The sequence below is a fragment of the Xanthomonas sontii genome, assembly GCF_040529055.1.
In the GTDB taxonomy this organism is placed as follows: Bacteria; Pseudomonadota; Gammaproteobacteria; order Xanthomonadales; family Xanthomonadaceae; genus Xanthomonas_A; species Xanthomonas_A sontii.
This window is the reverse complement of the sequence record NZ_CP132342.1, coordinates 955001-1070343: the sequence shown is the minus strand read 5'-3', so window position 1 is coordinate 1070343 and position 115343 is coordinate 955001. Positions and strand designations below refer to the sequence as shown.

96 protein-coding genes, 2 rRNA genes and 3 pseudogenes (2 of these 101 running past the window's edge) are annotated in these 115343 nt (G+C 69.6%); 36 read left to right on the top strand and 65 right to left on the bottom strand.

Annotation, left to right across the window (positions count from 1 at the left end; all coding sequences use genetic code 11):
* Positions 1–2567, top strand: the 3' portion of a protein-coding gene (locus RAB70_RS04580) for a TonB-dependent receptor (RefSeq protein ID WP_353949536.1). It extends 469 nt beyond the left edge of the window; only the last 2567 of its 3036 coding nucleotides appear in the window; its start codon lies off the left edge, out of view; the stop codon is at positions 2565–2567.
* 641 nt (positions 2568–3208) lie between these two features.
* Here the strand turns inward: RAB70_RS04580 and RAB70_RS04575 are convergent.
* Both RAB70_RS04575 and arfB read right to left on the bottom strand, forming a co-directional pair.
* Positions 3209–3763 carry a lysophospholipid acyltransferase family protein gene (locus RAB70_RS04575; protein ID WP_148829805.1) on the bottom strand — a complete coding sequence of 185 codons (555 nt, stop codon included), beginning with the start codon at positions 3761–3763 and terminating at the stop codon, positions 3209–3211.
* A gap of 51 nt (positions 3764–3814) precedes the next feature.
* The gene (arfB, locus tag RAB70_RS04570) at positions 3815–4246 is read right to left on the bottom strand and encodes an alternative ribosome rescue aminoacyl-tRNA hydrolase ArfB (RefSeq protein WP_017907723.1); all 432 of its coding nucleotides are present in this window, start codon (positions 4244–4246) and stop codon (positions 3815–3817) included.
* Between the two features lie 164 nt (positions 4247–4410).
* Between arfB and RAB70_RS04565 the strand changes: the two genes are divergently transcribed.
* Positions 4411–4935, top strand: coding sequence for a DUF2059 domain-containing protein (locus tag RAB70_RS04565; protein WP_148829803.1), 525 nt, complete (start codon positions 4411–4413; stop codon positions 4933–4935).
* A gap of 128 nt (positions 4936–5063) precedes the next feature.
* On the opposite strand, the gene RAB70_RS04560 is transcribed toward RAB70_RS04565, so the two are convergent.
* The 10 genes from RAB70_RS04560 to oleC all read right to left on the bottom strand — a co-directional run bounded on the left by RAB70_RS04560 (position 5064) and on the right by oleC (position 15072).
* Positions 5064–5393: a hypothetical protein gene (locus RAB70_RS04560; protein WP_148829802.1), complete on the bottom strand. Its 330-nt coding sequence runs from the start codon at positions 5391–5393 to the stop codon at positions 5064–5066.
* A gap of 109 nt (positions 5394–5502) precedes the next feature.
* The gene (locus tag RAB70_RS04555; RefSeq protein ID WP_148829801.1) at positions 5503–5814 is read right to left on the bottom strand and encodes a hypothetical protein; all 312 of its coding nucleotides are present in this window, start codon (positions 5812–5814) and stop codon (positions 5503–5505) included.
* Positions 5815–5992: 178 nt separating this feature from the next.
* On the bottom strand, positions 5993–6799 hold the full coding sequence (locus tag RAB70_RS04550) for a pseudouridine synthase (protein WP_408068857.1): 807 nt from the start codon (positions 6797–6799) through the stop codon (positions 5993–5995).
* 157 nt (positions 6800–6956) lie between these two features.
* Complete coding sequence (locus tag RAB70_RS04545) at positions 6957–7574, bottom strand: O-methyltransferase (protein ID WP_148829799.1); 618 nt, start codon at positions 7572–7574, stop codon at positions 6957–6959.
* Positions 7559–9217, bottom strand: coding sequence for a ubiquinone biosynthesis regulatory protein kinase UbiB (gene ubiB / locus RAB70_RS04540; RefSeq protein ID WP_017907727.1), 1659 nt, complete (start codon positions 9215–9217; stop codon positions 7559–7561). Before ubiB ends, RAB70_RS04545 begins: the two co-directional genes overlap by 16 nt.
* Positions 9214–9864, bottom strand: coding sequence for an SCP2 domain-containing protein (locus tag RAB70_RS04535; protein WP_148829798.1), 651 nt, complete (start codon positions 9862–9864; stop codon positions 9214–9216). Before RAB70_RS04535 ends, ubiB begins: the two co-directional genes overlap by 4 nt.
* A 79-nt stretch (positions 9865–9943) precedes the next feature.
* Positions 9944–11899 carry a S9 family peptidase gene (locus tag RAB70_RS04530; protein ID WP_170268147.1) on the bottom strand — a complete coding sequence of 652 codons (1956 nt, stop codon included), beginning with the start codon at positions 11897–11899 and terminating at the stop codon, positions 9944–9946.
* A 178-nt stretch (positions 11900–12077) separates the two neighbouring features.
* Entirely contained in the window at positions 12078–12236 is a 159-nt protein-coding gene (locus tag RAB70_RS04525) for a DUF1328 domain-containing protein (RefSeq protein WP_003468167.1), read from the bottom strand.
* Positions 12237–12299: 63 nt separating this feature from the next.
* The gene (gene oleD / locus RAB70_RS04520; RefSeq protein ID WP_148829797.1) at positions 12300–13310 is read right to left on the bottom strand and encodes a 2-alkyl-3-oxoalkanoate reductase; all 1011 of its coding nucleotides are present in this window, start codon (positions 13308–13310) and stop codon (positions 12300–12302) included.
* A gap of 100 nt (positions 13311–13410) precedes the next feature.
* A complete protein-coding gene (gene oleC / locus RAB70_RS04515; protein ID WP_043090305.1) occupies positions 13411–15072 on the bottom strand; it encodes an olefin beta-lactone synthetase in 1662 nt (553 codons plus the stop codon).
* Between the two features lie 145 nt (positions 15073–15217).
* Here oleC and RAB70_RS04510 point away from each other — a divergent pair, with 145 nt between their 5' ends.
* On the top strand, positions 15218–15592 hold the full coding sequence (locus RAB70_RS04510) for a YkgJ family cysteine cluster protein (RefSeq protein ID WP_017911452.1): 375 nt from the start codon (positions 15218–15220) through the stop codon (positions 15590–15592).
* Between the two features lie 177 nt (positions 15593–15769).
* Here RAB70_RS04510 and RAB70_RS04505 read toward each other — a convergent pair whose 3' ends face one another.
* The 6 genes from RAB70_RS04505 to RAB70_RS04480 form a co-directional block, all read right to left on the bottom strand.
* Entirely contained in the window at positions 15770–16249 is a 480-nt protein-coding gene (locus RAB70_RS04505) for a hypothetical protein (protein ID WP_017911453.1), read from the bottom strand.
* A gap of 220 nt (positions 16250–16469) precedes the next feature.
* On the bottom strand, positions 16470–17375 hold the full coding sequence (locus tag RAB70_RS04500; RefSeq protein WP_148829796.1) for an alpha/beta fold hydrolase: 906 nt from the start codon (positions 17373–17375) through the stop codon (positions 16470–16472).
* Between the two features lie 85 nt (positions 17376–17460).
* Positions 17461–18633: a Fic family protein gene (locus tag RAB70_RS04495; protein WP_192578980.1), complete on the bottom strand. Its 1173-nt coding sequence runs from the start codon at positions 18631–18633 to the stop codon at positions 17461–17463.
* Positions 18634–18751: 118 nt separating this feature from the next.
* Entirely contained in the window at positions 18752–19768 is a 1017-nt protein-coding gene (locus RAB70_RS04490) for a 3-oxoacyl-ACP synthase III (protein WP_017907736.1), read from the bottom strand.
* Between the two features lie 102 nt (positions 19769–19870).
* A complete protein-coding gene (locus tag RAB70_RS04485) occupies positions 19871–20188 on the bottom strand; it encodes a DUF4156 domain-containing protein (protein WP_017907737.1) in 318 nt (105 codons plus the stop codon).
* A 125-nt stretch (positions 20189–20313) separates the two neighbouring features.
* The gene (locus RAB70_RS04480; RefSeq protein WP_148829795.1) at positions 20314–23187 is read right to left on the bottom strand and encodes a pitrilysin family protein; all 2874 of its coding nucleotides are present in this window, start codon (positions 23185–23187) and stop codon (positions 20314–20316) included.
* A 414-nt stretch (positions 23188–23601) separates the two neighbouring features.
* Between RAB70_RS04480 and RAB70_RS04475 the strand changes: the two genes are divergently transcribed.
* Complete coding sequence (locus RAB70_RS04475) at positions 23602–24078, top strand: hypothetical protein (RefSeq protein WP_148829794.1); 477 nt, start codon at positions 23602–23604, stop codon at positions 24076–24078.
* A gap of 41 nt (positions 24079–24119) precedes the next feature.
* Positions 24120–24599, top strand: coding sequence for a tRNA (cytidine(34)-2'-O)-methyltransferase (locus RAB70_RS04470; protein ID WP_017907740.1), 480 nt, complete (start codon positions 24120–24122; stop codon positions 24597–24599).
* Positions 24600–24686: 87 nt separating this feature from the next.
* On the opposite strand, the gene RAB70_RS04465 is transcribed toward RAB70_RS04470, so the two are convergent.
* A complete protein-coding gene (locus RAB70_RS04465) occupies positions 24687–25376 on the bottom strand; it encodes a DUF1349 domain-containing protein (RefSeq protein WP_148829793.1) in 690 nt (229 codons plus the stop codon).
* 147 nt (positions 25377–25523) lie between these two features.
* On the opposite strand from RAB70_RS04465, the gene RAB70_RS04460 reads away from it, so the two are divergent.
* From RAB70_RS04460 to RAB70_RS04450, 3 genes and pseudogenes are all read left to right on the top strand, one after another.
* Complete coding sequence (locus RAB70_RS04460) at positions 25524–26066, top strand: TetR/AcrR family transcriptional regulator (protein ID WP_148829792.1); 543 nt, start codon at positions 25524–25526, stop codon at positions 26064–26066.
* A 244-nt stretch (positions 26067–26310) separates the two neighbouring features.
* Positions 26311–26883 carry an Ax21 family protein gene (locus tag RAB70_RS04455; RefSeq protein WP_017907743.1) on the top strand — a complete coding sequence of 191 codons (573 nt, stop codon included), beginning with the start codon at positions 26311–26313 and terminating at the stop codon, positions 26881–26883.
* Between the two features lie 260 nt (positions 26884–27143).
* Positions 27144–27377: pseudogene (locus RAB70_RS04450) on the top strand (Arm DNA-binding domain-containing protein); the annotation flags it as partial.
* Here the strand turns inward: RAB70_RS04450 and RAB70_RS04445 are convergent.
* The 9 genes and pseudogenes from RAB70_RS04445 to RAB70_RS04405 form a co-directional block, all read right to left on the bottom strand.
* A pseudogene (locus tag RAB70_RS04445) lies at positions 27372–27539 on the bottom strand (leucine zipper domain-containing protein); the annotation flags it as partial. The pseudogenes RAB70_RS04450 and RAB70_RS04445 overlap by 6 nt on opposite strands.
* Before the next feature lie 103 nt (positions 27540–27642).
* Complete coding sequence (locus RAB70_RS04440) at positions 27643–28314, bottom strand: hypothetical protein (protein WP_148829791.1); 672 nt, start codon at positions 28312–28314, stop codon at positions 27643–27645.
* The gene (locus tag RAB70_RS04435; protein ID WP_148829790.1) at positions 28298–31390 is read right to left on the bottom strand and encodes a class I SAM-dependent DNA methyltransferase; all 3093 of its coding nucleotides are present in this window, start codon (positions 31388–31390) and stop codon (positions 28298–28300) included. Before RAB70_RS04435 ends, RAB70_RS04440 begins: the two co-directional genes overlap by 17 nt.
* Positions 31383–31889, bottom strand: a complete 507-nt coding sequence (locus RAB70_RS04430; protein ID WP_148829789.1) for a MerR family transcriptional regulator — start codon at positions 31887–31889, stop codon at positions 31383–31385. Before RAB70_RS04430 ends, RAB70_RS04435 begins: the two co-directional genes overlap by 8 nt.
* Positions 31890–32455: 566 nt before the next feature.
* Positions 32456–33481 carry an NAD(P)H-dependent glycerol-3-phosphate dehydrogenase gene (locus RAB70_RS04425; RefSeq protein WP_148829788.1) on the bottom strand — a complete coding sequence of 342 codons (1026 nt, stop codon included), beginning with the start codon at positions 33479–33481 and terminating at the stop codon, positions 32456–32458.
* An 18-nt stretch (positions 33482–33499) separates the two neighbouring features.
* The gene (secB, locus tag RAB70_RS04420) at positions 33500–34018 is read right to left on the bottom strand and encodes a protein-export chaperone SecB (RefSeq protein WP_017907745.1); all 519 of its coding nucleotides are present in this window, start codon (positions 34016–34018) and stop codon (positions 33500–33502) included.
* Between the two features lie 88 nt (positions 34019–34106).
* A complete protein-coding gene (locus RAB70_RS04415; protein ID WP_017907746.1) occupies positions 34107–34541 on the bottom strand; it encodes a rhodanese-like domain-containing protein in 435 nt (144 codons plus the stop codon).
* A gap of 53 nt (positions 34542–34594) precedes the next feature.
* Positions 34595–35014 carry a hypothetical protein gene (locus RAB70_RS04410; protein WP_026144149.1) on the bottom strand — a complete coding sequence of 140 codons (420 nt, stop codon included), beginning with the start codon at positions 35012–35014 and terminating at the stop codon, positions 34595–34597.
* Between the two features lie 45 nt (positions 35015–35059).
* On the bottom strand, positions 35060–35530 hold the full coding sequence (locus RAB70_RS04405; protein WP_148830395.1) for a YiiD C-terminal domain-containing protein: 471 nt from the start codon (positions 35528–35530) through the stop codon (positions 35060–35062).
* Between the two features lie 42 nt (positions 35531–35572).
* Here RAB70_RS04405 and RAB70_RS04400 point away from each other — a divergent pair, with 42 nt between their 5' ends.
* The 3 genes from RAB70_RS04400 to RAB70_RS04390 all read left to right on the top strand — a co-directional run bounded on the left by RAB70_RS04400 (position 35573) and on the right by RAB70_RS04390 (position 38704).
* A complete protein-coding gene (locus RAB70_RS04400) occupies positions 35573–36346 on the top strand; it encodes a uroporphyrinogen-III synthase (RefSeq protein WP_408068856.1) in 774 nt (257 codons plus the stop codon).
* A gap of 112 nt (positions 36347–36458) precedes the next feature.
* Complete coding sequence (locus tag RAB70_RS04395) at positions 36459–37439, top strand: uroporphyrinogen-III C-methyltransferase (protein WP_017908650.1); 981 nt, start codon at positions 36459–36461, stop codon at positions 37437–37439.
* Entirely contained in the window at positions 37436–38704 is a 1269-nt protein-coding gene (locus tag RAB70_RS04390) for a heme biosynthesis HemY N-terminal domain-containing protein (protein ID WP_148830357.1), read from the top strand. The genes RAB70_RS04395 and RAB70_RS04390 overlap by 4 nt, the downstream gene beginning before the upstream one ends.
* A 229-nt stretch (positions 38705–38933) precedes the next feature.
* Here the strand turns inward: RAB70_RS04390 and RAB70_RS04385 are convergent, their stop codons facing one another.
* On the bottom strand, positions 38934–39503 hold the full coding sequence (locus tag RAB70_RS04385) for a hypothetical protein (protein ID WP_148830358.1): 570 nt from the start codon (positions 39501–39503) through the stop codon (positions 38934–38936).
* A gap of 159 nt (positions 39504–39662) precedes the next feature.
* Positions 39663–40943, bottom strand: a complete 1281-nt coding sequence (locus RAB70_RS04380; protein WP_148830359.1) for an acetyl-CoA C-acetyltransferase — start codon at positions 40941–40943, stop codon at positions 39663–39665.
* 105 nt (positions 40944–41048) lie between these two features.
* Here RAB70_RS04380 and RAB70_RS04375 point away from each other — a divergent pair, with 105 nt between their 5' ends.
* Both RAB70_RS04375 and RAB70_RS04370 read left to right on the top strand, forming a co-directional pair.
* Positions 41049–41936, top strand: coding sequence for a hypothetical protein (locus RAB70_RS04375; protein WP_148830360.1), 888 nt, complete (start codon positions 41049–41051; stop codon positions 41934–41936).
* Positions 41937–42147: 211 nt separating this feature from the next.
* Positions 42148–42713 (top strand): annotated as a pseudogene (locus RAB70_RS04370) (NADAR family protein).
* Between the two features lie 146 nt (positions 42714–42859).
* Here the strand turns inward: RAB70_RS04370 and RAB70_RS04365 are convergent.
* From RAB70_RS04365 to glnA, 7 genes are all read right to left on the bottom strand, one after another.
* The gene (locus tag RAB70_RS04365) at positions 42860–43486 is read right to left on the bottom strand and encodes a superoxide dismutase family protein (RefSeq protein WP_265531112.1); all 627 of its coding nucleotides are present in this window, start codon (positions 43484–43486) and stop codon (positions 42860–42862) included.
* Positions 43487–43565: 79 nt separating this feature from the next.
* Positions 43566–44141 (bottom strand): superoxide dismutase family protein, encoded by a 576-nt coding sequence (locus RAB70_RS04360; protein ID WP_265531109.1) that lies wholly within the window; start codon positions 44139–44141, stop codon positions 43566–43568.
* A 278-nt stretch (positions 44142–44419) separates the two neighbouring features.
* Positions 44420–45850, bottom strand: coding sequence for a nitrogen regulation protein NR(I) (gene ntrC / locus RAB70_RS04355; protein ID WP_017908905.1), 1431 nt, complete (start codon positions 45848–45850; stop codon positions 44420–44422).
* A gap of 10 nt (positions 45851–45860) precedes the next feature.
* Positions 45861–46898 carry a nitrogen regulation protein NR(II) gene (locus RAB70_RS04350; RefSeq protein WP_170268086.1) on the bottom strand — a complete coding sequence of 346 codons (1038 nt, stop codon included), beginning with the start codon at positions 46896–46898 and terminating at the stop codon, positions 45861–45863.
* A gap of 328 nt (positions 46899–47226) precedes the next feature.
* The gene (amt, locus tag RAB70_RS04345; protein ID WP_170268085.1) at positions 47227–48672 is read right to left on the bottom strand and encodes an ammonium transporter; all 1446 of its coding nucleotides are present in this window, start codon (positions 48670–48672) and stop codon (positions 47227–47229) included.
* 19 nt (positions 48673–48691) lie between these two features.
* Complete coding sequence (locus RAB70_RS04340; protein ID WP_148829405.1) at positions 48692–49030, bottom strand: P-II family nitrogen regulator; 339 nt, start codon at positions 49028–49030, stop codon at positions 48692–48694.
* A 325-nt stretch (positions 49031–49355) separates the two neighbouring features.
* Positions 49356–50765: a type I glutamate--ammonia ligase gene (gene glnA, locus RAB70_RS04335; protein WP_017908900.1), complete on the bottom strand. Its 1410-nt coding sequence runs from the start codon at positions 50763–50765 to the stop codon at positions 49356–49358.
* A gap of 223 nt (positions 50766–50988) precedes the next feature.
* Between glnA and RAB70_RS04330 the strand changes: the two genes are divergently transcribed.
* Entirely contained in the window at positions 50989–51780 is a 792-nt protein-coding gene (locus RAB70_RS04330) for an undecaprenyl-diphosphate phosphatase (protein ID WP_017908899.1), read from the top strand.
* Between the two features lie 506 nt (positions 51781–52286).
* On the opposite strand, the gene RAB70_RS04325 is transcribed toward RAB70_RS04330, so the two are convergent.
* From RAB70_RS04325 to RAB70_RS04285, 9 genes are all read right to left on the bottom strand, one after another.
* On the bottom strand, positions 52287–52898 hold the full coding sequence (locus RAB70_RS04325; protein WP_148829424.1) for a YbhB/YbcL family Raf kinase inhibitor-like protein: 612 nt from the start codon (positions 52896–52898) through the stop codon (positions 52287–52289).
* Positions 52899–52918: 20 nt separating this feature from the next.
* A complete protein-coding gene (locus tag RAB70_RS04320) occupies positions 52919–54994 on the bottom strand; it encodes a tetratricopeptide repeat protein (RefSeq protein WP_148829425.1) in 2076 nt (691 codons plus the stop codon).
* 358 nt (positions 54995–55352) lie between these two features.
* Positions 55353–56345: a YheT family hydrolase gene (locus RAB70_RS04315; protein WP_017915141.1), complete on the bottom strand. Its 993-nt coding sequence runs from the start codon at positions 56343–56345 to the stop codon at positions 55353–55355.
* Positions 56346–56412: 67 nt separating this feature from the next.
* The gene (locus RAB70_RS04310; protein ID WP_019801786.1) at positions 56413–57207 is read right to left on the bottom strand and encodes a 1-acyl-sn-glycerol-3-phosphate acyltransferase; all 795 of its coding nucleotides are present in this window, start codon (positions 57205–57207) and stop codon (positions 56413–56415) included.
* 113 nt (positions 57208–57320) lie between these two features.
* Positions 57321–57740, bottom strand: a complete 420-nt coding sequence (locus RAB70_RS04305) for a hotdog fold thioesterase (protein WP_148829426.1) — start codon at positions 57738–57740, stop codon at positions 57321–57323.
* A gap of 144 nt (positions 57741–57884) precedes the next feature.
* Positions 57885–59906: a phospholipase D family protein gene (locus RAB70_RS04300; RefSeq protein ID WP_148829577.1), complete on the bottom strand. Its 2022-nt coding sequence runs from the start codon at positions 59904–59906 to the stop codon at positions 57885–57887.
* On the bottom strand, positions 59906–60526 hold the full coding sequence (locus RAB70_RS04295) for a YceI family protein (protein ID WP_017908882.1): 621 nt from the start codon (positions 60524–60526) through the stop codon (positions 59906–59908). Before RAB70_RS04295 ends, RAB70_RS04300 begins: the two co-directional genes overlap by 1 nt.
* Positions 60517–60993: a histidine phosphatase family protein gene (locus tag RAB70_RS04290; protein WP_010340932.1), complete on the bottom strand. Its 477-nt coding sequence runs from the start codon at positions 60991–60993 to the stop codon at positions 60517–60519. The genes RAB70_RS04295 and RAB70_RS04290 overlap by 10 nt, the downstream gene beginning before the upstream one ends.
* A gap of 15 nt (positions 60994–61008) precedes the next feature.
* Entirely contained in the window at positions 61009–61641 is a 633-nt protein-coding gene (locus tag RAB70_RS04285; RefSeq protein ID WP_148829576.1) for a ParA family protein, read from the bottom strand.
* Between the two features lie 127 nt (positions 61642–61768).
* Between RAB70_RS04285 and RAB70_RS04280 the strand changes: the two genes are divergently transcribed.
* The gene (locus tag RAB70_RS04280; protein WP_043094055.1) at positions 61769–63262 is read left to right on the top strand and encodes an AAA family ATPase; all 1494 of its coding nucleotides are present in this window, start codon (positions 61769–61771) and stop codon (positions 63260–63262) included.
* 237 nt (positions 63263–63499) lie between these two features.
* On the opposite strand, the gene RAB70_RS04275 is transcribed toward RAB70_RS04280, so the two are convergent.
* A complete protein-coding gene (locus tag RAB70_RS04275; RefSeq protein WP_043094054.1) occupies positions 63500–64414 on the bottom strand; it encodes an AEC family transporter in 915 nt (304 codons plus the stop codon).
* 211 nt (positions 64415–64625) lie between these two features.
* On the bottom strand, positions 64626–65237 hold the full coding sequence (locus RAB70_RS04270; RefSeq protein WP_148829957.1) for a M48 family metallopeptidase: 612 nt from the start codon (positions 65235–65237) through the stop codon (positions 64626–64628).
* 190 nt (positions 65238–65427) lie between these two features.
* On the opposite strand from RAB70_RS04270, the gene RAB70_RS04265 reads away from it, so the two are divergent.
* Both RAB70_RS04265 and RAB70_RS04260 read left to right on the top strand, forming a co-directional pair.
* The gene (locus RAB70_RS04265; protein WP_148829942.1) at positions 65428–69150 is read left to right on the top strand and encodes an indolepyruvate ferredoxin oxidoreductase family protein; all 3723 of its coding nucleotides are present in this window, start codon (positions 65428–65430) and stop codon (positions 69148–69150) included.
* Between the two features lie 271 nt (positions 69151–69421).
* Entirely contained in the window at positions 69422–70048 is a 627-nt protein-coding gene (locus RAB70_RS04260) for a hypothetical protein (protein WP_225851721.1), read from the top strand.
* Positions 70049–70370: 322 nt separating this feature from the next.
* Here RAB70_RS04260 and RAB70_RS04255 read toward each other — a convergent pair whose 3' ends face one another.
* The 7 genes from RAB70_RS04255 to RAB70_RS04225 all read right to left on the bottom strand — a co-directional run bounded on the left by RAB70_RS04255 (position 70371) and on the right by RAB70_RS04225 (position 77318).
* Positions 70371–71153, bottom strand: a complete 783-nt coding sequence (locus RAB70_RS04255) for a hypothetical protein (protein ID WP_148829943.1) — start codon at positions 71151–71153, stop codon at positions 70371–70373.
* A gap of 377 nt (positions 71154–71530) precedes the next feature.
* A complete protein-coding gene (locus RAB70_RS04250; protein ID WP_148829944.1) occupies positions 71531–72133 on the bottom strand; it encodes a DUF938 domain-containing protein in 603 nt (200 codons plus the stop codon).
* 73 nt (positions 72134–72206) lie between these two features.
* Positions 72207–73031, bottom strand: coding sequence for an NYN domain-containing protein (locus RAB70_RS04245; protein WP_148829945.1), 825 nt, complete (start codon positions 73029–73031; stop codon positions 72207–72209).
* Between the two features lie 104 nt (positions 73032–73135).
* Positions 73136–73951 carry an EcsC family protein gene (locus tag RAB70_RS04240; RefSeq protein WP_192578990.1) on the bottom strand — a complete coding sequence of 272 codons (816 nt, stop codon included), beginning with the start codon at positions 73949–73951 and terminating at the stop codon, positions 73136–73138.
* A gap of 385 nt (positions 73952–74336) precedes the next feature.
* Positions 74337–74759: an NUDIX hydrolase gene (locus tag RAB70_RS04235; RefSeq protein ID WP_017910776.1), complete on the bottom strand. Its 423-nt coding sequence runs from the start codon at positions 74757–74759 to the stop codon at positions 74337–74339.
* A gap of 97 nt (positions 74760–74856) precedes the next feature.
* The gene (locus RAB70_RS04230; RefSeq protein WP_148829946.1) at positions 74857–76251 is read right to left on the bottom strand and encodes an MFS transporter; all 1395 of its coding nucleotides are present in this window, start codon (positions 76249–76251) and stop codon (positions 74857–74859) included.
* 158 nt (positions 76252–76409) lie between these two features.
* Complete coding sequence (locus RAB70_RS04225; RefSeq protein WP_148829947.1) at positions 76410–77318, bottom strand: DUF4424 family protein; 909 nt, start codon at positions 77316–77318, stop codon at positions 76410–76412.
* A 157-nt stretch (positions 77319–77475) separates the two neighbouring features.
* On the opposite strand from RAB70_RS04225, the gene RAB70_RS04220 reads away from it, so the two are divergent.
* The 3 genes from RAB70_RS04220 to RAB70_RS04210 all read left to right on the top strand — a co-directional run bounded on the left by RAB70_RS04220 (position 77476) and on the right by RAB70_RS04210 (position 80916).
* Positions 77476–79299 carry a family 43 glycosylhydrolase gene (locus RAB70_RS04220; protein ID WP_192578991.1) on the top strand — a complete coding sequence of 608 codons (1824 nt, stop codon included), beginning with the start codon at positions 77476–77478 and terminating at the stop codon, positions 79297–79299.
* A 97-nt stretch (positions 79300–79396) separates the two neighbouring features.
* Positions 79397–79954, top strand: a complete 558-nt coding sequence (locus RAB70_RS04215; RefSeq protein ID WP_148829948.1) for a lysozyme inhibitor LprI family protein — start codon at positions 79397–79399, stop codon at positions 79952–79954.
* Between the two features lie 53 nt (positions 79955–80007).
* Positions 80008–80916 carry a hypothetical protein gene (locus RAB70_RS04210; RefSeq protein WP_148829949.1) on the top strand — a complete coding sequence of 303 codons (909 nt, stop codon included), beginning with the start codon at positions 80008–80010 and terminating at the stop codon, positions 80914–80916.
* Positions 80917–80953: 37 nt separating this feature from the next.
* Here the strand turns inward: RAB70_RS04210 and RAB70_RS04205 are convergent, their stop codons facing one another.
* The 3 genes from RAB70_RS04205 to RAB70_RS04195 all read right to left on the bottom strand — a co-directional run bounded on the left by RAB70_RS04205 (position 80954) and on the right by RAB70_RS04195 (position 82788).
* Positions 80954–81478, bottom strand: coding sequence for a hypothetical protein (locus RAB70_RS04205; RefSeq protein WP_408068855.1), 525 nt, complete (start codon positions 81476–81478; stop codon positions 80954–80956).
* A gap of 55 nt (positions 81479–81533) precedes the next feature.
* Positions 81534–82196, bottom strand: coding sequence for a hemolysin III family protein (locus tag RAB70_RS04200; RefSeq protein ID WP_192578992.1), 663 nt, complete (start codon positions 82194–82196; stop codon positions 81534–81536).
* 118 nt (positions 82197–82314) lie between these two features.
* A complete protein-coding gene (locus tag RAB70_RS04195) occupies positions 82315–82788 on the bottom strand; it encodes a hypothetical protein (RefSeq protein WP_148829951.1) in 474 nt (157 codons plus the stop codon).
* A gap of 339 nt (positions 82789–83127) precedes the next feature.
* On the opposite strand from RAB70_RS04195, the gene RAB70_RS04190 reads away from it, so the two are divergent.
* Both RAB70_RS04190 and RAB70_RS04185 read left to right on the top strand, forming a co-directional pair.
* Positions 83128–85641: a DEAD/DEAH box helicase gene (locus tag RAB70_RS04190; RefSeq protein WP_148829952.1), complete on the top strand. Its 2514-nt coding sequence runs from the start codon at positions 83128–83130 to the stop codon at positions 85639–85641.
* On the top strand, positions 85638–86747 hold the full coding sequence (locus RAB70_RS04185) for a ribonuclease H-like domain-containing protein (protein ID WP_225851722.1): 1110 nt from the start codon (positions 85638–85640) through the stop codon (positions 86745–86747). Before RAB70_RS04190 ends, RAB70_RS04185 begins: the two co-directional genes overlap by 4 nt.
* 24 nt (positions 86748–86771) lie before the next feature.
* Here RAB70_RS04185 and RAB70_RS21320 read toward each other — a convergent pair whose 3' ends face one another.
* Both RAB70_RS21320 and RAB70_RS04175 read right to left on the bottom strand, forming a co-directional pair.
* The gene (locus tag RAB70_RS21320; protein ID WP_148829953.1) at positions 86772–88796 is read right to left on the bottom strand and encodes a M56 family metallopeptidase; all 2025 of its coding nucleotides are present in this window, start codon (positions 88794–88796) and stop codon (positions 86772–86774) included.
* 3 nt (positions 88797–88799) lie between these two features.
* Positions 88800–89186, bottom strand: coding sequence for a BlaI/MecI/CopY family transcriptional regulator (locus tag RAB70_RS04175; protein WP_017909741.1), 387 nt, complete (start codon positions 89184–89186; stop codon positions 88800–88802).
* Positions 89187–89904: 718 nt separating this feature from the next.
* Here RAB70_RS04175 and RAB70_RS04170 point away from each other — a divergent pair.
* From RAB70_RS04170 to ligD, 3 genes are all read left to right on the top strand, one after another.
* Complete coding sequence (locus tag RAB70_RS04170) at positions 89905–92196, top strand: TonB-dependent receptor (RefSeq protein WP_408068871.1); 2292 nt, start codon at positions 89905–89907, stop codon at positions 92194–92196.
* Between the two features lie 195 nt (positions 92197–92391).
* Positions 92392–92568: a DUF3606 domain-containing protein gene (locus tag RAB70_RS04165; RefSeq protein WP_148829955.1), complete on the top strand. Its 177-nt coding sequence runs from the start codon at positions 92392–92394 to the stop codon at positions 92566–92568.
* 19 nt (positions 92569–92587) lie between these two features.
* Positions 92588–95230, top strand: a complete 2643-nt coding sequence (gene ligD, locus RAB70_RS04160) for a DNA ligase D (RefSeq protein WP_148829956.1) — start codon at positions 92588–92590, stop codon at positions 95228–95230.
* A 366-nt stretch (positions 95231–95596) separates the two neighbouring features.
* Here the strand turns inward: ligD and RAB70_RS04155 are convergent, their stop codons facing one another.
* On the bottom strand, positions 95597–96625 hold the full coding sequence (locus RAB70_RS04155; RefSeq protein WP_148829818.1) for an SDR family oxidoreductase: 1029 nt from the start codon (positions 96623–96625) through the stop codon (positions 95597–95599).
* Between the two features lie 71 nt (positions 96626–96696).
* Positions 96697–96930 (bottom strand): hypothetical protein, encoded by a 234-nt coding sequence (locus RAB70_RS04150; RefSeq protein ID WP_148829819.1) that lies wholly within the window; start codon positions 96928–96930, stop codon positions 96697–96699.
* A 139-nt stretch (positions 96931–97069) separates the two neighbouring features.
* Between RAB70_RS04150 and RAB70_RS04145 the strand changes: the two genes are divergently transcribed.
* The gene (locus tag RAB70_RS04145) at positions 97070–97426 is read left to right on the top strand and encodes a hypothetical protein (protein WP_148829820.1); all 357 of its coding nucleotides are present in this window, start codon (positions 97070–97072) and stop codon (positions 97424–97426) included.
* A 45-nt stretch (positions 97427–97471) separates the two neighbouring features.
* On the opposite strand, the gene RAB70_RS04140 is transcribed toward RAB70_RS04145, so the two are convergent.
* Entirely contained in the window at positions 97472–98752 is a 1281-nt protein-coding gene (locus tag RAB70_RS04140) for a DNA topoisomerase IB (RefSeq protein WP_408068854.1), read from the bottom strand.
* A gap of 341 nt (positions 98753–99093) precedes the next feature.
* Here RAB70_RS04140 and RAB70_RS04135 point away from each other — a divergent pair, with 341 nt between their 5' ends.
* The 10 genes from RAB70_RS04135 to RAB70_RS04090 all read left to right on the top strand — a co-directional run bounded on the left by RAB70_RS04135 (position 99094) and on the right by RAB70_RS04090 (position 114289).
* Positions 99094–99489, top strand: a complete 396-nt coding sequence (locus RAB70_RS04135; RefSeq protein WP_148829055.1) for an I78 family peptidase inhibitor — start codon at positions 99094–99096, stop codon at positions 99487–99489.
* Between the two features lie 321 nt (positions 99490–99810).
* Complete coding sequence (gene gltB / locus RAB70_RS04130; RefSeq protein ID WP_148829056.1) at positions 99811–104268, top strand: glutamate synthase large subunit; 4458 nt, start codon at positions 99811–99813, stop codon at positions 104266–104268.
* A 207-nt stretch (positions 104269–104475) separates the two neighbouring features.
* Positions 104476–105966, top strand: a complete 1491-nt coding sequence (locus RAB70_RS04125) for an FAD-dependent oxidoreductase (RefSeq protein WP_148829057.1) — start codon at positions 104476–104478, stop codon at positions 105964–105966.
* On the top strand, positions 105921–106256 hold the full coding sequence (locus tag RAB70_RS04120) for a hypothetical protein (protein WP_148829058.1): 336 nt from the start codon (positions 105921–105923) through the stop codon (positions 106254–106256). The genes RAB70_RS04125 and RAB70_RS04120 overlap by 46 nt, the downstream gene beginning before the upstream one ends.
* 283 nt (positions 106257–106539) lie before the next feature.
* Complete coding sequence (locus RAB70_RS04115; protein WP_148829059.1) at positions 106540–107598, top strand: glycoside hydrolase family 5 protein; 1059 nt, start codon at positions 106540–106542, stop codon at positions 107596–107598.
* Between the two features lie 259 nt (positions 107599–107857).
* Positions 107858–108910 (top strand): glycoside hydrolase family 5 protein, encoded by a 1053-nt coding sequence (locus RAB70_RS04110; RefSeq protein WP_148829060.1) that lies wholly within the window; start codon positions 107858–107860, stop codon positions 108908–108910.
* 352 nt (positions 108911–109262) lie between these two features.
* A complete protein-coding gene (locus RAB70_RS04105; RefSeq protein ID WP_148829061.1) occupies positions 109263–110318 on the top strand; it encodes a glycoside hydrolase family 5 protein in 1056 nt (351 codons plus the stop codon).
* A 107-nt stretch (positions 110319–110425) separates the two neighbouring features.
* On the top strand, positions 110426–111301 hold the full coding sequence (locus tag RAB70_RS04100) for a methylglyoxal synthase (protein WP_148829062.1): 876 nt from the start codon (positions 110426–110428) through the stop codon (positions 111299–111301).
* Between the two features lie 151 nt (positions 111302–111452).
* Positions 111453–112808 (top strand): substrate-binding domain-containing protein, encoded by a 1356-nt coding sequence (locus RAB70_RS04095; protein WP_148829063.1) that lies wholly within the window; start codon positions 111453–111455, stop codon positions 112806–112808.
* A gap of 380 nt (positions 112809–113188) precedes the next feature.
* Positions 113189–114289, top strand: a complete 1101-nt coding sequence (locus RAB70_RS04090) for an alginate lyase family protein (RefSeq protein ID WP_225851645.1) — start codon at positions 113189–113191, stop codon at positions 114287–114289.
* 357 nt (positions 114290–114646) lie between these two features.
* Here the strand turns inward: RAB70_RS04090 and rrf are convergent.
* Positions 114647–114761, bottom strand: a 5S ribosomal RNA gene (gene rrf / locus RAB70_RS04085).
* Between the two features lie 156 nt (positions 114762–114917).
* Positions 114918–115343, bottom strand: a 23S ribosomal RNA gene (locus RAB70_RS04080); it runs 2454 nt beyond the window's last position.

The window sequence follows — 115343 nt, the reverse complement described above, 5'->3', positions numbered from 1 at the left end:
TCAAGGCCAACGGCTTCACCTCGGTGCCGGACGTGCTGCGCGCGATGACCCAGAACGGCGGCGAGACGCAGAGCCCGCAGTCGGCCAGCGGCGCGGACTTCTCGCCCGGCGCGCAGCAGGTGGACCTGCGCGGGCTCGGCCCCAACCACACCCTGGTGCTGGTCAACGGCCGCCGCATCGCCGACTTCCCGATGCCGTTCAAGGGCCGCAGCAACTTCACCGACATCTCCAACATCCCGCTGGGCATGATCGACCGCATCGAGATCCTGACCGGCAGCGCCTCGGCGATCTACGGCTCGGACGCGATCTCCGGCGTGGTCAACTTCATCCTCAAGAAGCACGCCGACGGCACCACGCTGGACTACCGTTTCGGCGACACCACCCGCGGCGGCGGCGAGAGCTTCAATCTCAGCCTCAGCAGCGGTTGGTCGCGCGGCAATTTCGACGCGGTGTTCGGCGCCGAACTGGTCTCGCAGACGCCGCTGTGGGCCTACCAGCGCAGCCGCCAGGACAGCACCCTGGACGGCCCCACCGCACGCTCGCAGGTGCCGCGCCGCACCTTCCTGCGCACCGACGGCAACGACGACTACCTGGACCCGGGCGCGGACACCTGCGCGGCGGTGTCCGGCCTCAACGGCGGCAGCACCGGCTACGCCACCCGCCCGGGCTACGGCGCGTTCTGCGGCAGCAGTGCCTCGATCGGCTACGGCACCATCACCAACAAGCGCCGCGGCCTCAACGGCTACGCCTCGCTGCGCTACGCCTTCGACAACGGCAGCGAGTGGTTCGCCGACGTGCAGGTGGGCTACCACGAGCTGTCGCTGTTCCGCGACGTGACCCAGTGGGGCTACATGGCCCCGGACGGCAACGAGCAGGGCTATTTATACAACCAGGCCACCGACCAGGTGGAAGCCTGGGGGCGCCAGTTCAGCCCGGAAGAAATGGGCGGCCTCAACGCCGGCACCATCCGCACCCGGCAGAAGACCTTCAGCGTCACCACCGGCTTCAAGGGCCACCTGGGCGCGGACTGGGACTACGAGACCAGCCTCAGCCACTCGCAGTACCAGGCCACCATCAGCTGGCCGCAGATCGTCGCCGCGCGCGCCAACGCGCTGTTCCTCGGCCCGCAGCTGGGCGTGGACGAAGACTCGGGGCTGCCGATCTTCAACGCCGACCCGCAGCGCCTGTACACGCCGCTGAGCCGCGCCGAGTACGACAGCATCGCCCAGCGCACGGTGTATCAGCCGCGCTCGCGCACCGACACCCTCGCCTTCACCGCCACCAACACCGCGCTGTTCTCGCTGCCCGGCGGCGATGCCGGCATGGCCGCGACCGCCGAATTCGGCAACCAGGCCTACAACCTGCGCCCGGATCCGCTGGCCACGCAGTACTACTACTACAGCTGGAAGGACTCCGACGGCCACGGCAGCCGCAACCGCTGGGCGCTGGCCAGCGAGCTGCGCCTGCCGGTGCTGTCGACGGTGTCGCTGAGCCTGGCCGGGCGCTACGACCAGTACCGCTTCGCCGGGCGCTCGCTGGGCAAGTTCACCTACAGCGGCGGGCTGGAGTGGCGGCCGGTGGACACGCTGCTGGTGCGCGCCTCCTACGGCACCGCGTTCCGCGCCCCGGACCTGCACTACGTGTACGCCGGCCCCGGCAACGACGAGACCACCGGCGTGGACTACTACCGCTGCGCCAGCGAGGAACCGGGCGTGGCGATCCAGGACTGCAGCTACAACGAAGAGGCGGTGATCCGCGGCCGCAGCGGCAACCGCGCGCTGAACCCGGAGAACAGCACCTCGTGGACCGCCGGCCTGGTGTGGTCGCCGATGGCCGACCTGGACCTGTCGGTGGACTACTTCAACATCGACATGCGCGACCAGGTACAGGACCTGCGCGTGGACCAGGTGCTGCGCGACGAGGCCGACTGCCGCCTCGGCGTGCTGCAGGCCACCTCCACTACCTGCCAGCAGGCGTTGGCGCGGGTCACCCGCAGTGCCGACGGTCGCCTGTACGGGGTCTACGTCAACCCGATCAACATCGCCCGCGAACGCACCAACGGCATCGACCTCAGCGCGCAGTACCGCCTCGACACCGGCATCGGCACCTTCCGCCTGAGCGGCAACTACACCTGGGTACGCCGCCACGACATCCAGGTGTACGCCGGCGAAGCGATGGTGGACGAATTCGCGGTCAACAGCGGCTACGACATCCCGCGCACCAAGGCCAGCGCCAGCGTGTCGTGGGAGCGCAACGCCTGGACCGCGACGCTGCACGGCGAACGCCTGGGCCGCCTGCCGACCTCCGATTCCTACGACCAGGTCTACGACCCGGAGAGCGGCGACAGCCCGTGGGTCGGCGCCACCTACCGCTATAACGCCTCGCTGCAGTATCGCTTCACCGACCACGCGCAGCTGTCGCTGACGGTGACCAATCTGTTCGACAAGATGCCGCCGCACGACCGCACCTATACGTCGTACCCGTACTACGACGTGTCCTGGTTCGACACCGTGGGCCGCAGCGTGTACCTGCAGTACACGCAGAAGTTCGGCGGCAGCGCGCTGTAGCGCAGGGATCAAGGCCTGCATGTGGGAGCGGGGTCAGCCACGACGAGCGAAAGGTCGGCTGACACCGTCCGTCGTCGGGACTGAAGTCCCTCCCACAGTGCAGCCCTCAAGCGATCCTGGCACCGCACTTGTGGGAGCGGCTTCAGCCGCGACGAGGGAAGCTCAAAGCCGCCCGGCACCTTCCTGCGTCGGACAGAGATCCTCCACACAGTGCAGTCTTCCAGCGATCCTGGCACCGCACTTGTGGGAACGGCTTCAGCCGCGACGAGTGAAGCCCAAAGCCACTTGGCACCTTTCTGCGTCGGACTGAGATCCGCCACACAGTGCAGTCTTCCGGCGATCCTGGGGCGGCACTTGTGGGAGCGGCTTCAGACGCGACGAGTGAAGCCCAAAGCCACTTGGCACCTTCCTGCGTCGGACTGAGATCCCCCACACAGTGCAGTCTTCCGGCGATCCTTGGGGCGGCACTTGTGGGAGCGGCTTCAGCCGCGACGAGTGAAGACCAAGCCACCTGGCACCTTGCTGCGTCGGGACTGAAGTCCCTCCCACAACAACATCCGACCCATGCGCTGCTCCTACGGCATCGGTTGGCGCCGTGGGGCAAAACGGCGGATGGCGCCGCCGTCAGCCGCCGCTGCCCGTCACAACGTATCGCGATGCTTGCCGCGCCACGGCCGGTACCATTCGCGGATCGCGGCGATGTCCGCCTGCATGTCCTCGCTGGTCCACACCACCTCGCCGAGGCCGACGGTGCGGCTGGGGTAGTCGAAGTACACCGGGAAAATCGGCACCTGCGCGCCGTGGGCGATCTTCCAGAAGCCGGTCTTCCACTTCTCCACGCGCTTGCGCGTGCCCTCGGGGGTGATCACGTACCACATGCGTTCGGCGCCGCGGATCAGCGCCACCGCCTGTTCGACCACGCCGCGCGGCGAGTTGCGGTCCAGCGGTATGCCGCCGAGCCTGCGCAGCAGCGGTCCCAGCGGCCACCAGAACAACTGGGTCTTGCCCAGCACGCGCACCTCGAAGCCGACCGCGAACTTGACCGCGAAGCCCAGGAACCCGTCCCAGTTGGACGAATGCGGGGCCACGATCATCACCAGCTTGGGCACGTTGGGGAACTCGCCCACGACCCGCCAGCCGGTCAGCCGCAAGGCGGTGCGGCCGAGCCAGCGCATGAAGCGGCTGGGCCTGACCATCGGCATGTTCGGGGGCGCTGCGGGCAGGCGGTAATCGCGTTCGGTCAAAAGTCACTCCCAGCGGCCGGGCGAGCGGCCGCGTTTGATCTGGCTGCGCTCGCGCTTGGCGTCCAGGCGTCGCAGCTTGGCGCCGTGCGAGGGTTTGGTGGCGATGCGCCGCTTCGGCACCGACAGCCCGGCGGCGATGAACTCGGCCAGGCGCTGGCGCGCATCGTCGCGGTTGCGGTCCTGGGTACGGAAGCGCTGCGCATCGATCACCAGCACCCCGTCGGCAGTGATGCGGCGGTCGCGCCGCGCCAACAAGCGCGCACGCAGTGGCTCCGGCAGCGACGGCGAACCGGCCAGGTCGAAGCGCAACTCGACCGCGGTGGCGACCTTGTTGACGTTCTGCCCGCCGGCGCCGCTGGCGCGCACGAAGCGCTCGACGATTTCGTCCTCCGGAATCGTCAGGCTGCTCGAGATGTGGATGGCCCCGTTACCCATGGCGCGGATTGTAGGGTATTCGCCGGACCGCCCGGTTTCCGCGTCGGCGCCGCCTGAACGAGCCAGGGAGCGGACGCCGGCCGGTCGCACGTCCTCACGCGCGGCGGCGGCGGCGCGGCGATTGCCGTATTCTGGCCGCCGGTCATCGTTCTGCAGGATGCTCCATGTCCCCGACTTCGCGCTTCTTCCAGTGGCCGCAGCGCCTGCTGCTGGCCTTGCTGCTGGCCCTGGCCGCCCTCCCCGCGCTGGCCGAACCGCCCAGCGAGGCCGACGTCAACCGCCTGCTGTCGGCCTCGCGCGCGCAGAACATGCTCGACACCATGCTGCCGCAGATCGAGGCGATGCAGCGCCAGCAGTTCGCCCAGCTCACCGCGCAGCACCCGCTCGACGCCGCGCAGCAGCAGAAGCTGCAGCAGATCCAGGAGCGTACCCAGGCCACCGTGCGCAAGGCGCTGTCGTGGCAGGAGATGCGTCCGCTCTACGTCAACCTGTACAAGCAGACCTTCTCCAAGCAGGACGTGCTGGCGATGGCCGAGTTCTACGAGAGCCCGGCCGGCCAGAGCCTGCTCGACAAGACCCCGCAACTGATGCAGAACCTGATGGGGGCGATCCAGCAGAAGATGACCCCGCTGTTCGCCGACCTGCAGAAGGACCTGGAACAGACGGTCAACGCGCCGCCAGCCAAGTAACGCGGCGCCGATCTTTCTCCCGCAGACCATTTCAGCCGCGGCGGGCCTCACCGGTAGTCCCCGCCGCGGCTGCGGCCTCTCCTGTGCCATCGCCAATCAAACGGTGCGAGACGATGTCGCGACTCGCGCTACCGGTAGATGAAGATCGACTGGAGTTTGCTGGCCCACCCCTTGCAGCCGGTATCGGTCGGCACTTCCAGCCGCACTTTCTTGCCGGTGGTGAGTGCCGTCATCGCCGCGGCGTATGCTTCCTTGCCGTTGGGCTGGGTGGTATCGATGACAAACGTGAAGGTGCCGCAAAAAGCATCCGAGTCCACGTCGATATACACCCAAGGAGCGCCGATGTACGGCCTGAGCGTAACCACATTGAGCAGATCGCTCGTAGGCTCCGCCTGTGCCAGCGAGGTGGCACCGAGCAGTAGCCATCCCGCCAGCCATGAAATTCTTGCACGCTGCATATATCCCCCTGCATTGGACGTTGCTATTTACTGGTCGACCTGCATTCGCCCCGCACTGGCGAAAGGCTAGTAAGTGAAAGCGCGTCTCGCAACCGGACAGCGTGACATTTCAGTTGTTGATCAGAATATACTCGGCCGTTTCGCGATCACCCCATGCAGAACAGTCCCCTGTTCCATGCACAATGACCGCCTTGCCTTGTGCGTCAGCACTCAGTAGCAACGCATACTGGGCTCTTCCCGAGTTGGTCGCCAAAGACAGCGACCACGGCGTGCTCGAGCACGCAGGCGCGTTCGTATGCGGGCCATCAAGAGAAAAAAATACGACATCGTGCGAATGCGCGATGACCTGTATCACCTTTCCCGAGCCGTCTCCTGCCGAAGCAGAAAATGGCAGTACGGAGAAAATCGAGACAGCGACCACTGAACGAATCCTAGTCCACATTCACGCCCCCTGAAAGACGAATTTCAGCCGATAAATCAACAAAAAAGGCCCGCACCCTGCGCACGCGGAAGCGGCGTGCATGCAGGCGATCAGCCTCCAGCGCGTTACCCCATAACAGAGTATCTTACTGGGGCGAAATCCTCAGCAGGGGCGGGTACTATCCCGCCACACCACCGCCCGCATCCACCTGCCAGGGCGCCGGATCCCAGCCGAACAAGCCGAACGCCCGCACGAACTCCGCATCCAGCGGCGCCGTCACCGCGATCCTGTGTCCGTCCGGATGCGGAAACGTCAGGCGTTCGGCGTGCAACAGCATGCGGTGCACGCCCTGCATGCGGAAGATGCGGTTGTGGCGGCCATCGCCATGGCTGGTGTCGCCGATCAGGTGATGCGAGAGGTGCTTGAGGTGGCGGCGGATCTGGCGGAAGCGCCCGGTCACCGGGCTGCAGCGCAGCAGCGCATAGCGCGAGGTGGCGAACTCGCCCGACGGCACCTGCAGTTCGCCGCAGGCCAGGCGCGCGAAGCGGGTCTGCGCCGGTTTCTTCAGCGGCTTGCCAGGGCCGCCGTCGAGGTCGTGGTCGACCTCGAAGCGGTCTTCGGCCGGCCAACCGCGGCAGATCGCCAGGTAATCCTTGTCGACGCCGCCCCCCATCAGCGCCTTGCCCAGCACGCTGGCGGTGTCGCGGTCGAAGGCGAGCAGCAGGCAGCCGCTGGTGGCACGGTCGAGCCGGTGCACCAGGAAGATCGGCCGACCCAGCTGTGCGCGCAGACGGTCGGCGAGGAAATCGTCCTCGCCGCGGGCGAGCTTGCTGTCGTGGACCATCAGCCTGGCAGGCTTGTCGACCACGGCCAGCAATGGGTCTTGATAGAGGATCTGCAGGGAATCGGCGTCGGTGTTCACTGCCGGATTATCCGCGCCGTGCCGCGGCGCGACAATGCGCATTGCAGGCAACGAGGCGCGCATGCAGGTGGCGCCGAGCGGCAGTGTCCGCTGCACTGCGCCATGACCTCGCTCACGACAACGGCACCCATGGCACCGATGACGACGTGGCTGCAGCTCGCGCCGACGGTTGCTTGACCCGACGACGCACGTCGCGGGCAGGCACGCCGCCGCGCTGCGCCTACGCGTCCTTGACCGCCAGCAGTTCGCCGTTGCCGACGGGCAGCGTGGTGCAGGTGAACGCGGCATCGGCCTGCAACAGCGCAGCGAAGGGCGCCATCTCCGTCGCGTGCGACAGCGCGTTGTCCACGACCAGCAGCCCACACGGCCGCAGCACCCGGCGCAGTTGCGGCCACCAGTGGCAATACAGCGTGCGCTCGGCGTCCAGGAACACCAGGTCGAACGTGGCCGACGCCGCATCGGCCAGCCAGGCACCGGCATCGGTGAGGATCAGATCGACACAGCCCTCCACGCCGGCACTGGCGAAGTTGCGCCGCGCCAGCGCGATCTTGTGCGTGGCATATTCCAGCGTGGTCACGCCGCCACCCAGTGCCGCCGCGGCCTCGGCCAGCCACAGGGTGGAATAGCCGTTGGACGTGCCGATCTCCAGCACCCGCCGCGCACCCATGGCGCGCACCAGCACCGCCAGCAGTTCGCCGGTCTCCGGGGTGATATTGAGCAGGCGCTGCGCGCGCTCGGGCTGGCCTGCATCGTGACGCGGACCTTCCTCACCGAGTTCGGCGCGCACCGCGTGCAGCCGCGCGCGATCCAGCGCCGCCACGCTCAGCGCCGCCACCACGCCGACAGCAAGGCCGCGATGCCGGCACCACCGCTGATCCAGGCCCACAGCGACACCCCGCCCAGCTGCGGCCCGCCCGCGTCGAGCGCGTACAGCAGCGTGGCCACGGTGAGCAGGCCGACGCCGGCGATCGCCGCCACCACCCGCCGCTGCATGCGCCGCACCAGCAGGTTGAGTTCGAACAGGTCGCGCGAGCGCATCGACAGTTCGTGCCGGCCCTCGACCTGCTGGCGCAGCCAGCCGTGGATCAGCCGCGGCATGTCCGGCGCGTGGGTCATGATCTCCGGCAGGCGCTTGCGCAGTTCGTGCAGCGCGCGCTGCGGGCTGTAGCGCTCGATGAGGATGCGTTCGAGCACCGGCCGCGCCACCGCCCAGATGTCCAGTTCCGGATCGAGCTGGCGGCCGACGCCTTCGATGTTGAGCAGGGTCTTCTGCAGCAGGATCAGTTGCGGCTGCAGGGTCAGCTGGTAGCGCTGGGCCACGCGGAACAGCTTGATCAGCACCTCGGCCAGCGAGATCTGCGACAGCGGCCGGGTGAAGTACGGCTCGCACACCGAGCGTGCCGCCGCCTCCAGCTCGTCGATGCGCACGTTGGCCGGCATCCAGCCGGCCTCCACGTGCAGCTCGGCCATGCGCCGGTAATCCTTGTTGAAGATGGCCATGAAGTTCTCGGCCAGGTAGTACTGATCTTCCTGCGAGAGCTGACCCATGATGCCGAAGTCCAGCGCGATGAAGCGCGGGTTGTCGCGGCGCGCCGGGTCGCTGTCGACCCAGATGTTGCCGGCGTGCGCATCGGCATGGAAGAAGTTGTCGCGGAACACCTGGGTGTAGAACACCCGCACGCCCTTGGCCGCCAGCGCGCGGCGGTCGATGCCGGCGGCGTCCAGCGAGGCGATGTCGTCGGAGGGGATGCCGCGCACCCGCTCCAGGGTCAGTGCGCGCTCGGCGGTGTGGGTCCAGATCACCTCGGGCACGTAGAGGTCGTCCGAGTGCAGCCAGAAACGGCGCAGCACGCTGGCGTTGGCGCCCTCGCGCTGCAGGTCCAGCTCCGCGGCAAGGGTGGTCTCGATCTCGGCCACCACCTCGCGCGGGCGGATCTTGTCGGCGCGCGGATGGGTGCGCTCGACCAGCGCGGCAGCCGATTTCAGCAAGGCGATGTCGGCGTCGATCTGCCGCTCGATGTCCGGGCGCAGCACCTTGACCACCACTTCGCGGCCGTCGTGCAGCGTCGCCGCGTGCACCTGCGCGATCGAGGCCGAGGCCAGCGGCTCGGTATCGAAGGTCGCGAACGCCACCGCGATCGGCCGGCCCAGCGCCTGCTCGACGATGCGCCGCGCCGCCTCGCCGTCGAACGGGCGCACCCGGTCCTGCAGCAGGGTCAGTTCCTCGGCCACGTCCGGCGGCATCAGGTCGCGGCGGGTGGAGAGGATCTGCCCGAACTTGACGAAGATCGGCCCCAGGTCCTGCAGCGCCAGGCGCAGGCGGGCGCCGCGCGACTGTGCGGCGATGTCGGGGCTGGCGCGCGGCACGAACGGCTTGGCCAGGCGCAGCCAGCGCTCGGCCGGGGTGCCGTCGAGCAGGTCGTCCAGGCGGTAGCGCAGGATCACCCGGCCGATGCGGCTGGCGCGGAACATCGCCTTCATGCGCCGCGCTCCGGCTGCAGCCGCGCCACGCGCGCGGCCAGGCGTTCGATGTCGTCGCGCAGCACGTCGACGTCGTCGTAGAAGGCCTCCAGCTCGGCGCGCGCGACCACGTCGCGCGACTCCTCGGTGACATATTCGGCCGCGCTCTGCGCCAGATCCTGCGCACTGCGCCGGGCCTGCTGCAGCGCCGAGCGCGCGGTGTTGGCCACCTGCACGCCAAGCACCTCACCGAACACCTGCACGAACGGCCGCTGCCAATCCGGATCGAAGCGCGTCGCCAACTGCTGCAGACGCCGCGCCAGTTCGGCATCGCCGGAGACCCGCACCCGCCCGACGGGGCCGCCGGGGCCGCCGGGGCGCCGCGCCTGCGCCAGGAACGGCAACTGCGCAAGCAGGCCGCCGAGGGTGCTGCGCACCGCCAGCTCCGGCTCCTGCGCCGGATCCACCGGACCGACCCGCAGCTGGGTGCCGTCGACGCGGATCTGCAGGGCCAGTGCCGGCGCCTCCAGGGTCAGCGCCACGCGCTGGCCGTCGAGGTCGCGCAGGGCCTCGCCGGTTTCCGGGTCCAGCGCCAGCGCGCGATTGAGCGCCGCTTCCAGCGCGCGGCCGGCCAGGGGCTTGAGAGCATCGAGGGGGGATCCAGACATCCCCGCATTCTAGCGGCAGACACGTCGCCAGGCCGTGCGCAGGGCGAGACAGATGTCCCGCCCGCTGCGCCGCGCGCCGCTACTGCGCCTGCGCGCCGCCCAGGTGCTTGCTCAGGAACGCCAGCAACTGCGTGTAATAGGCGCGCCGGTGCGGCTCGGTATAGAAGCCGTGGCCCTCGTTGGGGAAATACAACGACTCCACCGGCACCCCGGCCTTCTTCAACGCCTTTTCCATGCGCTCGGTGTGTTCGATCGGCGCACGCTCGTCCTTGCCGCCGGCCGCCAGGAACACCGGCACGCGGATGCGCGCAGCCAGATTGACCGGCGACCGCGCCGCCAGGCTGTCGCGTTCGCCCAGCCAGTCGCCGGCCCAGGCCTTGGTCCAGCGCGCGTACCTGGCCTGGTCGCGGTACATCGTTTCCAGGTCGTAGACGCCGACGTAGCCGGCCGCGCAACGGTACAGGTCCGGCTCCTTCGCCGCGCCCATCAGCGCGGCATAGGCGCCGTAGCTGGCGCCGTAGATGCAGATACGCGCGCCATCGGCGATGCCCTGGTCGATCGCCCAGCGGGTGGCATCGGTGAGATCGTCCTGCATGCGCCCGCCCCACTCCCGGGCACCGGCCTGGGTATAGGCGCGGCCGTAGTTGCCCGAGCCACGGTAGTTCACCCGCAACACCGCGTAGCCGGCTGCGGCCAGCACCTGCGCATCGTCGTCGAATTCCCAGCCATCGAAGAGGCCGAACGGCCCGCCATGTGGCAACAGCACCATCGGCAGCGGCTTGCCGGCCGGCGCCTGCAGCGGCAGGGTCAGATAACCGTACAGGGCCATCCCATCCCTGGCCTTGAAGGCGACCTCGCGGGTCGACGGCATCCGCTCCGGCACGAACCATTCGCGACGGCTGAACACCCGCTTGGCCGATTTGTCGACGGTGTCGAACAGAAAGTAATCGCCGTTGTTGCGATCGCTCCACACATAGAGCATCAGCAGGCGCCGATCGGCGGTGGCGGAGGTGATGTACACCGCATCGCCATTGAAGGCCTGCTCCAGCGCGCGGTACAGCCGCGCCGTCGGCGCGGTCTCGTCGAAGAAGCGGTTGTGCACACGGTCGCTCATGAACGACACGCCGATCGGGGTGCGGCCATCGAGGTCGCGCAACACCTGGTAGGGATCGACCTTCGCGTCACGCAGCAGCGGCGTGGACCGGTCGCTCTGCGGATCCCATGCCACCACCGCATCGGGTCCTTCGACCTGCTCCACCTGCAGGTAGGCGATCCTGTCGTTCGCGGAAAAGCCCAGCGGGAAGCTGCGATGCCCGCTGCTGGCTTCGTCGTTGATCAGCCGCCACGGACTGGCGTCATCGTTGCGGTAGAACAGCTTGTTGACCGTGCTGCCGGTCTCGGCACCCTGCGCGAAGCGCACGTGGCCGCCGTGGTCGGTGACGAAGTCCGCACGCGCCACCGGGGCGCGCGCCACCGGCGTGCGTCGGTGGTTGTAGATGTCGAGCCTGTCCACATGCACGGTGGGGTCCTTGGTCTGCTCCACCACCGACACCAGCACCGCGCGCGGGTCGTCCGGCAAGGTGTCGAGCATGAACACCGACGGATCCAGGCCGGCCTTGTAGGTGACGCCGTTGACGCTGTCGTTGAGCCCGTAGGGGCTGGCCAGCAAGCGCGCATTCTTGCCGTCGGCATCGATGGCATGCAGCTGGCCGATCGCCACGGGGCGGTCCAGTGCGCCCAGGCGCTCGGCCATCGACACCACGATGCGCTCGTCGCTGGCCCACCAGTAGTCGTGCACCACCGAATCGGCCTGGCCCATGATCTTGGCCGAGACCTGCTTGTCGCTGCGCCGGATCACCGCCAGCACGGTGCGGTCCTCGAGCGGTGCGATCACTGCATAGTAGGCGCCAGTCGGGGAGATCTTGACCCGGTCGAACTGGTCGCGCTGCAGATACGGCGCCAGGTCCACCGGCGGCACCTGCGCGCACGCGCTCCCCGCAAGCGCAAGGCCTGCCCACACGATCCACGCTCGCATTCGATCCGCCCCTGTCCCCTGAGCGGAGGATGGTGACAAGCGCCGAGCGGAACGTCCAGCCCTGCCCCATCGCGCTGCCTCCGGGCGGCAGGCGCCCTCGCGGCGCGGAGCCCAGAAACGACTTGCCCGCGACGCAGGGCGCCGCGGGCAAGTATCGACGTTGGATTGTCGCGGCGGACTACACCTTGCCGCGGCGGAACATCGAGATCACCGCCAGGATCAGGAACACGACGAACAGGATCCAGGCGATGTTGGTCGCCGCGCCGGCGATGCCGCTGAAACCGAGCACGGCGGCGATGATGGCGATCACGAAGAAGATGATGGCGTAATGCAGCATGGCAATGTCCAGAAGGTTGTCGTGCCGAATCGGCGCGGCATCATCTTCGGAAACGCGTGGTCGTCAGCGGGTGACGGACGTGTCGTGGCGCCATGACGACGCCAGCCGCTGCAGTCCCTGCTCGATGCTTACCTGCGGCACGTAGCCGAAGTCGCGCCGCGCCGGCTCCATGCTGTACCAGTGCGGGGTGCACAGCTGCTCGGCGAGGAACCGCGTCAGCGGCGGCTCGCCGCGCAGGCGCAGCAGCGGCCACAGGGTCTCGCAGGCGGCACCGATGCGGTAGGCGGCCTTGAACGAAAGCGTCCTGGTCACCGTCGGCGCGCCGACCGCGGCGAGCAGCTTGTTGAGCAGCACGCGCATCGGCAACGGCTCGCCGTTGGAGATGAAGTAGGCCTTGCCGGCGCAGGGCGCGCCCACCGCCAGGTGCTCGAAGGCATCGAAGTGCGCCTGTGCGGCGTTGTCGATGTAGGTGGAATCGACCTTGTTGTCGCCGCTGCCGACCAGGCGCACGCGCCCGGCCTGCGCCCGCGCGACCAGCTTGGGCAGGATCTGGTTGTCGCCCGGCCCCCAGATCAGCCGCGGGCGCAGCGCCACCACCGCCAGCTGCGCGTCGTTGGCCGCGAGCACCATGCGCTCGGCGATCGCCTTGGTCGCCGCGTACGGCGCCTGGAAATCCTCGCCGTAGGGCACCTGGTCCGCGCCCAGGCCTTCGACCGGATGGGTGGCGCGGTGGGTCACGCTCGGTGTGGAGGTGTAGACCAAGCGCGACACGCCGTGCAGGCGGCAGGCCGCCAGCACGTTCTCGGTGCCGACCACGTTGGGCTGGTAGTAGCTGTCGTAGCTGCCCCAGGCGCCGGCCTTGGCGGCGTTGTGGAACACCGCATCGGCGCCGGCCAGCGCATGCTGCAGCGCCTGCGCGTCGACCAGGTCGCCCCGCACCTGGGCCACGCCCAAGGCCTGCAGTTCCGGGTAGTGCCCGCGGTTGTAGCTGACCACCTGGTGCCCGCGCGCCACCAACCCGCGGCACAGCGCCTGGCCCAGGAATCCACCGCCACCGGTCACCACGATCTTCATCGCCACACTCCATGATCAGGGCGGCCATTCTGGGGCCGGCCATGCGCCGCGCCAATGGTGTCCTGCTGCGCAAGCGCGCCGGTGCACATGCTGCGCGCGCTCATTTGCGCTGTTCCGCTGCCCACAGCGCCAGCTTCTCGCGGCCGATCTTGGCGTTGTGGCGGATGTCCACCGGAAAGCCCGGGTGGCTCAGGAAATCGACGATGCCGGCCGTGTGCGCATGCGCGGCGGCGGTATCGCGCAGTCGCTGCTGCAGCGCCTGCAGTTCAGGACCGCTCGAGAGCATGGCGCCCACTTCCAGCTCGTAGCACAGCACCGGGCGCTGCTGCCCCGGCGCGCCGATGCCGACCAGGGCGGTGCGGCCGATGCCCGGCAGCGCGTTGAAGATCGGCTCCACCTGTTCGGTGTACAGCGGCCCCTGCGCGGTTTCCACGCGCTGGGTCTTGCGCCCGCAGAACCACAGCCGGCCCTGCGCGTCGAAATAGCCGACGTCGCCCATGCGGTGCACGACGCGCTCGCTGCCGTCGTCCAGGCGTTCGCGGATCTTGGCCAGGCGCGTGGCCGCATCGCGGTTGAAATAGGTGTCGGTGGCGGTCGGCCCGGCGACGGTGATCTCGCCGACGGTGCCGGTGGGGACTTCGCGCACGCCGCTCCACTCGGGAATCGCGGCGTCGTCGATGGCGATGATGCGCACCTGGTTGGGCGGCACCACCGTGCCGACGCAGGTGCCGGCACCGCGCTCGGTCGCCGCACGCGTGTCCTGCAGCTCGCGGCCCTCGATCACCGCCACCGGCAGGCACTCGGTGGCGCCGTAGGGCGTCCAGAACTGACCGTCCTCCGGCAGCAGGCTGCGGATCCGCGCCACCACGTCCGGCGGCACCGGCGCGCCGGCCGAGGTGGCGCAGCGCACGTTGGTCAACGGCTTGCCGTAGTCGGCCAGCACCCGCATCAGCGCCGGCGAGCCGAACAGCTGGGTCACGCCGAAGCGCTGCATCGCATCGTGCAGCTTGCGCGGATCGACCTTGGCCGGACGCGTCGGGTCCATGTCCGGGATCACCGAGGTCAGCCCCAGCGCCGGGTCGAACAGCGCGAACGGCGGGAAAGTCGGCAGGTCGATCCCGCCAGGCTGCATGTCGAAGGCATTGCGCATCAGCTCGATCTGGCCGACGAAATGCCGGTGCCGGTAGACCACGCCCTTTGGCACGCCGGTGGAGCCGCTGGTGAACAGGATCGCGGCGACGTCGTCCGCGGCCGTGTCTGCGAGCTGGCTGCCGGCGCCCTGGCCGGCGCGCTCGATCCGCGCCAGCGTGGTGCCGCCCCAGGCCCAGCGTCGGCCGACGGTGACGATCCGCTTTGCCGAGCGCGCCCAGCCGAGCAGGCGCCGCGCCAGTTGCGCCAGCGGAATGCCGATGAAGGCCTCCGGCTGCGCCTCGTCCAGGCACTGCTTGAGCGCGCGCCGGTCGATGCCCGGATCGACCAGCACCGGCACCGCGCCGGCCTTGAACAGCGCGAACATGAGCAGGAAGAACTCCGGCGACGGCCGCACCATCACCACCGTGCGGGTGCCGCGGCCGATGCCGTAGGCGCCCAGGCCGGCGGCGATGGCATCGCTGCGCGCGTCCAGCTGCGCATAGCTCAGGGTCACGTCGTAGGCGGCCATGCCGCCGGGGCCGGGCCGGCCGGGGCAGCGCATGGCGATCTGGTCCGGGCGCTCGCGCGCCAGCCGCGGCAGCGTCGCCGCGATGTTGCAGGTCGTGGTCATGCGCCGATTATCGCCGATGCGCCTGGCCGCAGCCGACACCCCGGCCGCGGCCGCCGCGGCTGAATGCCGGCGTGCTTGCAGCGCGCCCCGGTTCGGTCAGAATGCCGCGCCCCCCACGCTGTTCGCCGCGCAAGGCCCGGCCGCCATGTCCCATCCCTGCCTCACCTGCGGCGCCTGCTGCGCCTACTTCCGCGTCAGTTTCCACTGGAGCGAAGCCGATCCCGCGCTGGGCGGCAGGGTCCCGTTCGAGCTGACCGAACCGCTGCGCACCCATGAGCGGGTGATGCGTGGCACCTCGCAGGCGCAGCCGCGCTGCATCGCCCTGGACGCGGACATCGGCCGCTACAGTCGCTGCAGCATCCACGAGCGGCGGCCGTCGGTGTGCGCCGCGGTGCCGGCCTCGCTGGAGTTCGGCGAACGCAGCGCGCAGTGCGACAAGTCGCGGCTGGCGCACGGCCTGCCGCTGCTGACCCTGGCCGACTGGGACGGCGTAGTCGAACGCAATCTACCGGACGCCTGAGCGGCGGCGGCGCCAACACGGCAGGGGGGCCGTAGCATCTGCCCTTGTCGCCGCGGGACCAGCCGCGATCCGCGTTCCCGGCAACGCCCGGTCGCGGCTGTAGCCGCTCCTACGCAAACTCCTGCAAACGCCCATCCTGGCGGCATCCGAAGCACGGCGGACGCGCGCCGCATCGGCTCAGCGGTGCTTCCACGCCGTCGGCACCGGATTGGTCACGGTGTTCTTTTCCAGGGTGTAGGTGCCGTTCTGCTGGGCGATGGCCTCGCCGGTGTCGACGATCGCGTTCTGGATGAAGACGTTCCTGTCCTCGCCACGGATGAACGTCAGCTGGTGGAAGGCGGTCTTGTTGCCCCAGTCCTCGGACGGCAGCGAGATGAAGCGGATCGTGTAGGTCTGGTCCTCGAAGCTGCCCTGCAGCACGTACACGCCGTAGTGGTTCTCGCCCTGCGAGATGATCTTGTACATGCCGTTGCTGTAGTAGTAGATCTCCGCATCGGGGAACGGCTTCTTGTCGTACAGCTTGCGGTAGTGCAGCACCTGCTTCCAGGTGGGCTGGCCGAATCCGACCGTCAGCGTCTTGCCGTCCGCGGACGTGGTCAGGTCTTCCGCATGCGCACCAGGCACGCTCATCGCCGTCAACAGCATCGCCATCGCCATCGCTTTCACTCTCTGTCTCCTGTCCGATTGCGTGCAGCGTCCGCTTCCGCGACGCGCACGTCGGCGGCGACTGTACCCAGCCAACAATGTTGCATCACGGCAATCGGTAGCAGTTTGCGCGTGCCCGTGTAGACGATCCACGGCGCAACGCCGGCGGCAATCCCCTTCCTGCATGTGCGGCGCGCCGCAGGAAGACGCCGGATCTGGCCGGCGTGCGTGCTCAGGACAACGGATGCGCGTCCAGAAACCGGCGGATCGCCGGCACCAGCACCTCGTGCTTGTCTTCCAGCACGTAGTGGTTGGCATCCTCGAAGGCCATCAGCTCGGCCTGCGGCAACGCGCGGCGGAAGCCTTCCAGGAAATGATGGTCGAAGCAGATGTCGCGCAGGCCCCAGCCGATGAAGGCCGGGCGATCGGCGAACGACGGCAATGCCTGCTCGGCCCGCGCCAGCAGCGACCAGGCCTTGTCGGCCGGCGACAGCGGAATGTCCTGCATGAAGCGGATCGTGGAAATGCGGTTGGCCCAATTGTCGTACGGCGCCACGTAGGCGCGACGCACATCGGCAGGCATGCGTCGCGACACGCCCAGCCACGACGCGCCCGAAGAGAACGCATTGAACGTGCGGATGAACCACTCGCCCGGGCGCCAGTGCCGCCCCATCGCGATCTGCCACGGCATCGGCTTGGCCGCCGGCAGCGGGAACGCCGCGGTATTGGTGATGACCAGGCGCCGCACCTGCGCATGGTGCGACAGCGCCCAGCCGAAACCGATCATGCCGCCCCAGTCGTGCACCGCCAGCGTCACCGGCCCGTCGATGCGCAGATGCCGCAGCAACGCGTCCAGGTCGTCCACGCGCGACTGCAGGGTGTACTCGTAGCCCGGCCGCGCGCCCGGCGCATCGTCCGGCTTGTCCGACAGGCCCATGCCGATGTGGTCGGGCACGATGCAGCGGTAGCGGTCCGACAGCCCGCTCACCAGCGTGCGCCACAGATAGCTCCACGACGGATTGCCGTGCAGCATCACCACCACCTCGCCGTCGCGCGGACCTTCGTCGAGATAGGACATGTGCAGCCCCGGGCGGACCTGGAAGCGCTGCGGGGTGAAGGGATAGCCGGGGTAGTTCATGCGGGGGACCGATGCGAGATGGGGGAGGAAGACGGCGCCGCCGCGGCGCATGGCGCATTGCCGTCGGCGTGCGGCACTGGGGAACTCATAACGGCTGCGCACCCTCGCTGAGGATGTCCAGATAAGCCTGATAGGCGAACACGCGGTGCCGCTGCTGCCCGGTCAGTTCGTTGACGATGTCCAGATCCTGCAGGGTGCGGATGGCGGCACGGATCGTCGGTGCGCTGAGCGGCAAATGCGGCTGGACCTGTGGCACGCCCAGCAGGACACGACGGGCGAACTGCTCGTACACCAGGCCCACGTTGCCAGCGCGCGTTCCCAATCCGGCGATACGTGTGCGGTCGGCCGCCAGCAGCGCCAGCAGGCGCTGCGCGGTGGACACCGCCTGTTGCGCGGTGTCTGCAACGCCCTCGAGAAAGAAATCCAGCCAGCCTTCCCAGTCGCCCTCGGTGCGTACCGCGTTGAGGCGCTCGTAGTAACGCGCGCGATGGCGCTTGAAGAACAGGCTCAGGTACAGGCTGGGCGCGCGCAGCACACCTTCGTTGCACAGGATCAACGCGATCAGCAGCCGCCCCAGCCTGCCGTTGCCATCGCTGAAGGGATGGATGGTTTCGAACTGCACATGCGCCAGGGCTGCCTTGACCATCGGCGAGACGTCGCGGCCAGGCGCGTGCAGGAAGCGCTCGAAGGCGGCCAGCACCGCATCCAGGGCTTCCGGCGGCGGCGGCACGAAATGCGCCAACGCCGGCGAGGCACCGCCGATCCAGACCTGGCCCGAACGGAATTCGCCCGGACGTTTGCCGGCACCACGCCCACCTTGCAACAGCAGCGCGTGCATTTCGCGGATCAGGCGCAGCGACAGCGGGAAGTCATCCTCGCGCAAGCGCCGCAGCCCGTGGTTCAGCGCAGCGACGTAGTTGGAGACTTCTTCGACGTCGTCCAGAGGGACACCCGGTGCCTCGTCCAGCTCGAACAGCAGCAGATCGGACAGCGACGATTGCGTGCCCTCGATCTGCGAGGACAGGACCGCTTCCTTGCGCACGTAGTGGTAGAGGAACAGCTCCGGGTCCGGCAGCATCAGGGTGATGCCATCGAGGCGACCAAGCGCCTGGTCGGCCTGCTCCTTGCGCGCGATCAGCAGCGGCGCCGCCAACTGCAGCGGCGGCTCGGGCGGCAGCGGATCAGGAACGAACGCCTGATAACGGCTGCCCGCCAGCGACCCGGGGACATAGTGTCCGGTACAGCGTCGAGACGACATCAGGCGATCCTTGCCGTGGCCGGAGACGGCTCTTAGGAAAGAAATTTAGCAAATTTCTTTCTAAACACCCAAATACGGCGCGCAAGGAAAATTTGCGCGCCTGTCCTGCGCCTGGCGCTTACCAAACCACCTCGGCCATCGAGCAGTTCAAGCCCGAGCCGATGCCCATCAGCGCGATCCGGTCGCCCTTCTTCAGGCGGCCCAGCTCACGCAGCTTGCTCAGCACGATCGGCACGCTGGCCGGGCCGATGTTGCCGTATTCGCCGAAGATGGTCATGACCTTCTTCTGGTCGATCCCGAAGCTCTTCATGAAGGCCTTGGTGTGCGGGAGGCTGACCTGGTGGATGACGAACTGGTCCAGTTCGTCCACCGCCCACCCCAGCGCCTGCCGCGCGGCGGCGAAGGTCTTCTGGCCCAGCTTGAGGCCTTCGATCAGCAGCATGCGGGTGTCGGTGACCATGCGGTCCATGTTGCCCCGGCACAGGGTGTTCCACTGCGTGGCCGAGCGGGTCACGCCACCGCGGTAGCGCGGCGCATCCGGTGCCAGGTCGGTACGCGCCATCACCATCGCCACCGCACCGCAACCCAGGGTCAGGGTCGCCATTTCGTCGCGGAAGGCGTCGGCGGTCAGGTCCTGCGAGGCCATCCGCTCCAGGGTCTTCTCGTACACCAGGTTGGCGGTCTCGCCATCGACCACCATCGCATAGTCGATATCGCCACGCTCGATCATGCGCGCCGCGATGTCCATGCCGTTGATGAAGGCCAGGCAGGCATTGGCGACGTCGAAGGTCATGCACTGCTCGCTCACGCCCAGATTGCCGGCGACGATGCTGGCGGTGGACGGCTCCAGGTAATCGCGACTCACCGACGTGTTGACCAGCAGCCCGACCTGCCCAGCCTCGATGCCCGCATCGCCCATCGCCTTGCGCGCCGCCAGCGTCGCCACGTCGGACGCCTGCAGGTCCTGGTCCCACATGCGCCGCGCGTGGACGCCGGCGATGTCGCCGAGCACGTCGGCCCGGATCCGCAGCCGGTCCAGGGTAGGCTGCAGGCGCGCGTTGATCTGCTTGGAGGTCAGCGTGTGCGGCGCGTCGATATGCGCCAGTCCCGCGATCGAGACGTTGGTGAAGAGCATCGAGGTGTACGCCAGGGTCAGGCGAGGGGGCGCCAATTCTAGCGGTTACACCGTTTTACCGCATCTTTAACAAATCCCCGGAAAGCGTATGGTCTGAGCGGTTCAGCGGCCGCCGCACTGGTAGGCGGTGAAGCGCTGGTCGCCGTCGACCGGGTCGCCCATCGCCTGCACGGTGTTGGCGCCCACGCCGGGCGCCTCGTTGCGGGCCAGGGTCTCCAGCTCCTCGCGCACCCGCAGCGGGTTGCGCTGGTAGAAGCCGACGCTGCTCTTCACCGACACCACCACCTCGCCGCGCTTCTCGCAGCCGCTGGCGGCCTGACCGGGCGGCAGGACCCGCACCCCTTTGCCTTCCGGCGCCATCGGCACCCAGGTGCAGCCGGCGAGCGTGGCGAGCAGGACGAAGGCGATCGGTAGACGCATGGACGGGCCCGTTGGCAGGTGAATCCGGATTGTGCCGCAAAACGCTGAATCGGCCATGACACCGTCGGCCTACTGGCACCGGCAGGCAGCGCGCGCCGGCCCTCGCCGACGCGCACCTGCCGCGATCAGCGCGGCGCCGGGGCCGCCGCCCCGCCCTGCGGCACCCCGTCGGCATCGATCACGGTGACCTCGCCCAGCTTCAGCGCGCGCACCGGCGCCTCGATCTGCTTGAGGTCGCCCACCACCACCCAGGTCAAGGTGTTCGGGTCGAGCATCGACGCCGCCTCGCGCACCTGCGCCGGGGTCATCGCCTCGATCTCGGCCTTGCGCTTGAACACGTAGTCGTCGGGGCGGCCGTAGCGGACGATGCCGCCGATCGCGCCCATCACCGCGCTGGCCGTCTCGTAGGCGCCCGGCAGGCTCAGGGTCTGGATGTTGCGGATGCGCGCCACCTCCTCCGCCGTCGGCGGCGCCTTGCCGCTCGCGAAGGCGCTGATCTCCTTGTACATCTCCTGCAGCGCCGGGGCGGTCTTGTCGATCTGCACCGGGGCCGACGCGGTCCACGGCCGCTGGCCGAGGGCGCTGGCCGCGCCGCTGCGCGCGCCGTAGGACCAATGCTTGTTCTCGCGCAGGTTCATGTTCAGGCGCGAGGTGAAGTCGCCGCCGATCACGCCATTGGCGATGTCGAAGCGGACCGCCGCCGGATCGGTGGTCGGCGGCACCAGTTCCGAGGCGAACAGGTTGGCCTGCACCGCGCCGGGCTGGTCGATCAGGTACACGCGTGGCTTGGCCGGCCGAGCCACGCGGGCCGGGACCGGCACCGAGGGCGCCGTCCCTTCGCCCTTCCAGTCGCCGAACTGCGCGTCCAGCAGCGGCACGATCTCGGCCAGGGTGGTGTCGCCGACCACGATCAGGGTGGCGTGCTCCGGGCGCACCCAGTCGCGATGGAAGTCGACCAGATCCTCGCGCTGCAAGGCCGCGATCGCCGCCTCGGTGCCGATGCCGCTGAACGGCATCGCGTAGGGATGGCCGACGCCGTACAGCAGCGGCGGCAGCACCCGCATCGCCACGCCGTTGGGCTGGGCCTTCTCCTGGCGGATGCTGGCGATCCAACTGGCGCGGACCCGTTCGATCTCGTTCGGCGCGAAGCGCGGCCGCCGCAGCATGTCCGCGTACAGCGCCAGCGACGGCGCCAGGTTCTCCTTCAGCGCCGACAGGTAGGCATTGCTGCCGTCCAGCGCAGCGCCGGCCGCCAGCGACGCCCCCAATGCCTCGGCCGCATCGGCGAACGCCAGCGCATCGCGCTCGCCGGCGCCATCGTCGAGCATGCCCATTGTGAAGTTGGCCGTCCCCGGCTTGCGCCCCTGGTCGGCGCTGTAGCCGCCCTGGAACTCGTAGCTGAACTGCACCACCGGTACCTCGTGGCGTTCGGCCAGGATCACCGTGGTGCCGTTCTTCAGCGTCGCGCGCTGCAGCGTCGGGAACGTCAGTTTCGGAAACTGGGTGGTCTTGGGCGGGCCGGCGCTGCGGTCGACCACGCTGGGCAGGGTGCGGTACTTGGGATCGACCGGCGGCGGATTCAGCGGCGCCGGTTGCACCGTCGGCTCCTCGGCCTGCGCCACGCGTTCGCCCGGCTGCACCAGCAGGGTGTAGTCGCCCTTGCCCAGCCACTTGCGGCCGACGGCGGTGAGATCGCGCGGGCGGGTCTCGGCGATGGTCGCAAGCGAGGTACGGAAGCAGCCGGGGTCGCCGGTGTACACCGCGCACTCGGCCAGCACGTCGGCCTTGCCGCCGAAGCCGCCGATGCGCTCGACGCCACGGATGAAGCCGGCGCGGAAGGCGGTCTTGGCGCGCGCCAGTTCGGCCTTGTCCGGCCCCTTGTCCAGCAGCCGGCGCAGTTCCTCGTCGATCGCCGCCTCGACCCTGGCCGGGTCCACGCCCTGCTTGACCATGGCGATGATGCCGAAGCCGGAGCCGAGCTGCGACGGCCAGACCGAGGCGCTGACCATATCCACCAGCTTGTCCTGGTGGACCAGGCGCCGGTCTAGCCGCGAGGAGGTGGCGCCGCCCAACACCTGCGCCAGCAGTTGCAGGCGGTCGACGTCCTCGGTGCCGGTCTGCGCCACGTTCCAGACGCGGTAGATCCGCGTCTGCGGCACCTTGTCGGTCATGGTCTCGCGGGTGGACTGGCTGCGCTGGGCCACGTCGACCTTGGGCTGGGCCATGCTCGGGCCGGCCGGGATGTCGCCGAAGTAGCGCGTCACCTTCTCCTTGGCCGTGGCCACGTCGATGTCGCCGGCCAGCACCAGCACCGCATTGTTGGGCCCGTACCAGGTGCGGAACCACTGCTTCACGTCGGCCAGCGAGGCCGCGTTGAGGTCGTTCATCGAGCCGATGACGGTGTGGTGGTACGGGTGGCCGGCCGGGTACAGCGCGCGACTCAGCCGGCTCCAGGCCTGCCCGTACGGCTGGTTTTCGCCCTGGCGCTTCTCGTTCTGCACCACCCCGCGCTGCTCGTCCAGCGCCGCCTGATCGATGGCGCCGAGCAGGTGGCCCATGCGATCCGACTCCATCCACAGCGCCATGTCCAGCGCGGTGGTCGGCACGTTCTCGAAGTAATTGGTGCGGTCGCTGTTGGTGGTGCCGTTCTGGTCGGTGACGCCGACCTGCTTGAACGGCTCGAAGAACTCGCCGTGGTGGTTCTCGCTGCCCTGGAACATCAGGTGCTCGAACAGATGCGCGAACCCGGTGCGCCCGGCCGGCTCGTCCTTGGCGCCGACGTGGTACCAGAGGTTGACCGCCACGATCGGCGCCTTGCGATCGGTGTGCACCACCACCCGCAACCCATTGGGCAGGGTGAATTGCGCGTAGGCGATATCCACCGACGCGGCGGCAGCGGGCCTGGCCGCCGTCGAAGGCGGCGCGTAGCTCAATGCGCCGAGCGCGACGGACAGGGCGACGGCCAACAGGGCGCCACGCGGGCGGGTCGAGACGGTCATGCGGATTCCTTCTTCCTTGGGGCGAGTGAAACAGCCGGTGAATGCCGATCGTACCGGGCGTACCGCACGGCGCGCAGTCCGCCGTTGTCGCTGACGCCCTTCTGCAACGGCGTCACCTCCGACCCATCAGCGGGTCGGCTGCCGCCGCGGGCGGCGCCGCGGTGTCCGCGTCCGGCGTACGCGAGCGCCCGGGTGTCCGCCCGCGGACACATCGCCAAGGAAAATTCTCTTTCAAAAACAGAAACTTGGAATTGGCACGCGGTCTGCTTACACATCCGCAAGCGCAAAAGCCACCGGCATTAAGTGAATGAAAGCTTAATAAAACAACCGGGCGCAAAAAAGTTCTTGCAACCCCTGATTAGGTGTACTACATTACTACCACACCACTGATCAACAACACCAACGAGGCCCGCCATGAAGACCACCACCCTGCTCCTGACCGCCGCCATCGCCGCCCTGCTCGCCGCGCCGTCCTTCGCCGCCACGCAGATCACCACCCTGGATGCGGTGCAGGTGCGCCCTTCCGCCGAGCAGATCGCCCAGCGCAGCATCGAACAGGCCAGCGGCATCGCCACCCTGGCGGCCGTGCAGGTGCGCCCCTCGGCCGAGCAGATCGCCCAGCGCGACGCCGAACTGTCCAGCCGCATCGCCACCCTGGCGGCGGTGCAGGTGCGGCCCTCCGCCGAGCAACTCGCCGAGCGCAACCAGGAGCAGGCCGCCAGCCAGCACGTGGTGACCCTGGCCACCGTGCAGGTGCGTCCGGATGCGGACATGGGCAGCATGCTGGCGATCGGCGACGTGGTCGGCGAGACGCTGGACACCGCGATGCTGCAGTTGCAGCCGAGCCTGCAGAAGCTGGGCCAGGACCTGGCGGTCGGCCTGGTGCGCTGAATAGGCACCAAGGCCTCCGCGCCGGCGCGTACACTGCGCCGATGATCGCCACCCCAACGCTGCATGTTCTGCTGTACCAGCCCGAAATTCCGCCCAACACGGGCAACGTCATCCGTCTCTGCGCCAACACCGGCGCGCAACTGCACCTGATCGAGCCGCTGGGCTTCGACCTCGGCGACCGTCAGCTCAAGCGCGCCGGCCTGGATTACCACGAGTACGCACGATTGCAGGTCCATGCATCGCTGGATGCGGCCCTGCAGGCCATCGCCCCGCGCCGCCTGTTCGCCCTCAGCACCCGCAGCAGCACCCGCTACGACACGCCCGCCTTCGCCGACGGCGACGCCTTCCTGTTCGGCCCGGAAACCCGCGGCCTGCCGGACACGGTGCTGGAGCAGGTGCCCGACGCGCAGCGCCTGCGCCTGCCGATGCAGCCGCACAACCGCAGCCTCAACCTGTCCAACGCGGTCGCGGTGGTGGTGTTCGAGGCGTGGCGGCAACTGGGCTTTCCCGGCGCCGACTGAGCGTACGTCGCGCGTCGCCTGGCAACGCGCCATCCAGTGTTCTATCGCTGCATCGCTGACGCGGCACGCGCCACGGCACTGCAGGCGTCAGGACAGATCGTGCAGGTCCTTGCCCAGCACCGGCCCCAGGCTCCAGTCGGAGAAGCGGACCATCAATCCTTCCCGTTCCGGCGTGCACGTCATCGGGCCGACGAGGTAGGAGGAGGCGACCGGGAATGGGCACAACCGCACCAGCGGCCAAGATTTCCCGTCGCGCGAGACCTGCAGGCGCAGCACGCCCTTGTCCACGGTGGCGCGCATCCAGAAATCCGACGCGTCCGCTTCGTACGGGCCGGTGGCCCAGTCCGAACGGCCGTCGGTCAACACGCTGCTGAGCATCGGCCGCCCATCGCTCAGTTCGATACCGGCCTTCACCCAGCGGCGCTCGTCGACCCGCACCATGAGGCCGGCCTGATCGTAGAGCTGTTCGAACTTGCCGCGCACGCGCAATTGGCAGGTGAAGCGCGCGGGTGCGGCGATGCCGAGGAAATGCCCGCTGTCGCGGGTGAACCCGTAATGGGTTTCGCGCCAGAAATCGCCGCCCTTGTCGGTGACGACCTCGAGCACGCCGCCCGGCAGGATCCGATGGACCTTGGGCGCGTTGAGCCAGGTGCCCGCCTCCCAGCCGGAAGCTGCCGCCGCGCGCGCACCGCTCGCCAGCACGCCACTGCCGGCGGCGAGCCCACCCAGGGTCGCCCGACGACCGATATCCACGTCCTGCTCCCCGCAATTCGCCATCGCACTGCTCCTCACGTCGCTGTTTCGGAGGCGCCATCGCGGCGATGGCCTTCGTCGACCTCTTTGGCGAATTTGTACATTCGTACCAATTGAGGCGTCAACCGCGACCTGCGATCATCGGCCTTCGTCGAAAACAGCGTTGGACACATGAGCGGCAGGACCTGGCGCCAGGATCCGCACCGGAAGGAAGCGATCGAGCAGGCCACCTTGCGGGTGATCCTGGACCACGGCGTCACCGGCACCACCTTCCGCAAGGTCGCCGAGGAAGCCGGCGTTCCGCTCAGCGCCACCACCTACTATTTCGGCTCGATGCACGACCTGCTGGTCGCCGCGTTCACCCGCTTCTCCCAAGACGTGTCCGCCGACTTCGCTGCCGAAATCCGCACCGCGCAGAACCGCGACCAGGCCTGCGAGGCGGTGGTGAACATCATCTTCGCCGAGGGGACGGCGTCCCCGCGGGTGCTGCTGCTGAGCTACGAACTGTATGCGTTCGCCCGCCGGCATCCGGAGATGACCGCGATCATGCAGCAGTGGATGGCCAGGAGCCGGGCCGCCCTGGAAACGCAGTTCTCCGTCGCCGCATCCGCCGCCATCGATGCCTTCATCGAAGGCGCGACCATCCACCGCTCGGTGGTGCCCATGGACAGGCAACGCGTCCGCGCGGCGATCGAGACGCTTGCCGCGCTGTAGCGTGCCGCTCGCACGCGGTGGGCGTCGCCACCTGCGCTGACAGTCCTGATATTCCCTGTTACCTGGAATGCAACGGCGCGCATCACAACAATGCATCGCGAGCGCCTGAACGGGGCGTTTAATTTATGGACTGGTCGGTTTGGGATTCAGGGCGAGTTCGGGTCGCTAACGGATAATTTACATATCGGCAGCGAACGGCCCCACGCCTCAGCGCCGACAAACCAATAACGAAGGTACCCCGATTATGAAGACCTCTCTGCTTGCTCTCGGCCTCCTGGCCACCCTGCCGTTCGCCGCTTCGGCCGCCGAAGGCCTTTCCTACAACTATGCCGAAGCCGGCTACGTCAAGACCGACGCCAGCGGCGGCGATGCCGACGGCTGGGCGGTCAAGGGTTCCTACGCGTTCCACCCGAACTTCAGCGTGTTCGGCGACTTCAACCGCCAGAAGACCGACTTTGCCGACGCACGCGTCGACCAGTGGCGCGTCGGTGCCGGCTACAACCACGAGATCGCGACCAGCACCGACCTGGTGACCCGCGTGGCCTACAACCGTTTCGCCCCGGAATACGGCACCAAGTTCAACGGCTGGAGCGCCGAAGCGGGTATCCGCACCGCGTTCAACCCGTACCTGGAAGTCTATGCCCTGGGTGGTTACGAGGACTACCTGAAGAAGGACGGCGTCAATCCGGAAGGCACCTTCTACGGCCGTCTGGGCGCCCAGGCCAAGCTGAACCAGAACTGGGGCCTGAGCGCCGACCTGAAGATGGACCGCCACGGCGACAAGGAATGGTTCGTCGGCCCGCGCTTCAGCTGGTAAGCGTTGCCTAGCGCCGCGCGCGTCGTCTCTCTCTCCCGCCGCGCGCGGTTCGGAAAGCCCGGTCCCACGACCGGGCTTTTTTTGTTTGACGATGACTCCAGCCCGGCATTTCGCTGGACTACGCCCAAGCCCGCTACAGCAGGTTTATCAAGGGTTTAGGCGCGTCCATCATATGCCGGCGCTTTCCGAGACTTGACCCGGCTTCCGGTCGCATGGCTCCCATGTGGCTCTTGGAAGCCGAGGTTTTCCGGGGAGTCATCATGGCAAGAATCAAACTCACCAAGTCCGCCGTCGATGCCGCAAGGCCCCAGGCGCAGGCCGTCGAACTCCGGGACACCGTGGTGCCCGGCTTCTTGTGCAAGATCACCCCGGCAGGCCGCAAGGTGTTCATGCTCCAGTACCGCACGAACGCCGGCGAGCGCCGTAAGCCCGCCTGGCCCCAGTACGGGGAGCTAACCGTCGAGCAGGCCCGCACATGGCGTCGGTCAACCCTTACGCCCCTCTTCCTTGAAGCGCTTGAGCCATTTGTAGGCCGTTCGGAGGCTGACACCGGCAGCATGCGCCGCTTCTTCGACGCGCAGCCCCTGAACAAGGATGCTATCCACAAGCAGGGCTCGACCGCGAAGGTTCAAACGGGCATGTTTATGCAGGCTCATCCGGGGCTCCTGGGGGCTGGGTTGGCTTGGTAACCCTCATCTTCCAGAGATGCCCCGGATGAACAACCTAAGAGATCACAAGGACAATTTCTCTGAAGGCTGTTCAGCTACTTGCAGCAGTGGTGGAAGCCGCAGGCGTCGTATCCACGAAAACGTGCGTCAAGCGAATAACGTGGCCTGACGTCCCCTGCGTCAGATTTCCCTCGTGTATCGAAAGTGATTCGGCGTGGGGATCCAGATCCACCAGCTTCGCATCCTCGCCATAGGTCGCGCGTATACGGGCATCAATGCCTTCCACCAAGGCTGCGCTCGGTAGCTTCAGCACGTATCCAAGCATCACACCACGATAGTGGCCAGCTGCGTATTGCCCCGTCACGTAACGGTTAACGCCCTGGGTGACATAGCGCTGGTTGAGCGCAGCTTCCCCAGCTCCCACACGCTTGCACTCGACGCCGAGGTAGGCCTCCTCATCGCCGAACTGGTGCAGGAAGCGAAGAACGATGTCGATGCGCCCGAGCACCTCTGGATCGTTGTTGCCCATGTCCAACAGCTCGAACTCGCCCGTGATCTCAAGATTCGACAGGCCGAGCTCCTTTTTCAGCCGGCGCATCGCCTTCTTGACGTGGAGCGTGATGGGCACTTCCAGCATCCCTGGCGTCAACAGCGACCTTGCTGTTGCAACCCCCTGACACAGAAGATCAACCACGGTCGCAAACTCGTCTTCCGAGAGCGCAAACGATGGACGCCCCAAGGGCAAGTCAGGCGACAGATGCATGGAACCCCTTGATCCAGTGATCCGCCAGAACGACATCCCCATCATTCAGCCCCGCTGTTCGGGTCCAGTAGCGGGCCTCGGACGGTTTGAGTACAAAAAGCGCGTTCTCGTCGTAGATGCGTATCTGGCGCCGTTCGTTGAGATAGGGGGGCACATCCGCGTTGACCTGCCCGCGCAGTAGCGCTCCCAACCGCTCGATCTCCGCTTCGCTGCCCAAATGCACACGAGGCGTGTCTGACGGCGCGCCAGCCACCATAGCGAAGCGCACAGCATCCACGCCCGGCACACCATCGGCGGCATTGCCGGCAGCAACATGCCGTGAATAGATGACCGCCTCCAGGTGTCTCTTACCGCGCGCACGCAGGTAGGCATTGACCGTGTGGACCACCTCGCTGGCATAGGCCACCAAGTCGTCCTTGGACGGCCTCTTGGTCAGGGCCATGCGATGCTTGCGACCTTCGAACAGGAGCGCGCGAGCACGCTGAACACCATCAGAGGCAAGGGTCGCCTCATCGCGATCTAGGCCATACAGTTCGCACACGGCGTGGTCGAGTGCCTCGATCAAGGCCTTATTGCCAGGCTCCTGCGCAAGAGCAGCCTCCGCTGACAAGACCGATTCCAGTAGCGCAGAATCGATCTCGTTCAGATTCGGGACACGCAACGAAAGCAGATCGTTGGGCTCCACCGTGGGTCGCTCCAATCCCCATGCCCCACCGCCCATCGCAAGCTGAAAGGCGGTGAGGCTCGAATTCAGGATGGCGGAAAGAACACGCGCAGCATCAAGGGCCTTGCCCGCAAACGAAATGCCATAGAAGCTCTCATTGAATAGGGCACTGTGTCCGACGACGGCTGCGCTGTAGCGGCCCAATTCAATGGCATCGGTCTGGCTCCCCTTCGGGCACAGGAGCACCGGCCCATTGAACATCTCGACCCTTTTCTTCCTGGAGCGATGCAGCCATTCATGAGTGAACCTTGTGAGCGCACCAGGCTTCAATCGAAATGGCTGATAGGCCTCTGTGGTAACGAAGTCCAATTGATAGTAGTGCGCTGGGGGACGTTCAACACCAACGCCCTGCACCTTGATTCCCTGGCCGCGCGCAGTCAATTCATGATCGGTCAGCAATCGATCGAGTGTTGGAAACATACGCTCCAGTTTCTCGATCAGCCAGCCATCGCGCACGGTCCCGAACGCAGCCGCTTTGAGCATCGCAGGTGTGCGCAAGACTCGCGACAGCGGCACGCTCTTCAACTCTCCGGGACCTACATGAAAGACCCCGTTGCGTCGGAAGTCGGGTGTCCACGGAATCGACCCTACCAGCAGGCGATCATCGCGATCCGTCAATGCGCAACGGCCGAAGAACAGTAGCGCTGGCCCCGTCGCGTCGGGAAAGAGCCCTTCCTTTCGCAGCGCCGACAGATTCACCAGCGCAGCAGGATTAAGTGCACGCAGCAGCGCCTCGCGCGACTGAATCGCATGCTCGTCTTTGGAGAAGAACGGCGAGGCCTTCATCACCATGCCGATTCGCCCGGAATCGCCAGCCAGGCGCGATGCCACCCACAAAAACTCCTGATCCGGGCTTCGTCGTGGCCGACTGGACTGAACATCTTCCGCCTTGCGCTTGCGCTTGCGCGAGGGGCGACCACGCTTGACGAAAGTCCACGGAGGGTTGCCCACAACTGCGTCAAAGGGCTTGGCCGCGACAAGGGGTGGCAACTCATCGTGAACCGTGTCGGCCTCGAAAAGCGTGACGCCGATTAGGCGGTCAAACTTCAGATCCTGTATGTCCTGAACCGGCTCCTCATCGAGCTCCAAAGCTGCTAGGTACAGGCTGAACGCTGCGATGCCCAAGGCGGACTTGTTGATGTCGATGCCGTAAAGCTGCGTGCGCAGCACATCGCGCACGACGGCACGGCTGGCCGTCTTTGCTTCTTCAGTGCGCTTCCATACCAGCCGCCGGAAAGCTTCGACCAGGAAAGCGCCCGACCCGCATGTCGGATCGATCACTCGAGCTTGCGCCGGCAGCCTTTCGAACACCGGGTCCAGCGTCAGATGGACCAGTTCCACCGGCGTGTAGTGCAGGCCCTGCACATGAGCCTCGTCCGCCGCGCTCGATCGAGCGAACTGCTGGTAGATCGAGCTGATCAGGTCCACGGGGATCGCATCGAAGCGGAATCGGAACAAACGGCCCTGGCCTGACAGCAGGCTGCGGCCTTCAACGAAGTCCCGCAAGAGTTCCAAGTGCGCCTTGCCTAGGCGCTGGTGTTCGGCGCCAGGATCATCCATTGGGAAAAGATCACCATTGAAGGTGCTGCGAAGCCACCGGAACAGCGTAAAGGTCGAATCAACGGTCGTGAACATGCCAGCCACGTCGGCGGGGAGTTCCGGCGGCAGAAAAGGCTGGGCGATGCCACGGTCAACGAGGTACGACGTGAAGATGCAGCGGCCGATCAGGCGCTGCGCAAAGTCACGCGATGCCTGCGTTTCCTGCTTGCCATCCGGCAGCGGCTGGCCGCTGGCCGGCGGCAGGCTCGTCAGGCGATCCTCAAGCGCATTGATTTCGTCGAGTAGCGCTCGATCCACACGATGTCGGCGATCGATCCGCTGCCCGATGGCGCTTGACCAGAAGGCTCCGGTTTCAGTCGCGTACCGGCCGCACATGGCGTCCAGGGACCGCAGCCTGTCCTCCGCCTGCAAGGAAAACACGTCCAGCGGCACAGTGGCGAGATGCTCTGGGCTTTCGCTGACCGGTGACGCATAGCAGTCGTACAAGTGCACGTCAGTGGGCGTGATGATCCACAGCAGAGGTGCCACGCCGATGTTCCAGGCAGCCTCGTGCCATTGCGCTATCTGCTGTTCAGAGGGAGCTTCATTGCCCGAGTCCTTGAAGATGGCGGTTGGCACGCTCTGCGCTGAAAAGACCGCCTCGGCTTGCAGGCCCACTCGACCGTCGCATAGAACAGATCGCAGGCGTGCGCCGAAATCCTCTCCAGCTTGGATCAATCCAGGTGCTCCGCTGCCGTCCGGCAAGAGGTAACCAGTCGCCGTCAGGGCTTGCGTGAACGCGGCGCTACCCATGTCGGCGGTGTCCAGTTAGGTCGTTGAATACACGATCGCCTCCCATGCCAAGAGCCGGGAAGAGCTGGAACTGGCTCACCGACACCGGCTTGGGCAAAGAAAAACCGTCCAATAGGTGCTGCAAGTGGGGATCGAGTCGGAGCAGGATGCAGTCGTCAGTGAAAACGACCTCATCGCGCGAATCAATCAAGCTCCACTGTGCTCCCCCATGAAGCGCTAAGGCCTTGCCCCACAGTGACAGGAAGGATTCGTGGGCTAGCCCCGCGCCTAGTTGCGCAAATAGGTCACGGTGTGCCTGTAGCTCCAATCTGAATCGGTCGCGTAGCACGACAGCCAAACGTAACAGCAGTATCGTCTGCCAAGAATAGCGAGCGGGTGAACCGTGGCCTTTGGGTTTCACATCGGGAGGAATCAACGCGCGACGGCTCGTCCACTCGCGGAGTTGTTCCGTCGAGAGGCCTGTTAATCTTGTTGCATCACGTGTTGTGACAAGTTGCATAGAGAGCCAGAAAAGTTGGTTGCGTGACTGAAATCGGGTGTCTTACCCCATCTTCTCACGAAATCGGGCAAGACACCCGTTCTTTCACGGACAGGAGGGCGAGGTTTTTCACCTTAGCGCTGTGATCGCTATTGCACGTTGCACGAGCAAGGTGCAAATGGGAGGGCGGTCGAAGTGCCACGGACTGATCCCGAACATGCTGAAGGCACCCACCACAGTCCATCGCTGCGTGTTCTCGTTCTGGATAGACTGCCGAGGAATGAGCTGAGATCGACGCAAGCTCGCCGCCCCTTGGCAATCGTTTCCGCTACAGCGCGACCCGGCTTGCTTTCTCAAGGATCTCATGTGGCTCCCAGCCCACAACGCCACATCACCTGCAAGCGGCACGAAATAGAGCTAATCTGTTGTCCCGTATATTGTTTCAAGGCCCATGCGGATTTGCACAAAGGGCCTGACGCCGGGCTTTTTTTACGCGATCGTCCGGCCACCGCTGCAGCGCCGGTGTGCGCAGCGGATACGAAAACGCCCGGCCAGGCCGGGCGCTTTCGTGTCCGGCGGTAGCCGGATCAACTGAACAAGGTGGTTGGGTACTCGGGCTTCTGTTCGCGCGCCAGCAACTGCTGCAGGCCGACCGCCGGGGTCAGCTCGCCATGCAGGACTGCGCGCACCGCATTGGAGATCGGCAGATCGATGCCGTGGCGCTCGGCCTGGCGCATCACCTCGTCGGCGGTCTGCACCGACTCGACCACCTGACCGATCGCGCGCACCGCCTCCTGCAGCGGTTGCCCACGGCCCAGCGCCAGGCCCAGCCGACGGTTGCGCGAGAGGTCGCCGGTACAGGTGAGCACCAGGTCGCCGAGTCCGGCCAGGCCCATCAGGGTCTCCGGCTTGGCGCCGATCGCCGCGGCCAGCCGCAGCATCTCGTTGAGGCCGCGGGTGATCAGGCCGGCGCGGGCGTTGAGGCCCAGCTCCATGCCGTCGGCCACGCCGGTGGCCACCGCCAGCACGTTCTTCATCGCCCCGCCCAGCTCGGCGCCGACCATGTCGTCGCCGGTATAGGCGCGGAAGGTCGGGCCGTGCATGGCGTCGGCGACCTGCTGCGCGAACGCGGCATCGCCGTGCACGGTCACCGCGGTCGGCAGGTCCAGGGCCACTTCCTTGGCGAAGGACGGACCGGTGACCACCGCCAGCGGGACCTCCTCGCCGAGGATCTCCTGCGCCACTTCATGCAGGAAACGCCCCGACCCGGGCTCGAAGCCCTTGGTCGCCCAGGCCACGCCGGCCTGCGCCGGGCGCAGCGGCGCGAGCTGGCGCAGGGTTTCGGTGAACGCATGCGACGGCACCACCACCAGGATCCAGTCGGCGCCATCGATGGCCGCCGCCAGGTCGGTGGTGGCCTGCAGGCCCTCCGGCAACGCGATCCCCGGCAGGTAGCGCGGGTTTTCGTGGCGCTGCCCGATGGCCTCGGCGACCACGGCATCGCGTCCCCACAGCACGGTCGGGTACCCGTGCCGTGCGGTCAGCGACGCCAGCGCCGTGCCCCAGGAGCCGGCGCCGAGGACGGCGATCTTCTTCTTGGCGTTATCGCGCATGCGCAACGGCGAACGCGCTCAGGCGTTGCCGGCCGGCTCCGAATCGGCCAGCGACTGGCCCTCGCCCTGCTGCGCGCGCTGGCGCAGGGTCTCGGCGTACAGGGCCTCGAAGTTGATCGGCTGCAGGAAGAACGGCGGGAAGCCGCCGGCCTGGATCAGGTCGCTGACCAGCGAGCGCACGTACGGGAACAGGATGCTCGGGCACTGGGTGCCGAGCAGCACGTCCACCGCCTGCGGGTCCAGGCCGACCAGGCCGAACACGCCGGCCTGCTGCACTTCGGCCACGTAGGCGGTCTTGCCGCCGGCGGTGCAGGTCAGGGTCACGGCCAGCACGACTTCGAAGGCCTGCTCGTTGAGCTGTTGCACGCGCTGGTTGAGGTTGAGCTGCAGTTCCGGCTGCGCGTTGTCGTTGAACACCGACGGCGCGTTGGGGGACTCGAAGGACACGTCCTTGACGTAGATCTTCTCGATGGTGAAAGCGGGACCGGCCGCGGCGTCGGCCGGCGCCGCGGCGCCGTTGTTGGTGAGGTCGGACATTGCTTGACTCCGGTGGATTCGGTAACAGAAAGAAACGGGATTATCACACGCCGGCCGCGACCCTCGAGGTCTGGCCGGACGCGGTGTCTCAGCGGCCCTTGACCAGCGGCAGCTCGGCCTGCTGCCAGGCGGCGATGCCGCCCTCGAGCACGTAGACCTGCTCGAAGCCGGCCTTCTTCAACTGCTTGGCGGCGCCGTCGGCGGTGGTGCCGGTGCGGCAGACCAGCACGACCGGCTGCGCCTTGGCGTTGGCCACCAGCTTGTGCTCGGGGCCGAACTGGCTGGCGGTGGCATTGCGGCTGCCGGCGATGTGGCCCTTCTCGAAATCGGCCGAGGCCGACAGGTCGACCACCACCGCATTGCCGGCGTTGATCAGGCGGGTCAGCTCCGCCGGCCGCAGGCTCTTGTAGCCACGGAACAGGCGCGCCACTTCGGTGACGATCAGGGCGATGGTCAGGCCCACCAGGGCCAGGGCCAGCATCGGGTTGCGGCCGGCGAAGGCCAGCAGTTCTTCGAAGTTCACGGGACTCGGGGGCTGGAAGCGGGCGCCGATTGTCGCACAGCTCGGCGACCGCGCTACTGGCCGTTCCACAGGTCCGGCAGGCCATCCTGCAGCCACCAGGTCTTGGCCTCGGGGTCCCAGCGCCAACGCTCGCGGTAGCGGACGATGCGCTCGGCCTGGGTATTGCGGTTGATCACGCCCAGTTCGATCTCGCGCAGCGCCTCGCCGTCGCCGACCGCGCCGCCGCCGACCTTGTAGGAGGAGACCTGGATCTGCCGGTAGCGCTCCAGTTGCAGGTCGGTCAGCGGATGCGCCTGGCGGTAGGCCGGGTCGACCACCTGCCAGGCGGTCTCGAACTCGCTCCAGCGCACCGCCGCGGCGTAGGCGGTCTGCAGATCGTCGAGCTTGCGCTGTTGCGCGCGGCTGCCGGCCACGGCCGCGCCGGTCCAGCCGAGCAGCAACAGCAGCGCGAGCGCGCGGAACATCGAGGGCATGGCGGCGTCCAGGTGGCGGCGCGCGGGGCGCGCGATCCGCGCATCCTACCCCTTGGCGAGGGCCACGAAGCGACCGCTCAGGGTCGCCGCCGCGGCCGCGCCGGGCGCGCCGACCTGGGCCTGGATGCCGATGCGGGCGCGGCCGCGCTGGCGGAAGGTATTCACGAACACGGCCCAGTCGCCCTCCGCATCGGCATTGGCCTGGGCATGCAGATCGGCGTAGAGCGGCGCCAGGTAGCGCACCTGGCTGTCGGCGACATAGACGTCGGCCTGCAGGCCGGCGCGGTGCAGCTCGCAGTTGACCAGCCCCCAGCCCGCAAGGGTCATCACCGAGCCCAGGCTGCCGCCGAAGGCGTTGCCCTTGTCGTTAATGTTGGCCGCCAGTGGTGCGACCAGCTGCAGGCGCTGCTCGGCATACTCGTGCACGGCGACCTGCAGCGCCGCCACCGGCGGCATGGCCTGGAACTGCCGTTGCAACTGCTGCAGGAACGCCTCGAAGGAAAGATCCGCTGCCATGATGCGATTGTGCTGCCGGTGGGGGCTCGCATAATGCCTGGCATGAGCGCGCATGCAACCGCGGCCCCGGCCTGGACCCTGATCTCGCTGCGCCCGCAGGGCGAGCACGCGCCGCTGCGGCGGGCCGCGGCGCGCTGCGGCGCACGGGTGCTGGCGGTGTCGCCGTGGCGGCTGCGGCCGCGCGCCGATCCCGCCACCCGCGCGGCCCTGGCCGCGGCGCTGGCTGCGCCACGGGTCATCGTCAGCAGCCCGGCGGCGGTGCGCGCGGCCGCGGCGCTGCAGCCGCTGGCGGCACGCCCCGGCCAGTGCTGGCTGGCGGTAGGCGCAGGCACGGCGCGCGCCTTGCGCCAGCACGGCATCGCCGAGGTGGCGACGCCGGCGCGGATGGACAGCGACGGCCTGCTGGCGCTGCCGGAACTGGCCGCGCACGACCTGCCGGTGGGACTGATCACCGCCCCCGGCGGCCGCGGCCTGATCGCCGCACACCTGCAGGCGCGCGGCACCCCGCTGCTGCGCGCGGACGTGTACGTGCGCGAACCGGTACGACTGCGCGCGGCCGACCTGGCCCGCCTGCGTGCGGCGCCGCCCGGTGTGCTGGCGCTGAGCAGCGGCGAGGCGCTGCAACAGCTGCTGGCGCAGTTGCCGGAGGAGTTGGCCCGGGCCTGGCGCGCGCGGCCGGTGGTCGCGGCCAGCGCGCGCCTGGCGACCCTGGCCGCGGACCTGGGGTTCGTCGACGTCGCACAGGCGGCCGGACCGATGCCGCAGCAGTTGGTCGCCGCAGCGGCCGCGATCGTAACGCGCTCGCCACCTCGCTGAACGCGGACCGCCGCCCGGGTTGCGGCCGCAGTGCCGCTCACGCCATGCTCCGGCGGTGCCGCGCCGACCGCCGCCTTGCTCGCGACGGGCGACGGCCCCCAGGACGCTGCCGATGACCGACGAAATCCCGATCACGCCTCGCCGTTCCACACGCTGGATCTGGTTGCTGCTGGTGCTCGCCACGCTGGCCGCGCTGGCGTTCGCCGGCTGGCGTGGCTGGGACTGGTGGCAGGCGCGCAGCGCGCGCGAACTGGCCCAGCAGTCGGACCTGCAGCAGCAACTGCAGGCCTTGCAGCAGGCCCAGGACAGCCTGCGCCGCGACCAGCGCGCCACCGCGCAGCGGCTCCAGGACGCGGCCAGCACCAACCGCGTGCTGCGCGACGAAATGCTCGGCCTGAGCCAGCGCAGCGCGCTGCTGGAGGCCAATGTCGCCAAGCTCGCCGATTCCAACCGTCACGGCGCGCAGGCGCTGCGCCTGGACGAGGTCGAACTGCTGCTCAACCAGGGCCAGCAGCGCCTGCTGCTGGCCGGCGATGCGGCCGGCGCGCGGCGTGCCTACGCGCTGGCCAGCGGTGTGCTGGACGGCATCGACGATCCGCAATTCCTCAACCTGCGCCAGGCGCTGCTGCAGGAACGCACCGCGCTGGACGCGCTGGGCGACGGGCCGCAGGCACGCCTGGCGGCGCAGCTGGATGCCTTCGCCGCCAGCCTGGACAAGCTGCCGACGCAATTGCCGGAGAGCGCGCAGCAGCCGCTGTGGCAGCGCCTGCTGGCGCCGCTGGTGAAGATCCGCCCCTCGCAGGGCGGCGTGCTGGCCGCCGGCTCGGAGCGCGTGGCCGCCCACGACGCGCTGCAGCTCGACCTGACCCTGGCGCGCGCGGCGCTGGAACGCGGCGACACGCGTGGCTATCGCAGCGCCCTGGCCGGCGCCGGGCGCTGGCTGTCGCGGCTGTGGCCGGAGTCGCCGCAGCTGCGCGAACGCCGCGCCGCGCTGCGCACCCTGGCCAATGCCGATCTGCGCCCGACCATTCCCGAACTCGGAACCACCCTGCAACAGTTGCGCGCGATGCGCGACGCAAGGAGCCCGTCATGAAATCCCTTCGTTCCCTGATCGTGCTGTTGATCGTCATCGCGCTGGGCGTGATCGGTGCGCAATGGCTGGGGCAGGACCAGGTGCGCCAGCTCGGCGAGGTGATCGTGCGCGTCGGCGGCACTGACTACATCGCCTCGCTGCCGCAGGCCTCGCTGCTGCTGGTGATCGCGTTCCTGGCGCTGTGGCTGGTGTGGAACGTGCTCAGCTTCCCGTTCCGCGCCTGGGGCCGGCGCCGCCGCAAGCAGTCGCGCGCGCGCCTGCTCGACGGCCTGGCCGCCGCCCACGCCGGCCAGTGGACACGGGCCGAGAAGCAGCTCAACGCCGCCGCCGAAGACCCCGAGGTCAGCGCCATCGCCCTGATCGCCGCGGTACGCGCGGCCGATGCGCGCGGCGACCGCGAGGCCACCGAGCGCCACCTGCGGCGCCTGGCCGAACGCGATGCCGCGGCGCATGCACTGCTGCTGGCCGAACTGCATCTGGAGCAGCAGCGCCCGGTCGATGCGATCAATGCGTTGGACGTGGCCGCGGCGCAGCCGCTGCCGCCGCGCGGGCTGTTGCTGCGCACCGAGGCACTGACCCGCATCGGTCGTGCCGGCGAGGCCTACGGCCAGCTCGGCGCGATCCGCCAGCAGCAGGCGCTGCCGCTGGAGGCGATCGCCACGCTGGAAACGCGCCTGGCCGCGGCCTCGCTGGACCAGGCCGCCGATGCCAATGCCCTGGCCGAGCGCTGGGAGAGCCTGCCCAAATCGCTGCGCAGCGAGCCGGCGGTGGTCGCCGCCTACGCGGTGCGCGCGGCCGCCCTGCGCTGGGACGATGCGGCGCTGCGCAGCCTGGAGCAGGCGCTGGACACGCGCTGGGACGAAGGCCTGGCCGCGCTGTACGGGCGCCTGCCGGTGGAGAAGTACGATTCGCGCCGCGCCAGCGCGCAGCGCTGGCTGCAGGCGCATCCGGACAGCCCGGCGCTGCTGCTGACCCTGGCGCGTCTGGCCAGCCGCCAGCAGCAGTGGCCGCAGGCCGAGGAATTCCTGCACCGCGCGCTGGCGCTGGGTGCGGGCGCCGAGGCCTGGGAAGTGTTCGGCGACGGCTATGCCGACGCCGGCGACATGCTCGCGGCGCAGCGCTGCTACGCCAATGCGCTGCGCGTGCAGCGCGGCGACATCGCGCAGCCGCTGCCCGAGCCGGTCGCACCGGTGACCCCGATCGCGCCGGCGCCGGACAGCACGGAACGCCGCGACGACCATGGGTTCCCGCGGCTGGAGGGTTGAGTCCGTCCCGGTGTTGTCAGAGATGGCCGAGCCTGCAAGACCAGACCGGGCACGCTGATCCGCGGCGAAAGCGCGTCATGGGCTGCTTCCGGACGCGGCAGCGCACGCGCATCGCTCCTGCGCCGATCAGCGAAGAGGAGCACGGCAGAAGGCCTGGGCCGCGTCGTGTGCCCAGGCCGGCGGCGCGCCGGTCATCGCATCCGAAGCTAGGCCGGCCGCGTCCGGCCGCTCAGCGCCGCAAGGCCGGCGGCAGCGCAGGCAGGCGCGCCAGGAACGCGGGTGCCAGGCCCTTGTAGCGCGCGTAGCGCTCGTCCATGCGCCGCGGCACCAGGATGCGCGCGCCGAACATGCCCCAGATCAGCATGACCAGGAACACGGCGCCTCCCAGCCAGAACCCACTCTCGCCGCCGACGGCGAATCCCAGCAGCGGGCCAACCAGAAAGGCACCGGCGATCAACAGGATGTACCGGTTGCGCCGACGCCGATGCGCCGCGCACATCCCGAGCACATGGCTGCTGCGCTTGCGCGCGACCAGCGCCGCGATCGCATAGACCAGGATGCTCACCAGGATCAGCGCGTACCAGCCCGGCGCGTGCCAGTAGAAGGTGCGCTTCTTGAGTTCGTCGTTGCCCAGCGCGGCCCCGCACTTCACGCAGTGCGGCGGGAACGGCGCATCGCGCAGGCACAGCAAATCCGTGCCATCGCGCCACAACGTCTCGCCCGGCAACGGCGGCGGCAGGCTGGACGGACTGGCGACGCTGGGCGCCTGGTACGGATTGAAACTGCCCTGCTCGGTCATGGCCTGCGCCCCCTGCGCGCCGTGTCGCCCGCGTGGCGCAGGCGAATCGGCGGGCATGGTAGCGCGACGGATGCGGCGCGGTCAGCGCCGGGGCGGCGCCGCAGGGCCGAAGGCCGTGGCGCGGCGCACGCCGGCACGAGTGCCAGCGCGCGGTGACGCTCAGCGTTCGACGATCGCCACCACGCCCATGCCGCCGGCGGTGCAGATGGAGATCAGCGCGCGGCCGCCGCCGCGTTCGACCAGTTGCTTGGCGACGGTGGCGACGATGCGCGCGCCGGTCGCGGCGAACGGATGGCCGGTGGCCAGCGATGAGCCCACCGGGTTGATCTTGGCCGGATCGATCTGCCCCAGCGGCGCATCCAGGCCGAGCCGGGTGCGGCAGTAATCCTCGCTCTCCCAGGCACGCAGGGTGCACAGCACCTGCGCGGCGAAGGCCTCGTGGATCTCGTAGATGTCGAAGTCCTGCAGGCGCAGACCGTGGCGCTTGAGCATCTCCGGCACGGCCACGGTCGGCGCCATCAACAGGCCTTCGCCGTGCACGAAATCCATCGCCGACACCTGCGCATCGCGCAGATAGGCCATCGGCACGTGGCCATGCGCCTGCGCCCATTCTTCCGAGGCCAGCAACACCGCGGCGGCGCCGTCGGTCAGCGGCGTCGAGTTGGCCGCGGTCAGGGTGCCGCGGCCGCTGACCTTGTCGAAGGCCGGCTTCAGCGTGGCCAGCTTCTCCAGGGAGGTATCCGCGCGCAGGATGTTGTCGCGCTCCACGCCGCGGAAGGGCGCGATCAGGTCGGCGAAGAAGCCGCGCTCGTAGGCGGCGGCCAGCTTGTGGTGCGAGGACACCGCCCAGGCGTCCTGCGAATCGCGCGAGATGTTCCACTGCTTGGCCATGTCCTCGCAGTGGTCGCCCATGCTCTTGCCGGTGCGCGGCTCGGCCACGCCCGGGAACTCGGGCTTGAGCTCGGCGAACTTGAAGCCGCGGGTCAGCGCGCGCAGCTTGTCGCCGGTGTTCTTGGCGCGGTTGGCCGCAAGAAGCCGCGCGCGCAGCTTCTTGCCGTAGACGATCGGCACCTCGGAGGTGGTGTCCGAACCGCCGCCGATGCCCGACTCGATCTGCCCCAGCGCGATCTTGTTGGCGACGGTGATGATGCTGTCCAGGCTGGTGCCGCAGGCGCGCTGCAGGGTGATGCCCGGAGTCAGCGGCGACAGCCCGGAGGACAGCGCCGCCTCGCGGCCCAGGTTCCAGTCGCTGGAATGCTTGATCACCGCGCCCATCGCCACTTCGCCCAGCTGCTGCCCGTGCAGCCCGTAACGCTCGACCAGCGCGCCCAGCGTGCGCACCGACATGCCGAGGTTCCCGACATCCGCATACGCCGTGTTCTGCCGGCAAAACGGAATGCGGACGCCGCCGAGAATGGCGACGGGACGGGCTGCTGGCATGGGATTACCTCGCGCGAGGGGAGTCGGGGACATGGCCTGTACGGTAGCGCAGGCATAATGAAGCGAGTGTAGCTATGCGCCCGCGACGGGCCAACCGCCAATCCCATGACCCAAGCCTCCGCCACTCGCCACGCCCACGGGGTCATCGCCCTGGAATTGTCCTCCGGGCGCGAACCGGCGCACCCGGCGCTGCCGCATGCGCAGGCCGCCGAACTGGCCGAGAAGGTCGGCCGCGACCTGGCGCAACTGGTGCCGGCGGTGCGCGAACTGGAACTGAGCCTGGCCGGCGCGCATTTCGACCCGGCCGAAGCGTTGCGTCCGGGCTGGCCGCTGCACCGGCGCCTGGAGGAACTCGCCGCCCGCGCGCCCGGCCGCGCCGAAGGCCCGCGACTGCTGGCCTTCGGCACCGATGCCGACGGCAGCGTGCCGCTGCCGTTCCAGGCCGACGCCGGCCTGCGCGGCGGCGCATTGCGGGTGGTGCCGTTCCTGCTCAGCGGCCCGGCCGACACCGTGCAGGCGGTGGCCGAAGCGCTGGAGGACGTGTTGCTGGCGCAGGGCATGGCGCAGGCCGATACCGCGCTGCTCGCGCAGCAGGGCTTTGGCGCGGAGATCGAGCACGCCCGCTACCTGACCGGCCACGACCTGGCAGCGATGATGTCGATGCAGTACGACAACCAGGGCCTGGCGCCGCTGTGGCCGTTGATCGAGACCGCGCTGCTGGCGCCGGACCAGGAAGAATGGCTGCAGGCCCCGCCGGAGCCGCTGCTGCGCTACCGCGAAGGCGAGGTGCGCATGGCGCTGTTCGACCCGGCCAGCTGGTGCGCGCACTACGCCTACGACCGCCAGGACTGCGAACGCCTGCAGCGGGTCTACGAGCAGTACCTGGCGCGCCAGCGGCAACTGGCCGCGGTGCTCGAGGCCCACGGCCTGCCGGTGCTGTACGTGCATTGCGAGAGCGGGCAGGACGCCAAGCAGGCGTTGCTGGCGGCCTGAGCCGCGTCAGCACCTCCACTGGCGTGTCACCGCCCGAAAGGAGCAAGCGGGCCAGCGGTGGACTCCGGCAGGCGCAGTTGGAGAGAGAACGCGATACCGGGCTGACGCAGCGACAGGTGGCCGCAACGGCATGTCGCAGCATCCACGGCGCTGGCCTGGCACCGCGGGGTTGCAGCAGTGCAGACGAACTTGATTTCCAGCAGGGACATCCATGCACACCGTGTTGACCGTGGACGCGCTGTGCGCGCGCCAACAGGCGGGCGAACACCTCAAGTTCGTCCACTTCTGGGGGCATACGCCGAAACAGCCCGGCGCCATCGACCGCAGTTGTTTCAGCCAATGGTTCGAGGCGCCGTTCGTGCTCGATTCGGTGACCTACCTCACCGCCGAGCATTACATGATGGCCGGCAAGGCGCGGCTGTTCGGCGACCATGCCGCCTGTGCCCGCATTCTGGCCGCCGCGCATCCCGGAGAAGCCAAGGCGATCGGGCGGGAGATCCAGGGTTTCGATGAATCCACCTGGCGCGATGCCCGCATGCAGTTGGTCATCGCGGGCAACCTGGGCAAATTCGGCCAGCACGCGGCGCTGAAGACCTCCTGCTCGGGACCGGCGACAGGGTGCTGGTCGAAGCCAGTCCGGTCGATCGGATCTGGGGCATCGGCCTGGCGGCGGACGACCCGCGCGCCGCCGATCCCACGACGTGGCAGGGCGAGAACCTGCTGGGCTTCGCCCTGATGGAGGTCCGCCGGCGACTGGCGGAATCAGATCCTCGCTGAGCGCGACACACGATGCCGCTCTGCTTCATGCAGCCTCGATCCGGCGCGACTGGAGCCACTTTCCGGATATCAGCGGATCCAGGAAGCGAAAGACAGCGGCGCCCGCAACACGGATGCCGCCATCGCGAATGTCATCCAGCGTGCACTTACTGCGCCGGCGCGGCCGCCGCGTCGCCCTTGATCACGCCACAGGCCAGGCGGCCGCCGGCGTTGCCGGTGGGCTGGCTCTTGTAGTCGTCCGGGTCGGCGTGGACGATCACCGCGTGGTTGAGGATGTCGAAGCCGTCGCCCTTGCCGATGTTGACGTTGTTGGACACCGCCGCATCGATGGTCGCCTTGCCCTCGGCGTCGGCCTTGAGATTGGGCATGTCGCCGCCGTGGTGCGGATCGCTGCCGACCTGGCCGTGCTCGGTCTTGGCCGGGTTGAAGTGGCCGCCGGCACTGCTGCCGTCCGGCGCGCTGCAGTCGCCGAACTCGTGGATGTGGAAGCCGTGTTCGCTGTTGGGCTTGAGCCCGGTGATGGTGCCGGTGACGTGCACCGCGCCGTCGACGGTGGTGAACTTGACCTCGCCGGCCACTTCGTTGCCCTGGGTCGGGCTGAGCGCGGCGCTGGCGCTGCCGGTGGCGTTGGTCGCGGCCGGCGGTGCGCTCGCGGCCGGGGCGGCGGCGGGTTCGGGGGTCGCCGCCGGGGTGGAGGCGGGTTCTTCGCGCTTGCAGGCGCTCAGCGCCAGGGTGGTGGCCAGGAACAGCAGACTGGGAAGGGTACGACGCACGGGGGTTCTCCTTCGTTGCAGAGCCGCGGAATGCGGACGGACCTCCCAGGCGGACCCGGGCGGAAGTAGCGATGCGAGGTCAGCGCAGCGGGCGGATCACGCCGCAGGCCACGCGCGCGCCGGCATTGCCGGCCGGCTGACTGTGGTAATCATCGGGATCTGCGTGTGCCACCAATGCGCGGCCGACAATATCGTTGGCCGCGCCGCCGCCGAGCACCACGCCGTGCAGCAGCACGTCGATCTGCGCGGTGCCATCGGCCGTGGCGTTGAGGTTGTCCATGTCGCCGGCGTGGTGCGGGCCGCTGCCGGCGCGGCCGTGCGGCGCGCCGAGCGGATTGAAGTGGCCGCCGGCGCTGCTGGCATCGGCCGCGCTGCAATCGCCGCGCTCATGCACGTGGAAGGCAAAGCTGTGGTTGGGCTGCAGGCCGCCGAGGGTGCCGGTGATGCGCACGCCACCGGGGGCGGCGACCAGCGACAGCTTGCCGCTGACCAGACTGCCGGAGGCCGGCGCCAGCACGGCCTGCGCCTGCTGCACGGTGCCGGCACTGGCCAGCGGCGGCGCCTTGGGCGGCGGCGGCGGGGCCTTGGGCGGCGCGCTGCTGCACGCGGCCAGCATCAACAAGGCACTCGCGGCGAGGGGCAATCCGTAACGCATCGACATCGACTCCTGTGGCAGGGCGAAACTAGAGGGGCGGCCGTGCAGACCCCATGAAGGTGCACGGGGCGCAGTCTAATCGGGCGGGATTGGGGATTGGGGATTGGGGATTCGCAAGAGCGTAGCGCCAGGCGGTTCGGCGCAATGACCTGCGACGTCATGCCGCAACACGCGCCGCATGCAGCGGGCGAGATCCGACCGGACGTGGGGCCTCGCCGTTGCGAATCCCCAATCCCGGCTCTCAACAGCCGCAGGCTGGTCATTCCCGATCCCGCGCTTCAGCGCCGCCGCCGCCCCGGCCCCAGCTTGCGGGTGACGGTGTTACGGCCCACGCCCAGGCGGGCGGCGGCTTCGGCGCGGCGGCCCTGGGTGAAGCGCAGCGCCACTTCCAGCAGCGCCTTGTCGAAGCGTTCGCGGGCCTCGGCGTGCAGGCCCTCGGCGCCGTCGGACAGGCGCTGCTGCGCCCAGGCCGACAGTTGCGTGTCCCACTCTCCGCCGTCGCCGCTGCGCTCGCGGCGGCCGCCGCGCAGCAGGGCGGCCTCGACGTCGCCGGCATCGATGATCTCCGCCGGCGCCAGCGCGGCCAGGCGCCAGCACACGTTCTCCAGTTCGCGCACGTTGCCCGGCCACGGATAGGCGCGCAGCGCGTCCAGCGCCGCCGGCGCCAGCCGCTTGGGCGGGGTGTCGAGCTTGCGCGCGGCCATCGCCAGGAAGTTCTCGGCCAGTTGCGGCACGTCGGCGCGACGCTCGCGCAGCGGCGGCAACTGCAATCGCACCACGTCCAGGCGGTGCAACAGGTCGGCGCGGAAGCGGCCCTGTTCGACCAGCGCTTCCAGATCCTGGTGGGTGGCGGCGATGACCCGCACGTCGACCCGGATCAGTTCGCGCCCGCCGACGCGGAAGAACTCGTTCTCGGCCAGCACGCGCAGCAGCCGGGTCTGCAGCGGCAGCGGCATGTCGCCGATTTCGTCCAGGAACAGGGTGCCGCCGTCGGCCTGCTCGAAGCGACCGATGTGGCGGCGCTGCGCGCCGGTGAAGGCGCCGGCCTCGTGGCCGAACAGTTCGCTCTCCAGCAGTTCGGCCGGGATCGCCGCGGTGTTGAGCGCGACGAACGGTTTGCGCGCGCGCGGCGACTCGGTGTGCAGCGCGTGCGCGACCAGTTCCTTGCCGGTGCCGGTCTCGCCGTTGATCAGCACCGACAGCGGCGCCTGCGCCAGCCGGCCGATGGCACGGAACAGCGCGCGCATCGCCGGGGTGTCGCCGATCAGTTCGGTGCTGCCCTGCCCGGCCGGCGCCACTGGCGGTGCCGCGGCGATGGCGCTGCCGGCATCGGGCAGCGCGCGTGCGGCCAGCGCCACCGCATCGTCCAGGTCGAACGGCTTGGATAGGAACTCGTGGGCGCCGCCGCGGAACGCGCCGGCGGTGCTGGCCACGTCGGTGTAGGCGGACATCACGATCACCGGCAGTTGCGGGTGCGCGGCCTTGAGCTTGTCCAGCAGCACCAGACCGTCGTCGCCGGGCATGCGCACGTCGGTGAACAGCAGGTCGGGCATGGGCCGCTGCGCCAGCGCCTGCAGCGCGGCGGCGGCGCTGTCGAAGCCGTCGACGCTGTAGCCGGCGTCGCGCAGCGCGGTGGACAGCACGAAGCGCACCGAACGGTCGTCGTCGACCACCCAGATACGTTGCGTTCCTTGCAGGGAGTCGGTCATCGCAGTGCTCCTAATCGGTGTCCGCTGCGCGCTGCGGCAGCAGCAGGGTGAACACGGTGTGGCCGGGGCGGGAGCGGTAGGTCAGCGAGCCGGCATGCTCGCGCGCCACCTGCTGGGCCAGCGCCAGGCCCAGGCCGCTGCCTTCGGCGCGGCCGCTGACCAGCGGCAGGAACAGGTGCTCGGCCAGTTCCTCGGGTACGCCGCGGCCGTCGTCGACGATCTCCAGGCGCAGGCCGCGCGCGTGCACGCGGTCGCGGATGCGCTGGCCGTGCTCGACGCGGGTGCGCAAGGTGACCTGCGCGGCGCCGGCCTGGATCGCGTTGCGCACCAGGTTCCACACCGCCTGGGTGAGGCGGTCGGCATCGCCGAGGAATTCGGGGATGCTGGGGTCGTAGTCGCGTTGCAGGCGCACCGACCAGCCGCCTTCGTTCTCGGCCAGGCGCAGCACCCGTTCCAGCACGGCGTGGATGTTGAGCATGGCGTGCGGGCGTGCCGGCGCCGGCGACAGCAACTGGTCGAGCAGGCTGTTGAGGCGCTCGATCTCCGCGCCGATCAGTTCGATCAGTTCGCGCTCGTCCTCGTCGCGGTGCTGGGCGCGGCGCGCCAGCAGCTGCGCGGCGCCCTTGAGCCCGGCCAGCGGATTGCGCAGTTCGTGGGCCAGGCCCTTGAGCGCCGCGCTGAGCGCGTTCGGCAGGGCCTGCGCCGGGTCCGGCGTGGGGAACTCGTCGACCGGGTGCGCTTCCAGCAGCCAGCCGCCGTCGTCCAGCCGCGACAGCCAGCCTTCGGCGAAGCGCGGCGGCTCGCCGGGCACGGCCAGGGCCATGCGGTGCAGGCGCAGCACGTCGCGCTCGTCGTTGCGCAGGAACCGTGCGAGCGCATCGCCCTGCACTTCCAGCGAGGCCAGCGGCTGGTCGAGCAGGCGCCGCACGCTGACCCCGAGCCAGCGCGCGAAAGCGGGATTGGCGCCGCGCAGGCGGCCGTCGGTATCAGCCCAGACCACCGGGGTGCCAAGGGCGGAAAGCGGGGGCGGCGTGGTGTTCATGGTCATTGCACCAATGTAGTGCAAAGCCAGGCAGGCGACACGGGCATGCGGCGCATGACGCGGCCGCTGCCCTTGCGGATGGCGCGTCGCGCAGCCGCCTGACGACCAGTGGGTGGTGCCACCCGGCCCTGCATCACGACGCAACCAGGAATCTTGCGGAAAGCCGGGGGTGTGGCGAGGCGAATGGCCACGCGGAATACCTCGATCTTTTGAGAATGGCCGGCGCTTCCCCCCAGGAAGCGCCGGCGAAGGCCGCGGTCGCGAGGGCCGGCCACCAGCACCGGTCACACTCACTGCGACAAGGCCCGCGACCGCCGTCGCGGGCCGGCGAAACTCACAACTCGTAGGCGGATTCGCCATGCGAGGTGATGTCCAGGCCCTCGCGCTCGGCGTCTTCCGGCACGCGCAGGCCGATCACCAGCTTGGCGATCAGGAAGCCGACCACCGAGACCACGCCGATCCAGCCGACGGTGATCAGCACGCCTTCGGCCTGCACCAGCACCTGGTGGCCCATGGTCACGCCCTCGGCGTAGCCCATGCCACCCAGCGCCTTGTCGGTGAACACGCCGGTGAGGATCGCGCCGACGATGCCGCCGACGCCGTGCACGCCGAACACGTCCAGGGTGTCGTCGGCATTGAGCAGCTTCTTCAGCCCGGTCACGCCCCACACGCAGATCACGCCGGCGGCCACGCCGATGGCGATGGCGCCGAACGGCCCCACGGTGCCGGCGGCGGGGGTGATGCCGACCAGGCCGGCGACCATGCCCGAGGCCACGCCCAGCGCCGAGGACTTGCCCTTGATCACCTTCTCGGTCAGCGACCAGGCCAGCACCGCCGCGGCGGTGGCCAGCAGGGTGTTGAGGAAGGCCAGTGCGGCGGTGGCGTTGGCTTCCAGCGCCGAGCCGGCGTTGAAGCCGAACCAGCCCACCCACAGCAGCGAGGCGCCGACGAAGGTCAGGGTCACGTTGTGCGGCTTCAGCGCGGTGTGGCCGAAGCCCAGGCGCTTGCCGACGAAGTAGGACCCGACCAGACCGGCCACGCCGGCGTTGATGTGGACCACCGTGCCGCCGGCGAAGTCCAGCGCGCCCTTGCCGAACAGGAAGCCCGGGGCCGACCACACCATGTGCGCCAGCGGCAGGTAGCCGAAGGTGAACCAGATGACCACGAACAGCAGCACCGCGGCGAACTTCACCCGCTCGGCGAAGGCGCCGACGATCAGCGCGCCGGTGATGCCGGCAAAGGTCAACTGGAAGGCGACGAACACGTACTCCGGCAGCTTGAAGCCCTTGGAGAAGGTGTCGGCCAGCGTGGTGGTGTCGACGCCGGCCAGCAGCGCCTTGTGCAGCGTGCCGATGAACGGACCGCCGTCGGCGAACGCCAGGCTGTAGCCGTACACCACCCACAGCACCGCGATCAGCGAGAACACCACGCCGACCTGGATCAGCACCGACAGCACGTTCTTGGCGCGGACCATGCCGCCGTAGAACAGCGCCAGGCCGGGCACCACCATCAGCAGCACCAGCAGCGTGGAGGTGAGCATCCAGGCGACGTCGCCCTTGTCCACCACCGGCGCCGGCGTGGCCGCGGCTGCGGCCGGCGCGGCGGCCGGTGCAGGCGGCGGCGTCAGTTGTTCGGTGACCACGTCCGGCGTCGGCGCCGGGGTGGTTTCGGCCTGGGCGAACGCCTTGCCGGGGATGCCGACCGCCATCGCGCTGACCAGCATCAGCATGCATACCGCGTAGAACCGGGCCTTCCACCCGGCGAACAGACCTGTCTTCATGAAGGGCTCCAAGGTGGGGTTAGAGCGCATCGGCGCCGATTTCGCCGGTACGGATGCGGACGACCTGCTCGATGGCGTTGACGAAGATCTTGCCGTCGCCGATCTTGCCGGTGCCGGCCGCGCCCTGGATCGCCTCGACCACGGCATCCAGACGCTCGTCGGTCACCACGGTCTCGATCTTGATCTTGGGCAGGAAGTCGACGACGTACTCGGCACCGCGATACAACTCGGTGTGGCCCTTCTGCCGACCGAAGCCCTTGACCTCGGTGACGGTGATGCCGGACACCCCAGCCTGCGACAAGGCCTCGCGGACCTCGTCGAGCTTGAATGGCCGGATGATGGCGGTGATCAGTTTCATGCGCATACCCCGTTGGTGGAAGGAACCGGCCGCCGAAGGCCGACCGGCACTGGGCCCATCGACCGCGCCGCGAACGGCGCGGGTGCTGCTGCGCGATGCGTTCCGTGGATCACGCCGTGGCCCACCGCACCCAAGGTGCGGCGGCGACGGCGACGTGGGAGGGAACGTGGCCCACGGCACGCAAGCGCTCTGTTGCGCGGTCCATCCCCTGGACACTCGATGACGCGATGGTGGGCGCGGACCACCTGCGCGGCTCCCCAGCCGGGCAGGTGGCGGCGATGGCGAAGGAGGGAGGGGAAGCCTTCGCCATCGCCGCGCGTGGAACTCAGTTGGCGTAGTACAGCTGGTATTCCAGCGGGTGCGTGGCCGCGCGGAACTTGGTCACTTCCTGCATCTTCAGCGCGATGTAGCCGTCGATGAAGTCGTCGGTGAACACGCCGCCGGCCTTGAGGAACTCGCGGTCGGCGTCCAGCGCTTCCAGCGCCTGGTCGAGGCTGGAGCACACCTGCGGGATCTGCTTCTCTTCTTCCGGCGGCAGGTCGTACAGGTCCTTGTCGCTGGGCGCGCCCGGGTCGATCTGGTTCTTGATGCCGTCCAGGCCGGCCATCATCAGCGCGGCGAAGGTCAGGTAGCCGGACTGCAGCGGATCCGGGAAGCGGATCTCGATGCGGCGCGCCTTCGGGTTGGACACCCACGGAATGCGGCACGAGGCCGAACGGTTGCGCGCCGAGTAGGCCAGCATCACCGGCGCCTCGAAGCCCGGGACCAGACGCTTGTAGCTGTTGGTGCCGGAATTGGTGAAGGCGTTGATCGCCTTGGCGTGCTTGAAGATGCCGCCGATGTACCACAGCGCCATCTGCGACAGGCCGCCGTAGCCGTCGCCGGAGAACAGGTTGGTGCCGCCCTTGGCCAGCGACTGGTGCACGTGCATGCCCGAGCCGTTGTCGCCGACGATCGGCTTGGGCATGAAGGTCGCGGTCTTGCCGTTGCGGTAGGCGACGTTCTTGATGATGTACTTCATCATCATCAGCTCGTCGGCCTTCTTCACCAGCGAGTTGAACTTGGTGCCGATCTCGCACTGGCCGGCGGTGGCCACTTCGTGGTGGTGCACTTCGACTTCGATGCCGACCTGCTCCAGGGTCTTGCACATCTCGGCGCGCAGGTCCTGCAGCGAGTCGGTCGGCGGCACCGGGAAGTAGCCGCCCTTGACCGCCGGGCGGTAGCCGCTGTTGCCGCCTTCGATCTTGCTGCCGCTGCTCCAGGCCGCTTCTTCCGAATCGATCTTGAAGAAGGTGTGGCCCATCTCGTTGCCGAAGCGCACGCCGTCGAAGATGAAGAATTCCGGCTCCGGGCCGAAGAACGCCTGGTCGGCGATGCCGCTGGACTTCAGGTAGGCCTCGGCGCGCTTGGCCACGCCGCGCGGGTCGCGGCCGTAGCTCTGCATGGTGGCCGGGTCGAGGATGTCGCAGGTCAGCACCAGGGTCGGATCGGCCATGAACGGATCGACGAAGGCGGTGTCGGCGTCGGGCAGCAGGACCATGTCCGACTCGTTGATGCCCTTCCAGCCGGCGATCGAGCTGCCGTCGAACATCTTGCCTTCCTCGAACAGCGCCGGCTCGATGATGCTGACCGGGAAGGTGACGTGCTGCTGCACGCCGCGCATGTCGACGAAGCGCAGGTCGACGAACTCGATCTTGTTGTCCTTGACCAGCTTCTCAATAGTTTCCGCAGACATTCGATGCAACCTCGGGTTGTGAAGGGCGTGGGCGAGTATCAGCAATCGCCATGCCAAGCGTGTGGCACTCACAAGCCCTTGATTCTGCTGAAGCGTGCACGCGAAGGATGCAAATGCACTGCACTTTCGTGGTGCATTCACACCTGAACGCACCAAATTTGTGCGGAAGGCGGATGCTCTATCCTTGCGCAGCTTCCCCTCCCCCAAAGCGACCCTCTCCTCCATGAGCGATCTGTTGTCGGCCCTGCTGCTGGGCATCATCGAAGGCCTGACCGAATTCCTGCCCATCTCCAGCACCGGGCACCTGTTGATCGCCGAGCGCTGGCTCGGCCACCGGTCCGACTTCTTCAACATCGTGATCCAGGCCGGCGCGATCCTGGCCACCACCCTGGTGTTCCGGCAGCGCCTGTGGGACCTGGCCACCGGCCTGGGCGACCGCGCCAACCGCGACTACGCCTTCAAGCTGGGCGCCGCCTTCCTGGTGACCGCGGTGGTCGGTCTCATCGTCCGCAAGGCCGGCTGGCAGTTGCCGGACAGCGTGCAGCCGGTGGCGTGGGCGTTGGTGATCGGCGGCGTGTGGATGCTGGTGGCCGAGTACTTCGCTGCGCGCATGCCGGAGCGCGAGACGGTGACCTGGACGGTGGCCATCGCGGTCGGCCTGGCGCAGGTGGTGGCCGGCGTGTTCCCCGGCACCTCGCGCTCGGCGGCGACGATCTTCCTGGCGATGCTGCTGGGCCTGAGCAAGCGCTCGGCCGCGGCCGAGTTCGCCTTCTTGGTCGGCATTCCGACCATGTTCGCGGCCAGCGCGTATTCGTTCCTGGAGCTGTACAAGGACGGCGGCCTGGGCAGCGAGAACTGGGGCGACGTGGCCCTGGCCTTCGTCGCCTCGATGGTCACCGGCTTTGTAGTGGTGAAGTGGCTGCTGGGCTACATCAAGTCGCACCGCTTCACCGCCTTCGCGGTGTACCGCATCGTGCTGGGCGCGGCGCTGCTGCTGTGGTTGCCGGCGGCGTGAGGGGTTGAGTCGGCGAGGCGCTGCGCGCTCCTTACCCTCACCCCAACCCCTCTCCCGGCGGGAGAGGGGCTTTGGCTTCTCCCTTCTCCCATCGGGAGAAGGTGCCCCGAAGGGGCGGATGAGGGTACGGGCGGAGCCTCGCAATGTCAGATCGGGCTAAGCGCTTCGCGCGCCGGACCCTCACCCCAACCCCTCTCCCGGCGGGAGAGGGGCTTTGGCTTTTCCCTTCTCCCGTCGGGAGAAGGTGCCCCAAAGGGGCGGATGAGGGTACGGGCGAAGCCTCGCAATGTCAGATCGGCGAGGCGCTGCGCGCCCCGACCCTCACCCCAACCCCTCTCCCGGCGGGAGAGGGGCTCTGGCTCTTCCCTTCTCCCCCCCCGGGAGAAGGTGCCCCGCAGGGGCGGATGAGGGTGCGGGCGAAGCCTCGCAATGACAGATCGGCGAGGCGCTTCGCGCGCCGGACCCTCACCCCAACCCCTCTCCCGGCGGGAGAGGGGCTTTATGGCTCACTTCGCCGCCGGATTGAGGCTGTAGGTGCCGTGCAGGCTGGCTTCGGCCAGCACGTGGCCCTGCATCGCGCGCAAGGCGTCGGCGGCGGTGAAGCGTGCCGGCACGTCCAGGCGCGCCACATCCAGGGCGAACAGGCGGAAGAAGTAGCGGTGCACACGCAGGTCGTTGGCCGGCGGATACGGGCCGTCGTAGCCGTGGTAGTCGCCCCCCATCGCCGCGTCGCCGGCGAACCAGTCGGTGTAGCTGTTCAGTCCCTGCCGCGCGCCGTCCAGGCCGGGCGGTTGCTGCTTGCCCTTGGCCACCACGCCGTCGCTGGCGCTGCCTTCGGCGATCTCGCGCAGGTCGGCGGGCAGGTCCACCGCCACCCAATGCACGAATTCGGTGCGCGGTTGTTCGACCGGGATCTGCACGTCGTCGCGGCCGACCATCTCGGCCACGGTCGGCACGTCCGGATCGACGCACAGCAGCACGAAGGACTGGGTGCCGGCCGGCACCGCGTCCCAGGCGAGGTCGGGATTGCGGTTGCCGCCGAAGCCGTCGGCCTGGCCCATCGCGTAGGTCGCGGCGATGGGCTGACCCGGCTGGATACTGTCACTGCGAAGACGCATGCGTGAATCTCCTTGGGGAATCAGGTTTCAGGGTAGCCAAGGCGCACCGCCACCGGCGTCAGCAGCGCGAAGGCGGCGGCCAGCGGCGTGGCGTAGGCGCGCCAGTGGCCGGCGGCCAGGCGCGGCGGGCCGACCGTGGCGATGGTCGGGAACGCCACGCCGAACGCCTGCTCCAGCGCCGCCGCCACGCCGGCCGGATCGTGCTCGGTGCCGTCCAGGCGCACCAGGTGGTGCGGATACAGATCCTGTTCGTGCAGGTCGGCGACCTGCGCCAACACCGCCGCCAGCCATTGCGCGCCGGTCTCCGGCGAGGCCAGGGCCAGCGGCGCCGGGGCACCGTTGGCCAGCCAGTCCAGCAGCATGTCGCGCGGGTCGCGCAGCACCACCAGCAGCCGCCCTTCCGGCAGGTGCGGGCGCAGCGCGCGCAGCAGCGCGTTGTCCCACCACAGCAGCCAGTCGACGACGTTGCCGTCGGCGACGCCGCGCGCCGGCAATTGCGCGCGCCACTCCGCGACCAGCGCCGCGCCGTCCAGGGCGCCGCTGTCCAGTTCCTCGACGCTGCGGAAGCGCTGCAGGCCGTCGGTCGGCGGCTGCGGGCCGAAGCGGTCGCCGCGCAGCACCGGGCTGGCCGCATCGATCACCGCGATCACCCGCTCCACGCCGCTGCCCGGCGGACCCCAGACGAACAGCGGGCGGGCCTGGTTCTGCGGGTCGACACTGCCCAGCGGCGGCCACTGCGCCGGGGCCTGGCCCAGCGGCGGCAGCGGCAGGCGATGCGGCAACTGTTCCTCCTGGAAGGCCACCCAGGTCGCCAGCGCGTCGTCCGGGCGCCCGGCCGCATCCTGCACCGCCGCCAGCCAGGGCCGCACCACGGTGCGGTCGCGTTCGGGCATGCGCTGCATCAGGCCGCGCACGTGGTCGATGGCGGCGTCGTGCTCGCCGCGCTCCAGCAGCGCCTCGACCAGGCGTTCCTCGCCGCTGAGCCGGCCCGGTTCCAGCGCCACGATGCGCTGCGCCACGGCCTCGCCCTGGTCGCGTTCGCCGGCCATGTCGTGCACCCGCAGCTGCGCTTCCAGCGCCGGCACGTGCGCCGGCATCGCCGCCTGCCAGCGCGCGATCAGCGCGCGTGCCTCGGGGCCGCCCACCGGCTCCAGCGCCAGCCGGGCCAGCCACAGGTCGTGGGCGTCGGTGGTGGTGGCCAGCGCCGCTTCCAGGGTGGCGCGGGCATCGTCGATCGTGCCCAGCCGCTGCCAGGCGATCAGCGCGGCGTGCAGGGTGCGGCGGTCGGCCGGGGCCACCGCCAGGGTGCGGCGCAGGTGGTCCAGCGCCTCGGCCGGGCGGTCGGCCTGCAGGGCGTATTCGCCGGCCAGCCGGCGCATGTTGGCGGTATCGCCGGCCGGAGCGGCCAGCACCGCCTCCAGCGCGGTGATGGCGTCGTCCAGGCGGCCCTGGCGGTAGGCCAACTGCGCGACCAGCGCCATCATCGCCGCGCCGGTGCCCGGGGTGAGCGCGGCGACGCGGCGGAACGCGGTCTCGGCGAAGGCGAAGTGCTGCTTGTCCAGGTAGGCGAAACCCAGCGCGTAGAGCAGGCGCGGATCGTCCGGCAGCGCGTTGCTGGCGCGCGCGAGCAGCGCCAGCGCGCGGTCGGCGTCGCCGCGGCGCAGCGCCAGCATGCCGTCCACGCCGAGCAGTTGCGGATGTTCCGGCTGCAGGCGCGCGGCGGTGCGGCTGAGCCGCTCCACTTCGTCCAGGTCGCCGCGGCCCAGCGCCAGATGCGCGCGCATCACGTAGGCGAGGAATTCGTTGGGATCCAGCGCCGCGGTCTGCGCCAGTGCGTCCTCGGCCTGGGCCAGGTCGTTGGCGCTGACCAGCATGCCGGCGTGCAGCAGGTGCAGGCTGGCGTCTTCCGGCGCCAGCGCGATCGCGCGGCCGATGCTGTCCAGTGCGGCGGCGGTCTCGCCGTGCTGCTGCTGCGCCAGCGCCAGCCAGCGGAAGGCCTGCGGGTCGTCGGCGGCCTCGGCGGCCCAGGTCTGGGCGAGACGCAGCGCGTCGGCGGTGTCCTGGCGGCGCAGGGCGTCGAGAATGGGCTGGTGCATGTGGGTCCGGCTTCGGGGCAAACCCGCATTGTAGCGGGAGCATCGGGCCGCCCCGCGGTGGCACCTGCGTCCGCGCGGCGTGCACACCGGGCGCATCGGGCCTCGCTGGGAGCGGCCGTGCCGCCGACGCTGCGGGGGACTGAGGCCACGCGGCGGCGAGGCGCGCCGAACATGCCGGGCTGCGCAGATGACTCGGTGCGCCGGGCAGCGCTACGTGGCGGCGGCGGTGATGGTGCGGGAACGGCGGAAGGAGCATCGACGCGTGCCACACCCGGGAATCCCGGTGCGCCCACCTTGCCGACCGCCTGCCGCACGCCGGCGCGGGCGAGGTCGCCCGCCGGCCTGCGCGCAACGCCGCTTAGGCCTCCACCAGCCCCTCGGTCAGCCGTTCGGCCACCCAGCGTTCGGCGAAGCCGTCGCCGCGCGCGTTCTCGATGAAGCCGCAATGCCCGCCCCAGCGGGCGATCTCCAGCCGCGCGAGGTCGGGCAGGCGCCAGCTGCGGAAGTCGTCCAGGGGGATCACCGGGTCGTCCTCGGCCATCAGGATGTCGGCCGGCACGCGCAGGCCTTGCAGGCGCTCGCCGGCGATGCAGTAGCTGTCGAAATAGGCGTCCAGGCTGGCGAAGCCGGCATGGCGCTCGGCCAGCCAGGCCATCAGCCCGCGCATGTCCAGCGCCAGGGTGGCGTCGTCGTAGCCGTGGCGGTCGGGGAACAGTTCGCGCTTGCGCAGCAGCGACTCGCGCCACTTGCGGCGGAAATACCAGTCGTAGAACTGCGGGCCGTTCTCGATCCGCTGCATGGTGGTGGCCGGGTCCAGCAACGGGCACACCGCGGCCACGTGCTGCAGCGGCAGCCCCGCCGCCGGCGCGCGCAGCGCCAGGCGCAGGGCGAAGTTGCCGCCCAGCGAGTAGCCGGCGGCGAGCAGGGTCGGCGCCGGGAAGCGCCGCCACAGGTCGCAGGCGGCGTTGACCACTTCGTCCAGCCGCTCGGAGTGGAACAGGTCCACGTTGAGGTGGTGGGTGCCGCCATGGTCGCGGAAGTTGAGCCGGAACACCTGGTAGCCCAGCGCCAGCATCTTCGCCGCGGTCAGGCGCATGTAGCTGGAATCGGCGCTGCCTTCCCAGCCGTGCAGCAGCAGCACGGTGCCGCGCGGCGCTTCGCCGGCCGGCACGCTGAGCCAGCCCTGCAGGCGCACGCCATCGCCGCCGTCGAGGATGTGCGAGGTGGTGGTGGCGCCGCTGGCGGCGAGCAACTGTTCGCCACGGCGCACGCGCAGCAGGCTGGAACCCAGTACCGATTGGACGTGCGGGTTGCGCAGCCAGCGAGGGGGGGAGTAATCGGTTGCGTTCATGGGCAGCGAGCTTGCACCCGTCGACTGGAGTAATCGGTCAGGCGCGGCGTGGTCGGTGTCCCGGTGTTCAGGGTTGTGCCATCGCCGTGACGATGCGCGCACGCGAGATCTCGGCGATGCGACGGCGCCCTTCCACGTCCTGCAGCCGGATCGGCTCCAGGAAATGCACCTCGGCCACCCGCCCCGGTTCGCCGAGCAGACGCAGGAAGTTGGCGAAGAAACTCTCGTGCGGACCGAACGCGACGATTTGCTGCGCAGAGCCGCCGGCACCGTAGCGCAGCGCCACCGGCTGCACCGCCACCTCGGCCTCGACCGCGGCCTGGAAGATGCGCGCATGGAACGGCCCCACGTCCTGGCCGCTGCGGGTGCGCCCTTCCGGGAACACGCCGACCGAGCAGCCGGAGCGCAGCCGCTCCAGCATCGCCTGCAATACCCCGCCCAGCGACTCGGTGCTGCCGCGCTGGTGGAAGATGGTCTGCCCGCGCGCGGCCAGCCAGCCGACCAGCGGCCAGCCGGCGATCTCGCGCTTGGCGACGAAGCCCATCATGCGCTGGCTGTGCAGCATCACGATGTCGATCCAGCTGACATGGTTGGCGACGAACAGCACCGGATTGGGCAGCGGCGCGCCGATGCGGCGCACGCGCAGGCCGAAGATGCGCAGCAGCCAGGTCGACCACCAGCAGACCATGCGGTCGCCGAAGGATTCGGTGCCGGCGCGGCCGGGCGACAGCGCCATGCACACCAGCAGGAACGGCAGCGACAACAGCACGTGCAACGCCAGCAGCGGCACGCGGTAGCCGTAACGAACCCAGCGCAGCGCCCCACCGTATTGGCGCATGGCGGGTGGGGAGAACTCGCTCATTCGAACAAGGGTACCGGAAGCGGGGGCCTAGCGGACAATTGTGTCACCCCGAAGACGCAGCCGCAGACACGTCGCCCGTGACCGCCGAGGCAGGGTTCAGCCCGGGACCGGGCTCAGCCGCGGTCGACCACCGCCAGGGTCAGCCGCGACACGCACACCGGCTTGCCGGCCGCGTCCTCGATGTGGATCTCCCACACCTGCGTGGTCCGGCCCACGTGCAGCGGCCGCGCGGTGCCGGTGACCGTGCCGCTGCGCGCGGCGCGCAGGTGGTTGGCGTTGATTTCCAGGCCCACGCAGATCCGCCCCGGCTCCACGCACAGGTTGCCGGCGGTGCTGCCCAGGGTCTCGGACAGCACCACCGATGCGCCACCGTGCAGCAGCCCGTACGGCTGCCGCGTGCGCGCGTCCACCGGCATCGTCGCCCGCAGCCAGTCCGGCCCGGCCTCGGTGAAGACGATGCCCAGGTGCGCGATCAGGGTGTCGCGGCAATCGGCGTTGAGGACGGCGAGATCGGCAGGTTCGCGAAAGGGCATTGGAGGGCCGGGATTGGGGAGTCGGGATTGGGGATTGGCAACAGCGGCATCCCCGGCACTGACATTATCGCGCCTGCACGGGGCATCAAGTCGCAGGGATCTGCTTTTACGAATCCCCAATCCCCAATCCCGAATCCCCGCCCCTCAGAGAATCGGCACCAAGCCCGAGCCGAACGCGGTCAACATCCGCACCAGCAGCCACTTCGGGCCGACGTTGACCTCGGGGAAGTCGCCGACCGCGCTGTAGCAGCGGTGGAAACCGGGGTCGCGCCGGGTCAGCGGCGCCGGGCAGTCGGGGCCGGGCTGGAATTCGTAGTCGGTGGCGTAGCGCCAGGGCCAGAAGTCCAGCACCGGCAGCGCCTCGGAGACCTTGCCCATGCTGTAGTTCAGGCCCGACAGCACCGGCGGCTTGACCCGCGGCGCCACCACCCAGGAATTCTCCGGCTCGATGTCGCGGCCGATGCTGGCCGCCAGCGCCTGCGCGAACGCCGGATCGTCGACGATCACCGCGCCCTCGGTGTTGTAGGTCTCGCTGCGCGGGTCGAAGTTGTGGGTGCCGATCACGCCGACGCGGCGGTCCACCACCAGCGACTTGGCGTGCAGGCCCATGCGCGCGCCCTCGCGGGTCACCGGCAGCGGCCGGTTGGCGATGCGCCGGCTCAGGTACGACGGACGGGTCTCGGTGCGCAGCACGCGGCGCGCGACCTGGCTGCCGTCGCCGCGGCTCCCGGACGGCCCGCCACTGCCGCTGCCCAGCAGCGAACTGCGTCCGGCCGCGCTGCCGCCCAGCAACGTGTTGCGCCCGCTGCCGGTATCGCCGCCGCCGTGCTCGCCTGCGTTTTCGCCGCTGGCCGGCGTGGCCGGCACCTCGCCCTGCAACGGCGCCGGCAGCAGGTTGGCGTAGTCCACCGGCGCATCCAGCGGGAACGGCTTGTACTCGTAGATGTCGAAGCCCAGTTCGCGCAGGTTGCGGCGCTTGTACTTGTAGGAAAGTGCATACACCACCGGGTTGTCGGTGGCGGCCAGGCTGTTGGTGGCCACCACCACGCGCGGTGGCGGGGTGCGCTTGCGCAGGTCGCGGAAGATCTCCTGCGCGGGGTCCGACAGCACCAGGTACGGCGTCTGCAGGATGATTTCCTGGCGTGCGTCGGCGATCAGCCGGTCGAGCTTGGGCGCGGTGGAGATGGCCTTGGGGCCGTGTTCGCGGCGGTGCTTCTGCGGCAGGTCGGCGACGTAGTCCACATGCTTCACCGGCAGCGCCGGCAGCACGAAGGCGTTCTCCACGAAGGCCGGATCGGACGCCTCCTCGCTGACCCGCTGCACCCGCTCCGGGCGCAGGAACTGCGCCGGCGGCATCGCCGGCACGCCCTGGCGCAGCAGCAGCTTGCCGACGTCGTTGAGCCGCGCCACCGGCACGCTGCGCCGGGCCGCCCAGTAGGCGTCGAAATTGGCGGCCATCGACCGCGCCACCGGGCCGGCGACCAGCACGTCGCGGTCGCGGAAGTTGTACTCGGCGTCCCAGTCGAAATAGTCGTCCTGGTAGTTGCGCCCGCCGACCACGCCGATCGCATCGTCGATCACCAGCAGCTTGTTGTGCATGCGCTGGTTGAAGCGGCGGAAGCAGCACAGCACGCTGGCGGCGTAGTGGAAGTAGTTGGGCTTGGCCAGGCCGAAGGTCGGGTTGTAGATGCGCAGCGAGAAGTTCTCGTGCGCGCCGGCCAGGGCGCCGAGGATCTGCAGGTCGGAGATCGCCGAGAGCTGGTCGATCAGCACGCGCACCTGCACGCCGCGCCGCGCCGCGGCCAGCAGTTCGTCCATCACCAGCCGCGCGCTGTCGTCCTTGTCGAAGATGTAGGTCTGCAGGTCGATGCTGCGGCTGGCGCTGCGGATCAGGTTGACTCGCGCCACCAGCGCCTCTTCGCCGTGGTCGAGGATGGTGGCGTAGTGGCGCGGCGCGCCGGCGCCGGACTGGGCGAAGGCCTTGCCGGCCAGCCCGCGCAGCGGCGAGGCCAGCGCGCAGTGGTCCCCGCGCGTGCAGTCGACCTGGCGGTCGCGCGCGGCCTCGGCGATCGCCACGGCGCGGCCGTGCTGCGCCTGCGACAGGCTCGCGCAGCCGCTGCCGAGCAGCAGCGCCACCACCACCAGCACCCGCATCAATTTTGATATCACCGAGTGGCCGCCTCGGTCAGGCGTGCGCGCAGCACGAAGGTGACCCGGTCGCTCAAGGCCAGATCCCACTTGTCCATTCCGTAACGTCCACGCAATACCGTACCGCGGCTGATGACGTCGCAATCATAGCCTGCGCGGGTGCATGCGGCCGGCATGACGGTCAGCGTCTCGGCGTGGCTGACCCCGCGGATGCTCAGGATGCCGGGGATCGGCCCGCCCTTGCCCAGCACCTGCGGCGAGAACGGCTGCGAGTCGAAGGACACGGTGGGGTAGCGCGGCGCGTCGAAGAAATCCTCGCCGCGCATCCAGCCGGTGTAGCGCGGCTTGCCGGGGATTTCCACGTAGGCGGTGAACAGGCGCAGGTGCACCTGGTGGCGGCCATCGGGCAGCACGTGCACGGTGCCCTCGTAGCGCGGGAAGAAGCCTTCGATGCGCTGGCCGAAGCGGGTGCGGATCTCGAACCCGAAGCGCGACTGCGCCGGGTCCAGGGCGTATTCGCCGGGCGCCAGCAAGGCCGGCGTCACCTGCGCGTGGCCGACGGCGCACCACAGACACAACGGCAGCAGCGCGGCGCACAGCGCCGGCCGCAGGAACCTGCGCAGCGGGCTCAGGGCCACCAGAACGCGGTCAAGCGCGCCACGCCCGGCTCGATCGCCGCGTCGTGCGGGACCCCGAGCACGGCGACGCTGGCGGTGGGCATGCCGCGGTAGTCGCCGGACTGGCCGCTGTGCATCAGCGCCGCCAGCCGCTCCAGGCCCGGGTTGTGGCCGACCAGCAACAGCCGCTCGACGTCGCGGTGGCCGTCCAGCAGATCGGCCAGGGTGCCCGAGGTCGCCTCGTAGATGCGCGGCTCCAGGCGCTGCTCGACGTAGCCGGTCAGCTCCAGCACCGCCTCCAGGGTTTCGCGCGCGCGCCGCGCCGGCGAACACAGCACCCGGTCCGGCACCAGCCGCTGCTCCAGCAGCCAGCGCCCGGCGGCTTCGGCCTCGGCCAGGCCGTGCGGCGACAGCGGCCGGTCGAAATCGGCCTGGCCGGTGTCGGCCGGTTCGGCGTGGGCATGGCGCAGCAGGATCACTTCTCGCAAAACGATGGTCATCGGTCAGGCCTTCTTGAGCCACTTGAGCAACGGTTCCCAGTCCTGCTGGTGGTCGCGGACCTGGACGGAGTGGTAATCGAACAGGCTGCGGCCCAGCCCCACCAGCACCACGTAGGCCTGGCTGTCGCGCAGTTGCGCCACCACCGGGTAGGGCCATTCGCCGAGCATCTGCAGCGCCTGCTGGGTGGCATTGGTCCAGGGTTTGCTGCGGTTGAGCACCAGCCCGACCGGCAGCTTGCGCTGGTGCACCCGTGGCACCTTGGCCAGGGTGTTGAGGAAGCCGACGGTGGCCTCGATGTCCAGCGCCGACGGCATCACCGGCACCACCACTGCGTCGGCCTCGTCGAGGAAGTGGCCCAGATCCTCGGCCATGGCGCCGGCGGGGGCATCGACGATCACCCGCTGCGCGTCGTCGGGCAGCGCCGCGCGCCAGCTGCGCTTGCGGCTGGCGTCGATCGGCAGCACCGCGCTGTCCAGCCCGGCACGGCGTTCGGCCCAGCGGGTCGAGGAGTCCTGCGGATCGGCATCGGCCAGCACCGTGCGCTTGCCTGCCAGCGCGTAGGACGCCGCCAGGTGCGTGGCGACCGTGGTCTTGCCCACGCCGCCCTTGGAGCCGGCCACCAGGATCGTCTTCATGCACGCCTCGCTTCCGGGGGAAGAAGCCGGAGCGTACACCGGCCCTACGTCAGCCGGTAGTCAACGCGCAGCACGCCGCCAGCCGCCGGGCTTGCTATCGTGGCGGCCCCCTTCGCCTTCCGATGCCATGAGCGAGCTGCAGGACCTGGTCGCGCTGATCCGCGCCAACACGCCCCTGATCGTGATCGAGACGCAGGAGGAGGCGCGCATCGTCGACCTGTTCCGGCAGGCCTTGATGCAGGTCTGGCGCGCCCTGCACCGCTGGTCGATCACCGAGGGCCTGCGCCGCATCGACCTGGACCGCGAGGACCCGCCGAGCGGGCCGCCGGATGCCAGCGCGGTGCTGCAGGCGATCAAGCAGGCCGATCAGCGCGGCATCTACCTGCTGCTCGACGTCACCCCGTACCTGGGCTACGCCAGCCACCAGCGCCTGCTGCGCGACATCGTCGAGCGCCGCCACTGCCAGCCGCACGTGCTGGTGCTGATCGGCACGCGGATCGAGCTGCCGGCCGAGCTGGAAGCGCTGGCGACCCGCTTCAATCCGCGCCTACCCGATGCCAACGCCCTGTTGAAGATGGTGCAGGAGGAGGCGCTGGGCTATGCGCGCGAGTTCGGCGGACGCCGGGTGGAGGTCGACGGCGAGGCGGTCAAGCAGATCCTGCGCAACCTGCGCGGGCTCAGCCTGATCGACGCGCGGCGCATCGCCCGGCAACTGATCTACGCCGACGGCGCGCTCACCGCATCCGACCTGCCGCAACTGGCCAAGCTCAAGTTCGAACTGCTCAACCGCAGCGGCCACCTGCAGTACGACAACGATGCCACGCGCTTCGAGGACGTGGCCGGTGCGCGCCGGCTCAAGCAATGGATCGCACAGCGCCGCGCGGTGTTCGCCGGCACCGCGCCGCCGGGGCTGGACCCGCCCAAGGGCGTGCTGCTGCTCGGCGTGCAGGGTTGCGGCAAGTCGATGCTGGCCAAGGCCACCGCGGCGGGGTTCGGCGTGCCGCTGCTGCGCCTGGACATGGGCGCGCTGTACGCCAAGTACCACGGCGAGACCGAGAAGAATCTGCGCGACGCGCTGGCCGCGGTCGAGCAACTGGCGCCGTGCGTGCTGTGGATGGACGAGATCGAGAAGGGCCTGGCCAGCGGCGGCGAGGACGGCGGCGTATCGCGGCGCGTGCTCGGCACGCTGCTGACCTGGATGGCCGAACGCGGCAGCGCCGACGGCAGCGCCGCGGTGTTCATCGTCGCCACCGCCAACCAGGTGCACGAGCTGCCGGCGGAACTGCTGCGCAAGGGCCGCTTCGACGAGATCTTCTTCGTCGACCTGCCCGACCCGCAGACGCGCGTGGAGCTGTTGCGCCTGCACCTGACGCGGCGGCAGCTGCATGCGGACGCGTTCGCGTTACCGGCCTTGGCTGCCGCCGCCGACGGGTTCTCCGGTGCCGAGATCGAGCAGGCGATCGTCTCCGGGCTGTATGCCGCGCACGCCGAACAGCGGCCGCTGGATACCGAGCTGCTGATGCAGGAGATCCGCACTACCCGACCGCTGTCGGTGCTGATGGCCGAACAGGTGCAGGCGCTGCGCAGCTGGGCCAGCGGGCGGACGGTGCCGGCGGATTAGCGGCGGGCGGTTGGTGACAACGGGCGATGCCGCTATGCGAGGCTGCGCCCGACCCTCACCCCAACCCCTCTCCCGGGGGGAGAGGGGCTTTGCTTCTCCCTTCTCCCGTCGGGACCACGGCCCCCTTTTTGGGGGAAGGTGCCCCGAAGGGGCGGATGAGGGTACGACGCGCGCGCCATTCCGATCGAGGCGCCGTCCTTCAACCTCGACACCTTGCGGCGAGACGTGCCATCGCCGCTACCGCAACGCCCCCAACAACCACGCCCACGCCGGCAACGTGACCAGCGACAGCAGAATCCCGTAGCCGACCAGGGCCGCGGCCAGGCGCGGCGCCAGGCGATGCGAGATCGCCAGCAGCGCGGCGGTGATCATGGTCGGCATCGCCGATTCCAGTACGTTGGCCTGCAGCGCCTGCCCGCGCAGGCCCAGCACCCACGACAGCGGCCAGGCCAGGGCCGGCAGCGCCAGCAGCTTCAGCACCAGGCCGGCGGCCAACGGCGCCAATTCTTCGCGCGGCAAGCGCAACTGGATCGAGAATCCCACCGCCAGCATCACCAGCGGCAGCATCGCGTCGGCCAGGTGCTGCAGGCCGGAGGCGATCCACGCCGGCGGCTGCGCCGGCATCAGGGTCAGTGCGAACAGCAGCGCCCACAGCGGCGGGAACCGCGCCATGCGCAACAGCGTCTGCCGCGGCGACGGCGGCGCCTCGCCGCTGTAGCGCGCCAGCACGTACAGGCCGAAGCTGGACAGCAGCACGAAGGTGCCGAACTGATCGTAGACCACCGCATACGGCAAGGCCGCCTCGCCGAGCAGCGCGCGCACCATCGGGTAGCCGATGAAGCTGGAATTGCCCAGCGCCACGCACAGCAGCAGCACCGCCTGCTGATCCCGGCGCAGCCGCAACGGCCGGCGCAAGCCCAGCATCGCCAGCGCGCTCACGCCGGTCAGCAGCCACGGCGTCAGCATCAATCCGAGCAGTTCCAGATTGAACTGCAGGCGCGGCACGTAGATCAGCACCGAGGCCGGCAGGCACAGGTACAGCACCACCCCGTTGAGCACCTCGGTGGTGTTGGCCGGCAGGACGCGCTGACGCGCGAACAGCTTGCCGAGCGCCAGCATGACCAACATCAGGGCGAACGCATCGAAAGCCATCGGCACAGCACGAAATCAGCGGGTACGCGGCATCATCGCATGGCATGCGCACGCAGGCCGTCGAGGCATCGCGCGACCGAAGCCGCACCTGGCCTGCGCCCAGCACGCGCAGGCGCGACGACACGGTGCGCTGTGCGACCGGGCACACCCGGACCCTAGATTGCGCCGGCCACCCGCGCGGGCCGCGTCGTGCTTCCTGGACCCGCGTGCATCAGGGCCAGGCCGGCGGCGCGGCCTTCCAGGCGGCCTGCACTTCGGCCAGGGTCGCGCGCTCGTCGTCGCGCCAGGCCGGCAGCAACGCCGCGAAATCGGCGGTGGCGCCCCACTTGTCCGGCCAGGTGCGCGCCGCCGCGGCGTACCACTTCACCGCCTCGTCCTTGCGCTGCAGGCGCCACAACGTCAGCGCCAGGGTCGGCGGCAGCCAGTCCGGCGCCGCCGGGCGGCCGTTGACCAGCGCGCTCCACTGCGCCAGCGCGCGCGCGGGGTCGCCGGCACGTAGCAGATCCCAGCCGTAGTTCCACTGCACCTGGCGCCGCTGCACGCCGGCAGGCAGCGCATGCAACGCGGCCTGATACAGCTGTTCGCCCAGTTCCTGGCGGCCGCCGGCCATGGCGATGCCGGCCAGCTGCGCGCGCGCCTCGTTGGCGTTGGGATCGCGCTGCACGGCACTGGCCAGACGATCCACCAGGGCCTCGCCGCTACCGGCGATGGCGGTGACCGGACGGGTGGTGCCGCGGTCTTCGTCGAAGTAGAACTCTTTCGGTGCCGGCAATGCCTGCGCCCGCACGCTGGCCGCGGTGGCCAGGCCGATGCAGGCCAGCATCGCGGCCACTGCGTATGTATATGCCTTCACTGCTGCAATCCCCTGGAGTGATCCCCTCACCCGGGTCCCATCCTACCCCGCCACGGCCGGCGTGGACGAGAACGGGCGCAAAAATCGCCGCTGATACAATCGGGGCGATCGCGCGCGGCAGGCGCTGCGCGCCCGCCAGCCTTCCATTTCCGGGCAAGCCATGAACCGCATCGCCGATCCGCGTCCGTCGTCCTCCCTCGCCGCAGCGGCCGCCGACGGCGTGGACACCCGCTATACGCTGGAAGACAAGTACACCCGCACCGATGGCCGCATCTATCTGTCCGGGGTGCAGGCGCTGGTGCGGTTGCCATTGATGCAGCAACTGCGCGACCGCGCCGCCGGGCTGAACACCGGCGGCTTCGTCAGCGGTTACCGCGGCAGCCCGCTGGGCGGTTTCGACCTGGAACTGTGGCGCGCGCGCAAGCATCTGGACGCGGCCAACGTGGTGTTCAAGCCCGGACTCAACGAGGACCTGGGCGCGACCATGGTCTGGGGCACGCAGCAGACCAACCTGTTCCCCGGCGCGCGCGTGGATGGCGTGTATGCCATGTGGTACGGAAAGGGCCCGGGCGTGGACCGCTGCGGCGACGTGTTCAAGCACGGCAACGCCGCCGGCACCTCGCGCCATGGCGGCGTGCTGGCGCTGGCCGCCGACGACCACGCGTGCCGCAGCTCGACCCTGCCGCACGGCTCGGAGGACGAGTTCGTCAGCGCGATGATGCCGGTGCTCAATCCGGCCGGGGTGCAGGACATCCTCGACATGGGCCTGCTCGGCTGGGCGATGAGCCGCTACACCGGGCGCTGGATCGGCTTCAAGACCATCGCCGAGACGGTGGAGTCCTCGGCCTCGGTGCAGGTAGATCCGTTCGCGCGGCAGATCGTGCTGCCGGAGGATTTCGAGCTGCCGCCGGGCGGCCTCAACATCCGCTGGCCGGATCCGCCGCTGGACCAGGAAATGCGCCTGCATCGCTACGCGGTGCGCGCGGCGCAGGCCTTCGCCCGCGCCAACGGCATCGACCGCACGGTGATGGATGCGCCGCAGGCGCGGCTGGGCATCGTCACCACCGGCAAGAGCTACCTGGACGTGCTGCAGGCGCTGGAGTACCTGGGCCTGGACGCGGACGCCTGCGCGCGCATCGGCATCCGCGTGTACAAGGTCGGCATGACCTGGCCGCTGGAGCCGCTGGGCATCGCCGCGTTCGCGCGCGGGCTGCAGGACATCGTCGTGGTGGAGGAGAAGAAGGCCTTCATCGAGCGGCAGATGAAGGAGCAGTTCTACAACTGGCCGGCCAGCGCCGGCCCGCGCCCGAGCATCGTCGGCAAGTACGACGAGGCCGGCGAATGGATCCTGCCGTCCACCGGCGAACTGACTCCGGCCACCATCGCCGGGGTGATCGGCAAGCGCATCCTGCGCCTGCCGCAGTCGGCCGCGGTGAACACCGACTCGATCGAGCAACGGCTGCGCTGGATGGAAGCCAAGGAAGCCGAGATGGCGCTGCCGCGCGCCAATTTCCCGCGCGTGCCGCACTACTGCTCCGGCTGCCCGCACAACACCTCCACGGTGGTGCCGGAAGGCTCGCGCGCGCTCGGCGGCATCGGCTGCCACTACATGGTGACGTGGATGGACCGCGCCACCGACACCTTCACCCACATGGGCGGCGAAGGCGTCACCTGGGCCGGGCAGGCGCCGTTCACCGACACCCCGCACGTGTTCCAGAACCTGGGCGACGGTACCTATTTCCACAGCGGCTCGCTGGCGATCCGCCAGTCGATCGCCGCCGGCGTCAACATCACCTACAAGATCCTCTACAACGACGCGGTGGCGATGACCGGCGGACAGCCGGTGGACGGCACCCTCAGCGTGCCCGACATCGCCCGGCAGATGCGTGCCGAAGGCGTGCACACCATCGCCCTGGTCAGCGACGACATCGGCAAGTGGACGCGGCGCCGCGAGCTGTTCCCCAGCGAGGTGGAGTTCCACGACCGCAGCGAGCTGGACGCGGTGCAGCGGCACCTGCGCGAGGTCAAGGGCACCAGCGTGCTGATCTACGACCAGACCTGCGCCACCGAGAAGCGGCGCCGGCGCAAGCGCGGCAAGCTGCCCGACCCGCCCAAGCGGGTGCTGGTCAACTCGCTGGTCTGCGAAGGCTGTGGCGACTGCGGCGAGAAGAGCTTCTGCGTGTCGGTGCTGCCGAAGGAGACCGAGTACGGGCGCAAGCGCCAGATCGACCAGTCCAGCTGCAACAAGGACTACTCCTGCGTGTCCGGGTTCTGCCCCAGCTTCGTCACCGTGCACGGTGGGCAGCCGCGCAAGGGCCGCAAGGCCGAGGCCGCGGCGCTGCTGGAGCAATTGCCGACACCAAGCTTCCGCAGCGACCTGAGCCAGCCCTGGAACATCCTCATCACCGGCGTCGGCGGCACCGGCGTGGTCACCATCGGCGCGCTGCTGGGCATGGCCGGGCACCTGGAGGGCAAGGGCGCCAGCGTGCTCGACCAGACCGGCCTGGCGCAGAAGGGCGGCGCGGTCACCACGCATATCCGCATTGCGCGGCAACCGGAAGACCTGCACGCGGTGCGCATCGCCGCCGGCGAGGCCGACCTGGTGCTGGGGTGCGACATGGTGGTGGTCAACGACTACTGGGCGCTGTCCAAGGTGCGCGGCGATCGCTCGCAGGTGGTGCTGAACAGCTACGAGGCGATGCCGGGCACCTTCACCACGCACCCGGACATGCAGTTCCCGGCCGCCGAGATCATTGCCGGCGTGCGCCTGGCGCTGGGCGGGCGCGATCCGCTGCTGCTCGACGCCACACAGCTGGCCACCGCGCTGCTCGGCGACGCCATCGCCAGCAACCTGTTCATGCTCGGCTACGCCTGGCAGCAGGGCCTGGTGCCGCTGTCGCACGCGGCGCTGATGCGCGCGATCGAGCTCAACGGCGCGGCGGTGGCGATGAACCAGCAGGCCTTCGCCTGGGGCCGCCTGGCGGCGCTGGACCTGCCGGCGGTACGACGCGCGGCGGGTCTCGCCGATCCGGCCGCGGACGAACGCGAACGCCAGGCGCCGGGGCTGCAGCAGCTGCCGCCGGGCGAGTGGGAAGGCCACGAGGCCGGCGCCAGCGCCGCGCCGCGCAATCCCGCCAATCCGCGTCCGGCGCGCGAGCTGCCGGCCGCCGCCGAGAGCGGCGAGGCCGGCCACGCGCCGCTGGACGACAGCCGCCTGTCGCGCTCGCTGCCCGAGCTGGTCGCGCGCCGCCACGCCTTCCTGGTCGATTACCAGGACGCCGCCTACGCCGCACGCTACACCGCGCTGGTGGAGCGCGTGCGCGCTGCCGAACAGCGCGTGGCCCCGGCCTCGACCGCGCTGACCGAAGCGGTGGCGCGCTATGCATTCAAGCTGATGGCCTACAAGGACGAGTACGAGGTGGCGCGGCTGTACACCAGCGGCGCGTTCGCGCAGCAGCTGCAGGCGCAGTTCGAAGGCGACTACCGCCTGCGCTTCCACCTGGCGCCGCCGCTGCTGGCGAAGAAGGACGAACACGGCCGGCTGCGCAAGCGCGAATACGGCTCGTGGATGTTCACCGCGTTCAAGTGGCTGGCCAAGCTGCGCCGGCTGCGCGGTGGCGCCTTCGACGTGTTCGGCTACAGCGCCGAGCGCCGCGGCGAACGGCAACTGATCGCCGACTACCTCGCTACCGTGGACGAACTGCTGCAGCGGCTGCAGGCGGACAACCTGGCGCTGGCGGTGCAGATCGCCAGCATCCCGGAACACATCCGCGGCTACGGCCACGTCAAGGAAGCGCACCTGCACGAGGCCAAGCAACAGGAAGCGCGGCTGCTGGCGACCTGGCGCAACCCGAAGGCGCTGCATATCGTGCAGGCGGCCTGAGCGGGAGACGAACGCCCGCCACCTTGCAGCGGCGGCGCAATGGCAGCATCGAGGGCATCTGACCGAACGCGGCGCGGCTGGCGCTGCGCCTGCTGCTCTGCCGCGTTCCATGGCGTCCGTGCATTTGCTGCAGTAGTGGCTGCAGCCGCGGCCCGACTCCAGCCGCACGCAGGACGGCAGCATCGCCCAGGGCGGCCGGCCTTGGGCATCATCCGCATGTTGCGTGGATCGCCAGCGATCCACGGCCGCATCACCCTCGAAGGAACATCGCGTGAAGCGTTTGCTCAAACTCGCATGCGTGGCGCTGGTGGGCGCCATCCTGCTGTTCTACCTACTGGCGGAGCACGCCGGCCCCTGGATCATGCCGCGGTTCATCACGATCCGTGTCGTGGCGGGACCCGATCGGCCACTCTCGGGCGCTAGGATCCGCGTCCAGCAGGACGTGTGGTCGATTCCGTGTCTGAGCTACATGGGGATCTCCGGCGCGAGTTGCGCGTCGGGCAAATGGACGGTCTTCCATGGCCGCCTGGATCGCAACGGCGAAGCGCGGGTGTTGGTCTTTCAGGCAGCCGGGCTGCGGGCGGATTCGTATATCGCCTGCATCAATGGCAACCAGTACGAGGGCTACTTCGCCTACACCGAGTGGCCAGAGCAACAGGACGTGCAGCGTCTCACCCTGGACTACAAGCGCCTGGAGCAGCAACGAACAGGTTGCATGAACGGCTATGGAGAAGAACCGCTGGCGGCGCCGGCCTGGTGGGATGCCGCCTCGAAGGAAGACGCGGAGGCGGAGGCGGAGGCACAGGCCGAGGCAGAGGAAGAGGCGCAGGCGGACGATCCGTTGCAACCGAAGGTTCAGCAACCTCCAGCGCGCTCGCCGACATCGGACAGACTGTAGGGGCCAGGCTGCAGGAACAACTTCAACCGCCACCTGCCATGTTCAACCGCGACCTGCCATGTCACCCGGTGACGATGCAGCCGGTGCCAGCGACGTTCCGCCCACCACTACCATGCAGATGGATCCCGGTCGATCGCGATGCTGCCGATGACGGAAGGGTCTGCGCGTCGGGACTGAAGTCCCTCCCACATGGTTGCTTCCGTAGACTCCGCATACGACACAGCGGCCCTATGCAGCGGCCGCTGTGTTGTATCAGGATGCGATTCGGTCGAGTGCCCGGTGGCAACTCCACCTACTGCCATTCAACGCAACGAACGTCGAATCAGACCCGCGGATCAGGCGGATTGCCTCGGCCGGGGCGATCGTAACGATCGGAATCGAAGGCCTCGCGCACCGCCGCCTTGGCCTGTGCCCAGCTCAGCCGCGAGCGATCCTTGGCGCGCTCCCACCCGCTTTCCAGGTCGGTGTCCAGGCGGTCGTCCCAGATCCGGTCACGGTAGCGGCTGCGCGCCTGCACGCCGTAGCGGTAGGCCGGGCGGTAGTCGTCGTAGCTGCTGTCGGTCTCGCGGTAGTCCACGGTGTCGAAGCGATCGGCGTAGTAGCGGTCGCTGTCCTCGTAGGTGCGATAGGTGGCGTCGGCGCGCTCCCAGGAATCGCGCGCGGCCAGCCGCGCCTCGTCCCACTCCAGGCGCGAGTCGCCACGGCGCGTGCCCCAGTCGTGCGACAGCTCGCGCTCGTGTTCGTCCCAGGTGCGCGAGGGATACTGCTCGCGCGCCTGTAGGCCCAGGCCATAGGCCGCGGCGTAGTCGCGGTCGTAGTCGTAATCGGCCTTGGCGTAGTCGCGGTTGCGATACTCCTCGCGCCAGTACGCATCCTCGCCGGTGGGGTCGATGCGCTCGGCCACGCCCTTGCCCGCCGCCGCACCGGCCACCACGCCGACCGCCGCGCCGATCAAGGTGCCGAGCGGCCCGAACACGGTGCCGGCCAGCGCGCCCGCGGCCACGCCCCCGGCGGTTCCACCGATGCCGACCCCGACCGGATGCGAACCCGGGGTGCCGGAAATCGGATCGCGATTGAGATCGCGGGCTTTGTCGTTGTTGTCCATGGGTATGCTCCGTGGCGAAGGAAGGAAGCACCGGCTGCAGGCCCGTTCGGCGGCGGCGGGTGTCGGCGCACAGTCGCAAGCGCGCGGTGAATCCGCCGTGGCACGGCAGTGAACCCGTGATGAGGGAGAGAGTGCGGCTTCGTCACCTGGACACAACGCCTACTGCGTCGCCCGCCATGCAGCGCAGGCATGGAACCGGCCAAGACAGTGCTGCATCAAGCACGTCGGCGTATTCGGTACGACCGCGCACTCCGCGTCGCTGGCGCATGCACCGTCACGACATGGCTGACGCAGTCAGATTGGGCGCCCACGGCGTATCCGTCTGCTCGATCGCGCACCCGCACGACGCCAAGACATCGCCGGGTGGCGCTCCTGCCTCAGCCGCGGCGCCAGACCAGGCAGCGGTTGTTGGCCGGCATCGCCACGTCTTCCTGCAACGTCAGGCCCTGCGCCTGGGCCAGCGCGTCCACCGCCTCGGCATCGCGGATGCCGCTGGCCGGGTCGCGCGCCTTCAGCCACGCATCGAAGTCGCGATTGCTGTCGCTGGTGAAGGCGCCGCCGTAGTTGAAGGGGCCGTAGACCACCAGCATGCCGTCGGCGCTGTTTGCCAGCAGTTGGCCGACGCCGGCGAAGAACGCCTGCACCGCGTCCCAGCCCATGATGTGCAAGGTATTGGAGGTGAACACCGCATCGTAGCCAGTGCGCGGCCACGGCCCCTCGCGCACGTCCAGCGCCAGCGCCGGCGGCGTGTTCGACAGCGCCGCCACCTCCAGCCACTGCGCGATGCCGGGCAGGTGCTCGGCGCGCTCGCTGCATTGCCAGGTCAGCTGCGGCAGCGCCGCGGCGAAATGCACCGCGTGCTGGCCGGTGCCGCTACCGATCTCCAGCACCTGGCGACGATCGGCGAACTGCCGCTGCAGCACCTGCAGGATCGGATCGCGGTTGCGGTCGCAGGACGGGGCGTAGGGTCGATCGCTCATCGTGTCGTGCACCTGTGTGTGCCATTGCGCGCCACGACGGCACGCACCAGTGCGAATGGCAGCGGCTGACAGCTCATCCGCGCGAGCGCACGAAGATGCGCTTGCCGCCGCCCTCGTTGCCGCGCTCCTCCAGTTCGAAGTGCGACGACAGCCGGCGCAGCAGGTCGCTGAGCTTCTTGTGCCCATACAGGCGCGGATCGAAATCCGGCCGCACCTTGTTCAGATAGCTGCCGACGCTGCCGAGCCCGGCCCAGCCCTGGTCGTCGGAGGCTTCCTCGATGGCCTGGCGCAGCAGGGTCAGCGGCGCCTGCTTGGTCTCGGTGGCGGCGGGCGTCGGCTCGGGTTTGGCCGGCGTCGCGGCCGGCTTCTTGCGGCCCTTGGCCGCCGGCTTGGCGGCCGCAGCGGCGGGCTTGGCCGGCTCCGCCGCGCTGGCCTCGCTGCGCAGCACTTCGGTGTAGATGAACTTGTCGCAGGCCTGCACGAACGCATCCGGGGTCTTGCGCTCGCCGAAGCCGTACACCGTCGGTCCTTCCTCGCGCAGGCGCTGTGCCAGGCGGGTGAAGTCGCTGTCGCTGGAAACCAGGCAGAAGCCGTCGAAGCGGCCGGTGTAGAGCAGGTCCATCGCGTCGATGATCAGCGAGCTGTCGGTGGCGTTCTTGCCGCTGGTGTAGGCGAACTGCTGCACCGGGCTGATCGAATGCTTCAGCAGCGCCTGCTTCCACTGGGTCATGCGCGTGCTGGTGAAATCGCCATAGATGCGCTTGACGCTGGCCAGGCCGTACTTGGCGACTTCGGCGAGCAGGCCTTCGATCACCGAGGGCTGCGCGTTGTCGGCGTCGATCAGCACCGCCAGCCGTGGCTGGTCGTCGTCGCTGTCGGAACGGTGGCGGGTTTTCATGGCGTGCACCTGCGGCAAAGAAAGATCGGGAGAAGCGTGGCGGCGGCCACCACTGTGCCAGCGCGCGCTGCCCACAGCCAGCGCAACGCGGCGACCGCCATGGCTCATTGCCCTGCCGGCAACGCCTCGTAGGCCTGGCGTACCGCCGCCTCGCCGTAGCGGCGCTCCAGCCGGCGCACGATGAAGTGGCCGTGCGCCATCGCCTGGAAGTGCGAGATGAACACCGTGTTGAGCAGCGCGCCGCTGGCCGCGCCGACCAGCGGCACCGCCTGCGCCGTCAGCTTCTCGCTGACCGTGACCGAGAACTTGGCGGCGATGCGCGACAGCAGCGATACCAGCACCGGCGCACCCTTGCTGCCCAGGCCGTGCGCGGCGATGTACTGCGCCGCGGCGCTGAGCTGCTGCGCCATCGCCGCGCGCACCGCGAAGTAGCCCGATTCGCTGCCGTCGTCGCGGTGGCTGCGGCCGCCGTGCGCCAGCACCTCCAGACACGCAAGGGCGGTCGCCGGGTCGTCCAGGCGCTCGCCCTCGGCGCGGGCGATGTCGGCGATCGAACGCAGCATCAAGGTCGTGGTCAGCGGCAGTTCCACCACCAGCCCGGGCAGGCCGAAGAAGCCGCCAGCCGCACCGGTCGCCGCCACCGCGGCGCCATGCAGGCGCGGCCGTGCGCGTTCCGGCGCCTGCCCACGCAGGGTCAGCAGTGCCGAGCGCAACGCCACCCGCAGCGCGCGCTGGCTGACCGCATCGATGCGCGAGGACAGCAGTTTCGGCAGGCGCTTGTTGATCAGCGCCTCGATCGGCGCGCCCACCGCATTGGCGATCTTCGCCGCCAGGCCCGGGTGTTCCAGCAGGGCGCGCGCCTGGGCCAGGTCGCGGTGGTCGGCGGCATCCATCACGGGGACGGGCAATAGCGAGGTCATGGCTGAAGCTCGTGGCGAGGGAGGCGACAGCATGCACCGAGCCGCCCCGGCATGGTGTCGAGGGACGATGACCGGTGCGGGACGTTAAGGAATCGCGCGGCCGGAACGCGTGATCGGAATTGAGGCAGGCCCCTGCCGCACACCGCGCCTGCGTCTGGCCCACGCGGCGCCGGGCGCGGTCCAGACAGTACGGCCGGTCCACCGCCAGGCCAAGCGTGGCGCCCTGGCCCCGGCGACATCGCGCCGGTCCACCGAACTGGCCATGGCCCAAGGTGGCAGGATCGGCGCTGCAGAGGCAGCCGTCATCGCGGCGGTTGCATGCCCCGCGACGCACGCTGTAAACCCGCTTCTCGTATCGCAGGCAACGACTGGCCGGCCAGACCAGCTACCCCTGCACGCACTGAGCCAGGTAGTCGCGCAGGCGCTCCTGCAGATGGGGCACGGCCTGGGGATGGGCGAGAAATTCGGCCACGGGCATCAGCAGCCACCCCCGGCCTTCATCGCCGAAGCGGATGCTGGCGATCTCGGCACAACTCAGGCGGCCAACGAACAACCAGCTCGGCAGGGACCCGGGCTGCAGGGACGGATAGCAGCGGCCCCAGGTCAGCCTGTCTTCCTCCAGCACTAGGCCGAACTCCTCCTGCAGTTCGCGCAGAGCGCAGCGCTCGGGGCTCTCGTCGTCCTCGCGGCCGCCGCCAGGCAGGTCCCAGAGTCCCGGCCAGGGAATCTCCGGCTTCACATCGCGCTGGTACACCAGCAGCGCGTCGTCGCACAGCAGCGCCAGCTTGGCGCCGTTGAACGGTTGCATGACGTCCTCCGCGGTAGGTAAAGGGCCAGTCTGAACGCGATGCACGCCTCGATGTGCGCCAGGCCACTTCGCGCGCGTCTCAACATATCCCACACGCCTAGATCCGCTCCAGCGCGCGCTGGTGCGTACGCGGCCCGAACCGGCCCACCACCGCGGCGGCCATCAGCAGGCTGGCGGCGATGCAGGCGAGCACGCCGCGGTGGCCGGTGCGGTCCAGCAGCATGCCGATCAGCAGGCTGCTGGCGGCCGTGGACAGGCGGCTGAAGGAATAGCAGAAGCCGACCGCGCGGGCGCGCAGCGCGGTGGGAAACAGTTCGGCCTGGTAGCCGTGATAGGCGAAGCTCATCCAGGCATTGCAGAAGGTGACCGCCGCGCCGCAGGCGATCAGCAGCAGCGGCTGGCTCTGCCAGGCGAATAGCAGCCCGAACAGCATCGCGCCCAGCGCCGACACCACCACCTGCCACTTGTTCTCCCAGCGCTGCGCCACGCCGATCAGCAGCAGCGGCGCCAGTGGATACGCCAAAGAGATGGCGAAGGCGTAGCCCAGGCCGTGCACGCTGTCGGCGCCCTGCCGCGCCAGCAGCGCCGGCAACCAGTTGCCGAAACCGAAGAAGCCGATCGCCTGGAAGATGTGGAAGCTCACCAGCATCGCCATGCGGCGCCGGTACGGGGGCTGCCACAGCGCGGACAGTTGCGGCGTCGGCGCGGCCGGCGCCGACGCCGGCTCGGGTGCGGGCAAGGGCCGCCCCAGGTCGGCGGTACAGCGCGCTTCCAGCTGCTGCAGCACCGCGTCGGCCTCGGCGTGGCGGCCCTGGGTGGCCAGCCAGCGTGGCGACTCCGGCAAACGGCTGCGCAGCCACCACACCGCCAGCGCGAAGCCACCGCTGAGCAGCGCCACCCAGCGCCAGCCGCTCAGGCCCAGCGGCGCGTGCGGCACCAGCGCCCAGGCGCTCAACGCCACCGCCGGCACCGCCAGGAACTGCAGGCAGAACGCCAGCGCGAACGCAGCGCCGCGCATCTGCCGCGGCACCATTTCCGACAGATAGGTATCGATGGTGACCAGTTCCACGCCCAGGCCGATGCCGACCACGCCGCGCCACAGGATCACCCCCAGCGCGCTGTGCTGCAGGCCCATCGCCACCGTGGCCACGCAGTACCAGAGCAGCGCGAAGGAGAACACCGCGCGGCGCCCGACACGATCGACCAGCGGGCTGAGCAGGCTTGCGCCGAGGAACAGGCCCAGGAACGTCGCCGAGGCGAACGCGGCCTGGTCGGCGATGCCGAACACGCCGGCCGCGCCCTCGGCGAAGATGCCGTCGCGCAACAGGCCGGGGCTGAGGTAGGCGGTCTGGAACAGGTCGTACAGTTCGAAGAAGCCGCCCAGCGCCAGCAGCGCGACCAGGCGCCACAGGCTGCGGGTCGGCGGCAGGCGTTCCAGGCGCGCCGCCACCAGGGCGACGGGATCGGAAGCGGCAACGGCGGCATCGCGCATGCGGGCAGGTCCTGGGGGAGGGATCGCGCCGCCGCATGCTGCCCGATCCGCCGCCGCGCGCGCCACCGCGTCGGGTCGAAACTGCCGACCGCGCCGCATCGGCGTTCAGCCGGATGTCGGCTTCGGCGCGGCCGGCCGCTGCGGGCGCCGATGGCGCGTCAGCGCAGGAACAGGATGTCCAGGTCGCGCTCGGGCACGAAGTCGCGCTGGCGGAACTCGAAGGTCAGCGCATCGAGGCGCTGCAGCTCGCCGTCGAAGCACAGGCTGAGCAGGTCGCCGGGCGCGCGCTTCTTCAGGGTCAGGTGGAAGTCCTGGATCGGGCCCTTCCAGTTGGCGCCGGTGCGCAGCACGTAGCGCAGGTTGCTCCACTGCAGGCCGTTGGCGCCGGCGCGGCGACGCAGGCGCTGTTGGGTGGCGGCGTCCAGGCAGGTGGATTTGGCGTACTCGCCGATCAGGTCGCTGGCCGGCATCGGCACGCCGGTGGCGACGCTGGGCACGTAGCTGTGGCGGATCGCCACCGTGCCGCCGGCGGGAAAACGCTGCTGCCAGACGAAGTACTCGCTGAGGGTGAAGCGCGGCTGCCCGTCGGCGTCGAACCAGCGCGCGGGCAACGGCTTGCGACCGGCCGGGACGGTGCCGCCCTCGACATACTCGGCCAGGTCGTCCGGCGTCCAGCCGCTGGCCGCCCAGGCGCGCGAGATGTCGCTGCCGTCCAGCTTCGCCACCAGCTTGCGCTCAGTGCGCACCGGCTTGCCGTCCACCCACAGCCTGAAGTCGGTGAGCGCGCTGTGGTCGGCCATGCCGAAGTACATCGGCGGCATCGGGAAGGCGATCGGCACCAGCAGCTCGCGCGTGCTGGTGTTGGTGAACACGTAGTCCACCTGCACCCGCTCCTCGCTGATGAACAGGTCTTCCTTGCTCATGCGGATGTCCGGCTGGCGGATCAGTTCGATGGAGCCATTGGCGTCGCCGATGCTGCTGTCGTTGGCGAAGGCGGCAGCGGCCGCGAACAGCAAGGACGACAACAACACGGGCAGCAGGCGGCGCGGCGAAACGTTGGCGGTCATGGAGTCGGCGGTCGGCGAGGGAAGGCGCCGCGGCCGCAGCACGGCAGCGGGGAACGGGCGGGCGCCATGGTAACCGCGGCGGCATGGCCTGCCGCATCGCGCCCTGCCGCTGCGTTTGCTACGGTAGCCGGCGCCGCCACGGGGGAAGGCCATCGCCATGTTCAGAGCATTCGCAACGCTGGCGCTGCTGGCGTCCGCCGGGCTGGCCGCGGCGCAGGCGCCAGGCCAGCGCAGCTACGCCAATCCGATCGACCTGGATTACCGCTACAACTTCGAGCAACTCAACGAAGGCATTTCCTACCGCACCGGCGCCGACCCGGTGTTCGTGCGCTTCGGCGACGCCTACTATCTGTTCCAGACGCTGGCCGACGGCTACTGGCGCTCCAGCAACCTGCTCGACTGGCAGTTCGTCACGCCCAGCCGCTGGCCGTTCGAGAGCATCGTCGCACCGGCGGTGGTGGCCGACGGCGACCGCCTGGTGATCATGCAGTCGGCCTTCGAACCGCGCCCGCTGCTGCAGACCCGCGACCCGGCCAGCGGCAAGCTCGACTTCCTGACCCGGCTGCTGCCCAAGCTGCCGCGCGCCCAGCCGATCGGCACCGAGATGAAGGGCCGCCCGCTCAGCGACGTGCCGCCCGGCCCCTGGGACCCGGACCTGTTCATCGACGACGACGGCCAGTGGTACCTGTACTGGGGCTCGTCGGACCGCTATCCGCTGTATGGCATCGCCATGGATCGCAACGCGCAGGGGTTCGCCTTCCGCGGCGTGCCGACGCCCTTGCTCGCGCTGGACCCGGCGCAGCACGGCTGGGAGCGCTTCGGCCCCGACCACCGCGGTGCCCGCTTCCCCGACGGCAGCCCGATCGGCAGCTACCTGGAAGGCGCCTGGATGACCAAGACCGGCGGCCGCTACTACCTGCAGTACGGCGCGCCCGGCAGCGAGTACAACGCCTACGCCAACGGCGTGTACGTCGGCGAGCACCCGCTCGGCCCGTTCGTCTATGCGGCGTACAACCCGGTGGCGTACAAGCCCGGCGGTTTCATGCAGGGCGCCGGCCACGGCTCCACCTTCCAGGACGCGCACGGCAACTGGTGGAACAGCGGCACCGCCTGGATCGGCGCCAACTGGACCTTCGAACGGCGCATCGTGCTGTTCCCCGCCGCGTTCGCCGCCGACGGGCAGATGCGCGTGTCCACCCGCTTCGGCGATTTCCCGCACTGGATGCCGGACGGCCCGGTGGCCGACCCGGAGGCGCTGTTCACCGGCTGGATGCTGCTGTCCTACCGCAAGCCGGCCACCGCCTCGTCCACCCTGGACGGCTTCGCCGCCGACCGCGCCACCGACGAGGACCCGCGCAGCTACTGGGTGGCCGCACGCAACACGCCCGGCGAGACCCTCACCGTGGACCTGGGCGGGGAACGCAGCGTGCGCGCGGTGCAGGTCAACTTCGCCGACTACCGTGCCGGCCGCTACGGCGATGCGCCGGACATCTACACCGCGTTCCGGCTGCAGCACTCGCGCGACGGCCGCCACTGGCTGCCGCTGGCCGAGGTCGGCGACGGCGCCGACCGCCGCGACCGGCCCAACGCCTACCTGCAATTGCCCGCGCCGGTGCGCACCCGCTACATCCGCTACGTGCACGGCCACGTCGGCGCCGCCCACCTGGCGATCAGCGACCTGCGCGTGTTCGGCAACGCCGACGGCGCCCCGCCGCCGGCGCCGACCGGCGTTGTCGCGCAGCGCGATGCCGACCGCCGCAATGCCCGCGTGCACTGGCAGGCGGTGCCCGGCGCGGTCGGCTACAACGTGCGCTGGGGCCTGCGTGCCGACCGCCTCAACCTCACCTACCAGGTGTTCGCCGACCGCGGCACCGACCTGGAGATCCGGGCGCTGAACCGCGACCAGGACTACGTGTTCGCCGTCGAAGCCTTCGACGAGCGCGGTGTCTCCCCGCTGAGCGCCCGCATCGCCGTGCCATGAAGCCATCACCGCCTTCCCGTATGCTTGGCCCCACCTCGACCGCGCACCGGCGATGCGGCGCGCGGCAGGATCGGCTGCCGATCGAAGGAGAAGGACGATGCACCAGCACCAGGGAACCCAGCGCCAGCGCCGGCTGCGCGCCTGGCTGATCGCCGCGATGGTCGCCGGCGTGTGCGGCAGTGCCGCCGCGCAGCAGACCGACCCGCGCGATGCGCAACTGCAGCAACAGCAGCGCCTGCTGCAGCAGCAGGCCCAACAGATCCAGCAGATGCAGCAGCAACTGCAGCAGATGCCGCCGGCCGGCGCCGACGCCGCTGCACCGAGCGATGGCCTGTCCGCCACCTACCACGACTGCCGCAAGCAGGCCCAGGGCCTGGACGAGAGCCGGCGCTGCATCCAGCGCGAACAGCGCGTGCAGCAGGAGCGCCTGGACCGCGCCTACGACAAGCTGCGCTACCGCATCAGCGGTACCGACCGGTCCCGCCTGATGGACGCGCAGTACACCTGGCAGCAGTCCAACGACCAGGCCGCACAGCTCGACCGTGCGTTCGGCGCACGCGGCCAGGAGGCGGGCCTGCAAAGCGCCGAAGCCACCCTGCGCCGGATCAGCTCCCGCGCCGACGAACTGGAAGGCTATACGCGCGGCGGGCGTTGAGGGCGCGGTCGCGTCAACCCTCCACCACACCCTGCGATCCGTCGAAGACGCCCGTGCACGCCTACGACATCGAACCCGGAGATTGGCACGACGGCGCGCCCGCTCCCGACAGCGACGGCTGGTGCTTCGGCCTGCCGCCGGGCATCGCCGCGGCGCAATGGCCGCTGGATCCGTGGAGTGGCTATCCGATGCAGCACGGCTTCACCCTGCGGCTGCCACCGGACTACCGCGTGCACGGCCCGGACATCGTCGCGGTGTCGTTCTTCGCCACCGCGCCGGACCATAACGACGGCGGCCCGGCCGGAACAGTGGACGGGATGCACGCCGCGATCGCCACGCCCGCGCAGGCGCTGGCCGACCCGGCGCTGCAACCGTTCCGCGAACGCGCGCTGCAGGCCCACCCGCGGCTGCGGCGCATGCAGGACCTGCTGGACTGCGCCTATGCGCTGATCCTGCTGCGGCAGGAAGAGGTGGATGGCGCGCCATGCCGACCGCCGCCGCTGGTGGACAGCCCGTTGCTGCAGCAGACGCCGCCGCCGGAATGGCTGCAGGTCGGAAGCGCGACAGTATGCGAAGCGTGGGACGCGCGCAGCGTGCCGCTGCCGCAGGCGTCGGACCGTTTCGCCCTGCATCGTCCGCTGCGGCTGCGCCGGCGCGAGCACGATCCCAATGCCGGCGTACCGCCGCGCGAGACGTTCGGCGACGCGCCCGATCCCGGCGGCTATCAGCCGTTCTACTACTGGCAGGACGGCGTGGTCAGCCGCGAGCACTACCGCGAGCACGACTGGGCCGCCGGCCACGCCATCAACCACCTCGGCGGCACCATGCGCCCGATACAGGGCATCCCGGACTTCAGCCCGTACTACATCGAGTTCGACGAGGCCTTCGGCGGCTACAACTTCGGCGGCGGCATCGCGCAACTGGACATCCAGCACCTGCGATTGGACTGGGCCTGCGGCTGAGGTCGCCGAGGTGGGCGACGCTTATGCGGCGGCGCGCTCACGGCCCCGCTGCGCAGCCCCCGCCCTGTTCCGCGCACACCTTCATGGCGCGTTGCAGTTCGGCCTCGCTCAGCTGTGGAGGTGGCCGCGCGACGGCAGCCTGGACCTGGTCGGGGCCGCCGGTCAGCGCGTGCAGGCCCTTGGCCGCCTTGCCGGCCAGGTAGTAGACACCGAGCGCGATGTAGCCGCCGCTCTGGCTGACCTGCTCCACCGAGGGCGGCGGACGCCAGTCCTTGTCGAAGCGGTTGGGCGGGGGCGACACCGGATTCTTGAAGCGATACAGGTCCAGCGGCTCGCCCTCGTCCGGCGGCAGCGCGCGCACTTCGCCCAGGGTCTGGATGTCGGGCTGCGCAGCGGCGTCGGATGTGGACGGCGGTGCGGCCGAGGGCGGCGGCGGCGCAGCGGCCGGTGCGGCGGGCGCGGCCTGTTGTGCCTGCACATTCGCGCACGTCGCCAGCAAGGCGATTGCCAGCATCGTGCGCAGGCGCCGGCCGGTCGGATCCGCTGTGTGCATGCTGTCCATGACGCCCGAGCTTACGGACGCGGCACGGCCATCTCTAGCGCATCGGCGCCACCGTTCACGTCGCCGACAGCGGGCGCAGGCACAGCCAGATCGCGCACCAGTGCGCCAGTGCGCCGCCCAGCACGTGCGCATGCCAGATCGCGCGGTTGTAGAGCATCGACTTGCGCACGTAGAACGCCACGCCCACCGTGTAGATCGCCCCGCCGGCGGCGATCAGCCACAGCACCGGCGTGTCCAGCCCGGCCACGATCGGCTTGACCGCCGCCATGCCCGCCCAGCCCAGCAGCAGGTAGATCGCCACCCAGAAGCCCTTGGCGATGCCCGGCAGGAACAGCTTGGCGAACACCCCGAACAGCGCCACGCCCCACACCGCCAGGGTCATCGACCAGACCCAGGCGCCGGACAGCGCCAGCACGAAGAACGGCGTGTAGGAGCCGGCGATCATCACGAAGATGCCGGCGTGGTCGAGCTTGCGCAGCACCGGCTGGCGCTGCGGCGGGGTGAAGTTGTACGCCGCCGAGCAGGCGAACATGGTCAGCAGCCCCAGCGCGTAGATGCTGGTGGCCACGATCAGCGCGTCGTTGGCATGGGCGCGCCAGACCAGCAGCGCGCCGCCGACCACGGCCAGCAGCAGGCCGGCGGCATGCACGAGCAGATCGGCGCGGCGCGCGGCGGCGGTGCGGTAGTGCGGGGCTGGCGAGGAAGTCGATGCGGACAAGGCGATCTTCGGCACTCCGGGAAGCGGTGCCTTGGTGCTGGGGGACGCACAGGATACGCGCGTAGCGGCTGATCCCTGCTTCGCCACGCGCAGCATCCTGCCAAGACCGCGCTGGCGATTACTTACCGAGCGGATAGCGCGTGTCCAGATCGTCGAGTGCGCGCTTGTTTCCTGCCGGCGAAGGATGGCTATCGGCACCTTCGCGCTCCAGTGCCTGCTCCCATTGCCGCACTTGATCCTTCAGCTTACGCGCATAGGTCTTGAGCTGGGACGGGGTGACGCCGCCCTGCTCCTGCCAAAAGGCGGCTTCGACCGACGTGCGGAACGTGCCATCCGCGTACACCCACAGAGCGCGACCGATGGTGCTGTCGTCGCCACTACGTTTGCCCAATGCCTGCGCGTCTGCGTCGACGCGGATAGTGCCGTGGATCTCGAACGCCACCCGCTGCGCATCGGCAAATGTCACCTTCAGATGCGCATGCAGGTTGCCGGAAGACGGCAGGGCCTTGGTGACATCCTTGATGTAGACGTTGGCGTCGACCGACGCCTTGTTGCTGAAGCCGTTATCCTGCAGAAATTCGGCGGTGACCATGGCATTCGCTCCTGAGTGTGTGAACGGGGTCCGTCATTGCACGACGGGTAGCGAAAGCCTCGCGCCACGCGCGGAACACGGCCATCGGCACAAGCCTGATCTGCGTAGTACGCGCTGCCGAGGGCGTGTCATCGGCGCAGACGGCCTCTGTGTCGGTACAGACGCGCAGGGCCGGCACGCATCGCCAATAGGCTGCCGCATGCAGTGCGAACAGCGATGCGTGCCGCATGCAATCGCCCAGCCTGAATCCGCTCAGCCTGCCCGTCTCGCCTCGACGGCGCCCGTCTCATACCCTGAGACGCGATTTCGCTTCCCTGTTCCGCTTTGAGAGCCGTGCCGATGCCCGCCCACGCCCTAGCCCCGCGCACCGAGGACGCCGAGCGCGCCCTGTCCACCACCGACGGGATGCCCTCGCGCGATGGCGCGCTGCTCAGCGCGCGGCTGGAGCGCCGCTACCACGACCGCATCACCGGCAGCTTCACCATCCCCGGCCAGGCCGGCCGCTACGCGCCGATCCCGGACGACGTGCCGCCGGCGCTGGCCGCCGCATTGCGCGAACGCGGCATCGCGCAGCTGTACAGCCACCAGGCCGAGGCCTGGGACGCGGCGCAGCGCGGCGAGCACGTGGCCATCGTCACCCCCACCGCCTCGGGCAAGTCGCTGTGCTACACGCTGCCGGTGGTGGCCGCGGCGATGACCGTGCAGGCCAAGGCGCTGTACCTGTTCCCGACCAAGGCGCTGGCGCAGGACCAGGTGGCCGAGCTGCTGGACCTCAACCGTGCCGGCGACCTTGGGGTGAAGGCCTTCACCTTCGACGGCGACACCCCCGGCGATGCGCGCCAGGCGATCCGCCTGCACGGCGACATCGTGGTCAGCAACCCGGACATGCTGCACCAGGCGATCCTGCCGCATCACACCAAGTGGGCGCAGTTCTTCGAGAACCTGCGCTACGTGGTGATCGACGAGATCCACACCTACCGCGGCGTGTTCGGCAGCCACGTCGCCAACGTGCTGCGGCGGCTCAAGCGCATCTGCGCGTTCTATGGCGTCACGCCGCAGTTCATCCTGTGCTCGGCGACCATCGGCAACCCGCGCGCGCACGCCGAGGCGCTGATCGAGCAGCGCGTGCACGCGATCACCGACTCCGGCGCGCCCAGCGGCGACAAGCACGTGCTGCTGTGGAATCCGCCGGTGGTCAACGCCGACCTGGGCCTGCGCGCCTCGGCGCGCTCGCAGAGCAACCGCATCGCGCGCATCGCCATCAAGTCCGGGCTCAAGACCCTGGTGTTCGCGCAGACGCGGTTGATGGTGGAGGTGCTGACCAAGTACCTGAAGGACATCTTCGACCACGACCCGCGCAAGCCGCCGCGCATCCGCGCCTACCGCGGCGGCTACCTGCCCAGCGAGCGCCGCGAGGCCGAGCGGGCGATGCGCGCCGGCAGCATCGACGGCATCGTCTCCACCTCGGCGCTGGAACTGGGCGTGGACATCGGCGCGCTGGACGTGGTGGTGCTCAACGGCTACCCCGGCAGCGTCGCCGCCACCTGGCAGCGCTTCGGCCGCGCCGGACGTCGCCAGCAGCCGGCGCTGGGCGTGCTGGTGGCCAGTTCGCAGCCGCTGGACCAGTACGTGGTGCGGCACCCGGACTTCTTCGCCGATGCCTCGCCGGAACACGCCCGTATCGCCCCGGACCAGCCGCTGATCCTGTTCGACCACATCCGCTGCGCCGCGTTCGAGCTGACCTTCGTCGCCGGCGAGGCGTTCGGCCCGGTGGACCCCGCGGTGTTCCTGGAGGCGCTGGCCGAGAGCGAGGTGGTGCACCAGGAAGGCGACCGCTGGGAGTGGATCGCCGACAGCTACCCGGCCAACGCGGTGAGTCTGCGCTCGGTGGCCGACGGCAACTTCGTGGTGGTGGACAAGACCGACGGCAAGCAGCAGATCATCGCCGAGGTCGACTATTCCGCCGCCGCGCTGACCCTGTACGAAGGCGCCATCCACATGGTGCAGAGCACGCCCTACCAGGTGGAAAAGCTGGACTGGGAAGGCCGCAAGGCCTACGTCACCCGCACCCACGTGGACTACTACACCGACAGCATCGACTTCACCAAGCTCAAGGTGCTGGACCGCTTCGACGGCGGCGCGGCCGGGCGCGGCGACGCGCACCACGGCGAGGTGCACGTGGTGCGGCGCGTGGCCGGCTACAAGAAGATCCGCTACTACACCCACGAGAACATCGGCTACGGCCCGGTCAACCTGCCCGACCAGGAACTGCACACCACCGCGGTGTGGTGGCAGTTGCCGCAGGCGACCCTGCTCAAGGCGTTCGGCAGCAAGCAGGACGCGCTGGACGGTTTCCTGGGCGCGGCCTACGCGCTGCACGTGGTGGCCACGGTGGCGGTGATGGCCGACGCACGCGATCTGCAGCAGGCGGTGGGCGACGGCGACGGCGCCTGGTTCGCGGTGGCCGACGCCAAGGGCCGCGGCCAGTTGCGCGGTGGCGACAGCGGCGAGCCGGCCAGCGTCGAACTGCAGCAGTTCGTGCCCACCGTGTACCTGTACGACAACTTCCCCGGCGGCGTCGGCCTCAGCGAGCCGTTGTGGCGTCGCCAGGCCGAACTGGTGCAGCGTGCGCGCGAACTGGTGCAGGGCTGCGACTGCGTGGCCGGCTGCCCGGCCTGCGTCGGCCCGGTACTGGCCGCGCAGGAAGAAAGCGCGACCACGCCGCGGGCGCTGGCGTTGCGCGTGCTGCGCTTGTTGCTCGACGGCGAGGACGACACGGCGCTGGACGCGCACGGCGCAACCACGATCGCCATCGATGCCGATGCCGATGCGCTGCCGGAGTGGAGCGCATGAGCATCAGCCTGGAGCGCCTGCGCGCGCTGCGCCGGCAGGCCGGCGACGCCAGCGCCGAGCGCGCGCCGGCGTCCTCCGGCAGCCGCACCACGGCCGATGCGGCTCCCGCGTCACGTGCAGGCACTGCCGCGGCGACGTCCACGCAAGCGCCGCGGCAGGCAGCGCCGCAGCCGCGCGAGATCGTATCGCAGGCAACTGCAACGCCGGCCCCACGCACGCCACCCGCTCCCCCGCGCAGCGGCGGCGCCGATACCGCGGTAGCGCCGCCCATCGCCATCGCCCCGTTCGACCGCGGCGGCACCGATGTGTCCGCGCTGCGGCGCCTGCTCGGCCTGCGCGAGCGTGCGGTCGCGCCCAGCGCGGCTGCATGCGCACGCAAACCGGCCGCGGCGCCGGACCGGCACCTGCCCGGGGTGGAGATCGCACCCGGGCTGCACCTGATCGAGGCGTTCCTGCCGCAGCCGATCCCCGCCGGCGCGCTGTCGCTGGCCTTCGCCCGCCGCGAGGACGCGGTGGACCCCACCGACCTGCTGTTCTTCGACACCGAAACCACCGGCCTGGCCGGCGGCACCGGCACCCGTGCCTTCATGATCGGCGCGGCCGACTGGAGCGTGCATCCGGCCGACGGCCCGGGCCTGCGCATCCGCCAGTTGCTGATGGCCACGATGGGCGCGGAGAAAGCGATGCTGGAAGCGTTCCGCGCCTGGCTGCGGCCGGGCACTGTGCTGTCCAGCTACAACGGCCGCTGCTACGACGCGCCGTTGCTGAAGACCCGCTACCGGCTGGCGCGCTGCGCCGATCCGCTGTCGGCGCTGGACCACGTGGATCTGCTGCATCCCACCCGCCGCCGCTACCGCGGCACCTGGGAGAACTGCAAGCTCGCCACCATCGAGCGGCAATTGCTGCGGGTGGTGCGCGAGGACGACCTGCCGGGCTCGGAAGCGCCGGCGGCGTGGCTGGGCTACCTGCGCGGCGGCAACGCGCGCAACCTGCGCCGCGTCGCCGCGCACAACCACCAGGACGTGGTCACGCTGGCGCTGCTGCTGCAGCGCCTGGTCGCCGCCGAGGCCGAAGAACGCGCGCTGGCGGCGGCCGCGTCGGCGTAGGCGCTGCGCACGCCGCCGGCGACATCACTCCAGCCGCTGCGCACTGCCCGCGGCGATGGCGGCATCGAACAGGCGGTCGACCTCGCGATCGATCTGCGCGCTCAATTCGCCCTGACGCGCACCCAGTTCGCCCTGCTGACGGCCCAGCGCGGCCTGCTGTTCGCCGAGCGCGCGCATCTTCGCCGACAGTGCGTCCTGGCGCTGCGCTAGCGCTGCCTGTGCATTCGCCTGCGCCTTGGCAGCGACGGCGTCCATGTCGATGCGCGCCAGCGCCCGCGCCGCGGCCTCCTGCGCCAGCTTGCCCTGTTCACGGCCCAGCTCGCCCTGCTCGCGGCCCAGCGCTCCTTGGCGCTTACCCAGCTCGCCCTGCTGCGCGCCCAGCTTGCCGATCGGCTCGAATAGCGCGTCGAAGCGGGCCAGCAGCGCAGGATCGTGCACCACATAGCGCTTGCCGCCGCGGCGGAACCACAGGCCATCGCCCTGGGTCTCGCGCTTCATGCTGGCGAGCTCGTCGCTGCTGCCGCTCATCGTCGAATGGTTGCCCTTGACCCGGACATACGATTGTTCGATTTTGCCGTTGTGGGTTTTCTGCATCGCTCGCGTGCTGATCCGCGAGCCGATGGCCGGCGGCGGCGCCGGGACCGCCGGGACCGCCATTGCAGGCCGCGCAGGCGGCGCAGGCGGCGCAGGCGGTGGCGGCGGTACTGCGGGCACGTTGGCGGCGCGGGCGGCGGCACCAGCGTCCCCCATGTCGACCGCATCGGCCGCCTCCGCGGCCGCCGCGTTCGCGGCTTCCATCTCAGGCTCCTGCGCCGCTGCGCTCGCGTCGGCGGCCTGCTTCGCTGCATCTGCAGCCGCCATGGCAGCCTGCGCCTCCGCCGCCGCAAGCGCCGCTTCGCGGGCCGCGTCATCGGCAGTGTATTCGCTCGGTGGCGCCGCGGCCTGCGCCGGGGAGACGGGAGCCGGCTTGCCGGCGGCAGGCAGCGCATGGCCGGGCTGGGCCACCAGGCGCAGCGGCGCCACGCCGAGCACGGCCACCGCGGTCAGGATCAGGGCCGCGCCCAGGCGCGGAAAAGCGGACGTGGTCTGCAGCATCAGCAATCTCCGTTTCAGGCTCAGGAAGGTCGGCGAAGCGCTGGCCAGGCCGGCGCTGGGCCGCGGTGCCACGCCCAGCTGCACCAGCAGCCGCGCGTAGTCGTGACGGCAATGGCGGTAGCCGGCGACCACGGCCGCATCGCAGGCCGCCTCGCGGGCCAGGGCGTACTCGCGGTTGGCCAGGTGCACCAGCGGATGGAAGAAGAACAGGTGCTGCGCCACCGCCGGCAGCAGCCCCCACCACAGGTCGCGGCGTTGCATGTGCACCAGTTCGTGGGTCAGCGCCATGTCCAGATCGTCGGCGCGCAGGCTGTCCATGCGCCGCGCCGGCAGCAGCAGCACCGGCTGCCACGGCCCGATCAGTTGCGGCGAATCGGTGCGCGCACACAGCCGCAGCTGCGGCGGCTGGCGCAGGCCGTGGGCCTCGGCCGCCAGGCGCAGCGCACCGAGCAGGGCGGTGTCGGTGCACGGCGCCGCCTCGCGTGCACGCTGGCGGCTGCGACGGTAGGCCAGCACGCTGTGCGCGGCGCAGACCAGCACGCCGGCCAGCCACAGCGCCACCAGCGCCTGCGCCCACGGCAAGGCGGCCAAGGATGTCGTGGCCGGGGGTGCGGCGATCGCGGCGGTGGCAGCGGTGGCGTTGACGTTGATCTGCGCAGGCATCGCAGCGCCTGCCGGCGTCGCCGGCACCGTGGCGACGGCCGCCGGTGCCGCCGCCACCGGCGCCGGCGCGGCCGGCAGCACCGGTAGCTGCACCGCACCGGCCCACAGCAGGCCCAGCACGCTCTGCGCGGCGACCAGCCACCACAACCGGCAACGCGTCGCCGCCGGCAGGGTCGGCAGCCAGCGGCACAGCGCCCAGATCAGCGCGACCAGCACCAGCGTCTGCACACTGGTCGCCAGCAGCCGCGACAACAGAGTCTCGAACACGTCCGTCCCCACCAGGCTGTGCATGGCTCAGTCCTCTCGCCGTTGCGATTGCAGTTTGGCCACCAGGGCCTCCAGTTCCGCCAGTTCCGTGTCGCTGACCTCGGCGCGCTGCGACATCCACGCCACGAACGGCGAGACCGAGCCCTGCAGGGTCTTCTCGACGAAGCTGCCGACCGCGCTGCGCACCACGTCGTCCTGGCCGCTGGTGGCGGCATAGCGGTACACGCCCTGCACCTGGCGGCGACGCAGATAGGCCTTGGCGCGCAGGCGCTCCATCATGGTCAGCACGGTCGAGCGCGCCAGCCCGCGCGCCTCGCCGAACCCGGCGGCGACCTCGCCGACACTGGCATCGCCATGTTCGGCGATGTACTGCAGCAGGGCCAGTTCCTGGTCCCCGATCGATTTGCGGCGCATCCGCCCACTCCGATGACTACACGTGTCGGCAAAGCTACCCATGACGACAACTGTCGTCAATAGGTCGCAGGTCATGGGCGGCAGGCGTCTGCAAGCCTGGCGATGGCGCCCCTCCGCGAGGCCAGTCGCACCCGGCGCCTGCCGGTGGAGCCGCATCGGTCCTGAGCATTCGGCCCCATATCTCGCGCACGCGTGCAACAGCATGAGGTCGGCCCCCCGGCCACCGTGCATGCACTCGCCGTAGACGTCGGCGCTGATCCAGCCTCGTTCGCGCAGCGGCACCAGCGCCCTATACCCAGGTATCGCATCGCATACGCGCAGCAGGCAGCGCTGTACCAATGCGCAATGGTGCACGCGCACATGCGATGCAAGAATTTCCCGCATCGCTTCACGCCGCTGTATTCACCGCGGGAAGCGCGCTGCCGCAGCTGCGCCGTTCGCCCCCATCGATCCGGAGCGTGCCACCGCACCTGCCGCGCGCCACCTTCCCGGGTCCGTGCCGCACCGTCGGCGCTCTTCCATCGCAAACGTACAGCCAGCCGGACGTCGCCGCGAACAGGCCGCCCTGCGCTGGGTGCGCGCGTGCGCCACCGCTTCCCACTCCACGTCGGATCCGACCATGCACGCGACCTCCTCCCGTCTCCGCGCCGCCGCCCTGCCGATCTCTGCACCGCATCGCCTCAGGTACGCGGGCGCAGCGTCGTTGTTGTCTACGGCGCTGGTCGCCTGCCTCGCCACCTCCACGGCGCAGGCCGCGGAGGCGGCTGCCAGCAGCAACGCCGACACCACGCCGACCACGCTGTCCGCGCTGGACGTGGTGGCCTCGCCGCACGCGGCGGCGGTGGCGCCCACCCAGGTGGTGGGCCCGAACCGCTATGTCATCAATGCCGGCGACATGGACGCCGACATCGCCGGCAGCAACGGCCTGGCGCGGCTGAAGACCGTGCCCGGCGCCAGCTACACCGCCACCGATGGCCTGGGCCTGGACGTCTCCGCCACCAGCCTGTTCGTGCGCGGGTTCCGCATGAACGAAATGGGCATCACCTTCGAAGGCGTGCCGTTGAACGACAGCGGCTTCCTGTCGTTGACCGGCACCAGCGTGGTCAACGTCGGCGTGCCGGACGCCATCGGCACCATCACCGTCAGCCCCGGCGCGGCACCGGTGAGCGTGTTCTCCAGCAGTGCCAACGGCGGCGCGCTGGAGTACCGACTGGGCGAACCGAAGGACACGCCCGGCCTGCGCCTCAAGCAGGGCGTGGGCAGCGACGCGACCCGGGTCACCACGGTCTCCGCGCAGAGCGGGCAGCTCGGCGACAACGGCCCGAAGCTGCAGGTCGACCTGCAACGGCTGGGCGCGGACAAGTACCAGGGCGGCGGCACCCAGCGCTTCCTGCGCGGCGACCTGAAGGCGACCCAGGACGTGGCCTGGGGCACGTTCACCGTGTTCCTGTCGGGCAGCCACGCCGCGATGTGGGGCTACAACAACCTGTCCTTCGACATGCTCGGCAAGCTGGGCTGGCGCGCCGACAGTCTCTATCCCGACTACGCCAAGGCCTATGCCATCGCCTTGCCGCAGAACGCCGGCGCATCCTGCGGCGTCTACCGCTGCGGCACGCTGGCCGGGCTGTTGCCATACGACACCGGCCAGGTCACCGACGACCGCATCGCCTCGCTCGCGCATGATTTCCGCATCTCCGACGCGCTCAGCGGACATGTGCAGGTCTACAGCGCGCACAGCCGCACCCACGCCACGCTGAGCGATCCGACCACGCCCTCACCCAACGGCGCGCCGTTCTCCGAGCAGGTGCAGGCGCCGCACCTGCGGCGTACCGGCGGTCTGCTCAGCCTGACCTATGTGCATGGCCGGCACACGCTCAGCGCCGGCCTCTGGCAGGAGCACAGCAGCGCCGACGCGGCGACGTCCTGGTACACCGAGCCGCTGCTGGGGCAGGGCCGGCCGCTGCGCACCACCGGGCCGTGGGATGTGTACGGCCCGGCGTTCAAGACCGACAACGTCTCGCAGTGGACCACCCGCGCGCGCCAGGTCTACCTGCACGACGACATCGCGCTGAGCGACACGCTGGTGCTGGGCCTTGGCGCCAAGGCGGTGGATTTCCGCACCAGCGGCGGCGGTGTCGGCGATGCGCCGGACCGGCCGGCGGCCGGCACGCTGCGCGCGAAGAGCGCGTTCCTGCCGCACCTGTCGCTGTTCTGGAGCCCGACCGCGCAGACCGACGGCTTCATCGACCTGGGCAGCGCGATGAACGGCTTCCGCGTCGCCCAGCGCGGCAACATCGGCTATACCGCCTCGGCCTGGACCGTGCCCGACCAGGCCAGCTTCGACCGCCTCGCCCGCCACCTGCAGCCGGAACAGGACTGGAACCTCACCCTCGGCGGCACCCATCGCTTCGACCGCGCCACCGTCACCGCGGACGTGTTCTACGGCGACATCCGCCATCGCCTGCTGTCGGCCGCGGTCGGCACCCAGTTCGCGCAGGCCAACACCGTGCAGGTGATGCCGAAGATGCACACCTTCGGCGCCGACCTGGGCGTGACCGTCGACCTCACCCCGCACCTGCAGTTCTACCAAGGCGTGGCGCTGGCGCGCTCGGTCTACGACCGCGACGTGGTCGTCGACGGCAACGTCTATCCGGTCCAGGGCAAGGCGCAGCCGGGCTATCCGCAACTGTCGCTGGTCAGCGACCTGTCGGCGCATGTGCGCCACTGGCGCTTCGGCGCCACCAGCACCGAGTACCTGCATCAGCCCTTCACCTACGAGAACGACCTGCGCGTGCCGGCGTTCTGGCAGGTCAACACGTACACGGCGTACACGCTGGGGCCCGACAGCCCGCTGCCCGGCCTGGAACTGCGCCTTGACGTCAGCAACCTGCTCGACCGCCACAACATCGGTACCGCCAACATCGCCGGCTCGGCGTTCGCCGGCGACTACCAGACGCTGCAGCGCAGCGCGCCGCGGCAGGTGTTGTTCAGTACCTCGCTGGCGTTCTGAGCGGGCGGCATGCGCGTCCACGCCAGCGGCGCGCATGCATGGGGCAGACACGGCGTTCACGGCGGTGCCACGCCGGCGCGACTAGAAGTTTGCGCAACGGTCCGCCGACGCATGCCGCGTCCGTCGGACCTCGCCGCCGCGCTCTGCGGCGTGCGCCCCACGACCGCAGCGGCTTCTGGACAGCAGGACTTCGGCATGAGCGACGACACCCGCAATACCGGTTCGCCCGATCGCGACCGCATCAACCTCCACGAAGACGACGACGTGCGCGACTGGACGCAGGCGCTGGGCGTCTACGCCGACGAGCTGCGCGCCGCGGTGCGGGCGGTGGGCAGCAGCGCCGCGGCGGTCCGCGCGCACCTTCGCACGTGACGCGGGCCGGGCCCGCGCCATGAGCCTCGCCGACTACCGCCGCAAGCGCCGCTTCGACAAGACCCGCGAGCCGGAGCCTGGCAAGCCGGTGCCGGCGGGGCAGCGGCCGATCTTCGTCGTGCAGCTACACCACGCCAGCCGCCGCCATTACGATTTCCGCCTGCAGGTCGGCGATGCGCTGAAGAGCTGGGCGGTGCCGAAGGGGCCGAGCTACGACCCCAAGGTCAAGCGCATGGCGGTGGAAGTGGAAGACCATCCACTGGACTACGCCACGTTCGAGGGCGAGATCCCGCAGGGCGAATACGGCGGCGGCCACGTCGCCCAGTTCGATCACGGCGTGTGGAGCAGCGCGGACGATCCGGAAGCGCAACTGGCCAAGGGTCATCTGCGCTTCGAACTGTTCGGCGACAAGCTCAAGGGCGGCTGGCACCTGGTGCGCTCGGGCAAGCCGGCGCGGCAGCCGCAGTGGCTGCTGTTCAAGGAGGACGACGCCTTCGCCGGCGACCTGGAGGCGGACGACCTGCTGGCCGATGTCACCGCGGCGCCGGCGCAGGACGTCAAGCGCGCCGGCGCCGGCAAACCGGACAAGCGCAAGGTCACGGTGGTGGCGCCAGTGCGCAAAGGCCGCCGGACGAACTGGGCCAAGTTGGCCGAGGCGCTGCCCGGCGCGGTGTCGGCGGCGGCGCCAGACGGGCCGTTCGCGCCGCAGCTGGCCCGGCTTGGCGACGCGCCGCCACAGGGCGCGCAGTGGATCCACGAGATCAAGTGGGACGGCTACCGGATCCTGTCCACCGTCGCCGACGGCGTGGTGCGGCTGTGGTCGCGCAACGCGATCGAATGGACCGACAAGATTCCCGAGATCCGCGATGCCATCGCCGCGCTGGGCCTGCGCTCGGCGGCGCTGGATGGCGAACTGATCGCCGGCAAGGGCACCAAGGAGGACTTCAACCTGCTGCAGGCAGTGCTGTCCGGCGAGCGTCAGGGCAAGCTCGCGCTGGCCCTATTCGACCTGCTGCATCTGGACGGCATCGACATCGCCGCTGCACCGCTGTCCGCGCGCAAGGCGTTGTTGCAGCGGCTGCTGCAGGACGTCGATACGCACCTGGCCTTCAGCTCGCACATCGACGGCGAAGGCGACGCGGCGTTCCAGCTCGCTGGCGCGCAGCACTTCGAAGGCATCGTCTCCAAGCGCGCCGACCGCGGCTACCACGGCGGCCGCAGCGACGACTGGCGCAAGACCAAGCAGCTGCGCTCGGACGAATTCGCGGTGGTCGGCTACACCGCACCCAAGGGCAGCCGCAGCGGCTTCGGCGCGTTGCTGCTGGCGCGGCCGGATCCCGAGCATGGCTGGCTGTACGTCGGGCGGGTCGGCTCCGGTTTCTCCGATGCCCTGCTGCGCGAGCTGACCGCGCTGATCGGCAAGGCCGGCAGCGCCACGCCCAGCGTGCACGTGCCCACCACCGAGACCGACCTGCGCAGCGCGCGCTGGTTCGCGCCGCGCTTCGTGGTGGAGGTGTTCTACCGCGGCATCGGCGGGCAGCAGTTGCTGCGCCAGGCCTCGCTGAAGGCGGTGCGCCCGGACAAGGACATCGCCGACTTGGGCGATGCCGACGCACCGGCACCGCGCGCGGCGGCGGCGCGGGCGACGCCGGCGGCCAGGAAAGCCAAGGCAGACGCAACGGCCAAAACAACGAAGGCAACCAAGGTGGCGAAGGCGGCGAAGTCGAGCGAAACCAATATCAGCGGCCCTCGGCGCAGCAAGCGCGACGTCGCGACCACGGGCACCGCGCGCACGCCGCCGACCCTGTCCAGCCCGGGCCGCGTGGTCTTCCCCGACATCGGCGCGACCAAGCGCGAGGTCTGGGACTACTACAGCGCGGTGATGGATCACCTGCTGCCGGAGATCGCCGGTCGCCCGCTGTCGATCATCCGCTGCCCCGCCGGTGCCGAACGCGCGTGCTTCTTCCAGAAGCACCACACCGCCGGGCTGGAACTGGTGTCGTCGGTGCGGTTGAAGGAAGAAAGCGGCACCCAGGCCGAGTACCTGGTGGTCGAGGATGCGGCTGGGCTGCTGGAACTGGTGCAGTTCAATGCGTTGGAGTTCCACCCGTGGGGCGCGCATGCCGCGTCCCCGGAGCGTGCCGACCGCGTGGTGTTCGACCTGGATCCAGGCCCGGACGTGCCTTTCGCCGAGGTCAAGCGCGCCGCCACCGACATCCGCAAGCTGCTCGCGCAACTGGAGCTGGAATCGTTCCTGCGCGTGTCCGGCGGCAAGGGCCTGCACGTGGTGGTGCCGCTGGCGCCGGGCTGCGACTGGGACCTGACCAAGCGCTTCGCCCACGGCTTCGCCGACGCACTGGCGCAGTCGCAACCCGAGCGCTTCCTCGCCACCGCCAGCAAGCGCCTGCGCAACCAGCGCATCTTCGTCGACTATTTGCGCAACGGCCGCGGCGCCACCGCGGTGGCCTCGTACTCGCTACGCGCCCGCGCCGGCGCGCCGGTGGCGATGCCGTTGGCCTGGAGCGACCTGTCCAAGCTGCACCGCGCCGACGCCTTCAAGCTGCGCGACGTCCCGGCCAAGCTGAAACGGCGCCGCAAGGATCCGTGGGCCGGCATCGACGCGCTGAAGCAGAACCTGTCGCGCTGGGCCGAAACGGAGTGAGCAAAGCCCCTCTCCCCCCGCGAGAGGGGTTGGGGTGAGGGTCGGGGCGTAGCGACTCGCTGAGATTGAACGCGAGCGACCGTACCCTCATCCGCCCCTGCGGGGCACCTTCTCCCGAGGGGAGAAGGAGGAGCAAAGCCCCTCTCCCATCGGGAGAGGGGTTGGGGTGAGGGTCCGACGCGAAGCGACTCGCTGAGATCGAACACGAGCGACCGCACCCTCATCCGCCCCTGCGGGGCACCTTCCCCCAAAAAGGGGGCCATGGTCCCGAAGGGAGAAGGAGGAGCAAAGCCCCTCTCCCGTCGGGAGAGGGGTTGGGGTGAGGGTCCGACCGCCAGCCAACTCACCCGCCAACCCACGCACCCACTACCCCGTCGGCCCACCCATCACCGGCAGGATCGCGCCATTGATGTAGCTGGCGGTGATCGGCGAGGCCAGGAACACATACGCCGGCGACAGCTCCTCCGGCTGCGCCGGGCGTCCCATCGGGTTCTGCTTGCCGAATTCGGCCACGTCCTCCGCAGGCTTGTCGGCGGGATTGAGCGGCGTCCATACCGGCCCCGGCGCGACCGCGTTGACGCGGATGCCGCGCGGCTGCAACTGGCTGGCCAGCGCCATGGTGAAGGCATGGATCGCGCCCTTGGTCGCCGAATAGTCCAACAGCGACTTGCTGCCGAACAGCCCGGTCTCCGAACCGCTGTTGACGATCGCCGAACCACGCTTGAGATGCGGCAGCGCCGCGCGCGCCATGTGGAAATAGCCGGCGATGTTGGTCTGCAAGGTCTCCTGCAGATGTTCCTCGCTCAGGTCCTCCAGCGCATCGCAATGCAACTGGAACGCGGCGTTGTTGACCAGCACATCGAGCCCGCCGAAGGCTTTGACGGTCTGCGCCACCGCGTCCTCGCAGAACGCCGGATCCTTCACGTCGCCGGCGATGGTGATGCAGCGGCGGCCTTCGTTCTCCACATGCTGGCGGGTGACCTGCGCATCCTCGTGTTCGTCCAGGTACAGCACCGCCACGTCCGCGCCCTCGCGCGCGAACAGCACCGCTACCGCGCGGCCGATGCCCGAATCGGCGCCGGTCACGATCGCGCTCATGCCGCGCAGCTTGCCGCTGCCCACGTACTCCGGCGCCTCGAAGCGCGGCTGCAGCGCCAACTCGTGCTCGTTGCCCGGCTTGGCCAGGTGCTGCCTGGGCATGCGCTGCGGCTGCTTGCGTGGCCCGGCCTGACCCGCGTCGCCCGGCTTGGCGCGCTTGGGCTTGGCGTCGCCGGCATCGACCGCGCGCTGCAGCGCGCGTTGCTGCTGCACGGTCTTGGCGCTGGACGACGCCGTGGCGCTGCTGCGCTTGGACGGGGCGGACGGGGTGGCGGCAGGACGCTTGCGGGAGGCCATCAGCAATACTCCGGATGCGGGAGGAGGACGCAATCGCGCAGTCCTCCTCGAAGGGAAGGAACGGGCGTCGCTCAGGCGCGGTCGGCGAGACCGCTGACGCCGGCGTGCTGGGCGCAATGCGCGCAGCAGAACATGCGCTCGCCGGCCTGCACGCCGTGGCCGACGATGCGGCACTCGCAGTGGCTGCAGCGCGGGGCGAAGGCGTGGATGGCGCACTCGAACGAATCGAAGGTACCGCTGCGCGCGCCCTGGGTCAGGGTGAAGGCCTGGTCGTCGTCGTTTCCGCAGACATCGCAGGTGGCCATGATCGGCTCCGGTTGCTGGGGGAATCCCGAGTCTGGCCCCGGCGGCGGCCACGACCGGTGAAACCGCCGGCGCGATCTCTTCATGCGGCGCAAACATGCGCCGCGACAGGCTCGCGCCATCGATCGAAGGAGACGCCCCATGATCCGCCACCCGCTTGCCCGCCTCGCCCCGTTCGCCGCCGTGCTGCTGCTCGGCGCCTGCAGCACCACCCAGGTGGCGCAGGTGCAGCCGATCGACGGCGTCATCTCCGGCCAGTGCCATATCGACAAGGTCCGCGGCGCGGTCGGCCTGGCCGCCTCGCGCATGACCGTCGAACGCGCCCGCGTCGACAGCGACAGCCTCAAGGTGCAGGTAGTCAAGAGCAGCGTCAGCGACAACGGCGCCACCTCCAGCGGCGTGGACAGCGCCAACCGCGGCGCGCGCGAAACCGGCGGCGACCGGCTGACCGTCGAAGTTGGCCCGACCAACAACATCACTACTGTGTATTGCGGCTGATCCGCGTTGCCGGGCCCGCCCGCCGCGCCCGCGGCGGCGCGGTGCTCAGGCGCGCTTGCGTGCGGGAGTTGCGGTCTTGCGCTTGGCGCGGGTACCGCTGCCCTGCGCGCCCGCCGCAGCGCCCTTGCGCGCAGCACGCGCGCCCTTGCGCAGCGACGGCGCCTTGGCCGAGCTGCGGCCGGCGGCCTTGGCCGCCTTGCGTGCCGCGGTGCGTGCCCGGCCCAGGTACTTCAGCGTGATCAGGTCCCACTGCCGTTCGCCGCGCACGCCCTCGCATAGTCCGTGCAGGCGACCGCAGCGCCAGCCGTCGAACACGCACGGGTCGATGTAGGCCTTGCGGCACACCGCCGGGGTATTGCCCAGCGCCTCGGCCACCTCACGGATCACCGCGTTCTGCGCCTGCGCCAGCGCGCGCTCGCCGCCGGTGTCGGGCAGCGGCAGCGCGGCCAGCCGTTGCAGCGCGGCGCGGGTGCCGCCCCAAGTGCGGAAGTCCTTGGCGGTGAAGCTCTCGCCCATCGCCTCGCGCAGGTAGGCGTTGACCTCGCCCGAATCCACCGGCTGCAGCTGGCCGTCGTCGTCGCGGTACTGGAACAGCGCCTGCCCCGGCAATTGCTGGCAGCCACGGATCAGCTTGACCAGGTGCACGTCGTCGACCTCGATGTCGTGCTCCTGGCCGCCCTTGCCGCGGAACTGCAGCCGCGCACGGCCGCCCTTCACGAACGCCAGGTGGCGATTGCGCAGCGTGGTCAGGCCGTAGGAGCGGTTGCTGCGCGCGTATTCGGCGTTGCCCACGCGCACCAGGGTCTCGGCCATCAGCGCCACCACCATCGCCAGCACCTTGTCGCGCGGGTAGCCGGGCAGGGCCATGTCGCGGCGCAGGCGCCGGCGCAGCCGCGGCAGGGCCTGGCCGAAGGCGACGATGCGCTCGAACTTGCCGTCGCCGCGCACCTGCGCCCAGTCGGCGTGGTAGCGGTACTGCTTGCGCCGGCGCGCGTCGCGTCCGGTGGCCTGCAGGTGGCCGTTGTCGCGCGTACAGATCCACACTTCGGTATAGGCCGGCGGGATCGCCAGCTGGCGGATGCGCTGCAGGGTGGCCGCATCGCGCACCGCGCTGCCGTCCGGCAGGCGGTAACCGAAGCCCTTGCCGGCGCGGCGGCGGACGATGCCCGGCTCCTGATCGCTGACATAGACCAGGCCGGCGCTGCTGGCGGCCTGGCGGGACTGGCGGGCACGCGCCGCCTCGGCCGCGGCGGTGGAACGGGACGCGTTGGACATCGGACCTCCGGAAGCCGGAACCGCGGCCCGCGCCGCCGGTTCCACGAGCATCGATTGTCGGCAGTGCCGCGGCTAGGCCGCGTGAGCGATCGCCGCCTGCGGCATGTCGGTCCACCGCTGCGGAAGGTGCTGCAGTCCGTGTGGGAGGGACTTCAGTCCCGAGGCCTGACGCGGTCAGCTCGCATCGGACGTCACGCGTCGCGGCTCAACCCATTCCCGCAAGGCGTGTCAGCGTGCCGGTTAACGCCTGGCGAACGCGCGGTGTCCGATCCTGTCGCCACCGGAACCTGCGCTGCGCCGGCGCCTGCCGTCGCCCGGCGAGACGACGGCGACGCAAAGCGCATCACACGCTCTATGCTTCACCCCTCTTCCCTCCATCCATAGGAGCCCCGATGAGCAACCTCCTTTCCTCCCGTGCGTCAACGCGTGCCGGCCTGCTCGGCACGGCCTGCCTGGCGCTGGCCCTGGCCGCCTGCGGCGCGCCGCCGCCGGACGAGCAGGAACAGGTGAGCGCCAAGGCGCAGGCCGCCGCGCAGCAGGCCGCCGCGCCGGACCCGGCCAACGCGCCGGACGCCCCACCGGTGGGCACCTGCGATGCCTCGCAGGCGCAGGGTCTGGTTGGGCAAACCTTCGCGCCGGCGCTGCTGGACCAAGCACGCAGCGACACCGGCGCCAAGACCGCGCGCGTGCTCAAGCCGAACCAGGCAGTGACCATGGAGTTCAACGGCGAACGGCTCAACATCGAGGTCGACGAGAAGAACCAGATCACCGGCGTGCGCTGCGGCTAGGGCCCGTCCCCATTCCCGGGCAGGTCGCGCCGCCCTTGCGCGTGCCCGGGCAAGGAAGCGCGAGGGAGTGGACGTCTGTCCATGACGGGTAATGACACAGTCCCGGGCACGCACAAGGACAGGCCCGGGGGCGCCGCCAGGACGCCCGGCGCGGCGGCGGCGACAGCGCCGCCGCCAGCGCTGAAGTTGCAGGTGTAACGGTGTATTGCGGCACCGCACCAACTATGTTTTAGTCGGGATTCCGGTGACCTCAAGAAGCGCTCCAGGACAGAGCGGGGGCGAGTGTCGCCGCGTTCCTTCGGATCGCTTTCAGAGGCAGACATGGCCCCCCGCAACCGCCACGGGCTCTACGACCCCCAAGACGAGCGCGATGCCTGTGGTTTCGGCATGGTCGCGCAACTCGACGACCAACCTTCGCGGGCGCTGGTGGATACCGCCATCGCCGCACTGTCGCGCATGACCCATCGCGGCGGCGTCGCCGCCGACGGCCTCACCGGCGACGGCTGCGGCCTGCTGATCCGCAAACCCGAGCCGTTCCTGCGCGCGCTGGCGCGCGAGGCCGGCATCGCGGTCGGCGCGCGCTTCGCCGCCGGCAACGTGTTCCTGCCGCGCGACGATGCCGATGCCGCCGCGCGCTGCCGCCAGGTGCTGGAAGAAGAACTGCGCCGCGTCGACGTGCGACCGTGCGGCTGGCGTCTCACCCCCACCGACGATGCGGTGTGCGGGCAACTGGCCAAGGACACCCTGCCGCGCATCGAGCAGGTGTTCGTCGACGCCGGCGCCGAGCAGAGTGAAGACGCGTTCGCCCTGGCCCTGTTCCTGGCGCGCCGCCGCGCCGAGCAGCGCCTGCGCGAGGTCGGCGATTTCTACGTCACCACGCTCTCGCCCAACGGCATCAGCTACAAGGGCATGGTGCTGCCGGACAAGCTCAGCACCTTCTACCCGGACCTGCAGCGCAGCGACCTGGCCTCCAGCGCCATCGTGTTCCACCAGCGCTTCTCCACCAACACGCTGCCGCGCTGGCCGCTGGCGCATCCGTTCCGCCTGCTCGCGCACAACGGCGAGATCAACACCATCGAGGGCAACCGGCACTGGGCGCAGGCGCGCAGCAAGGTGTGGAAGACCCCGCGTTTCGACATCGCCGAGCTGGACCCGGTGATCTCCATGCATGGCTCCGATTCGCAGAGCCTGGACAACATGCTCGAGCTGCTGGTCGCCGGCGGCATGGACCTGCTGCAGGCGCTGCGCATCCTGGTGCCGCCGGCCACGCAGTCGCTGGAGTTCAAGGACGCCGACCTGGCCGCGTTCTACGAGTTCTACGGCCTCAACACCGAGCCGTGGGACGGCCCGGCCGGCATCGTCGCCTGCGACGGCCGCTACGCCGCATGCATGCTCGACCGCAACGGCCTGCGCCCGGCGCGCTGGATGCTGACCTCCGATCGGCACTTCCTGGTCGCCTCCGAAGCCGGCGTGTGGGAACTGCCGGCCGAGCGCGTCACCCGCAAGGGCAAGCTCGGCCCCGGCGAGATGATGGCCATCGACCTCAAGCGCGGCGACCTGCTCGATTCGGACGCCATCGACCGCATCAACCGCGGCCGTGCCCCGTACAAGCAATGGCTGCAGCAGGGCGTGACCTACCTGCAGACCGAACTGATCGATCCCTCGCTGGTCGAGGAGCCGTTCGACGAGCGCACCCTGCGCAGCTACCACAAGCTGTTCCAGCTCAGCACCGAGGAAGTGGAGCAGGTGCTGCGGCCGCTGGCCGAGACCGAGCAGGAAGCCACCGGCTCGATGGGCGACGACACCCCGATGGCGGTGCTCAGCCGCCACACCCGGCCGCTGTACGACTACTTCCGCCAGGCCTTCGCGCAGGTCACCAACCCGCCGATCGACCCGCTGCGGGAAGACTGCGTGATGTCGCTGACCACCCAGCTCGGCAAGGAGACCAACATCTTCCATGCCGGCCCGGAGACGGTGAACCACGTCATCCTCAACTCGCCGGTGCTCAGCCAGCGCAAGCTGCGGCAGTTGCTGAAGATGCCGCAGTACTTGACCCGCAACGCGCAGATCGACCTGTCCTACAGCGTCGAGGAAGGCCTGGAGGCCGGCCTCAAGCGCATCTGCGCCGAGGCCGAACAGGCCGCGCGCGACGGTAAGGTCATGCTGCTGCTGACCGACCGCTACCCGGTGCCGGAGCGGCCCATGGCGCATGCGCTGCTGGCCACCGGCGCGGTGCACCACCACCTCTCGCGCGTGGGCCTGCGCTGCGACGTCAACCTGATCATCGAGACCGGCACCGCGCGCGATCCGCACCACATGGCCTGCCTGCTCGGCTTCGGCGCCACCGCGGTGTATCCGTACCTGGCCTACCAGACCCTGTTCGACCTGGGCCGGCGCGGCATCCTCATGCTCAAGAGCGGCGGCGAGCAGACCCAGATCGGCCGCAAGTACCGCAAGGGCATCTACAAGGGCCTGTCCAAGATCATCTCCAAGATGGGCATCTGCACCATCGCCAGCTACCGCGGCGCGCAGCTGTTCGAGATCGTCGGGCTGGATCCGGACGTGGTGGCGCTGTGCTTCCCGGACACCGCCGCGCGCATCGGCGGCGTCGGCCTGGCGCGGCTGGACACCGAGGCGCGGCAGCTGGCCGCGCGCGCCTGGAACGACCTGCTCAAGCCGGAAGTGGGCGGCCTGCTCAAGTACGTGCACGGCGGCGAGTACCACATGTACAACCCGGACGTGGTGCTGACCCTGCAGCGCGCCACCCGCAGCGGCCTGCAGGCCGACTGGGACGCCTACGCCGCCGCGGTGCACGGGCGCCCGGCCTCGGCCCTGCGCGACCTGCTGCAGCTCAAGCGCGCCGAGACGCCGACGCCGCTGGACGAGGTGGCGCCGGCCGAGGACCTGCTGCGTCGCTTCGACACCGCCGCGATCAGCCTCGGCGCGCTGTCGCCGGAGGCGCACGAGGCGCTGGCGATCGCGATGAACCGCCTCGGCGGGCGCAGCAATTCCGGCGAAGGCGGCGAAGACCCGGCGCGCTACGGCACCGAGAAGCGCTCCAAGATCAAACAGGTGGCCTCCGGGCGCTTCGGCGTCACCCCCGAATACCTGGTCAACGCCGAGGTGCTGCAGATCAAGGTCGCGCAGGGCGCCAAGCCCGGCGAAGGCGGCCAGCTGCCCGGGCACAAGGTCAACGAACTGATCGCGCGGCTGCGCTACGCCAAGCCGGGCATCGGCCTGATCTCGCCGCCACCGCACCACGACATCTACTCGATCGAAGACCTGGCGCAGCTGATCTACGACCTCAAGCAGGTCAATCCCAGCGCGCTGGTGTCGGTGAAGCTGGTCAGCCATGCCGGCGTGGGCACCATCGCCGCCGGCGTGGTCAAGGCCGGCGCCGACCTGATCACCGTGTCCGGCCACGACGGCGGCACCGGCGCCAGCCCGGTCAGCTCGATCCGCTACGCCGGCGTGCCGTGGGAACTGGGCGTGGCCGAGTCGCACCAGGCGCTGGTCGTCAACGACCTGCGCACGCGCACCATCCTGCAGACCGACGGCGGCCTGAAGACCGGCCTGGACGTGGTCAAGGCGGCGATCCTGGGTGCGGACAGCTTCGGCTTCGGCACCGGGCCGATGATCGTGCTCGGCTGCAAGTACCTGCGCATCTGCCACCTCAACAACTGCGCCACCGGCGTGGCCACCCAGGACGAGCGCCTGCGCGCCAACCACTTCGTCGGCCTGCCCGAGCGCGTGGAGAACTTCTTCCGGCTGCTGGCCGAGGAAGTGCGGCAATGGCTCTCGTACCTGGGCGTGCGCTCGCTGGACGAGATCGTCGGCCGCACCGAACTGCTGCAGCAACTGGACATCTCGCCGCGCGAAGGCGTGCGCGTGGACCTGTCGCGGCTGCTCAAGGACGTGCGTCATGACGGCGGCCACTGCGCCGCGCAGCGCCTGTACGAATCGCCGGACAGCCTGGCCACGCAGATGGACGGCCTGCTCGCCGACGCCATTGCGCACAAGCGCGGCGGCGACCATCGCTTCCTGATCCACAACACCGACCGTTCGATCGGCGCGCGCCTGTCCGGCGCCATCGCCCGCGTCCACGGCAACCATGGCATGGACGATGCGCCGCTGACCCTGCGCTTCCGCGGCTCGGCCGGGCAGAGCTTCGGCGCGTTCAACGCCGGCGGCCTGCACCTGGAGCTGGAAGGCGAGGCGAACGACTACGTCGGCAAGGGCATGGCCGGCGGCCGCCTGGTGGTGCGTCCGCCGCGCGGCGCGCGTTTCGAGGCGCGCAGCACCGCGATCATCGGCAACACCTGCCTGTACGGCGCCACCGGCGGCGAGCTGTACGCGGCCGGCCGCGCCGGCGAGCGCTTCGCGGTGCGCAACTCCGGCGCGCTGGCGGTGATCGAGGGCGCCGGCGACCACTGCTGCGAATACATGACCGACGGCATCGTGCTGGTGCTCGGCAAGGTCGGCCTGAACTTCGGCGCCGGCTTCACCGGCGGCCTGGCCTACGTGCTCGACGTGGACCGCGACTTCGTCGACCGCTACAACCACGAACTGATCGACATCCACCGCATCTCCGCCGAAGGCTTCGAGAGCCACCGCCAGCACCTGCACAAGCTGATCAGCCGCCACCGCGAACTGACCGGCAGCATCTGGGCGCAGCAGATCCTCGACGAGTTCCGCGACTACGTCGGCAAGTTCTGGCTGGTCAAACCGAAGGCGGCGAGCATCGAGTCGTTGACTGAGTCGCTGAGGCGCGCCGCTTGATGGCGGCGCGCCGGGAATCGGGAATGGAGAATCGGGAATGGTAAAAGCCCGGCTCCCCCAGTTTCCGATCGCGCGCGCAGATTCGCTTTTGCCATTCCCCATTCCCCATTCGCGATTCCCTACGTAACACGCGTACCCCGTACCCTCATCCGCCCCTTCGGGGCACCTTCTCCCGGTGGGAGAAGGGATTACGCCACGGATTCTTTTATGAGCCGCAAGCACGCCTTCCAGTTCCTCGACCTGCCCCGGCAGATGCCGCAACGCATTCCGGTGGAACTGCGCACCTCCGGCGACTGGAACGAGCTGTACGGCAAGTTCGACAAGGCCGATGCGCAGTACCAGGCCGGGCGCTGCCTGGATTGCGGCAACCCGTACTGCAGCTGGAAGTGCCCGGTGCACAACGCCATCCCGCAGTGGCTGCAGCTGGTGCAGGAGAACCGCATCGAAGAGGCCGCGGCGCTGTGCCACAGCACCAATCCGCTGCCGGAGGTGTGCGGCCGGGTGTGCCCGCAGGACCGCCTGTGCGAAGGCAGCTGCACACTGGAGGAATTCGGCGCGGTCACCATCGGCGCGGTGGAGAAGTACATCGTCGATACCGCGCTCAATAACGGCTGGCGCCCGGATCTGAGCCAGGTCGAACCCACCGGCAAGCGCGTGGCGGTGATCGGCGCCGGCCCGGCCGGGCTCAGCTGCGCCGACCGCCTGGCCCGCGCCGGCATCCAGGCGGTGGTGTACGACCGCTACGAGCAGATCGGCGGGCTGCTGCAGTTCGGCATCCCCAGCTTCAAGCTGGACAAGAGCGTGATCGGCAAGCGCCGCGAAGTGCTCGAAGGCATGGGCGTGCAGTTCCGCCTGGGCGTGGAGATCGGCCGCGACGTGAGCCTGGAGCAGTTGCTGGAGGAGTACGACGCGGTGTTCCTGGGCACCGGCGCCTACCGCTACACCGATGGCGGCCTGCCCGGCCAGGACCTGCCCGGCGTACTGCCGGCGCTGCCGTTCCTGGTGCAGAACAGCCGCATCGTCGGCGGCAACGATCCCTGGGGCCGGCCGATCGCCGGCTGGGAAGACAAGATCGCGCTGCCCGACCTGAGCGGCAAGCGCGTGGTGGTGCTGGGCGGCGGCGATACCGGCATGGACTGCGTGCGCAGCGCGATCCGCCTGGGCGCGGCCAAGGTCACCTGCGCCTACCGCCGCGACGAGGCCAACATGCCCGGCTCGGCGCGCGAGGTGGCCAATGCGCGCGAGGAAGGTGTGCGCTTCCTGTTCAACCGCCAGCCGCTGGCGGTGGAAGCCGATGCCGCCGGCAACCTGGCCGGCGTACGCGTGGTGCAGACCCGTCTGGGCGAGCCGGATGCGCGCGGGCGCCAGGCCGCGGTGCCGGTGGAAGGCAGCGAATCGCTGCTGGACGCGGACGTGGTCATCATCGCCTTCGGCTTCTCGCCGAGCGTGCCGGAGTGGCTGGCGGCGCAGGGCGTGGAAGGTACCGCCAACGGCCGCATCCTCGCCGGCGGCAGCGAGCCCGACGGCAGCGGCCGCCTGCCGTACCAGACCACCAACCCGAAACTGTTCGCTGGCGGCGACGCCGTGCGCGGCGCCGACCTAGTGGTGACTGCGGTGGCCGAAGGCCGCGATGCCGCGGCCAGCATCGCCGAATGGATCGGCAACCGCCTGCCGGTGACGACCCAGGCTGCGGCCTGAGCGACGCTGCGAGGCTGCTGCAGCGTTCGGTTAGTTCGGCGGCGACGACGACGGCAATACTTGCTCGACTGGGCGATGCGACCTTCGACCGCATCGCCGAACCGCTGCGCTCCGCATTCGCCGAAAGTCGAAGTCGCCTGGAGCGGCCGGCCTCCAGCCACGTCGCCAGCGCCTGCGCTGGCCTCGGCATGGACCTCGTCGAACGCTACCGCCTCGCCACCGCCGCCGCCGGCAGCGATCGCCTTCACCAACGCCACCACCACCGCGCAGGTAGCGTCGCTGGCATCTAGCGAACACCTTCTCCACCGCTCATCCTTCGCCGCTAGTCCAACCTGGCGCGCCGGCGATGGAAGCATGGCCGCGACCTCGATCACGCCGCTGCCGACGGCTGCACCACGCACCTGATGTGACGCCGCCGACGTCCGCGCGCAGCGTGTCCGCGCCAGGTGAATGCCGGGCTAACACGGGTGCGTGCAGGCTGGCGATCACGGGCGCGATCCTTGCACGCTTGCGCCTGCCGCTCCGCGCTCCCCCGACGCGGACGGCGTCTCCCTCACTCCAGGAAGCTCCCCCATGTCGCTTTCCTCGTCGTGTTCCCCGCGCTGGCGTTCCCTGCCGCTGGCACTGCTGCTCGCCACCGTCGCCTGCAACGCCGCCGCCGAAGGCCGCAGCGTGCTCAAGTACGCCGGCGTCAACCTGTCCGGCGCCGAGTTCAACTCCGGCAAGAAGCCCGGTGTGCTGTACAAGGACTACACCTACCCGACCGCCGGCGACTACAGCTACTTCGCCAGCAAGGGCATGAACACCATCCGCCTGCCGTTCCTGTGGGAGCGCCTGCAGCCCACCGCCAAGGGCGAGTTCGACCCGGCGCAACTGGCGCTGTTGAAGAAAGCGGTGGAGCAGGCCAAGGCCAACCACCTGTACCTGATCCTGGACCCGCACAACTACGCCAAGTACAACGGCGCGCTGGTCGGCAGCGCCGGCGCCCCGGACGAGGTGTTCGCCGACCTGTGGCGGCGCCTGGCCAAGGAGTTCAAGAGCGACGACCACGTCATCTTCGGGCTGATGAACGAGCCCAACGCAGTCTCCTCGACCGACTGGGCCAGCGCGGCGCAGGCGGCGATCGATGCCATCCGCAAGGCCGGCGCCAACAACCTGATCCTGGTGCCGGGCACCGCCTACACCGGCGCGCACAGCTGGCGCAGCACCGCCTATGGCACGCCCAACGCGGTGGCCCTGCAGCCGCTGAAGGATCCGCGCAACCGCATGGCGTTCGAAGCGCACCAGTACCTGGACCGCGACAACAGCGGCACCAAGGGCGAGTGCGTCAGCGCCACCGCCGGCGCCGAGAAGCTGGCCGGCTTCGTCAGCTGGTTGCGCGAGAACAAGAAGGTCGGCTTCATCGGCGAGTTCGCCACCGCGAATACGCCCACCTGCGATCAGGCGCTGGAGAACATGCTCAGCTACATGCAGAAGAACGACGACGTGATTCTCGGTTGGACCTGGTGGGCCGCAGGTGCGTGGTGGAAGCCCGACTATCCGTTCAATGTGCAGCCCGGCAAGGACGGCAGCGAGAAGCCGCAGATGGAGATCCTGTCCAAGTACGCGCGCGAGATCACCGGCAAGAAGTGAGCCGTCGCTGCCGGCGCCGCGTGTCGGCAACGCGGCAACACGCCATGCAACGTGTGCGACGCGCACGCCTGGCATAGCACATGCAGCGCGATCCAGTACCGGTTCGCGCTGCCAATCGCCGCACAGATCCATGCATGCGCGCACGCAGCGCATCGCCTCGTCCTCGGCAATGCACTACGGTGTCCGCACACCGTAGTCATCAGCCCGGCCTGGCATCTCCTCGGCCGGGTTCCCCCTCTGATGCCGAAGGAGACTCGCCATGATCGCGCGCACCTTGCGGCGGCGGTCGCGGCACGCCTGGCGTGCCGCGCTGCTGCTGTGCCTATCCGTTCCGCTGTCGTCGTTGCAGGCGCAGGAGGCGCTGCGCTTCGCCGGCGTCAACCTGTCCGGTGCCGAGATCGCGCCGTCGAAGATTCCCGGCATCGTCGGAGTCGACTACACCTATCCGCGCAGCAGCGACTACACCTACTTCGCCGGCAAGGGCATGAACCTGCTGCGCCTGCCGGTGCGCTGGGAACGCCTGCAGCCGCAACCGCGCGGCCCGCTCGACGCCGCGCAACTGGCGCTGATCGACGACGCCGTGCAGCAGGCCAAGGCGCAGGGCATGTACGTGATCGTGGACATCCACAACTACGCGCGCCACGACGGCCGCCTCATCGGCAGCAGCGGCCTGCCGGTCGCCGCCTTCGTCGACCTGTGGCAGCGTCTGGCACGCGCCTACGGCAACGACAATGCGGTGGTGTTCGGGCTGATGAACGAGCCGCACGGCATCACCCCGGCCGCGTGGGCCACCGCCGCGCAGGCCGCGGTCGATGCGATCCGCGCCACCGGCGCCAGCAACCTGATCCTGGTGCCGGGCGCGCTGTGGACCGGCGCGCACAGCTGGTACACGCCGGTGGACGGCTCCTCGAACGCCAGCGCGCTGGCGACGCTACACGACCCGCTGCAGCGCGTGGCGATCGAAGTGCACCAGTACCTGGACGTCGATTCCAGCGGCACCAGCCCGGTCTGCGTGAGCGACAACATCGGCGTCCAACGCCTGCGCGCCTTCACCGACTGGCTGCAGCAGACCGGCCATCTCGGCTTTCTCGGCGAATTCGCTGCCGCCGACACTCCCACCTGCCGGCGCGCGCTGGACGGCATGCTGGCCGACATCGCGCAGCACCCGACGCTGTGGCTGGGCTGGAGCTACTGGGCCGGCGGCGCCTGGTGGCGCGCCGACTATCCGTTCAACGTGCAACCCGACGCCGACGGCCACGACCGTCCGCAGATGGCGATCCTCGCGCCCTGGGCACAGCGCATCACGCGCTGAGCGCGGCGCATGCGTGACAACGCCGTGGCGCACGCCGACAACTAGGCACCCCAAGTCACGTCGGGACATGGTCTGCGAGGGGCGGCGCGTGCCCTTTCACCGGCTCAGCGGCAGCGGGCTTTTGCCTGGGCACGCGCCGTTGCGGATTTAAGCCTCTCCTACAGAGCAACGTGCATCCGCCGAGTTGTACGCAAGCAGGTGATTCGAGGTGCCCGCATGGCGTGCGACGTGCAATGCGTCGCATATTTCCGATGACCTCGATCGCTCTGGCATGGCGGTTGCAACGTGGTGCACGGCCGCGCACGCCGCATCGCGGCGGCGCCTGCCGCTCTTTCCCCACGAAGGATCCGTCATGCCACGCAGTTCCCGTTTTTTCCGCTCCCCGCAATGGCGGCAGCGTGCCGCGCTGTGCCTGCTCCTGGCCGCCTGCGCGCCGTTCGCCCACGCGCAGCAGACGCTGCGCTATGCCGGCATCAACCTGGCCGGCGCCGAGTTCAACTCGGCGAAGAAGCCCGGCGTGCTGTTCAAGGACTATGTGTATCCCACCGACGCCGACTACGCGTACACCGCGGCGCAGGGCATGAACATCGTGCGCCTGCCGTTCCTGTGGGAGCGACTGCAGCCCCAAGCCAACGGCCCGCTCGACCCCGCGCAACTCGACGCGCTGCGCACCGCGGTCGAACGCGCCAGGCGCTACAACCTGCAACTGATCCTGGACGTGCACAACTACGCCAAGTACGACGGCGTGCGCATCGGCGGCGACGCGGTGCCGGCGGCGGCGCTGGCCGATCTGTGGCGGCGCCTGGCGCTGGTCTTCGGCAACGATGCCAGCGTGGCATTCGGGCTGATGAACGAGCCCAATGGCCTCGCCTCCGGCGATTGGGCGGCCATCGCGCAGGCGTCGATCGATGCGATCCGTGGCACCGGCGCCGACAATCTGATCCTGGTGCCCGGCACCGCCTTCAGCGGCGCGCACAGCTGGAACAGCACCTGGTACGGCGTGTCCAACGCGCAGGGATTGCTGACGGTCCACGACCCGGCCGGCAACCTGGCGTTCGAAGTGCATCAGTACCTGGATCCCGACTCGTCCGGCACCAGCGCCGCCTGCGTCAGCACCAGCATCGGTGCGGAACGCCTGCAAGGGTTCACACAATGGCTGCGCGCCAACGGCTATCGCGGCTTCCTCGGCGAGTTCGGCGGCAGCAGCGATCCCACCTGCCTGGCGGCGCTCGACACCATGCTCGGCTACGTCCACGACAACGGCGACGTCTGGCTGGGCTGGACCGCCTGGGCCGGCGGCGTGTGGTGGCGAAGCGACTATGCGTTCAACCTGCAGCCGGACAAGAGCGGCGCCGACAAGCCACAGATGGACGTGCTGGCGGTGCGCGCGCAGCAGGTCACGCAGTGACAGCGCCAGGGCCGGCACGCGCAGCAGCGGCCCGGCGATCGCGTGGCGATTGAGTCGACACCGCGATCGGGCGCAGACTGTCGCACCTCTTCCGCAGGGATCGACGCATGCGCCTGGGCCTGGCCGCCAACCGACTGCACCACCAGGGCAAGGATGCCGCGCTGTTCCGCTGGCTGCGCGCCAGCGAGGCCGGCATCCGCGAGCTGCAGCTCGGCCTGCACGCGGTCGGCCGCACCCACGAGGCGATCATCCGGGCCGGTTTGCTGGCCGGCCATGCCGGCCTCAAGCGCTACCCGTTCGGCCGCGAGGGCGGGCTGATGAAACTGGTGGCCGAAGTCGTCGGACTGGAAGGCGCCGAGCGGACCCTCGACGGCGCCATCTACCTGATCGATCCGGTCGACCCGTCCTCGATCTTTCCCGAGGCGATCGCGCTCAAGCGCCAGTGCGTGATCCACGGCAAGCCGTTCATTTCCACCGTGGCCAGCGCCCGCGATTGGGTGGAGATGGAGCGCGTCCACGCCGGGCTGGCCGCCGACGCCGGCGCCGACGACCTGTACGCGCTGCAGCGGCAGACCCTGGCGCTGATCGCGCACGATGCGATGAAACCGCAGATGCTGGCCTTCGCCAGCGAACATTTCGATCTGCTGTCGCGCTTCGCCGAGCGCGTGGCCACCGGCACCACCGGGCAGCGGCTCAACGAACTGGCCTGGAGCCGCGGCTGGCCGCAAGGCCAGGCGTGGGTGCAGCGCTACCAGAGCGGCCCGATGGGCGGCGACGCGCAGATCGCCGATCGCGTGCTGGAACGGCGCTGCCACCGCGCGATCTTCTTCGAGGATCCGCACGTCGCGCGTCAGCACGAGGCCGACATCCAACTGCTGGAACGCGCGGTGACCACGGTCACCGACAGCGCCGTGTGCATCACCTCGCCGGCGATCGCCGCGCGCTGGGCGCAGGCCGCCGCACGCCGGCTCGCATCGGCCTGAGGTTTTCGACGCGCGCGATCGCGCCGCGCGCGGACCGCTGACAGGACAGGCCGCGACGCCGCGTTGTCGTGCGTGACCATGCGCACAGTCACTGCGATGTCACGCCGATCGCCAACACTGCCGCGCCTGTCCAGATCCCAGGGGGGATCCCATGTTGCGTTTCACCCTGCGCCTGCTGCTGCTCGGCGCAGCAGCGCTGTGCGCGCTGCCGTCCGCGTCCGCGCAACCGGCCGAGCGCCTGCGCGTACACGGTTCCAACAGCCTCGGCGCGCGGCTGATGCCGGCGCTGGTGGAAGCCTGGCTGCAGAGCATGGGCTACCGGCAACTGCAACGTCGTCGCGTCGATGCGACGACGCTGGAGATCGCCGCGGTGCGGGACGATGCGCCGCTGGTGGTCGAGATCGCCGGCACCGGCTCGGCCGCCGGCATCGCCGACCTGGTGCATGGCGACGCCGAGCTGGCGATGCTGGCGCGTCAGCCCGATGCGCGCGAACGCGAGGCCGCCTGGCAGCTCGGCGACCTGGGCTCGCCGGACCAACAGTTCGTCGTCGCCCTGGATGGCGCGCGGGTGCTGGTCGCCGCCGACAACCCCATCGCCACGCTGAGCGTCGCGCAGCTGCGCGACATCCTGAGCGGCCGGACCACGCGCTGGTCGCAACTCGGCGGCGCGGACCTGCCGATCGCGCTGCACCGCAGTGCCATCCCCGGCGGTCTCGACGACTTCCTGCGCGAACGCCTGGGGCTGCCGGCGGTGCGCATGCCGGGGAACGTCCTGCATGCCGACCTGGCCGAGGCGGCACGCGCCGTCGTCGGCCATTCCGACGCACTGGCGATCGTCGGGTTGACCACGCCGGTGCCGGCCGGCACACGTGCGCTGGCCATCGCCGACGGCGGTATCGCGGTGCTCCCGACGGCAGCGGCCGTGCGCGGCGAGGACTATCCCTTGGTGCAGCGCTATAGCCTGTACGGCGGCCAGATGATGTCGGCGCTCGGCCGCAGCCTGGCCCTGTACGCCCTCGGTCCGCAGGCGCAACAGCTGGTGCGCCGGCTTGGCCCGATTTCCATGGCGATCGACGTCGATCCGGCCACGCCGCAGAGCGGCACCACCGCTGCCCGCGCGGATGCTACCTACGCGCAGGCCAGCACCGGCGCCCGGCGCCTGACCACCACGCTGCGTTTCAGCCTGCAGTCGCTCAATGGCATGTACGAAGCGCGCAGCGCCCAGGATCTCGACCGATTGGTCGCCTTCATGCAACAGCCGGCGATGCACGGCCGCGCCCTGGCGGTGATCGGCTTCGCCACACCGGACAGCGCCAACCGGCTGTACCCGACCATCGCCAGCAACGACCGCGCCGACGTGGTCGCCGCGTACCTGGTGCAACGCGGTGTCGCCGTGGAACGGGTACGTGGTCTCGGCGCACTGCATCCGCTGATCGGCGGCGAAGACGCCGCGGCCAAGGCGCGCAACGAGCGCGTCGAACTGTGGTTGCTGGATCGGGCGCGATAGGGCAGTCGGAGCGTGGTTGCGGCCGGTTAGGCACGACATCGCTCGGCCGCTCGTCCCCTTCGGAACCTTTCCCCCGAAAAGCAGGCCGTGGTCCGGGGAGGAGAAGGGAACGCAGAAGCCCCTCTCCCGTCGGGAGAGGGGTTGGGGTGAGGGTACGCAGCGCGAAGCGCCCTCGCCGGCGGAAGCTGGGAGGTTAGCGCGTTGTCAGGCATTGCCAGCCGCGCGCGCGTGACGCCGCGCTGGCGCCGATACGACCCGTCGCCATCCGCGCATCGGCGAGCGCATGCGGGCGACCGTGCTCCCGGACTCGGGCCATCCGGCGTTCACCGCATCGCGCCTACAGTCGCCCGACACCCTCGCCAGCGCTTCCGGAGATCGCCATGCTTCGCTCATCGCACGCCGGTCTCGGCGTGGTGCTCGCCGGACTCCTGCTGACCCACAGCACGCCTGCCGCCGCGGTGCAGCGGCTGTGGCCGACCGCGGAGCAATGGCAACAGTTGCACGCGTCGGCTTCAACCGATGCAGCCTGGCGCGAGATCGAGGCGACGCAGGCCCGACTGGCCGATGCGGCACGCGCGCAGGGGGCACATCCGCTCGAGACGCTGAGCACTGGCGGCCGCCTGCGCGGCGATCCAGTGAAGGCGGCGACCGAAACCAGCCTGGGCGACATGCCGCGCATCCAGGCGCTGGCGCTGCGCTACGCCCTGGACGGCGAGCACGCCGACGCGCTGGCCGCCGGCGACCAGCTCGCGCAATGGGCCGCGCGCAATGTGCCCAACGGCAATCCGATCGACGAGACCGGGTTGGAACCGGCGATCTTCGCCTACCGCATCGTCCGCCCGACGTTGCCGGACGCGCAACGCCGCGCCATCGATGCATGGATGCGAAAGATCGCCGATGCCGAAATCGGCTCGCGCGATCTCAAGCGCAAGACCGCCACCAACAACTGGCACAGCCATCGGCTGAAGACCGTGGGCATGATTGGCGCCGCGCTCGACGATCAGCGCTTGCTGGACTACGCCCGCACCGGCTTTCGTCAGCAGATCGCAGACAACCTGTTGCCCGACGGCCGCAGCATCGACTTCGTCGAGCGCGATGCGCTGTCCTACCACGTCTACGACCTGCGTCCGCTGGTGACGCTGGCACTGCTGTTCTCCGAACGCGGTGAGGATCTGTACCACTGGCGCGCACCGAACGGCGCATCGCTGGCGCGCAGCGTCGACTGGCTGCTGCCGTATCTGCGCGGCGATCGCAGCCACGCGGAGTTCGTGGGCAGCCAGGTGCCGTTCGACAAGGCGCGCTCGGACAACGGGGAAGCGGGCCACGTGATCGGCAAGCCGTATGCCGCGGAGGGGGCGGAATCGCTGCTGGTGCTTGCTGCGGCCTACGATCCGGCGTGCGTGCAACTGGCGCGGCAACTCGGCCACGGGACGCCACCCTGGCGCCTGGCGATCAGCACATTGCCCGATTTACCGCGCTAGCTTCCGTCGACTCCGACGGCATCAGAGTGCAGGTGCTCAGCCACGGCATCACGGAGGGTCCGCGACGCGACAGGTCTCGATGCGAGCCATCGCACATCTCATCGCGCGGCACAGCGGCGCGGGAGGTGGTCGCAGGGGTTTGGCCTTATCAGCCCATGCGGGGCACCTTCCCCCGAAAAGGGGGCCATGGTCCCGACAGGAGAAGGAAGAACCAAGCCCCTCTCCCGCCGGGAGAGGGGTTGGGGTGAGGGTACGGCGCGCAGCCCCCGGGTGGCAAGTCGCCGCGGGGTCGGGTTGGTTTTTTCCAGGCGCAATAAAAAATCCCCGTCCTAGTGGGACGGGGATTTGGGGTAAAGCCCCTGGCGATGACCTACTCTCGCATGGCTTGAGCCACACTACCATCGGCGCAGCTGCGTTTCACTTCCGAGTTCGGGATGGGATCGGGTGGTTCCACAGCGCTAATTTCACCAGGGAGACGGTTGGAGTGTCGCCGCGTGCGTGTTCTCGGTTGTTGGACCGAGGACGGCAAGGGCGCCAGCCTCTCATGGGGTGTGATGTAGCGAGCGAGTGAGAGCGATCGACGTGTGTCGCGCTAAGGGATGCTTATGAGGAAGCATCTTGAGGTTATATGGTCAAGCCGCACGGATCATTAGTATCAGTTAGCTCAATGCATTGCTGCACTTACACACCTGACCTATCAACCACGTAGTCTACATGGTTCCTTTAGGGGACTTGTGTCCCGGGAGATCTCATCTTGAGGCGCGCTTCCCGCTTAGATGCTTTCAGCGGTTATCGCTTCCGAACATAGCTACCCGGCAATGCCACTGGCGTGACAACCGGAACACCAGAGGTTCGTCCACTCCGGTCCTCTCGTACTAGGAGCAGCCCCTCTCAAATCTCCAACGCCCATGGCAGATAGGGACCGAACTGTCTCACGACGTTCTGAACCCAGCTCGCGTACCACTTTAAATGGCGAACAGCCATACCCTTGGGACCGACTACAGCCCCAGGATGTGATGAGCCGACATCGAGGTGCCAAACACCGCCGTCGATA

Bases quoted from the DNA above. Each gene is read 5' to 3' on its own strand.
- RAB70_RS04575 (WP_148829805.1), bottom strand. From the start codon at position 3,763: ATGGTCAGGCCCAGCCGCTTCATGCGCTGGCTCGGCCGCACCGCCTTG.
- arfB (WP_017907723.1), bottom strand. From the start codon at position 4,246: ATGGGTAACGGGGCCATCCACATCTCGAGCAGCCTGACGATTCCGGAG.
- RAB70_RS04565 (WP_148829803.1), top strand. From the start codon at position 4,411: ATGTCCCCGACTTCGCGCTTCTTCCAGTGGCCGCAGCGCCTGCTGCTG.
- RAB70_RS04560 (WP_148829802.1), bottom strand. From the start codon at position 5,393: ATGCAGCGTGCAAGAATTTCATGGCTGGCGGGATGGCTACTGCTCGGT.
- RAB70_RS04550 (WP_408068857.1), bottom strand. From the start codon at position 6,799: ATGCGCGCCTCGTTGCCTGCAATGCGCATTGTCGCGCCGCGGCACGGC.
- ubiB (WP_017907727.1), bottom strand. From the start codon at position 9,217: ATGAAGGCGATGTTCCGCGCCAGCCGCATCGGCCGGGTGATCCTGCGC.
- RAB70_RS04535 (WP_148829798.1), bottom strand. From the start codon at position 9,864: ATGTCTGGATCCCCCCTCGATGCTCTCAAGCCCCTGGCCGGCCGCGCG.
- RAB70_RS04530 (WP_170268147.1), bottom strand. From the start codon at position 11,899: ATGCGAGCGTGGATCGTGTGGGCAGGCCTTGCGCTTGCGGGGAGCGCG.
- RAB70_RS04525 (WP_003468167.1), bottom strand. From the start codon at position 12,236: ATGCTGCATTACGCCATCATCTTCTTCGTGATCGCCATCATCGCCGCC.
- oleD (WP_148829797.1), bottom strand. From the start codon at position 13,310: ATGAAGATCGTGGTGACCGGTGGCGGTGGATTCCTGGGCCAGGCGCTG.
- oleC (WP_043090305.1), bottom strand. From the start codon at position 15,072: ATGACCACGACCTGCAACATCGCGGCGACGCTGCCGCGGCTGGCGCGC.
- RAB70_RS04510 (WP_017911452.1), top strand. From the start codon at position 15,218: ATGTCCCATCCCTGCCTCACCTGCGGCGCCTGCTGCGCCTACTTCCGC.
- RAB70_RS04505 (WP_017911453.1), bottom strand. From the start codon at position 16,249: ATGGCGATGGCGATGCTGTTGACGGCGATGAGCGTGCCTGGTGCGCAT.
- RAB70_RS04500 (WP_148829796.1), bottom strand. From the start codon at position 17,375: ATGAACTACCCCGGCTATCCCTTCACCCCGCAGCGCTTCCAGGTCCGC.
- RAB70_RS04495 (WP_192578980.1), bottom strand. From the start codon at position 18,633: ATGTCGTCTCGACGCTGTACCGGACACTATGTCCCCGGGTCGCTGGCG.
- RAB70_RS04490 (WP_017907736.1), bottom strand. From the start codon at position 19,768: ATGCTCTTCACCAACGTCTCGATCGCGGGACTGGCGCATATCGACGCG.
- RAB70_RS04485 (WP_017907737.1), bottom strand. From the start codon at position 20,188: ATGCGTCTACCGATCGCCTTCGTCCTGCTCGCCACGCTCGCCGGCTGC.
- RAB70_RS04480 (WP_148829795.1), bottom strand. From the start codon at position 23,187: ATGACCGTCTCGACCCGCCCGCGTGGCGCCCTGTTGGCCGTCGCCCTG.
- RAB70_RS04475 (WP_148829794.1), top strand. From the start codon at position 23,602: ATGAAGACCACCACCCTGCTCCTGACCGCCGCCATCGCCGCCCTGCTC.
- RAB70_RS04470 (WP_017907740.1), top strand. From the start codon at position 24,120: ATGATCGCCACCCCAACGCTGCATGTTCTGCTGTACCAGCCCGAAATT.
- RAB70_RS04465 (WP_148829793.1), bottom strand. From the start codon at position 25,376: ATGGCGAATTGCGGGGAGCAGGACGTGGATATCGGTCGTCGGGCGACC.
- RAB70_RS04460 (WP_148829792.1), top strand. From the start codon at position 25,524: ATGAGCGGCAGGACCTGGCGCCAGGATCCGCACCGGAAGGAAGCGATC.
- RAB70_RS04455 (WP_017907743.1), top strand. From the start codon at position 26,311: ATGAAGACCTCTCTGCTTGCTCTCGGCCTCCTGGCCACCCTGCCGTTC.
- RAB70_RS04440 (WP_148829791.1), bottom strand. From the start codon at position 28,314: ATGCATCTGTCGCCTGACTTGCCCTTGGGGCGTCCATCGTTTGCGCTC.
- RAB70_RS04435 (WP_148829790.1), bottom strand. From the start codon at position 31,390: ATGGGTAGCGCCGCGTTCACGCAAGCCCTGACGGCGACTGGTTACCTC.
- RAB70_RS04430 (WP_148829789.1), bottom strand. From the start codon at position 31,889: ATGCAACTTGTCACAACACGTGATGCAACAAGATTAACAGGCCTCTCG.
- RAB70_RS04425 (WP_148829788.1), bottom strand. From the start codon at position 33,481: ATGCGCGATAACGCCAAGAAGAAGATCGCCGTCCTCGGCGCCGGCTCC.
- secB (WP_017907745.1), bottom strand. From the start codon at position 34,018: ATGTCCGACCTCACCAACAACGGCGCCGCGGCGCCGGCCGACGCCGCG.
- RAB70_RS04410 (WP_026144149.1), bottom strand. From the start codon at position 35,014: ATGCCCTCGATGTTCCGCGCGCTCGCGCTGCTGTTGCTGCTCGGCTGG.
- RAB70_RS04405 (WP_148830395.1), bottom strand. From the start codon at position 35,530: ATGGCAGCGGATCTTTCCTTCGAGGCGTTCCTGCAGCAGTTGCAACGG.
- RAB70_RS04400 (WP_408068856.1), top strand. From the start codon at position 35,573: ATGAGCGCGCATGCAACCGCGGCCCCGGCCTGGACCCTGATCTCGCTG.
- RAB70_RS04395 (WP_017908650.1), top strand. From the start codon at position 36,459: ATGACCGACGAAATCCCGATCACGCCTCGCCGTTCCACACGCTGGATC.
- RAB70_RS04390 (WP_148830357.1), top strand. From the start codon at position 37,436: ATGAAATCCCTTCGTTCCCTGATCGTGCTGTTGATCGTCATCGCGCTG.
- RAB70_RS04385 (WP_148830358.1), bottom strand. From the start codon at position 39,503: ATGACCGAGCAGGGCAGTTTCAATCCGTACCAGGCGCCCAGCGTCGCC.
- RAB70_RS04380 (WP_148830359.1), bottom strand. From the start codon at position 40,943: ATGCCAGCAGCCCGTCCCGTCGCCATTCTCGGCGGCGTCCGCATTCCG.
- RAB70_RS04375 (WP_148830360.1), top strand. From the start codon at position 41,049: ATGACCCAAGCCTCCGCCACTCGCCACGCCCACGGGGTCATCGCCCTG.
- RAB70_RS04360 (WP_265531109.1), bottom strand. From the start codon at position 44,141: ATGCGTTACGGATTGCCCCTCGCCGCGAGTGCCTTGTTGATGCTGGCC.
- ntrC (WP_017908905.1), bottom strand. From the start codon at position 45,850: ATGACCGACTCCCTGCAAGGAACGCAACGTATCTGGGTGGTCGACGAC.
- RAB70_RS04350 (WP_170268086.1), bottom strand. From the start codon at position 46,898: ATGACCATGAACACCACGCCGCCCCCGCTTTCCGCCCTTGGCACCCCG.
- amt (WP_170268085.1), bottom strand. From the start codon at position 48,672: ATGAAGACAGGTCTGTTCGCCGGGTGGAAGGCCCGGTTCTACGCGGTA.
- RAB70_RS04340 (WP_148829405.1), bottom strand. From the start codon at position 49,030: ATGAAACTGATCACCGCCATCATCCGGCCATTCAAGCTCGACGAGGTC.
- glnA (WP_017908900.1), bottom strand. From the start codon at position 50,765: ATGTCTGCGGAAACTATTGAGAAGCTGGTCAAGGACAACAAGATCGAG.
- RAB70_RS04330 (WP_017908899.1), top strand. From the start codon at position 50,989: ATGAGCGATCTGTTGTCGGCCCTGCTGCTGGGCATCATCGAAGGCCTG.
- RAB70_RS04325 (WP_148829424.1), bottom strand. From the start codon at position 52,898: ATGCGTCTTCGCAGTGACAGTATCCAGCCGGGTCAGCCCATCGCCGCG.
- RAB70_RS04320 (WP_148829425.1), bottom strand. From the start codon at position 54,994: ATGCACCAGCCCATTCTCGACGCCCTGCGCCGCCAGGACACCGCCGAC.
- RAB70_RS04315 (WP_017915141.1), bottom strand. From the start codon at position 56,345: ATGAACGCAACCGATTACTCCCCCCCTCGCTGGCTGCGCAACCCGCAC.
- RAB70_RS04310 (WP_019801786.1), bottom strand. From the start codon at position 57,207: ATGAGCGAGTTCTCCCCACCCGCCATGCGCCAATACGGTGGGGCGCTG.
- RAB70_RS04305 (WP_148829426.1), bottom strand. From the start codon at position 57,740: ATGCCCTTTCGCGAACCTGCCGATCTCGCCGTCCTCAACGCCGATTGC.
- RAB70_RS04285 (WP_148829576.1), bottom strand. From the start codon at position 61,641: ATGAAGACGATCCTGGTGGCCGGCTCCAAGGGCGGCGTGGGCAAGACC.
- RAB70_RS04280 (WP_043094055.1), top strand. From the start codon at position 61,769: ATGAGCGAGCTGCAGGACCTGGTCGCGCTGATCCGCGCCAACACGCCC.
- RAB70_RS04275 (WP_043094054.1), bottom strand. From the start codon at position 64,414: ATGGCTTTCGATGCGTTCGCCCTGATGTTGGTCATGCTGGCGCTCGGC.
- RAB70_RS04270 (WP_148829957.1), bottom strand. From the start codon at position 65,237: ATGCTGGCCTGCATCGGCCTGGCCACCGCGGCCAGCGTGCGGGCGCAG.
- RAB70_RS04265 (WP_148829942.1), top strand. From the start codon at position 65,428: ATGAACCGCATCGCCGATCCGCGTCCGTCGTCCTCCCTCGCCGCAGCG.
- RAB70_RS04255 (WP_148829943.1), bottom strand. From the start codon at position 71,153: ATGGACAACAACGACAAAGCCCGCGATCTCAATCGCGATCCGATTTCC.
- RAB70_RS04250 (WP_148829944.1), bottom strand. From the start codon at position 72,133: ATGAGCGATCGACCCTACGCCCCGTCCTGCGACCGCAACCGCGATCCG.
- RAB70_RS04245 (WP_148829945.1), bottom strand. From the start codon at position 73,031: ATGAAAACCCGCCACCGTTCCGACAGCGACGACGACCAGCCACGGCTG.
- RAB70_RS04240 (WP_192578990.1), bottom strand. From the start codon at position 73,951: ATGACCTCGCTATTGCCCGTCCCCGTGATGGATGCCGCCGACCACCGC.
- RAB70_RS04235 (WP_017910776.1), bottom strand. From the start codon at position 74,759: ATGCAACCGTTCAACGGCGCCAAGCTGGCGCTGCTGTGCGACGACGCG.
- RAB70_RS04230 (WP_148829946.1), bottom strand. From the start codon at position 76,251: ATGCGCGATGCCGCCGTTGCCGCTTCCGATCCCGTCGCCCTGGTGGCG.
- RAB70_RS04225 (WP_148829947.1), bottom strand. From the start codon at position 77,318: ATGACCGCCAACGTTTCGCCGCGCCGCCTGCTGCCCGTGTTGTTGTCG.
- RAB70_RS04220 (WP_192578991.1), top strand. From the start codon at position 77,476: ATGTTCAGAGCATTCGCAACGCTGGCGCTGCTGGCGTCCGCCGGGCTG.
- RAB70_RS04215 (WP_148829948.1), top strand. From the start codon at position 79,397: ATGCACCAGCACCAGGGAACCCAGCGCCAGCGCCGGCTGCGCGCCTGG.
- RAB70_RS04205 (WP_408068855.1), bottom strand. From the start codon at position 81,478: ATGGACAGCATGCACACAGCGGATCCGACCGGCCGGCGCCTGCGCACG.
- RAB70_RS04195 (WP_148829951.1), bottom strand. From the start codon at position 82,788: ATGGTCACCGCCGAATTTCTGCAGGATAACGGCTTCAGCAACAAGGCG.
- RAB70_RS04190 (WP_148829952.1), top strand. From the start codon at position 83,128: ATGCCCGCCCACGCCCTAGCCCCGCGCACCGAGGACGCCGAGCGCGCC.
- RAB70_RS04185 (WP_225851722.1), top strand. From the start codon at position 85,638: ATGAGCATCAGCCTGGAGCGCCTGCGCGCGCTGCGCCGGCAGGCCGGC.
- RAB70_RS21320 (WP_148829953.1), bottom strand. From the start codon at position 88,796: ATGCACAGCCTGGTGGGGACGGACGTGTTCGAGACTCTGTTGTCGCGG.
- RAB70_RS04175 (WP_017909741.1), bottom strand. From the start codon at position 89,186: ATGCGCCGCAAATCGATCGGGGACCAGGAACTGGCCCTGCTGCAGTAC.
- RAB70_RS04165 (WP_148829955.1), top strand. From the start codon at position 92,392: ATGAGCGACGACACCCGCAATACCGGTTCGCCCGATCGCGACCGCATC.
- ligD (WP_148829956.1), top strand. From the start codon at position 92,588: ATGAGCCTCGCCGACTACCGCCGCAAGCGCCGCTTCGACAAGACCCGC.
- RAB70_RS04155 (WP_148829818.1), bottom strand. From the start codon at position 96,625: ATGGCCTCCCGCAAGCGTCCTGCCGCCACCCCGTCCGCCCCGTCCAAG.
- RAB70_RS04150 (WP_148829819.1), bottom strand. From the start codon at position 96,930: ATGGCCACCTGCGATGTCTGCGGAAACGACGACGACCAGGCCTTCACC.
- RAB70_RS04145 (WP_148829820.1), top strand. From the start codon at position 97,070: ATGATCCGCCACCCGCTTGCCCGCCTCGCCCCGTTCGCCGCCGTGCTG.
- RAB70_RS04140 (WP_408068854.1), bottom strand. From the start codon at position 98,752: ATGCTCGTGGAACCGGCGGCGCGGGCCGCGGTTCCGGCTTCCGGAGGT.
- RAB70_RS04135 (WP_148829055.1), top strand. From the start codon at position 99,094: ATGAGCAACCTCCTTTCCTCCCGTGCGTCAACGCGTGCCGGCCTGCTC.
- gltB (WP_148829056.1), top strand. From the start codon at position 99,811: ATGGCCCCCCGCAACCGCCACGGGCTCTACGACCCCCAAGACGAGCGC.
- RAB70_RS04125 (WP_148829057.1), top strand. From the start codon at position 104,476: ATGAGCCGCAAGCACGCCTTCCAGTTCCTCGACCTGCCCCGGCAGATG.
- RAB70_RS04120 (WP_148829058.1), top strand. From the start codon at position 105,921: ATGGATCGGCAACCGCCTGCCGGTGACGACCCAGGCTGCGGCCTGAGC.
- RAB70_RS04115 (WP_148829059.1), top strand. From the start codon at position 106,540: ATGTCGCTTTCCTCGTCGTGTTCCCCGCGCTGGCGTTCCCTGCCGCTG.
- RAB70_RS04110 (WP_148829060.1), top strand. From the start codon at position 107,858: ATGATCGCGCGCACCTTGCGGCGGCGGTCGCGGCACGCCTGGCGTGCC.
- RAB70_RS04105 (WP_148829061.1), top strand. From the start codon at position 109,263: ATGCCACGCAGTTCCCGTTTTTTCCGCTCCCCGCAATGGCGGCAGCGT.
- RAB70_RS04100 (WP_148829062.1), top strand. From the start codon at position 110,426: ATGCGCCTGGGCCTGGCCGCCAACCGACTGCACCACCAGGGCAAGGAT.
- RAB70_RS04095 (WP_148829063.1), top strand. From the start codon at position 111,453: ATGTTGCGTTTCACCCTGCGCCTGCTGCTGCTCGGCGCAGCAGCGCTG.
- RAB70_RS04090 (WP_225851645.1), top strand. From the start codon at position 113,189: ATGCTTCGCTCATCGCACGCCGGTCTCGGCGTGGTGCTCGCCGGACTC.